At 58.5% G+C, this 115,343-nt stretch carries 90 protein-coding genes and 31 pseudogenes; 70 read left to right on the plus strand and 51 right to left on the minus strand.

The features are described 5' to 3' along the window. Window positions 1–450 precede the first annotated feature (450 nt). A pseudogene (locus AMK00_RS32120) lies at window positions 451–662 on the minus strand (IS3 family transposase); the annotation flags it as partial. Then, a complete protein-coding gene (locus AMK00_RS22695) occupies window positions 616–1,575 on the minus strand; it encodes an IS4 family transposase (protein ID WP_041684010.1) in 960 nt (319 codons plus the stop codon). The gene AMK00_RS22695 and the pseudogene AMK00_RS32120, both read right to left, overlap by 47 nt. A 105-nt stretch (window positions 1,576–1,680) precedes the next feature. On the opposite strand from AMK00_RS22695, the pseudogene AMK00_RS22700 reads away from it, so the two are divergent. After that, window positions 1,681–2,315, plus strand: a pseudogene (locus AMK00_RS22700) (integrase core domain-containing protein); the annotation flags it as partial. 84 nt (window positions 2,316–2,399) lie between these two features. Continuing rightward, window positions 2,400–3,368, plus strand: a complete 969-nt coding sequence (locus AMK00_RS22705; RefSeq protein ID WP_011053284.1) for an IS481-like element ISRel2 family transposase — start codon at window positions 2,400–2,402, stop codon at window positions 3,366–3,368. 1,046 nt (window positions 3,369–4,414) lie between these two features. On the opposite strand, the gene AMK00_RS22710 is transcribed toward AMK00_RS22705, so the two are convergent. Then, a complete protein-coding gene (locus tag AMK00_RS22710) occupies window positions 4,415–5,332 on the minus strand; it encodes a recombinase family protein (protein ID WP_008534020.1) in 918 nt (305 codons plus the stop codon). 564 nt (window positions 5,333–5,896) lie between these two features. On the opposite strand from AMK00_RS22710, the gene AMK00_RS22715 reads away from it, so the two are divergent. Further along, complete coding sequence (locus AMK00_RS22715) at window positions 5,897–6,256, plus strand: DUF6283 family protein (RefSeq protein ID WP_123876244.1); 360 nt, start codon at window positions 5,897–5,899, stop codon at window positions 6,254–6,256. Between the two features lie 73 nt (window positions 6,257–6,329). Here AMK00_RS22715 and AMK00_RS31035 read toward each other — a convergent pair. The 3 genes and pseudogenes from AMK00_RS31035 to AMK00_RS22730 all read right to left on the minus strand — a co-directional run. Beyond that, a pseudogene (locus tag AMK00_RS31035) lies at window positions 6,330–6,717 on the minus strand (hypothetical protein); the annotation flags it as partial. A 23-nt stretch (window positions 6,718–6,740) separates the two neighbouring features. Beyond that, a complete protein-coding gene (locus AMK00_RS22725) occupies window positions 6,741–7,895 on the minus strand; it encodes a site-specific integrase (protein WP_064812013.1) in 1,155 nt (384 codons plus the stop codon). Window positions 7,896–8,277: 382 nt separating this feature from the next. Beyond that, window positions 8,278–10,635, minus strand: a pseudogene (locus AMK00_RS22730) (hypothetical protein). 423 nt (window positions 10,636–11,058) lie between these two features. Here AMK00_RS22730 and AMK00_RS22735 point away from each other — a divergent pair. Next, window positions 11,059–14,856 carry a hypothetical protein gene (locus tag AMK00_RS22735; protein ID WP_012489394.1) on the plus strand — a complete coding sequence of 1,266 codons (3,798 nt, stop codon included), beginning with the start codon at window positions 11,059–11,061 and terminating at the stop codon, window positions 14,854–14,856. Window positions 14,857–14,962: 106 nt separating this feature from the next. Here the strand turns inward: AMK00_RS22735 and AMK00_RS22740 are convergent, their stop codons facing one another. The 3 genes from AMK00_RS22740 to AMK00_RS22750 form a co-directional block, all read right to left on the minus strand. After that, entirely contained in the window at window positions 14,963–15,394 is a 432-nt protein-coding gene (locus tag AMK00_RS22740) for a TIR domain-containing protein (protein WP_012489395.1), read from the minus strand. A 349-nt stretch (window positions 15,395–15,743) separates the two neighbouring features. After that, complete coding sequence (locus tag AMK00_RS22745; RefSeq protein WP_041684037.1) at window positions 15,744–16,625, minus strand: DUF4231 domain-containing protein; 882 nt, start codon at window positions 16,623–16,625, stop codon at window positions 15,744–15,746. Window positions 16,626–16,748: 123 nt separating this feature from the next. Next, window positions 16,749–18,092: a TRAFs-binding domain-containing protein gene (locus AMK00_RS22750; protein ID WP_012489397.1), complete on the minus strand. Its 1,344-nt coding sequence runs from the start codon at window positions 18,090–18,092 to the stop codon at window positions 16,749–16,751. A gap of 170 nt (window positions 18,093–18,262) precedes the next feature. On the opposite strand from AMK00_RS22750, the gene AMK00_RS22755 reads away from it, so the two are divergent. The 6 genes from AMK00_RS22755 (at window position 18,263) to AMK00_RS22780 (ending at window position 23,813) form a co-directional block, all read left to right on the plus strand. Continuing rightward, window positions 18,263–19,396 carry a carbohydrate kinase family protein gene (locus AMK00_RS22755; protein ID WP_012489398.1) on the plus strand — a complete coding sequence of 378 codons (1,134 nt, stop codon included), beginning with the start codon at window positions 18,263–18,265 and terminating at the stop codon, window positions 19,394–19,396. 66 nt (window positions 19,397–19,462) lie between these two features. Further along, on the plus strand, window positions 19,463–20,866 hold the full coding sequence (locus AMK00_RS22760) for a TIR domain-containing protein (RefSeq protein ID WP_064811953.1): 1,404 nt from the start codon (window positions 19,463–19,465) through the stop codon (window positions 20,864–20,866). After that, complete coding sequence (locus AMK00_RS22765; RefSeq protein WP_012489399.1) at window positions 20,863–21,567, plus strand: 8-oxoguanine DNA glycosylase; 705 nt, start codon at window positions 20,863–20,865, stop codon at window positions 21,565–21,567. The genes AMK00_RS22760 and AMK00_RS22765 overlap by 4 nt, the downstream gene beginning before the upstream one ends. Continuing rightward, a complete protein-coding gene (locus tag AMK00_RS22770; RefSeq protein WP_041684015.1) occupies window positions 21,564–22,157 on the plus strand; it encodes a 7-cyano-7-deazaguanine synthase in 594 nt (197 codons plus the stop codon). The genes AMK00_RS22765 and AMK00_RS22770 overlap by 4 nt, the downstream gene beginning before the upstream one ends. Next, on the plus strand, window positions 22,158–22,625 hold the full coding sequence (locus AMK00_RS22775) for a TIR domain-containing protein (protein ID WP_012489401.1): 468 nt from the start codon (window positions 22,158–22,160) through the stop codon (window positions 22,623–22,625). 156 nt (window positions 22,626–22,781) lie between these two features. Continuing rightward, window positions 22,782–23,813: a hypothetical protein gene (locus AMK00_RS22780; RefSeq protein ID WP_012489402.1), complete on the plus strand. Its 1,032-nt coding sequence runs from the start codon at window positions 22,782–22,784 to the stop codon at window positions 23,811–23,813. A gap of 244 nt (window positions 23,814–24,057) precedes the next feature. Here the strand turns inward: AMK00_RS22780 and AMK00_RS22785 are convergent, their stop codons facing one another. From AMK00_RS22785 to AMK00_RS22810, 6 genes are all read right to left on the minus strand, one after another. Further along, window positions 24,058–25,566, minus strand: a complete 1,509-nt coding sequence (locus AMK00_RS22785; RefSeq protein ID WP_082240375.1) for an argonaute/piwi family protein — start codon at window positions 25,564–25,566, stop codon at window positions 24,058–24,060. A 4-nt stretch (window positions 25,567–25,570) separates the two neighbouring features. After that, complete coding sequence (locus AMK00_RS22790; RefSeq protein WP_406549926.1) at window positions 25,571–27,025, minus strand: toll/interleukin-1 receptor domain-containing protein; 1,455 nt, start codon at window positions 27,023–27,025, stop codon at window positions 25,571–25,573. A gap of 400 nt (window positions 27,026–27,425) precedes the next feature. Continuing rightward, a complete protein-coding gene (locus tag AMK00_RS22795) occupies window positions 27,426–29,210 on the minus strand; it encodes an ATP-dependent helicase (RefSeq protein ID WP_012489405.1) in 1,785 nt (594 codons plus the stop codon). Continuing rightward, a complete protein-coding gene (locus tag AMK00_RS22800) occupies window positions 29,207–31,018 on the minus strand; it encodes an ATP-dependent nuclease (RefSeq protein ID WP_012489406.1) in 1,812 nt (603 codons plus the stop codon). Before AMK00_RS22800 ends, AMK00_RS22795 begins: the two co-directional genes overlap by 4 nt. A gap of 161 nt (window positions 31,019–31,179) precedes the next feature. Further along, window positions 31,180–32,040 carry a nucleotidyl transferase AbiEii/AbiGii toxin family protein gene (locus tag AMK00_RS22805; RefSeq protein ID WP_012489407.1) on the minus strand — a complete coding sequence of 287 codons (861 nt, stop codon included), beginning with the start codon at window positions 32,038–32,040 and terminating at the stop codon, window positions 31,180–31,182. Continuing rightward, on the minus strand, window positions 32,037–32,864 hold the full coding sequence (locus AMK00_RS22810) for a type IV toxin-antitoxin system AbiEi family antitoxin (RefSeq protein WP_012489408.1): 828 nt from the start codon (window positions 32,862–32,864) through the stop codon (window positions 32,037–32,039). Before AMK00_RS22810 ends, AMK00_RS22805 begins: the two co-directional genes overlap by 4 nt. A 660-nt stretch (window positions 32,865–33,524) precedes the next feature. Between AMK00_RS22810 and AMK00_RS22815 the strand changes: the two genes are divergently transcribed. From AMK00_RS22815 to AMK00_RS22825, 3 genes are all read left to right on the plus strand, one after another. Next, window positions 33,525–33,785 carry a DUF982 domain-containing protein gene (locus AMK00_RS22815; protein ID WP_041684018.1) on the plus strand — a complete coding sequence of 87 codons (261 nt, stop codon included), beginning with the start codon at window positions 33,525–33,527 and terminating at the stop codon, window positions 33,783–33,785. A gap of 86 nt (window positions 33,786–33,871) precedes the next feature. Further along, window positions 33,872–34,264, plus strand: a complete 393-nt coding sequence (locus AMK00_RS22820) for a DUF2243 domain-containing protein (RefSeq protein ID WP_237350510.1) — start codon at window positions 33,872–33,874, stop codon at window positions 34,262–34,264. A 204-nt stretch (window positions 34,265–34,468) separates the two neighbouring features. Further along, window positions 34,469–35,881, plus strand: coding sequence for an NAD(P)/FAD-dependent oxidoreductase (locus tag AMK00_RS22825; RefSeq protein WP_012489411.1), 1,413 nt, complete (start codon window positions 34,469–34,471; stop codon window positions 35,879–35,881). Between the two features lie 288 nt (window positions 35,882–36,169). Here the strand turns inward: AMK00_RS22825 and AMK00_RS22830 are convergent, their stop codons facing one another. The 3 genes and pseudogenes from AMK00_RS22830 to AMK00_RS33105 form a co-directional block, all read right to left on the minus strand. Next, complete coding sequence (locus tag AMK00_RS22830; RefSeq protein ID WP_041684019.1) at window positions 36,170–36,643, minus strand: helix-turn-helix domain-containing protein; 474 nt, start codon at window positions 36,641–36,643, stop codon at window positions 36,170–36,172. A 505-nt stretch (window positions 36,644–37,148) separates the two neighbouring features. After that, window positions 37,149–37,339, minus strand: a pseudogene (locus AMK00_RS32125) (non-homologous end-joining DNA ligase); the annotation flags it as partial. Window positions 37,340–37,507: 168 nt separating this feature from the next. Beyond that, window positions 37,508–37,639 (minus strand): annotated as a pseudogene (locus AMK00_RS33105) (hypothetical protein); the annotation flags it as partial. Window positions 37,640–38,263: 624 nt separating this feature from the next. Here AMK00_RS33105 and AMK00_RS22840 point away from each other — a divergent pair. The 4 genes and pseudogenes from AMK00_RS22840 to AMK00_RS33595 form a co-directional block, all read left to right on the plus strand. After that, a complete protein-coding gene (locus AMK00_RS22840) occupies window positions 38,264–38,938 on the plus strand; it encodes a transcriptional regulator (protein WP_012489415.1) in 675 nt (224 codons plus the stop codon). 129 nt (window positions 38,939–39,067) lie between these two features. Then, a pseudogene (locus AMK00_RS22845) lies at window positions 39,068–39,621 on the plus strand (hypothetical protein). 135 nt (window positions 39,622–39,756) lie between these two features. Continuing rightward, the gene (locus AMK00_RS22850; RefSeq protein WP_012489416.1) at window positions 39,757–40,851 is read left to right on the plus strand and encodes a nucleotidyltransferase family protein; all 1,095 of its coding nucleotides are present in this window, start codon (window positions 39,757–39,759) and stop codon (window positions 40,849–40,851) included. Between the two features lie 167 nt (window positions 40,852–41,018). After that, window positions 41,019–41,857 (plus strand): annotated as a pseudogene (locus AMK00_RS33595) (HAD-IC family P-type ATPase); the annotation flags it as partial. 77 nt (window positions 41,858–41,934) lie between these two features. Here AMK00_RS33595 and AMK00_RS22860 read toward each other — a convergent pair. Then, window positions 41,935–42,753, minus strand: coding sequence for a universal stress protein (locus AMK00_RS22860; RefSeq protein WP_064811955.1), 819 nt, complete (start codon window positions 42,751–42,753; stop codon window positions 41,935–41,937). Between the two features lie 129 nt (window positions 42,754–42,882). Here AMK00_RS22860 and AMK00_RS22865 point away from each other — a divergent pair. Next, window positions 42,883–43,338 (plus strand): annotated as a pseudogene (locus AMK00_RS22865) (pyridoxamine 5'-phosphate oxidase family protein). Window positions 43,339–43,764: 426 nt separating this feature from the next. On the opposite strand, the gene AMK00_RS33600 reads toward AMK00_RS22865, so the two are convergent. Beyond that, window positions 43,765–44,004 (minus strand): universal stress protein, encoded by a 240-nt coding sequence (locus AMK00_RS33600; protein ID WP_335720576.1) that lies wholly within the window; start codon window positions 44,002–44,004, stop codon window positions 43,765–43,767. A gap of 163 nt (window positions 44,005–44,167) precedes the next feature. Beyond that, entirely contained in the window at window positions 44,168–44,467 is a 300-nt protein-coding gene (locus AMK00_RS22880; protein ID WP_029875516.1) for a hypothetical protein, read from the minus strand. Between the two features lie 136 nt (window positions 44,468–44,603). Between AMK00_RS22880 and AMK00_RS22885 the strand changes: the two are divergent. The 4 genes and pseudogenes from AMK00_RS22885 to AMK00_RS22895 all read left to right on the plus strand — a co-directional run. Then, a pseudogene (locus AMK00_RS22885) lies at window positions 44,604–45,487 on the plus strand (zinc-binding alcohol dehydrogenase family protein); the annotation flags it as partial. 108 nt (window positions 45,488–45,595) lie between these two features. Continuing rightward, window positions 45,596–45,787, plus strand: a complete 192-nt coding sequence (locus AMK00_RS33130; protein WP_237350500.1) for a hypothetical protein — start codon at window positions 45,596–45,598, stop codon at window positions 45,785–45,787. Beyond that, window positions 45,768–46,931 carry a trypsin-like peptidase domain-containing protein gene (locus tag AMK00_RS22890; RefSeq protein ID WP_237350501.1) on the plus strand — a complete coding sequence of 388 codons (1,164 nt, stop codon included), beginning with the start codon at window positions 45,768–45,770 and terminating at the stop codon, window positions 46,929–46,931. Before AMK00_RS33130 ends, AMK00_RS22890 begins: the two co-directional genes overlap by 20 nt. A gap of 123 nt (window positions 46,932–47,054) precedes the next feature. Beyond that, complete coding sequence (locus tag AMK00_RS22895) at window positions 47,055–47,702, plus strand: BON domain-containing protein (RefSeq protein ID WP_012489422.1); 648 nt, start codon at window positions 47,055–47,057, stop codon at window positions 47,700–47,702. Here AMK00_RS22895 and AMK00_RS22900 read toward each other — a convergent pair. Continuing rightward, window positions 47,668–48,375 (minus strand): response regulator, encoded by a 708-nt coding sequence (locus AMK00_RS22900; RefSeq protein ID WP_237350502.1) that lies wholly within the window; start codon window positions 48,373–48,375, stop codon window positions 47,668–47,670. The two genes, AMK00_RS22895 and AMK00_RS22900, sit on opposite strands and share 35 nt — an antisense overlap. A gap of 937 nt (window positions 48,376–49,312) precedes the next feature. On the opposite strand from AMK00_RS22900, the pseudogene AMK00_RS32685 reads away from it, so the two are divergent. Continuing rightward, a pseudogene (locus AMK00_RS32685) lies at window positions 49,313–49,459 on the plus strand (hypothetical protein); the annotation flags it as partial. A gap of 220 nt (window positions 49,460–49,679) precedes the next feature. On the opposite strand, the gene AMK00_RS22905 reads toward AMK00_RS32685, so the two are convergent. Beyond that, window positions 49,680–50,732 (minus strand): type III polyketide synthase, encoded by a 1,053-nt coding sequence (locus AMK00_RS22905; RefSeq protein WP_008534153.1) that lies wholly within the window; start codon window positions 50,730–50,732, stop codon window positions 49,680–49,682. Window positions 50,733–51,002: 270 nt separating this feature from the next. Between AMK00_RS22905 and AMK00_RS31070 the strand changes: the two genes are divergently transcribed. The 3 genes from AMK00_RS31070 to AMK00_RS32690 all read left to right on the plus strand — a co-directional run bounded on the left by AMK00_RS31070 (window position 51,003) and on the right by AMK00_RS32690 (window position 51,807). Next, complete coding sequence (locus tag AMK00_RS31070; protein ID WP_008534154.1) at window positions 51,003–51,212, plus strand: CBS domain-containing protein; 210 nt, start codon at window positions 51,003–51,005, stop codon at window positions 51,210–51,212. 154 nt (window positions 51,213–51,366) lie between these two features. Continuing rightward, the gene (locus tag AMK00_RS22915) at window positions 51,367–51,624 is read left to right on the plus strand and encodes a BON domain-containing protein (protein WP_029875514.1); all 258 of its coding nucleotides are present in this window, start codon (window positions 51,367–51,369) and stop codon (window positions 51,622–51,624) included. A gap of 39 nt (window positions 51,625–51,663) precedes the next feature. Further along, window positions 51,664–51,807 (plus strand): hypothetical protein, encoded by a 144-nt coding sequence (locus AMK00_RS32690; protein WP_016737394.1) that lies wholly within the window; start codon window positions 51,664–51,666, stop codon window positions 51,805–51,807. 592 nt (window positions 51,808–52,399) lie between these two features. Here AMK00_RS32690 and AMK00_RS22925 read toward each other — a convergent pair. From AMK00_RS22925 to AMK00_RS33725, 7 genes and pseudogenes are all read right to left on the minus strand, one after another. After that, window positions 52,400–52,804 (minus strand): annotated as a pseudogene (locus tag AMK00_RS22925) (transposase); the annotation flags it as partial. A 178-nt stretch (window positions 52,805–52,982) separates the two neighbouring features. Next, window positions 52,983–53,307 (minus strand): annotated as a pseudogene (locus AMK00_RS31085) (xanthine dehydrogenase family protein molybdopterin-binding subunit); the annotation flags it as partial. After that, window positions 53,304–54,065 (minus strand): N-acyl homoserine lactonase family protein, encoded by a 762-nt coding sequence (locus AMK00_RS22935; protein ID WP_064811957.1) that lies wholly within the window; start codon window positions 54,063–54,065, stop codon window positions 53,304–53,306. The gene AMK00_RS22935 and the pseudogene AMK00_RS31085, both read right to left, overlap by 4 nt. After that, complete coding sequence (locus AMK00_RS22940; protein ID WP_012489426.1) at window positions 54,062–54,346, minus strand: 2Fe-2S iron-sulfur cluster-binding protein; 285 nt, start codon at window positions 54,344–54,346, stop codon at window positions 54,062–54,064. The genes AMK00_RS22935 and AMK00_RS22940 overlap by 4 nt, the downstream gene beginning before the upstream one ends. A 186-nt stretch (window positions 54,347–54,532) precedes the next feature. Then, window positions 54,533–54,772, minus strand: a complete 240-nt coding sequence (locus AMK00_RS33135; RefSeq protein WP_237350503.1) for a hypothetical protein — start codon at window positions 54,770–54,772, stop codon at window positions 54,533–54,535. Then, window positions 54,769–55,179 carry an FAD binding domain-containing protein gene (locus tag AMK00_RS33140; protein WP_237350504.1) on the minus strand — a complete coding sequence of 137 codons (411 nt, stop codon included), beginning with the start codon at window positions 55,177–55,179 and terminating at the stop codon, window positions 54,769–54,771. The genes AMK00_RS33135 and AMK00_RS33140 overlap by 4 nt, the downstream gene beginning before the upstream one ends. A gap of 200 nt (window positions 55,180–55,379) precedes the next feature. Beyond that, a pseudogene (locus tag AMK00_RS33725) lies at window positions 55,380–55,553 on the minus strand (transposase domain-containing protein); the annotation flags it as partial. Window positions 55,554–55,748: 195 nt separating this feature from the next. Between AMK00_RS33725 and AMK00_RS22950 the strand changes: the two are divergent. The 4 genes and pseudogenes from AMK00_RS22950 to AMK00_RS31100 form a co-directional block, all read left to right on the plus strand. Continuing rightward, window positions 55,749–56,216 (plus strand): avidin/streptavidin family protein, encoded by a 468-nt coding sequence (locus AMK00_RS22950; RefSeq protein ID WP_012489429.1) that lies wholly within the window; start codon window positions 55,749–55,751, stop codon window positions 56,214–56,216. A gap of 307 nt (window positions 56,217–56,523) precedes the next feature. After that, a pseudogene (tnpB, locus tag AMK00_RS31095) lies at window positions 56,524–56,667 on the plus strand (IS66 family insertion sequence element accessory protein TnpB); the annotation flags it as partial. Between the two features lie 325 nt (window positions 56,668–56,992). After that, a complete protein-coding gene (locus AMK00_RS22955) occupies window positions 56,993–57,280 on the plus strand; it encodes a hypothetical protein (RefSeq protein WP_008534161.1) in 288 nt (95 codons plus the stop codon). A 47-nt stretch (window positions 57,281–57,327) separates the two neighbouring features. Beyond that, a pseudogene (locus AMK00_RS31100) lies at window positions 57,328–58,030 on the plus strand (IS66 family transposase zinc-finger binding domain-containing protein); the annotation flags it as partial. Between the two features lie 42 nt (window positions 58,031–58,072). Here AMK00_RS31100 and AMK00_RS22965 read toward each other — a convergent pair. From AMK00_RS22965 to AMK00_RS22980, 5 genes and pseudogenes are all read right to left on the minus strand, one after another. Beyond that, on the minus strand, window positions 58,073–58,465 hold the full coding sequence (locus AMK00_RS22965) for a hypothetical protein (RefSeq protein WP_004674379.1): 393 nt from the start codon (window positions 58,463–58,465) through the stop codon (window positions 58,073–58,075). Window positions 58,466–58,491: 26 nt separating this feature from the next. After that, a pseudogene (locus AMK00_RS22970) lies at window positions 58,492–60,442 on the minus strand (multicopper oxidase family protein). 480 nt (window positions 60,443–60,922) lie between these two features. Then, window positions 60,923–61,045, minus strand: a complete 123-nt coding sequence (locus tag AMK00_RS33460; RefSeq protein WP_257784633.1) for a hypothetical protein — start codon at window positions 61,043–61,045, stop codon at window positions 60,923–60,925. Between the two features lie 22 nt (window positions 61,046–61,067). Then, window positions 61,068–61,793: a RibD family protein gene (locus AMK00_RS22975; protein WP_225882930.1), complete on the minus strand. Its 726-nt coding sequence runs from the start codon at window positions 61,791–61,793 to the stop codon at window positions 61,068–61,070. A 7-nt stretch (window positions 61,794–61,800) separates the two neighbouring features. Further along, a complete protein-coding gene (locus AMK00_RS22980; RefSeq protein WP_064811958.1) occupies window positions 61,801–62,652 on the minus strand; it encodes an SDR family oxidoreductase in 852 nt (283 codons plus the stop codon). A gap of 467 nt (window positions 62,653–63,119) precedes the next feature. On the opposite strand from AMK00_RS22980, the gene AMK00_RS22985 reads away from it, so the two are divergent. From AMK00_RS22985 to AMK00_RS33150, 6 genes and pseudogenes are all read left to right on the plus strand, one after another. After that, complete coding sequence (locus AMK00_RS22985; protein ID WP_012489432.1) at window positions 63,120–63,902, plus strand: SDR family NAD(P)-dependent oxidoreductase; 783 nt, start codon at window positions 63,120–63,122, stop codon at window positions 63,900–63,902. 6 nt (window positions 63,903–63,908) lie between these two features. Further along, window positions 63,909–64,647, plus strand: a pseudogene (locus AMK00_RS22990) (SDR family oxidoreductase). Window positions 64,648–64,983: 336 nt separating this feature from the next. Further along, window positions 64,984–65,112, plus strand: a pseudogene (locus AMK00_RS33730) (LysR family transcriptional regulator); the annotation flags it as partial. Then, the gene (locus tag AMK00_RS22995) at window positions 65,113–65,547 is read left to right on the plus strand and encodes an ISAs1 family transposase (protein WP_049731166.1); all 435 of its coding nucleotides are present in this window, start codon (window positions 65,113–65,115) and stop codon (window positions 65,545–65,547) included. 1,088 nt (window positions 65,548–66,635) lie between these two features. Further along, window positions 66,636–68,557: pseudogene (locus tag AMK00_RS23005) on the plus strand (glycoside hydrolase family 3 protein); the annotation flags it as partial. Between the two features lie 132 nt (window positions 68,558–68,689). After that, window positions 68,690–69,049 carry a fibronectin type III-like domain-contianing protein gene (locus AMK00_RS33150; protein ID WP_237352974.1) on the plus strand — a complete coding sequence of 120 codons (360 nt, stop codon included), beginning with the start codon at window positions 68,690–68,692 and terminating at the stop codon, window positions 69,047–69,049. A gap of 283 nt (window positions 69,050–69,332) precedes the next feature. Here the strand turns inward: AMK00_RS33150 and AMK00_RS32145 are convergent. Beyond that, window positions 69,333–69,511 (minus strand): annotated as a pseudogene (locus tag AMK00_RS32145) (IS3 family transposase); the annotation flags it as partial. A 1,016-nt stretch (window positions 69,512–70,527) separates the two neighbouring features. On the opposite strand from AMK00_RS32145, the pseudogene AMK00_RS31120 reads away from it, so the two are divergent. The 3 genes and pseudogenes from AMK00_RS31120 to AMK00_RS23015 form a co-directional block, all read left to right on the plus strand. Further along, a pseudogene (locus AMK00_RS31120) lies at window positions 70,528–70,975 on the plus strand (Tn3 family transposase); the annotation flags it as partial. Window positions 70,976–71,500: 525 nt separating this feature from the next. Continuing rightward, window positions 71,501–71,887 (plus strand): ectoine synthase, encoded by a 387-nt coding sequence (locus AMK00_RS23010; RefSeq protein ID WP_012489436.1) that lies wholly within the window; start codon window positions 71,501–71,503, stop codon window positions 71,885–71,887. A 453-nt stretch (window positions 71,888–72,340) separates the two neighbouring features. Beyond that, entirely contained in the window at window positions 72,341–73,462 is a 1,122-nt protein-coding gene (locus tag AMK00_RS23015) for a saccharopine dehydrogenase family protein (protein WP_049731164.1), read from the plus strand. Window positions 73,463–73,722: 260 nt separating this feature from the next. Here the strand turns inward: AMK00_RS23015 and AMK00_RS32155 are convergent. Then, window positions 73,723–73,822: pseudogene (locus AMK00_RS32155) on the minus strand (transposase domain-containing protein); the annotation flags it as partial. A 132-nt stretch (window positions 73,823–73,954) separates the two neighbouring features. Between AMK00_RS32155 and AMK00_RS33155 the strand changes: the two are divergent. The 14 genes and pseudogenes from AMK00_RS33155 to AMK00_RS33170 all read left to right on the plus strand — a co-directional run bounded on the left by AMK00_RS33155 (window position 73,955) and on the right by AMK00_RS33170 (window position 86,190). Further along, window positions 73,955–74,185 carry a tyrosine-type recombinase/integrase gene (locus tag AMK00_RS33155; RefSeq protein WP_029532356.1) on the plus strand — a complete coding sequence of 77 codons (231 nt, stop codon included), beginning with the start codon at window positions 73,955–73,957 and terminating at the stop codon, window positions 74,183–74,185. Window positions 74,186–74,346: 161 nt separating this feature from the next. Further along, window positions 74,347–74,664: pseudogene (locus AMK00_RS33160) on the plus strand (tyrosine-type recombinase/integrase); the annotation flags it as partial. 43 nt (window positions 74,665–74,707) lie between these two features. Beyond that, on the plus strand, window positions 74,708–74,911 hold the full coding sequence (locus tag AMK00_RS31135; protein WP_225882931.1) for a hypothetical protein: 204 nt from the start codon (window positions 74,708–74,710) through the stop codon (window positions 74,909–74,911). A 114-nt stretch (window positions 74,912–75,025) separates the two neighbouring features. Then, a pseudogene (locus AMK00_RS31140) lies at window positions 75,026–75,127 on the plus strand (transposase domain-containing protein); the annotation flags it as partial. Window positions 75,128–75,639: 512 nt separating this feature from the next. Beyond that, complete coding sequence (locus tag AMK00_RS23025) at window positions 75,640–76,695, plus strand: D-alanine--D-alanine ligase family protein (RefSeq protein WP_225882928.1); 1,056 nt, start codon at window positions 75,640–75,642, stop codon at window positions 76,693–76,695. A gap of 511 nt (window positions 76,696–77,206) precedes the next feature. Then, a complete protein-coding gene (dapF, locus tag AMK00_RS23030) occupies window positions 77,207–78,100 on the plus strand; it encodes a diaminopimelate epimerase (RefSeq protein WP_049731162.1) in 894 nt (297 codons plus the stop codon). Between the two features lie 720 nt (window positions 78,101–78,820). Further along, window positions 78,821–79,228 carry an IS66-like element accessory protein TnpA gene (tnpA, locus tag AMK00_RS31145; protein WP_080956205.1) on the plus strand — a complete coding sequence of 136 codons (408 nt, stop codon included), beginning with the start codon at window positions 78,821–78,823 and terminating at the stop codon, window positions 79,226–79,228. Then, the gene (tnpB, locus tag AMK00_RS23035; protein ID WP_008536653.1) at window positions 79,225–79,572 is read left to right on the plus strand and encodes an IS66 family insertion sequence element accessory protein TnpB; all 348 of its coding nucleotides are present in this window, start codon (window positions 79,225–79,227) and stop codon (window positions 79,570–79,572) included. The genes tnpA and tnpB (AMK00_RS23035) overlap by 4 nt, the downstream gene beginning before the upstream one ends. Window positions 79,573–79,617: 45 nt before the next feature. Then, complete coding sequence (gene tnpC / locus AMK00_RS23040) at window positions 79,618–81,273, plus strand: IS66 family transposase (RefSeq protein WP_004675068.1); 1,656 nt, start codon at window positions 79,618–79,620, stop codon at window positions 81,271–81,273. A gap of 25 nt (window positions 81,274–81,298) precedes the next feature. Further along, window positions 81,299–82,360, plus strand: a pseudogene (locus tag AMK00_RS23045) (ATP-grasp domain-containing protein); the annotation flags it as partial. A gap of 647 nt (window positions 82,361–83,007) precedes the next feature. Further along, on the plus strand, window positions 83,008–83,157 hold the full coding sequence (locus tag AMK00_RS33165; RefSeq protein ID WP_237350511.1) for a CPCC family cysteine-rich protein: 150 nt from the start codon (window positions 83,008–83,010) through the stop codon (window positions 83,155–83,157). Window positions 83,158–83,890: 733 nt separating this feature from the next. After that, complete coding sequence (locus AMK00_RS23055) at window positions 83,891–84,124, plus strand: hypothetical protein (protein ID WP_016737406.1); 234 nt, start codon at window positions 83,891–83,893, stop codon at window positions 84,122–84,124. A 67-nt stretch (window positions 84,125–84,191) separates the two neighbouring features. Beyond that, a pseudogene (locus tag AMK00_RS31160) lies at window positions 84,192–84,757 on the plus strand (ATP-dependent DNA ligase); the annotation flags it as partial. A 1,196-nt stretch (window positions 84,758–85,953) separates the two neighbouring features. Further along, window positions 85,954–86,190 (plus strand): hypothetical protein, encoded by a 237-nt coding sequence (locus tag AMK00_RS33170; protein WP_049731160.1) that lies wholly within the window; start codon window positions 85,954–85,956, stop codon window positions 86,188–86,190. Window positions 86,191–86,259: 69 nt separating this feature from the next. Here the strand turns inward: AMK00_RS33170 and AMK00_RS23065 are convergent, their stop codons facing one another. Next, window positions 86,260–87,276 carry a sensor histidine kinase gene (locus AMK00_RS23065; protein WP_012489446.1) on the minus strand — a complete coding sequence of 339 codons (1,017 nt, stop codon included), beginning with the start codon at window positions 87,274–87,276 and terminating at the stop codon, window positions 86,260–86,262. Window positions 87,277–87,498: 222 nt separating this feature from the next. Between AMK00_RS23065 and AMK00_RS32170 the strand changes: the two are divergent. Further along, window positions 87,499–88,027: pseudogene (locus tag AMK00_RS32170) on the plus strand (PAS domain-containing protein); the annotation flags it as partial. Here AMK00_RS32170 and AMK00_RS23070 read toward each other — a convergent pair. The 7 genes and pseudogenes from AMK00_RS23070 to AMK00_RS23100 form a co-directional block, all read right to left on the minus strand. Then, window positions 88,005–88,965 (minus strand): annotated as a pseudogene (locus AMK00_RS23070) (ISNCY family transposase); the annotation flags it as partial. The pseudogenes AMK00_RS32170 and AMK00_RS23070 overlap by 23 nt on opposite strands. Before the next feature lie 240 nt (window positions 88,966–89,205). Next, window positions 89,206–90,195, minus strand: a complete 990-nt coding sequence (locus tag AMK00_RS23075) for a hypothetical protein (protein ID WP_012489447.1) — start codon at window positions 90,193–90,195, stop codon at window positions 89,206–89,208. A gap of 101 nt (window positions 90,196–90,296) precedes the next feature. After that, a complete protein-coding gene (locus AMK00_RS23080; RefSeq protein WP_012489448.1) occupies window positions 90,297–90,956 on the minus strand; it encodes a DUF1007 family protein in 660 nt (219 codons plus the stop codon). A 505-nt stretch (window positions 90,957–91,461) separates the two neighbouring features. After that, a complete protein-coding gene (locus AMK00_RS33465) occupies window positions 91,462–91,587 on the minus strand; it encodes a hypothetical protein (protein ID WP_257784634.1) in 126 nt (41 codons plus the stop codon). Between the two features lie 93 nt (window positions 91,588–91,680). Then, window positions 91,681–92,575, minus strand: a pseudogene (locus AMK00_RS23090) (nucleotidyl transferase AbiEii/AbiGii toxin family protein). Further along, the gene (locus AMK00_RS23095) at window positions 92,568–93,161 is read right to left on the minus strand and encodes a DUF6088 family protein (protein ID WP_012489450.1); all 594 of its coding nucleotides are present in this window, start codon (window positions 93,159–93,161) and stop codon (window positions 92,568–92,570) included. Before AMK00_RS23095 ends, AMK00_RS23090 begins: the two are co-directional and overlap by 8 nt. A gap of 121 nt (window positions 93,162–93,282) precedes the next feature. Continuing rightward, window positions 93,283–93,492: a hypothetical protein gene (locus AMK00_RS23100; protein ID WP_064811959.1), complete on the minus strand. Its 210-nt coding sequence runs from the start codon at window positions 93,490–93,492 to the stop codon at window positions 93,283–93,285. A 323-nt stretch (window positions 93,493–93,815) separates the two neighbouring features. On the opposite strand from AMK00_RS23100, the gene AMK00_RS23105 reads away from it, so the two are divergent. Beyond that, window positions 93,816–96,425 (plus strand): hypothetical protein, encoded by a 2,610-nt coding sequence (locus AMK00_RS23105; protein ID WP_064811960.1) that lies wholly within the window; start codon window positions 93,816–93,818, stop codon window positions 96,423–96,425. A gap of 208 nt (window positions 96,426–96,633) precedes the next feature. Here AMK00_RS23105 and AMK00_RS33175 read toward each other — a convergent pair whose 3' ends face one another. Then, entirely contained in the window at window positions 96,634–96,924 is a 291-nt protein-coding gene (locus tag AMK00_RS33175; RefSeq protein WP_237350505.1) for a hypothetical protein, read from the minus strand. 25 nt (window positions 96,925–96,949) lie between these two features. Between AMK00_RS33175 and AMK00_RS23110 the strand changes: the two genes are divergently transcribed. The 12 genes from AMK00_RS23110 (at window position 96,950) to AMK00_RS23165 (ending at window position 107,518) form a co-directional block, all read left to right on the plus strand. Beyond that, window positions 96,950–99,490 carry a hypothetical protein gene (locus tag AMK00_RS23110; RefSeq protein ID WP_225882926.1) on the plus strand — a complete coding sequence of 847 codons (2,541 nt, stop codon included), beginning with the start codon at window positions 96,950–96,952 and terminating at the stop codon, window positions 99,488–99,490. Window positions 99,491–99,794: 304 nt separating this feature from the next. Next, entirely contained in the window at window positions 99,795–100,052 is a 258-nt protein-coding gene (locus tag AMK00_RS23115; RefSeq protein ID WP_049731157.1) for a hypothetical protein, read from the plus strand. A gap of 50 nt (window positions 100,053–100,102) precedes the next feature. Further along, a complete protein-coding gene (locus tag AMK00_RS23120; RefSeq protein ID WP_004672583.1) occupies window positions 100,103–100,579 on the plus strand; it encodes a hypothetical protein in 477 nt (158 codons plus the stop codon). After that, on the plus strand, window positions 100,576–101,406 hold the full coding sequence (gene sctJ / locus AMK00_RS23125) for a type III secretion system inner membrane ring lipoprotein SctJ (protein WP_049731156.1): 831 nt from the start codon (window positions 100,576–100,578) through the stop codon (window positions 101,404–101,406). Before AMK00_RS23120 ends, sctJ begins: the two co-directional genes overlap by 4 nt. A 2-nt stretch (window positions 101,407–101,408) precedes the next feature. Continuing rightward, complete coding sequence (locus tag AMK00_RS23130; RefSeq protein ID WP_049731155.1) at window positions 101,409–102,038, plus strand: hypothetical protein; 630 nt, start codon at window positions 101,409–101,411, stop codon at window positions 102,036–102,038. Continuing rightward, the gene (sctL, locus tag AMK00_RS23135; protein WP_004672586.1) at window positions 102,035–102,598 is read left to right on the plus strand and encodes a type III secretion system stator protein SctL; all 564 of its coding nucleotides are present in this window, start codon (window positions 102,035–102,037) and stop codon (window positions 102,596–102,598) included. The genes AMK00_RS23130 and sctL overlap by 4 nt, the downstream gene beginning before the upstream one ends. Continuing rightward, window positions 102,591–103,910: a FliI/YscN family ATPase gene (locus AMK00_RS23140; RefSeq protein WP_029875511.1), complete on the plus strand. Its 1,320-nt coding sequence runs from the start codon at window positions 102,591–102,593 to the stop codon at window positions 103,908–103,910. Before sctL ends, AMK00_RS23140 begins: the two co-directional genes overlap by 8 nt. After that, window positions 103,907–104,926, plus strand: a complete 1,020-nt coding sequence (sctQ, locus tag AMK00_RS23145) for a type III secretion system cytoplasmic ring protein SctQ (protein ID WP_064811961.1) — start codon at window positions 103,907–103,909, stop codon at window positions 104,924–104,926. The genes AMK00_RS23140 and sctQ overlap by 4 nt, the downstream gene beginning before the upstream one ends. After that, complete coding sequence (gene sctR, locus AMK00_RS23150; RefSeq protein WP_064811962.1) at window positions 104,926–105,579, plus strand: type III secretion system export apparatus subunit SctR; 654 nt, start codon at window positions 104,926–104,928, stop codon at window positions 105,577–105,579. Before sctQ ends, sctR begins: the two co-directional genes overlap by 1 nt. Before the next feature lie 65 nt (window positions 105,580–105,644). Then, entirely contained in the window at window positions 105,645–105,914 is a 270-nt protein-coding gene (locus tag AMK00_RS23155) for a flagellar biosynthetic protein FliQ (RefSeq protein ID WP_004672590.1), read from the plus strand. A 10-nt stretch (window positions 105,915–105,924) separates the two neighbouring features. Continuing rightward, complete coding sequence (locus AMK00_RS23160; RefSeq protein WP_004672591.1) at window positions 105,925–106,734, plus strand: EscT/YscT/HrcT family type III secretion system export apparatus protein; 810 nt, start codon at window positions 105,925–105,927, stop codon at window positions 106,732–106,734. Continuing rightward, on the plus strand, window positions 106,721–107,518 hold the full coding sequence (locus AMK00_RS23165; RefSeq protein WP_064811963.1) for an EscU/YscU/HrcU family type III secretion system export apparatus switch protein: 798 nt from the start codon (window positions 106,721–106,723) through the stop codon (window positions 107,516–107,518). Before AMK00_RS23160 ends, AMK00_RS23165 begins: the two co-directional genes overlap by 14 nt. A gap of 60 nt (window positions 107,519–107,578) precedes the next feature. Here the strand turns inward: AMK00_RS23165 and AMK00_RS23170 are convergent, their stop codons facing one another. From AMK00_RS23170 to AMK00_RS32695, 4 genes are all read right to left on the minus strand, one after another. After that, complete coding sequence (locus AMK00_RS23170) at window positions 107,579–108,493, minus strand: pectate lyase (protein ID WP_064811964.1); 915 nt, start codon at window positions 108,491–108,493, stop codon at window positions 107,579–107,581. Window positions 108,494–108,535: 42 nt separating this feature from the next. Continuing rightward, a complete protein-coding gene (locus tag AMK00_RS23175) occupies window positions 108,536–110,467 on the minus strand; it encodes a flagellar biosynthesis protein FlhA (protein ID WP_064811965.1) in 1,932 nt (643 codons plus the stop codon). Between the two features lie 23 nt (window positions 110,468–110,490). Beyond that, window positions 110,491–111,378, minus strand: coding sequence for a SctD/MshK family protein (locus AMK00_RS23180; protein ID WP_237350506.1), 888 nt, complete (start codon window positions 111,376–111,378; stop codon window positions 110,491–110,493). A 169-nt stretch (window positions 111,379–111,547) separates the two neighbouring features. Next, window positions 111,548–111,706: a hypothetical protein gene (locus tag AMK00_RS32695; RefSeq protein ID WP_004672595.1), complete on the minus strand. Its 159-nt coding sequence runs from the start codon at window positions 111,704–111,706 to the stop codon at window positions 111,548–111,550. A gap of 254 nt (window positions 111,707–111,960) precedes the next feature. On the opposite strand from AMK00_RS32695, the gene AMK00_RS23185 reads away from it, so the two are divergent. Continuing rightward, window positions 111,961–112,509: a hypothetical protein gene (locus AMK00_RS23185; RefSeq protein WP_064811967.1), complete on the plus strand. Its 549-nt coding sequence runs from the start codon at window positions 111,961–111,963 to the stop codon at window positions 112,507–112,509. A 9-nt stretch (window positions 112,510–112,518) separates the two neighbouring features. Then, window positions 112,519–112,932, plus strand: a complete 414-nt coding sequence (locus AMK00_RS23190; RefSeq protein ID WP_064811968.1) for a hypothetical protein — start codon at window positions 112,519–112,521, stop codon at window positions 112,930–112,932. Window positions 112,933–112,936: 4 nt separating this feature from the next. Here the strand turns inward: AMK00_RS23190 and AMK00_RS23195 are convergent, their stop codons facing one another. Further along, window positions 112,937–113,434: a helix-turn-helix domain-containing protein gene (locus tag AMK00_RS23195; RefSeq protein ID WP_064811969.1), complete on the minus strand. Its 498-nt coding sequence runs from the start codon at window positions 113,432–113,434 to the stop codon at window positions 112,937–112,939. 1,425 nt (window positions 113,435–114,859) lie between these two features. On the opposite strand from AMK00_RS23195, the pseudogene AMK00_RS33605 reads away from it, so the two are divergent. Beyond that, window positions 114,860–115,207 (plus strand): annotated as a pseudogene (locus AMK00_RS33605) (DUF4334 domain-containing protein); the annotation flags it as partial. Window positions 115,208–115,343: the final 136 nt, after the last annotated feature.

Below are 115,343 nucleotides of genomic sequence, written 5' to 3' on the forward strand. Positions count from 1 at the left end.
GTGCGGCTGATCGTTATTCCTGCCGTTGAGGATTTCGGTTGTGGTCAGCTGACCACCAAGCTAACCTCTTGGAAAACACCAACTTTCAAAGGCGGCTTGTCGCAGGCATTGTGCCGGTTACCGTCTGGCTCCCGAGCCAAATGACGCCTCTTAGGGGAACAGTAGACCGTGATCTCAATACGAACGCGCCCAAGGTCGCGCACGAACAAGACCAGGAGCGAAGTCTTCGCACGAAATGGCAGCCGCCTTTCATCAATTCATTGGCACCGGCGCGGCAAATCGCAAGGCGGCCGGCTGTGCCGGCTAATCGCGAGTGGGCGATGGCGCCGCATGGATAGGACGCAATAGGAACAACTACCTGCTGCCATCCGCAGCGCCGGAATCTACGGGGCTGATTCGCGGCGGCACTTCCACAACACTGGGAGAATTCATCAACCGCTATCTTGGGCGAGGTGACGCAATGAGCCACTCGACCCTATGGTCTTTTGACCAGGCAAGAATGGCATTCGAGGTGAGTTTGGTGCCGTTGTCGGAGAGATCATTGCGAGTTTCGAGCGAGGCGACGACCGGAGATCGAGGTGTCCGGGGATCGCCGCGAGGCATTCTCGCGTCGCGTCATCGACGATGTTGAGCACGCGAAACCCCCTTCCGTAAGCGAACTTGCAGGCACGCGCGCACCGATCCTGGCCAACGCGAAGGCTCTGCCCGCTGGTCGCTGGATTTTGTTCGTGACCAAAAGCAAATGATCCAGTGGAACATTTCTCCACCGAACGACTGAGGCATATACCTATCTCGCAAGGCCCAGCCATCGGCACAGTATTTGAGTCCGTTGAAGAAGGTGATGGGTCCAGGCGGCTTGGAGGAGGCATAGCCGTTCCAGCCGCCGAGTTTGGCGATGATCCAAGCGGCCCAGGCGAGCGAAGCTTTGGGATGGGGATTGGATTGCAGCTTGGTCTTGCCCTTGAAGCGGCTTTCGAGGGCGGCGAGCGTGTTGATCTCGTGGGGACTGACTGCCAGGCTTGCCGGGTGAGGATCGCCGCCACTGCGGTCCTGCACGAGTTGGAGGACGATTGCCGCGGCCTTGGCGGCGATGGCGACGAGCTTTTCCAGCCGCGGCGCTAACTGCAATTGGCTGTCTTCGATCTTGAAGCCCTGCGTCTTCATCACCCGGAAGAACTGCTCGATCATCCAGCGCTGCTTGTACCAAGCGACGATCTGCCAGGCGTCAGTCGCACTGGAGAGCGCATGGGTGGTCAAGAGCAGCCAATGCAAGGGCTCGACACCGTCGGGTGCGTCCGGTTCGACGACCTCGACCCAACTGAGCCTAACCCCGTCGGGCAGCCCTTCTTCGCGCAGGTTTTGCGGTCGCCTGATCGTCGCCTGGCCGAAGCGCAGGCACAACGTTGCCTGCCGCGCCGGACGGTCGGCGCGCTCGCGCAGCTCGATCGTTTGGGTGTCGCAGAACCGAACTGTCTCTACGACATCACGCAGTTTAGAGCCGCCGATGAGTGCATGGTCATGCATGACGCGCGACAAAAGATCGAAGCGTTGGTCGGGCAGGCGCGCCCACATCATAAAGAAGTCGCCCTATTGCGCGACCTCGCGACCGGCGACCGGCGACCGGCGACCGGCGGCTTCGGCGGGGGGGGGAGCGCCGTTGGGGTCGACCGCATCTACGGGCTCTATCGCGAAGAAGGACTTTCCGTTCGCAAGCAGAAAAGCCGGGGCGGCACTGTCGGCACGCGTGGCCCGATCCTGGTCGAAGCGAAGGCCAATGCCCGAAGCTCGCTGAATCTCGTTCACGACCAGTTCGCTTGCGGAAGGCGGTTTCGCGTGCTCAACTTCGTCGAAGACGTGACCCGCGAATGCCTGGCGGCGATCCCGTGCACCTCGATCTTGCGTCGTCGCGTCGCTCGCGAACTGTCGGTCCTCATCGAACGGCGCGGCAAACCGGGGATGATCGTCTCCGACAACGGCACGGAATTCACCTCGAATGCCATCCTTGCCAGGTCGAAGGATCATAGTGTCGAGTCGCACGGCATCACGCCGGGAAGCCGATGCAAAACGCTAATGTCGAGAGCTTCAACGGCCGGATGCGGGACGAGATGGTCAACCAAAGCCTGTTCCTCGGCTGCGATTATGCCCGAAGCGCCATTGCTGGGCCGACGATTACAACCACTTCCGGCCGCACTCATCGCTCGGACCAGACCCGGGCACGTGATGCAGATACCATTGCCGCAACCGGCTCCAACGCTGCGCGAGATGAAAGCTTCGCGTTTCCGCCACTTGGCGTACTCGGAGCGCGCAGGCTCTAGTTGTGAGCTTTCGGGAGGTTGTCCATTCAAAGCGGATTTAGGAGACTGGAGCTATCACACCTCGAGTCGGAAGGATCGCCGCGAATGAACATTCATAAGAATGCCCGACTGACGCCGTTGCGCCGGGAACAAATGGCGCTTGCTGTTATCGAAGGGCATCTGACCCAGGCTCAGGCAGCACAGGCCTATGGCGTCGCGGCCAAGATCGTCGCCCGTTGGGTCGAGCGTTTCAAGGCCGGTGGTCGAGAGGCGATGCTCGATCGTTCCTCCCGACCTCATGCCATGCCCCGGCAGACCAGTCAGGCGCTGGCGGAGCGCATCATCACGCTTCGCCGCCAGCGCCTGACTGGCAAGCACATCGCGATCGAAACCGGTGTATCTGCAGCGACGGTGAGCCGGGTTCTCAAGCGCGCAGGCCTCTCCCGCCTCAAGGATATCGAGCCGGCCGAGCCTGTGCGTCGTCATGAACGCCAGGCTCCCGGCGAGATGATTCATATCGACATCAAGAAGCTCGGCCGGTTTCATGAGGTCGGCCACCGCATCACCGGCGATCGCACTCGCCAGAGTTCGCGCAGAGGCAAGAGTTGGGGCGCCGGTTGGGAATGCGTTCATGTGGCCATCGACGATGCCTCTCGCATCGCTTTCTCACAGATATCGCCGGACGAGACGAAAGAAAGCGCCGTGGCCTTCTTGAAGGCGGCATTGGCCTATTATGCCAGCCTCGGGATCGCGGTCGAGCGCGTCATGACCGACAATGGTCCCTGCTACACATCAAAGCCATTCGGCCAAGCTTGTCGCGACAACGGCCTCAAGCACGTTCGCACCAGACCATATACGCCTAAAACCAACGGAAAGGCCGAACGCTTCATCCAGACCGCCCTCAGAGAGTGGGCCTACGCCGTCGCCTATCCCAACTCGGACATGCGCGCCGCCGAACTGCCACGATGGCTTCATCGCTACAATTGGCACAGGCCTCACGGAAGTCTAAACTCAAAACCACCAATCACTAGGCTCGCTCTTACCCAGGACAACCTGTTGAGGCTCCACATCTAGTCGCTGCCGGAGAGGATTGAGTGCTAGGTCAGCGGGTCCACTGATCGAGGTTTTTCGCCAGACTCTGCTGTCGTGGGCCAGCAAGTCTTTTGGGGTGGGACGCACTGCCAACAGCTGCTTTTCCGGTGGTCAGCTGACCACAGCTACAACACTCTGAAAAGAAACGACATTTTCGGGCGCTACTATGGACGGCGCATGACCCGCTCCTCGCGCCACCTCTCACAAGATCGGTTGTGTAGAGATAGGTACCGTCCTGTCGCCGCCATGGGTCGCGGGGTCTTGGCGGTCATTTTTGATCGTACATGACGTTCTAAGGGCATTGGTCATGGTTGCCCGGGTAGAATGGCCGACAGCCCTTCTATGCGGCTGGTGTAGTAAGGTCAGTTGATGCACGGAGCCGATTGAGCGGCTTCGTGTTCGAACGAACAATCGCGGTGTTTGTCACGACTGAAAGGAGACATTGCTTTGTAATCTTAACGGCGGTCTCCGCAGGATGCTTCAGGACGAAGACCTCCCAGGCTTCGAGGACAGTCGAAATTTGCTGGTCGTAAAACGAATGTTTGCAGATCTTCGGCCGTAATCATTCTTGTAGGAAATATAGCTGGCGGCGCGGACAAATGGCTCAATCAAATTGTCGAGCATCCTTGAAAGAACGCCGAAACGCGGACGGATTGTAAAAGAAACAAATACTGTCTGACTGAGTTCCGGCTCGCGCCCGAATTCGTCGTGCAGCCGAGACGGCTTTTTGGTAGCGAGGGGAGCGGCTGTCCTCTGCTTTTACCCGCGCCGCCGAGGGTCATGGCCCGCGCGCCTCTGCGGATCATAATCACCGCGGCTGAAGCCTTCAGCACGTTCCGGGGGAGGGGGCGAGCAGGCGGAGGAAGCCGGCTCCGCGGCGAGGATGTAGGCGCTGAGCTGAAACCGCGGAGCGATAGCGACTAGCGGTCCTGGCGCTACAGATCCCCAAAGGCCGGACCTGACGGCTATGCAGTCGAATAGCGACAAGAAAAGACTCTCTGCCATCGGGCGTCGGATGAACCATGCCCTCAACGGCGAATGAGGCCAAATCGGTGGGCTTCGTCCAGCAGGACCCGCACCGAGGACGGTTGCCAGTTCTTGCCGCTGCGCACAGGCCGTTCTCCCATCTGGTCCAGTTGCGCGGCAATGTCGCGCAGCGACAGGTTGGGATCGGCAATGGCAATTGCCGCCACCAGCTTCATCAGATAGTCTTCGGGAGCCCGGCGAGGGGATCGAGCAAGGAGTTCCTTCTCCGCGAGCTTTTCGCGTACCATGCGATGAACAGCGCGACGAAGGCGTTCGACGGTCCAGTCGTGGCCACGGCGATTGAGAACCCGCACGACATTGTCCCAACTGTGCTGCGGCCGGAGTTGACGCACCATCGGCAGCCACGTCTGCGCCGATGCAATGAGTTCATCGAGATAGAGCTTCTCCCGTGCCTGCGAGATTGCCTTGATCGCCTCCGGCCGTCGTTCTCGCAGACCGGGATTTCCAGGAAGCTTGCCGCGTGCCTTCGCCGCCTTAATGCCGGCTTTGGTACGCTCAGCGATTAGCGCCCGCTCGAGCTGCGCGACGGCGCCGAGGACCTGAAGGGAAAACATGCCCTGCGGGGTCGACGTATCGATTGGATCGCGGATCGACCGGAAATGCACGCCGCGGGCCTCGAGGTCCTCGATCACCGACAAGAGATGACTGACGGATCGGGCCAGTCGATCGAGGCGCACGACAATGAGGACGTCGCCGGCGCTAAGTTCAGCGAGTAATCGCGTCAGCACCGGTCGAGCCCGCGATGCTCCGGAACCATGCTCCTGATGGATCCGATCGCAGCCGGCTGCACGCAGCTCGTCCAACTGGGCATCGTGGACCTGTTCATCCGTCGACACCCGGGCATAACCGATCAGCCGCTTGGGAGATTGTTGGTTGTCAAATGTTTGTGGCTTTGCCATCGCGCTTGTAACGGCCCTGTCTCGAAGTAGTTTGTACAGATAAGGCATGCGTTAGAAATCGAACAGTTGCAAGCGTGTTTTAAGTGTCAAATAGCGGCCCACCAGACTCAAATCGCCACCCGAGATAAGCAACGGAGCGTCCGCACTGACAAACCCGCGCCAGCGGGCTCCTGTGGCGGAAAGGCCGGAAAACAACGGTTTTGGAGATGTCGCGAGAGCAGGGGGCCGCAGGAGGACGCCGGCGCATATGCGGGAAGAAGGGGCCGGGATCATGCGGGCCAACTGGGGCGGCCGAATTCTGTCTCGGGGAGTCCGGTCATCCAGGACGGCCGATCACTGATTTGCGCGCTGAAATCAATCGCTGCCGAGGTGGCTTTTACTTCCCGTTTTCAGTTGAAGCGCTAAGCTGAAAAACTGGCGCCGAACTTTGACCTAATGGCTTCACGCGGAGCAGGGGAGGTGAGGGGAGAGCGATGTTCGAAATCATTCGAGTTGGTGGAAAGGTGTTGGAAGAACGCGCTCACGGTTGTAAAAACCGGCTAACGATAACGATAGGATTTTCGGATGAGCTGGAAACTGAGGCGAGTTAAGCAGTGTGCCAAGTGCCCTTGGAAGGTGTCCACGAACCCTCATGATATTCCGAATGGCTATAGTCAAGAACTGCATCAGGCTCTTGTCCGCACCATCGCCGAGCCGGAATCGCTGAAAGGCACCGGCCATGTGATGGCTTGCCATGAGCATGCGCCAGGGGAGGAAGCCCACTGTGTCGGCTGGCTCATGAACCAGATCGGGCCCGGCAACAACATCCCTTTGCGTCTTCAAGTCATGTCTTGCGAGAATATCGAGGCGGTCATCTTGGAAGGCCCGCAGCACGAACGGTTTGAAGATACGCTGCCGAAAGGCAACGACGTCGCAGTTGGGTAGGAGTCAACTTACTGCGATCGCCAAAAGGCAGATCAGCGGCCGCTGCCCCTTAGCACAGCTCTGATTGTTGCCATTAAAGTCCTGATGCCTTGGTGAGGTTGATCCGGAAGCGGTCACGGCGGCGGTGATACTTGCGGGTCATTTCAGCGCTGGTATGACCGTGCTGTTTTTGGACATACCGCAAGTCGACCTCAGCCGAGCAGGGTGACGAGGAGGCCCTTGGCAAGCGTCTCGACCCAGCCGCAGCCGCCTTCGGTCTGGTCGCGGCCGCAATCCAGCCCGACGATCTTGGAGCGGCGCAGGCCGCCGGCAAAGCCGATCAGCAGTATCGCCCGATCCCGAATGCCGCGCGGAGTTCCCCTATCGAGCGTTTCGAGTATGGCGATCATGTGCTCGGGGAGCACGGCTTCTTTTTGGCGAGGAGGGGCTACATGGGTGTTGCGGATGCCGGCCAGAACGGTGGTGGACGTTTAGCGGCATCTAATTATAGCATCCGAGAGGCCCGGCCGCTTCGACGGGTTGCACTATTGTAATAGCTTGATGCCTGCTGAACCGAACGATGACGTGACTGCTCCATGGCTTCGGGCAGGGGAATGCCGCGATTGGCGGCCTCAGTCAGATAGCCGGACCTCAACCCGTGCGCCGAAAACTCCCTAACCTCCAGCCCGGCCATCGCGACCCGCCGCTTGACGATATCATTGACCGCCTTCGGATCGAGCGCCCGCTTGGAAACATTGCCCCAGCGATCGATCGCCCGGAACACACTGCCGCTCCCAATCTTGGCGGCCGCCAGCCAGGCGTTCAGCGCCTCCACCGGCCGCCCGGTCAGGTAGACGACCTCGTCCTGACCGGCGCCGGAATTCTTGGTGCGGCCGAGGTGGATGGACAGCGAGGGCAGGGGGCTACCGTCCTCGCCGGCAACGGGCGGCTCGATCGTCAGCTGCTCCTTGCGCAGGCCAGCGACTTCGCTGCGCCGGCGGCCGCCGGACGCGAAGGCGACCATCAGGATCGCTCGGTCGCGGAGATCGCGCAGGCTGTCGCCGCCGCAGGTCGCCAGCAGTTTTGCCATCACGTCACCGGTGACCGCCTTGGCGCTTTTGCGAAGACGTTGTCTTGGTGCGGCTCGGATCGCCAGCCGAATGGCTGATTTGAGGGCAGGGGAGGCGAAGGCGCCGCCGAGACTGCGCCATTTGGTCAGCGTCGACCAATTGGCCAGTCGCCGGCGCACCGTATCGGGCGCGTGCGGCCCGGCCGAGCGGAGAAAGCCGCCGTCTCGCAGGGACTGCTCGACTGCGGCCGGCATGCCGTGCTCGGGATCGGTTTCGCGCCGCGCCGGGTCCCAGAGATGATGGGCGACGAATTTCAGCAGCAGCGCCTCCGGCGCCGGCCAGGGCAGCGAGCGGCCGGTCGCCGCCAGGCACCAGGCCTCGAGGTAGCCGAGGTCGGAGGCGAGCGCCCGCAGCGTGTTGTCGCCCATGCCTTCGTTGACCAGGTGCCGCAGCGTCTCGACATCCTGGTCGGACAGAATTTCCGCCAGCTTGTCGCGGCGGTCGATCGGCAGCACCGCGGCGATGGTGTCGAGTGTTTCGGCACGTCGAGCGACGGCGTCGGGCGCTGATTTCGGGGCGATGATGTCCACGGAGCCTCCTGAAGCGGCGAAAATCCGGCGGCCGCAACGGCGCCGGCGACCGCGCTTTGCCCCGTTTTCGCTGATTTGCGGGTCCAAATCAATTACTTCCGATAAGCAGTACTTATCGGAAGTGATGCCTCGCGCAAACCACCGTCAGGGGCAACGGAAGCTAAAGGCATTTTCGCTTCTAAAACAGAAAAGAACAGCGCTAATTCATATGGTTAACGGGATGGAAACATCACGTGCTCCATCAAGTTGGCAGTAACGGACGCGGAAAATGAGACCGTAGACAATTGAGGGCAGGCCGAACCTGCCTGCGCCTCGGCGGCAAGCTCGGTCGTACCGCGCGAGCCCGTCTGTAAGCAGAGCCCGGCCGATCGCCCGTTCCGGCCTAAGCCGCTTCCCAGACCTGGTTCAGGATTTTTGCGGCGAGCGCCGCCTTGTCCTGCGGCAGGAACCGCCCATAGTGCTGCTGCACCACATCGGGGGTATCCTGGATCGCATAACTCGCCTGCTCGTAGGAGCCTGTCTGCTTGAGGATATGCGTCGCCAGAATATCCCGGACATTGTGCGGACCGTGCGGCAGCAGGCCCTTGATGGCGCCGCGACCGGTATAGGGATTGTAGATTCCATATCGTTGGATGACGGTTCGCCAAGCTTAGTAGAATGTCGCGGAGTCGTATGCGGCTTCGGTACTGGTCGTCTTCACCGTCTTCACGAACAGGGTGCCGGGGTCCTTTGCACCGGCGAGCAACACACCGCGGTGCCGTTCGATGTACGCGTCCAGGTATTTGTAAAGGTCGAGCAGGTCGGGCAGGATCAAGCGGAAAGGTTTCTGGCCGAAGAAGGACGAGCCGGAATTCTTGAAGGCGACGGACGGGATGAGCACTTCCCAGCCACGCTCGCGATCGCTCCAGCGCAGCTCCCCGCATTTCATGTCTTCCAACCGGCGTTCCGCCGTTGGAAAATGACCGCGCGGGCAGACGCGAAGCTGGCGGAGGTTCTTCTGCCGCAGCCCTAGATGCAACCCAAGCCGAAGCATCAGGAAGGAGCGGACGGCTTCCGCCGCCGGCCGCGGATAGTGGTCCTCGTCCGGCATGCGCTTCAGGATCTCGTCGGTGATCTTGCGATATTCCGCCAGCGGACTGTCTGCCTCCAGGATCACCATGATCGGCTCGAAAGGATCGCGATGAACGCGCATGACCCGCTGAACTTCCTTGGAGCGATTGGCAGCATGCCGATGAAACGCATCGCAGGCGCCATGCCAGTCACGCGAAGCGAATTCGATCTCCTCTGGGGCGATCAGGCCTTCGATGGATCTGACATTCCTCAGAAGCTCCGGATGCTGCCGGATCCAGCCGACCTCGGCACGGGTGAGGGCTTGTGCGACCATCAGCATGTCTTCTTCCCACTTGGTCTAGAAGCCGCGCCGCTGCTCGCGCCATTGCAGATACCAGTCCCAGACACCCGGGAAAATCAGCAAGCCGAAGGTCAATTGGCTGAGCGGGACGCCGCGGCCTTTGACGATGCCGGCGGGTGAGGCGGCGAGCGCCCCGAACATCAGCCCGAGATGCTCGATCTTTTGCGATGCCGTTTCCTCGCCCCACACGCCATTGCGCGGGAAGCCGATCGCCGTCAGCGTCGAGGTCTTGAAGCGGATCAGGTCCGCCATCTCCATCGCTAGGCGCGGTGGAGCATCGACCACGCCGGAAAGAAGGTCCGGGTCCTCGAAGGATTCTTCCGCGCTGCGATTGTCGCCGATGGTCAGAGCTGCCGATCGCGGAGACAGCGATCCACCGCCATAGGTGATGCCGGGAAAGCGGATGGCATAGCGTTGCTTGCTGGCCGCCGCCTGGTATCGGCGATAATCGGTGGAGCCGGAGATGATGACCCGTCGCACCCAGTCGAGGATCTCCTCGCGCTCGGAAAACGGCAGGCTGCCAAAATCGTCCGGCAGATGCCAGGCCAGTCGCCGCCGCTCGGCAGGACTGATATCGCCAAGGTCATGACCGTTGAGCGAACGCGCCTGATGCGGAAGCTTGGCCTTGAAATATCCCGGCGTCAGTCGATAGCGCCGCTCGATGCGGGCGAGGATATCGAAGCTGGCAATGGACCTCGGCGCGCGTTCACCCTGGATCCAAGACAACAAGGTCTTGTGGTCGAAGCTCTCGCCGAGACGAATGATCGCGCGATAGAGTTGCCAGTAACTGTCGCCGAAGCGGCGCATCTGGTAGATGAGCGCGTCCTGAAAGCTCTGGGGATCGTCCGCCGCTTCGAACAGCGGTTCGGGAAACTCCTGGACCGGTTTCGGCTGCGGACCTCGCGGCGCAGAGGCGGATTGGGCCGGAGTGTTGTCGCTGCCCATCCGTTGGGGCTTGCGGGTCGCGGATGCCACTGGTGCTGGCGCGCGACGAACGGGTTTGGGCGATTTGGTTTTCGACTTTGACGGTCGAACGTCTTCCGCCGCCGGCGGCATGCGGAGCCATCGAAGGATGGCGTCGAGGCCTGGACGTAGGTGGTGTTTCAGCTCCGCTGTCATCTCGTCTTCGACCCCGCAGGTTTCACCGATTTTCGTCCAGTCGATGCGGCCGTTCAGCAAAGGCGGTGATTTGCGGTAGATAATCAGGCTGATGAGGTATGGTCGGATATTTTCCAGGACCCGTTTCGATGCGATCGGCGCAATGCGCAGCTCGCAGAAATCTGAGATCTTTCGTTGAAAATGACGTGAGGAAACATCTTGTTTTGGCATGCTCGCATTCCATAGCTATCGGCCCAATGCCGAGGGCGAGCGGAAATAAAAGCTGTCCTTTAAAAAACAATGTATCCACCGGCGGCCCATTCTCAATGAGCGCGGCCGGATAGCGCTGGCACGCACCATGGCGGCGCGGAAGATGCAGGGGCGCCGGAACGTCCTAGATGCTGCGGAGTTGGTTGAGCTCGTCATGGCACAGACGCTTGAGGTGACGTCGCATGCGCGCGGCGGATTGTGGGAACCTGGGATTGAGGGAGGTGACGGAGAGGGGAGGTTTCGGGCGTGGGGCGTGATGTAGCCTCCGAAAAATATCGCGATTGATTTCGCCTTCCGTCGGTTCATTTTCTGCGTTGTTGATTGTTGCATTGAATCCTAGATCCGCAGCACTGTGCGGCCGCGTGGTATAAGAAAGTGCGTCTGATGTCAGAGAATCTAGAAAAAATTGACTTGTCTGAAAATCAACTCTTGGCTTCGATTTTCGGAAATTTAGAGTGGGGCAACGCTGACGTCTTCGCGCTTAGCTCGCTTGGCGAACCTGATGGTCTCGGCGAGATTGCTGGCTACTTGAGCATGCTGGACGGCAAGCGCAGAGTCCGAGATATCTATCTGATTCTTCCGCCGCTTGGCGAGCGGGATCGTGACACTGTCGGGTCCCAAGTGCGTGCGGGTATCCGCCGTGCCCATTACACCATGGCCCGCGATGAAAGAGCGACCAGTATTGCCGATTCCAGGTTCGAAAATCTCAAGTCTATTGAAACCTCCAGCTTCAGCGGCGAAAACCTGATCTCTGTCATTTCGGTTGCACGCGAGTATGACGTCGTCATCATCGCTGATGCGAACGAATATCGATTTGCCGGTGTCTCAGTTCCGCTCGAGACCGTACTCGACGAGGACCGGTGGGCGCCTCATCTGGCCCATTTGATGCTGGCAGCTGAGAGAGTGGCTCGCGCCCACGGCAGCTATATCCTCTTGGTCACGAGAACAGGTCTGCCAGCCAGGCAGCCTAATATCGATCGGCTCCGCGATGCAGGAGATGTTGGGCTACTTGAGCTCCGTGTGTCCGTCGCAATGGGCGCAGAAGAGGTCGTGGCTTTCGTTGAACACCTGATCGATCTCGTTGACCGCGATCGCGCCGGCGCTGCGCTGTCCCTCATAGAAAACGAGGTCCGGCTGTCTAAAGACCAGAGATGGGCACTTGAGATCGACATTTTCTCGCGAGCAGGTCTAAGACCGCGCGTTCAACAACTCCTTCAGGAAGACCTACCAGATACGGCATCACTTCCGGCAACCGTCCTGCTTCGTCTCGCTGAAATTGCTGCCGAAGCCGATCGTGACGATTTATCTGTCTGGCTGCTGGATCAAAGTCTGCCTGATCTGCAATCCCAATCTCATCTCGAAACTGCTTTGAGCGTTGCGCGGAGGATCGAGCGGCGACCTTTGGTCGAACGGGTGATGATTGTTCTCACCAATCTGCATCCGGAGTCCGTTGTTCTTCGCCGACAGCGCGGATTTGACGCCGTAACAGAGGGAAAGTATGAGCAGGCCTCCGAAATATTTGAAGGGCTGCCGACCCCAAAAGACCGTGATCGAGCCCAATTCTATCGGGCACTCAATGGCCGAATCGAGTGCGGTGCGCTGAAGCAGCCGGAGGCGCTGATCGAAAATCTGATCAACCAGTTCCCCGACTACAGCAATGCTATCCGTCTGCAGGTCATCAGGTCACTGGAGCGCACCGATAGGCGTCTGGACGCGATCGCGTTGCTGCTCGACACGGACTTCTCGACAGAGGCCACCTGGCTGACGCTTGCATCAAATCTAATTGAGCAGACGATCCTGGCCGGCGAACTTGATACCGTTAAAGGAACTATTCCCCAACTGGTGGATGTTTCGCTTCGATATCTCGCGTCTCATCCGACTGACGGACGCGTCCGCACATCCATTGTCGACCTTCTTGATGCATCACACCTCGCAACGTTGGGGCCTGCGATCCTTTTGCGCTCAGTTCTTGAGCGAGCCGGCCGGCCGGTCACGGTCCGCGAGCGAACCACGGTCCAACCGCGGTCCGGATTGAAAGATATTGAATCTTTGCCAGCGGTCTCGCGCAGAGTCTTAGATGCGCTGGCAGCAAAAGGGGAGGGAGTGATCGTCATCGCGAAGCACACCGTGTCCAGAAAGGAACTTGGAGCTGATCCGGATCAAGTCCTCGCGGCAATCCTTGAATTCATCAATTTTTTCGAACCTGGACGGCGGGAGAGCGTCGATACGCAGGTGCTGCACAATCTGGTAATCGTTGCGGCTGCTGTTGCACCGCTAGCCACCGCAAGCGATGAGGATTTGACGGTTTTGCGGGGAGTGGCGATCAAGCTGGCAGTCTGCGGCCAATCGCAGGCGGCTCGCGATCTGGCTGAACAGGCGCTTGCACTTGCTGGCGATAGCCCACCGCGTCGTCGGCAGGCCCTCTTCTCCTTCGCCGATATTTATGCGCGTCTGGGCATGACGAGAGAATCCCTACTGGCGCTTGCCGCCGGCATGGAAGCAAGTGACAGCGTCACTTGGGACGAAATTTGGTACGAGCTCAATCTTCTGTTCAGATTACTCCGTGATCTGGGTCTGGCCGATCGAGCTATCGACCTCATACCTCGCTGCCGCGAAGCGTTGGCGGCGATGGGATTGGAAGATGTCTTCGGTCACCGCCTCGACACGTTCGAGCTTCAGGCGAAGGATCAGATGCGCCGGAAAAATGCAGCTCCGGCCGAGGGCTTAGAGACTTTATTGGCCGATGCAACCAAAAATGCTCGAGAGGCCCTCAATGCCAATGACGAGCTGCTCCCTGTTACCGTCTTCTTGCGACAGCTTATGAACGAGGCGCGAGCAATTGGGTTACCCGGGCATTCAGAAACGCAGTTGGTTTTCGACAAACTTGTCGAAAAACTCCCCATACCCCACAAACCCATAGCCCTGGCGATTAGTGATAATCCGACACTGGAAGATGTCGTTGCCGTGGCGGGCGGCGTTACTGCTTCCCAATATGCCGACGATACCAGTTATGACCTGCGCTTGGTCAGAGCAATCGCGAAGAAGCTTGCCCGGTCTTCCATAGATAGCCAGGACCTGGAAGGCTTCGTTTTCGCTGCGGAAGCCTTGAGCGATCAAGGTCTGCAGGTGTGGGGAAGGAATGGTGAGCTGGTACAGCCCACTCGATTGCTTCATTCCAGTGGCGATCCTCTTACGGTCGCATCCGATCTCGCCCAATGTTTGCCGATCGTGTGCCTGGCAAGGGACGAGGCAGGTCTGATGTATGGGAGGCTTGGTGGGGAGGGCGAATGCAGACTGGATGCTGTACCGACCAGAGTGTTCGAGACAATGGCCTTTAAACAGTGGCGGGAGATCTTCCCCTATGGCTATCGAGAGCTTGGTGATGATGCGTTTCGCGAATCAACGGCGTCTCTCGGCTTGGTCGAGCTGCCGAAACGAGCGCTTTTCATCGCTGGCGAACTCACTCTTTTGCCGCCGAACGTCATGAGCCTAGAAGGTGATCTCGTCGGTTTGAACAGCGCAGTCGCGACCGCACCGTCGCTTGGATGGTTGCGTGCTTCGATCGACGCGGATCGTCAAGGAGATGGTAGTGCCGCTGCCTGGATACCTGTCGCCTCGGACCTCTCCGACACCGAAACCCTTTCGCTGTTGCGAGATGACATCGTGGATGTTCTTACCGACGCCAGCGTGCCTCTGTTCACGGAACCCAAACCCCCGAGTAGTTTTTCCAGAGCAGATCTTGCGATCCTTGGAGCGCATGGAGGGCTCTCGCATGAAAACCAGTATTTCCGATCGGTGAGCGATGATCGTCATCAACCAGCCGACATTAAACAGCTGGTGGACCTTCTTCATAATAGCCGCGTGGCGATTCTATTTGTTTGTTCCGGCGGGCGCCACGATTTTCATCCGGAAAGCGGCGGCGCCGTGGGTCTGGCGCGGCGCCTGCTAGGACATGGACTAAGCGCGGTCGTTGCACCATCTTGGCCATTGGAATTTCTTGCTGTTCGCCCTTGGCTGAAAGCCTTTCTTCCAGCTTGGAACAGCGGATCACCGTTGATCGATTCATGTCATGTGGCGAACCAAGAGGTTGCCCGCGTGTCCAGCTACAGTCTCAAGCGCTCACTGGCAATGACGCTTTATGGCAATCCCCTTGTCACGATCGACGGCTGCGCCTGGAGTTGACTGCGGGAAGTCGATCGTCTCAGGACATCCAGTAAGACGATCTGTTAAGGAAGACCTGAATGTGGATTGGTCCTAAAGGGTTTAAAGTCACTGTAGGGGAAAGAACTCAACGGCAAACCTCATTGATCGCGCTTGCCAAGCTGTTGCTGTTCCAATTGACCATGATATTGGCCTGTTGCTCGAGCTCAACAGGCGTGCGCTGTTGATTGCGACGGCGTATGCCAATGATTGGCTTGGGGTACATGAACGCGTTCAAAGCGAGGTCGATTTCCGTCTGGATCCAGAACCGTTCGTTGACGTACATTCCCGCAGGAACGATCACGCAACTAGCTTGGCGAATCTGCTCCTTCAGCTTCCCCTTGAGGACTGAAATGCGAACGGCTTCATTGGGTGCTACTATCGGCTCGTTTCTGGGAACGCTGTAATCGCGGTAGGAAAACCAAGGAATATTCTGCGATGCCGTATCAAGTAACCGAATGACACCTTCGTAGCGTTCGCTGTAACTCCAAGCGTGGCTAATAAAAACATCGTATGTCATGTAATTTCAAATCCATTGTGGAAGCACCTGCGTTCTTCGTACACAGGCGGTGCAGTCGCCTACCAGTGGGATTCGATGAAATCCCCGGCTATTGTTTGTGATAACTGTTTAGCCCTGCAAAAAAGTCGGGTCGGCATGTATAATACGTTGCTGCATTATCCAATGCGGACCGAGGCTCAATCGTCACCGGGCTACGGGCACCGAATAGCGGTTTGCGATCTTCACATTTTGACAATTTTTAGCTTAGTTGCTGGCCGGTGACGGTTGAACCAAGTTGATCAACGACTTGTAGTCCTTCATCCTTCTCTGCCGCTAATCTGACAAGCCTTTTCCAGCCTGTCTCCAAAGACTATGCGTGTTGTTGCCTAGCCACCCATTGCGTATGTTCCCTAGAGAAGGCCTGCTCGGCCTCTACGACGAATTGTGAGAAATCGCCCTCAGTTTTCATCTCGGGGATCTTACCTCGAATGATGCCAATTTCATGTGCGGTCAACGTATACGAGGAAGCAAGTTCATTGAATTTCTTGACTTGCATCCAGCCTAGGATTGAGGAGGCGACCACGATTACTGGCTCTATTGGCCAAAATACGAAGGTTGGTTGGGTGATCCTCATTAGACTCAACACAATCGCAACCGCATATGCGATTACGCTCGCCACGACCCAGAGCCTGCTGGCTTTCTTGTTTGCGCCGGCCTTTTTCGCATACCATTTCCGTTGCTCAAGAATCCGATGTGTATCGTAGAACCGAATTCGATCTTCTAAGGGTAGGGCCCTCACATCTTCCATTGATGTCGTAATCTGGTCGGCGGCCGCCTGATCAGGAGGCATCCGATCGCCAATAAGCCTGTTTGCCGACAATATTTCGGCGAGGTACGTCCGGAATTCCGACCGGCGCATAGCAAGGTTATCGGCATCGCCAAATGGTTCGCCTCGCATGCAATATTTCCAAGACGACGTCTTGATAGATTCCGCGAGCGCACGCCCGCGGTACCAGCCTTGCTCCGGTTTCAGCAGGCTCCGCGTGATCATAAGCACCAACGAAGCAATCAAAATGAGCGCTGGGATAATGAAGTACAGCGAAGTCGTATAGAAATTCATAGAAGAAATGGTCGCTAGGAGCAGGAGGCCGTACTCAGCTTTAACCAGCCATAGAAAGAAGCTTTGCGAGCTCGCCGACATCACGTTAGCGGTCCTATAGAGAGCCGGATATTCGAACTGCGTAGTCGTCATGATGTTATCGGTCCAATCGCTCTGTCGGCTAGCGGCGTTCACAACGCAGCCTTTGCACATCTTCCAGTATCCACCACCAGTCTGTTGCCCACAGCAAGCAGGACAACAGAAGGATGAGATGTCTCAGACAGTCTTGTCCTTCGCCACTGAACGGAGTTCAGTGATGACGGCCAAAATCCAGGCTCGTTCTTCTGAATCGTTAGGTAAGGCATCCGCCAGCAGCTGAATGTTGTCGGCGGTGGTTTCCGGCTCCCATGGTTCGCGTACCCTTGGTATCAGATCGGCGAGGTGTTCTTCACTCAGCACTCTATCGTGGCTTAGCACGCCAAGTTCGAGGAGTGTCGCATAGTCCCAGTAGTCAGGCGTGCCGGTGGCTATCTTCCTCCTCACCGCGTATTCGACGACCGATCGCAGCTCGGAAATTCGTTTGTCGTTCGGATCGAACACATGGATCAACGTCAACGCGTTGATACCCGGATAAGCATCTCGCCAGTCAGCTTCAAATCCCCTGCTGTACGCTTCGATCGCCTGTTTCAGGAACCCTTTAGCTTTGGTCGGCTTTTTTTCGTTGCTGGCCGTCCGCCACCGGTCCTTGTAGACGCGACCTAAAATGCCATAGGTCTCACTACTTGCGCCACGTTGTTCTATAAGATCGAGCAGGACTTCTTCGGCTTTCTCACTGTTTCCTGCACGGTTTAGTGCGAACGCAAATTGCTCCCTTATCAGGATCGTATTTTGCAGCGGCGCATCAATTTTATCGAAGATTCGTACCATGTCAGGCCATGCTTTGGCGCCACGGTAGGAAAGGAACAAATCCACGATGACGCCGGCCTCTTCGTCATCGAGCGCGCCCAAGGTGAGTTCTACCTCATAAATTGCATCTCTGCCGAGCTTCCTAGCTTCGCTCAATTTGTTCTTCAGTTCAGCGGTGTAGGCAACTTGACTGCGAAAAACGTCGGTCTTTTCATGGGCGAGGTCAGGATATCCATCCAATAACTGATAGAGAGGGCTGTCTTTCTCCAGGTTTTTCCTAGCGGCTTTTATCTTGTCGACCAGGGTCTTGACGGATGCCCCTGTGTTCGCGGGTCCGCCTCTGCTACCGATCGGGTATGGCATTGCTCGCAGCGGCGCCACGTCGAATGGCAACCGACCCTGCCCCTCCGCGTAAAGGAGTACAGTGGTTCGCGGTTTCGCAGCATGCCGAACGCCGAGTTCGTAGAACACATTGGCGTTCGCCGTCGTCAGATCCGCCACCGCGAAGTCGCAGAGAACAAGCCGCTCAAACATTGGCTTATGGATAATGCCCCCTGCCTGCTCCTCATCAGCTCTGATCGGCTCCAGCCCAGCTTGTTCCACTGCTGGTTTGATAAGATCGCGATAGACCGCATCGAAATCGATCGGCTTCTCGCCGCCGGCAGATTTTTTTCCGAAAGGCATCAGCACAAAACACAATGGCTTATGGACCACTCCTAGAACTCCCCCTCGCGATCAGGCTACCTCACTCCGGTGGCCAGGAAACTTCCCCTGATTGAAATCGGAACTGCGGTTCTGAAATGCTGCTGTTCATCTATTGGCTATATGGCAAACTTCAACTACGAAATGCAATCTGACATTGAGAATAAGGAAGGTCGACTGCCATGTTCGTCGCCGGCGGACTTTATCGCGAAGTCTGTGAGACGCCATCCTGGAACCGAGAGTTCGGATCTGGGGTCAGAGCGGCGGCCGCCATCAGCAAGCTGTCACCAGGCACGAAATTTCACACCTATCGTTCGTGCCCAGGTGGCGAGGCTATGGGGTATCTAAAAGGACTTGGCGTCGATGTCGTCTGCGAGCAGCGCCCGACCGACATCGTGTTTGCATATTTCCATCCGTTATCAAACCCACTGATCCGGCCAGCTGTCGACCACGCTAGCACGCCGTTGGCCGTGACTGGCGATTGCGTTTTGAGGTTTGGTTTCCTGGAAGGTTCTGCAATCGTGAACGCCGAAAGGGCAGTCTACGACCCACAAGGATCGGGTACTGTCGAGCCATTCGAGGCCAACGGGTCGAAGGCGGGTGAGCTAGCGATCGTGCTCAATGAAGAAGAGCTTTTGCGATACAGCGGCAGCTCAGATATGAAAGCTGCCTGTGACACCCTACTCAATCAACGCCGAGCTGGCGTGATCGTCGTCAAGTGCGGCGTTCGAGGGGCACTTGTTGTAGAACGGGAGCGCACCAGCAACATTCCACCCTACCATTCGGAACGTGTTTTTAAAATTGGTACAGGCGACGTCTTTAGTGCAGTTTTTGCACATACCTGGGCGGAGCAACACATGCCGGCAGTCAAGTCCGCTGAAATCGCCTCGAAGGCCGTATCGTTCTATTGCGACGCCGATGAGGTGCCCTTGCCACCTTTGACCACAATATCGAGGTTTCCTCTCACTGGTACTTCACCAGCTTGTGTGGCTTTGCGAGGCTCCGTGGAGACACTTGGAAGGCGTTATTCTCTCGAAGAAGCAAGATATTGCCTTCAATCGCTTGGAATGGCAGTAGAGGCGGTCGACTTAGGTGATATGCCAATCGCACGACATGATGGCCCAAGAACCTTGCTGATCTTAGCGGATGGGCTCAATCCCCAAGCAGTTCAAGAAATGATCTCCACCCCCCCTAGGGCGCATCGAATTGTTGTGTTGGACGAGGAAAAGCGCCTTACACCCTGGGAGGGTATCGTATTTAAAGATGATTTCATCACAGCCTTGTATGTAGCCGCATGGCCTGTCGAAGCGCAATGATATGCTTTCACATTGCGCCCATGTATTGCAATGGTACCTTTCAGCGAGTCGGGGGGAACGCTCGTAATGGCGGATGTTTATGTCATCCACTCCAGCAAAGATAACGATAAGACACATAGAATGGTCAAGTTATTGGAAGCGCAGTGGGACGTCTGGTGGGATTACAATCTAGTCGGCGACTATTCGGAAGTTATCGAGCGCGAAATCGCTAAGGCAAAATGTGCGGTCGTTATCTGGTCGAAAGACGCCAGCGATAGCAAACCGGTACGCGAGGAAGTTCGTCTCGCCGAAAGACATCAAGTTCCTATAATTCCGATCCATCTGGATACGGTTGAAATGATGTACCCATTTGCCGGCCGGAGCGGTGTTAATTTTATCTCGTGGGACGATTCAGCCGCTCATTCGTGCTTTGAACAGTTAGTTGCAAAAATTTCAAACGTAGTCCCGCAAAAAAAGTCGGTCAGGCAACTGGTTCCTTCTCCGCAAATATCACTCACGTGGCCGAGTCTTCTTTTGTCCGTCTCGTCCCATGAGACGCAACTGGTGCCCTTCGATGCCGTCAAAGCACTCAGGTTGTTCGGCGCGTCAGCAATTCTGGTGTCAGCATACGATCTGCTTCCCTCTCGGCGCCCCAAGGGAATAATCCAGGAATTAAGACAAATTCAGGAGGATGGCGGATTTATCCTGATTGACTCGGGCAACTACGAGGCAACTCGGCGGGGGGACGACAGTTGGACAGCCTCGAAATTCGCAGAAGCAATGAAAGACGTTCCCCATGACTGGGCGTATTGCTTTGATGTCATGACGCCAAGGGTTGAGCCCGATAGGGCGATAGAAAGCGTAGTCAGGGCTGTGAAACGGGATCGTACTGCGGCCACGGCAAAAATATTGCCAATCGTCCACGCGCCAAAAGAGACCTTGAGTGGGTACAACGTCAAAGACCTACCGTACATTGTCAAAGAAGTTGCTGCCACACTCTCTGCTCCTCTTATTGCGGTAGCGGAAAGGGAGCTAGGGTCAGGCCTGATCGACCGAGCGAAGACGGTGAAGCGTATAAGGCGAGAGCTTGATAAGCTACCTTATTATCAACCCTTGCATGTGCTTGGAACCGGGAACCCTTGGAGTATTGCGCTTTTGGCCGCCGCAGGCGCGAACAGCTTCGACGGCCTCGAGTGGTGTCGAATGGTTGTTGATCAACAGACTCATCGATTGCATCACTTCCAGCATTTTGATTTCTTCAAATATCAGATGAGTTTTTCGGACTCGCAGGTGACTTTGGACGCGATCGATGATCCGAAGATCGAATACGCGGGTAAAGTAGCCCTGCACAATCTCGATTATTACCGCCAGTTTGAGGTGAGACTGGCAAATGCGATGAAGTATAAGCAAATGGAAAATATGCTGACGGACATGATTGGTCCGGCTAGCGTCCAGCAGATCAGGAACGCTATTCCGGATATCTTTCAATGAATTCGCTTCGCGACCGCCTCGAGCGTGCAGTCGTCTCGATATATTCCGACGTCGAGGAGAGGGCCCTATCGGTTCCCGCAACGTTCGAGGAACGTGTTCTTTGGAAGGAGTTTGCATGTTGCGTTCTTAGTAGCCAGGTGCCCTATCCCCTGTCGGTTGCAGCGGCCGAGGCTATCGACCGCGAAAGCGTTCTCCACATCGAGGCGCTGGAGGACACCGAGGATCGGCTTGTCTCTATTTTAAGGGCACCCCTCATCGTAGATGGAGCATTCAGACGCTACCGGTTTCCTGCTTCGCGGGGACGCCAACTTGCAGCCGCGCGGGTCACCGTAACGCGGCAAGCCGGCACCCTAGGAAACTTGCTCGAGATACATCAGGACCCTGCCAAGTTGAGATCGTGGCTCGTCGAAAACACCCTTGGTATGGGACCGAAGCAAGCCAGCATGTTTCTACGCAATTGCGGGGTCAGCTATGACCTCGCCGTACTTGACCGGCATGTGCTCGAATATATGGCAGAGATGGGTCTCTGCTCAGCCGCTCAAAGCTCGATTTCGAAGATGTCTGAGTACCGCAGGCGGGAAGATACCTTGCGTTCCTATGCCAGCAGCCTCGGCGCAGCCGTAGGTCTGATGGATTGGGCCATATGGATCGTGATGCGAATGTTCAAACAAAAGTCGGTTACTGAGGAACTTCTAATATGAGCGTAGTTACATTGGTGTCCGGCGGTCTCGATTCCACTTTGGTAGCCTATTTGGCGATCGAAGAAGGACTGAAGGTTCATCCCCTGTTCGTCAATTATGGCCAACGAGCGATTGATCGCGAGCTCGCCGCTTGTAAAAACAGTATGATGAAGTTGGGAATCCTGGACGAGCTCGAAATAGCCGACCTCTCGGGATACGGAAGGTTGATCCGCTCCGGACTGACTGACCCCAACAAGCACATCGTTGAAGACGCGTTCACGCCCGGTCGCAATATGCTGTTTTTGCTGACGGCAGCGGCGCACGCTCACCAAGTCAATGCCGACGCGGTGTCGATTGGTCTACTTCACGAAGAAACAAGTCTATTTCCCGATCAAACGTCTGGTTTCTTGCAAGACGCCGAAGCTCTAATCACTCGCATCATGGGCCGCTCAATCAAGGTGCTTGCGCCGTTAGCGGCCTTCCACAAAGATGAAGTGATACAACTCGCAAAAGCTAAAGGTGTAGGCGGCACATACTCGTGCCATCTCGGCTTAGAGGAACCTTGTGGCGAATGTATTGCATGCAATGAATTTAAGGTCGGGGAGGCTTGAATGGGAGGCGGAAGCAGCGGAAGTTGGAGTCGGTTAGGCGACATCCGTTCCCTTGAAGAAAAGGCAAAAGCGGCCCTCCAAGGTGGAAAGCGTAACGTCTTTATCAGCTTCGCGACCGAGGATATCAACGAGGTGAATCTGCTTCGAGCTCATGCGAAGAACGAAAACAGCGATATCGAATTCAATGATCACTCGGTCCGCGAACCTTACGACAGTGAGAGAGCAGCTTATATCAAGCAGAAGATCACCGAACGGATCAATCGCTCCTCGGTAACGGTGGTCTACTTGTCGGAGAGCACTGCGCAGAGCCAATGGGTGCAATGGGAGGTCGAGAAGAGCATCAGTCTCGGCAAGAGGGTCATCGCTGTGCACCCGCAAGGCAAGGCTCCCACAGTTAATCCACAGTGGATAAAGGAAAACCAGATCAAAGTTGTCCCTTGGAACAAGCTGTCCGACGAGCTCAGATAGCTGCTTTTTAGTTTCGGGGAAGCACTACGTCCTGACCGGTGCCTGGCAAGCTGATCCATTAGGAAAATCTTGCAAGGCGGTGCCGCGAGCGCACAGTTAGATCGACACTATGCTCGCGAATACGAGAGGCAACGAATTCTGTGGTTCGGGGGTGACATGGGCAGAATGAAAGAACTCATGATCGAGTATCGCAATCAAGAAGCGGACTTCATGGAACTTGCCGAACAAATTCTCAAATCTAATGGCTATCAATGGCTCGGCGGCAGAGACCCTGAAAATTACGATCCTGCCGACCAGGTCCCCTACGACTGGAAGATGCGTGGCCCCGACGGCAATGTTACATTGGTTGATGTCAAAATTTATCGGTCGAACCAACTTGATCAAACTCTCGTTTGGAATGGCTTGCAGCAACTTTCGATTGCTGCCTCCTACGAGAATATCCAGCATGTTGCGATCGTGACAAATATCGAACTGTCGCCCGACGTAGTCAGGAGCGGCATGTATGGGCAATACCATTTTGACTTGCTCGATTTCCGTATGCTCAGGGATATGGCGCACTCGGAAGAAGAACTCGATCAACTATATCAAGCCGCTGCCGAATTTCGCGACGAAACCTGGGCCACGCAGCCATTTCGCCCGACACCACCGAAGGACAGCTTCGATGCCGATGAGGCAAAACGGAAATTAAGGGAGTGCCCCGTTGGCGATGGCCCAAAATACGAGCAAGCTTGCGAATATGCCATACGCGGCGTTTTCGCAAATGATTTCAATCCGTGGTCCAGCAAGCAGCACAAGATTGCGGACGGTTTTCATCGGCTAGACTTGCTAGGGCACATCAATTCGCAACAGGACTTCTGGAAAGGTCTTCGATACGATTTTCGAACCCGTTATGTTGTATTCGAGTTTAAGAACTACGCCGAAAGGATCACTCAAAAGGAAATATACACGACAGAAAAATATCTATTTGCCGGCGCATTGCGAATGATTGCAATAATAATTGCGCGGAATGGTGAAGATGCCGGTGCAAAAGCAGCCCGTGAAGGCGCTTTGCGTGAACACGGTAAACTTATTATACTTCTTACAGGCGATGAACTGATCAATATCATTGGCGCGTTCAGGGCAGGTGACGACGTTCATGGTTTGTTACTAAACAACCTACATAACATGCTTAGTGTAATAGGTCGTTAAACAAATAATTCAACTCAAGTGCTTCTCCTGGCCCTGGATTTCGAAGGCGCGAAAAACGCGCAGGGATTGTCCTATGGCCAACTGAGAGAAACGCGTGGCCAAAGCTACACGAGTTGTTCCAGCCTTTCTCGAGGGTTCGGAAAGTTTCGATTTGGAAAGGAGGCTGGAGCGATCACTTCGCCGGTGCGCAACATTTCGAGGGGAGCAACTGAACGCCTGTGCGTGAGGCGTGAGGCCAGTTGCCTTATATATAATACTTGAACGGCAGCTTCGGTTCGCCGGTCCGTGGTGCCGCGAGGATCACGTCGCCCACCGCGTCGGCGAAACGTATCGTCACCGGCAATCGATCGTTATGCAGGCAAGAATTGAAATTGATCTTGGTCAGGCCCATCACGTCCCCGAGAACCGTTTCAAGTTCGCAATCTCCGCGGTGAATGCGGACTTCTATCGGATTCGGCGTCTCTGGCCCTTGGTAGGTATCAAGGCGCGGGGCGAATCCCGACGTCCAGAGGAACGCGCGGCGTTCGTGCAATATCAAGGCCGTTCCGCGGATGACCGGATATCGACCGGGCCGGTATAGCTTCATGCGGTCTTTCGCATCGGAAATCTGCACTCCTACGACATTGGTCCCCGGAGCAGCGGCCTTGAAGCCTTTCCATTCCGGGTCCGCGAACGAGGACTTGGCATGAATGAACAGCTCAGCGGGCGGCTGTCCATCATGCATTTGTTGATATTCGCCGATAACCATCTCAACTAAACTGCTTGCCGCGTCCTCGCTCAGATGAAATTGCTTGGATTCGGAATGAAACCATGGGCCGAGCGCACCGCGAAATACGACGCCTTCACCGCTCGAAAGAAACATCTGGGCGGCGCAACAGGCGAAGCGATCATCGGAACTATTGTCCTGTCGCTTATAGGCGAGGCCGACATAGCAAACGCCGGGTCTGACGTCGGCCAACTGCCATGGTCGTCCACCATCCTTGTAATAGGCGCCGGTCAATATTTTCCAGGCGATCGTTGCAGGGTCCTCCAATCGTCGCAGTGGCTTGCCGATTTTGTTCAGGAAATCGTTAGGCGCCAATGTGGTTTCCCTAACGATCTGAGTGACGATACGGTCTCTGAGCAGACGTGCCTTCAACTGGCGCCTGAAATGGGTGGCATATTGATAGATCTCCGCCGCTTCCAGATCTTCGGGGAAGAACGTCGGCTCCAACATCAAGTCCCTGGCAGCAGACTTGGACAGTTTCACCGAACCGCGGATGCGGTCCGCCTTGGGGACGCTTGATTGGGGTCGCCCGAGCTTGTAGATTTCCTCAGGAATAACCACGAACCAGAAATTCGGAGGTGCCTCCAAGCGATCGGCGGCCGCCACCAGTGGGTCGACATACAGATCCACGGTGCTTTTGATCGCCTCGTTCCTGTTCTCCAGGCGAAGAGCCCGCGAGACAGCCGCGGGGTCGATGCTATCGATGATGTGCCGTGGCTTGTCTGGCCAAGCACTGGCGAAGGCGGCACCATAACCCGGAAACGGCACATGCTGCGGGTCGTCATTGGCGGCGTCTATGACATTGCCGACCGAGCCCATCCACTGCCGGAAGCGAGCGACTCCCGCGGGAGTGCCGATCACGCCGAAATTGATGGGTGCTCGCCCTCCGTCGCCTGGACCGAACAGAAATAGTCCGTCCCGTGGATAGACCATGCGCTGGCCGTAGCGAAACTCGAGCATCGGCTCGAGAACATGAATTGCTCTCAACCTGTCACTCCTCATCTCCGGGTATATCGAAGTCATTCTCGTCATCGAACCCGGCTTCGTCGTCCGAGCTTGCGAGAATGTCGCCCGTTTCCTCGTCCTCGTGCTCCTCGGCAGCGGTGGCCTCCGCCTCCAGCCCGAAAGATACGTCGAACTGGACCGGAGGTACTTCGAGCGCCATGAAAGCATCGCCGCCCATGTCGATGGACAACTCGGTCGCGTCACCGACGAGCCATCCCAGGTAAGCGAGCATCAGATCCCGCCACCGATCATTGCGCCAAGATTTGCACATGGTTCGCCGCATCGTGTGCATGCGCTTGGCGTCACCGACCGTAGACCGACCATCCACCGTAAAGATCACGTGGCCGGAGAGGCGAAAGTGACGGAATGGGGCGGTAGCTGGCCATGCGCTGACTCCATAATGCCAGAACACGTTGCGCGCCTTGGACTGCCCGACGAGTTGCCGGCGCCCGGATAGGCCGTCTTTCCAGGAAAAGGCTTTCTGCTCCACGCCGGCCGCATTCTTGTCAGGCCACCACATGTACCGGCCACTCGCCATTTCCGTGGCCTGTAATCCGGCCTGTCCCAGCCGGCGATCGAAACCTTGTCTCATGAGATCGACGACATGGCGTCGCGCATCATTGGCGTCGATACGATAGCCAGGAGCGCCCCTCGTAAGAAACTCTTCCGTTTCGACTATCCCGGCGATGCTCATCGGGAGACTGTCGCCGAAGTGTTCATGCAGTGCCGGTGGGGAGGCGAAGGTAAGAAAACCGCGCCCCAAGGGCACCACCGGCAATGGGCAGCTCTTTATGGCGCGGTCCTTCGCACCGATCGAGATCCCGCCGGCAAAGTCATAAATCCGCAGGTCCCGCGGCAAGGCTTTCACACGTAGCCAGTTCGATATAAGCTTTTCGCCCGTTTCTACCACGCTCTGTCCGTCCCGCAGGGAGATCTCGCGCCAGATTCGAGAGCGCTCTGAAGCGCCTCGACGGGGTATACCCGCGCCTTCCAAGGTTTCGATCAAGTCACGCAAGCCTTGGGCCCAGCCACCCATGAAGTCGACGCGCTGGGCATGGACCATCTGGAATGAGGACTCGTATTCGGCCGTTCGCAAAGGAATGACGAAGCTGTCATCCTTGATACCCTTACCGGTCGTCAGGGCGATACTGATTTCGTTTCGTACGCCTTGCTTGGCTATACTGACCGGGTTCGAAACGACTAGAACTTTGCCGGCTCGGTGGCGGATCGCGTCTTCAAGGACCACTTCCCAGTTATCTCCGCCTTTTAGGCGGAAGATATCAGCCCAAACGTCATAGCCCATGGCGTCAAGCCGATTGCCCAGCCAGAGCGTAAACGCGTTGTCCTCCGGTGTTGCATGACTAATGAAGATGCTCTCTCGGACAGCATCCGAAGCCACACTAGAATTTGCGATTACAGAATCAGCATTTGTCACTGACACGTCCCCGATTCTGTCAGAACTGAGTGAGAACATATAGAGAAACAATGATGCTGGCAGTCAAGGCCGGGACCGGTGCTGCACAGGGGCAAAGTATTGGCCAGCAACAAAACAATTGGTCATCCGCATTTAGTTAGCAAAAAACCATAGGAATTTGATGGCTGCATTCTGGTCGCCGACATCAAAAATCCGACAGGCCGCCACCTCGGCCTCATCGAGCCGATGTCGGCGATTGGGGAATCTGAACCGGAAGGCCCTTCTAACAACGGGGTCGCTGGTTCTGATCCCTTCAAGACCTTCATTTGACGATGAAACGGTTTATCCGCTGATGTTGCGTGCAACTAATCTCCTGAATAGCGTAAACCGCGCATCCTTCGACTTCGGCCGTAGAAGTTGGCTAAGGTTACCAATCTTCCGAGCCCCCCAACATCAGCCCTGCTTCGGTGATGAACGGGCAGGGCCGATTACGCCTGTCGGAGAAATCGGATGCGACAAGCAAAACTTTTTTTGCACGAGTGATGCCCACATAGAACAGTCGCCGCGCTTCATCGTACTGCTCTTGGGTGGTGCTCGAAAAATGAGGAAGGTGGCCGTAGTTCATGCTGATCAATGCGACCGCATCGAATTCGCGACCCTTAGAGTTGTGCATCGTAATCAACTTGAGAGCTTTTTCCGGGTTGGCAAACAGCCCCATGTCAGAAATAGCGAGGTTTTCAAGGTCCACGCGATTTGCCCGCATGTCCCGAACCATCTCATCCGCTGACGCTTCAAGGAGCGCTGTCGGCGGGGCCGGGACCCAGCCGTCAGTATACAGCTGCTCCGCGATTTCAGCCGCGATTTGATAAAGCCAAGCCTTTCCACCAGGATGAGCCGTCGCGCAAGCTCGTGCGCGATAGATCAATGCCAGTGCGGTCCGACGTCCCGCATAGCTGAAGACGTCAAACCGCGTCGCGCCCGTGATGTCGCCTATAAGCCTGAAGAGCGCTTTCTCAACGCCTGGAAGGCCGAGAAAATGCTCCGACTCGGCACAGGCCCCAAGTTGTTCGGCCAAGCCGGCGAGCAGGCGTCGTCGTCTATATGGCCTCGCACCCGGCCCGAAAACAGGGATATCAAACTCCCTTAACGCACGCGCTACGGGTATGAGGTGCGTCCACCACGGCGCGAGAACGGCCGCGTTTCCGAGCTCGATACCTTCGTCCTGCAGCATAGGCAGAAAATGCTCGGTGATTGCGTTGAGGGGTTGGGAGACATGAACGTAGGTAACCTTGGCATCAAAATCCTTCGCTTTTCCTTCCGAATGCATGCGAGGATTGGTCGCGATCAAGGTGTGCGCTGTATTGACGACGCCGGGCGCGGACCGAAAATTTGCAGTCAGCGAATAGTCTAGCTCGGCGCCAATCTCGGTCGCAAATTCTTGCGCCAAATCGGGGCGGGCACCGGCAAAGCTCATGATTGACTGGTTGTGGTCGCCGACCATAAAGAATTTCGTGGTCAGGTGGCGGTGCAGCTCGCGAAAAATCGCCAGCTGAACGTCGGTAGTGTCTTGAAACTCGTCGACCAAGAGCCATTCAAAGCGTGCCGCGATTCCTCTGGCAACAAATGGATGTTCGCGCAGAATACGGAGCGAGTAAAAAAGGATCATCGCGAAATCAAGAAAGCCGCGCGCGCGGACGAATTCCCAGTACAAAATGGCGGAATCGCGCGTCACGATACCATGCTCAAAACCGTCACCTGCCGGCTCGCCATGGACGTCGACTCGCAGAGATTCGTAATCGTCGAAGGTTCTTGCCATGGTGGCGCGACCGAAGTGGTCCTCTACCGCCTCTACGATTTGCTCGAAATCCGCGATTTCCCGTGTCAAAACCTTGAAAGTTGGCGGCAACTCAGCAACGAGCCAGCTGTAAGGCCTCAGAATGTGTTGAAGGCAGAACGAGTGGATCGTTGAAACATCGCACTTTTCAGTGCTCGTGTTCGTTCCGTAGACCCGCAGGCGCGATTCAATCTCATCCACGGCCGCATTTGTGTAGGTTATGCAACCGATAAATCGGGGGGATTTCTCGACGGTATCGGCAAGCCCAAGAAGCTTTGCGAGGATCACGCGGGTCTTGCCGCTGCCGGGGCAGGCGGCAAGCAGCAGGTGTTTTTCCACCTCGACGGCCGACTGCTGCTCCTCGGTCAGCGAGATCATTCTGAGAGCCATTCAAACGCTTGTTGGATGTATTCAGGGAGCTCGTTCGCATGATCGGCAAAACGTGCGGCGACCTGAGCGTAGCGCGCCTTGCCAAATCTCTTGGCGGTGTTCAGCACGGCTCCCCCGAGTTCCACCCGGAGCTTGACTTCATCATCGAGCTGCAGAGATCCCGAACATAGTTTGGCATAGCCGGAGGACAAGGCCTCATGAATTTTCGGTGCACCCAATGCCTCTGCGGCCGCGATGTGCATTGGCAAAAGGCCCTTGGTTGTAAGCTCGCGTTCGAAGGTCGTTGCTCCAAGAAAGACTTGAACAAAATCGTTCTCGAGCGCCATCAGGTCGGGGGCAGAGTCGTCCGGGTTGAAATCAAGCGCGGTAGCATCTGATGGAATGAGATCTGCGTCCGCCACGATCGCGCATTTCTTTTCCAAGGAGCCGTGCGCGAAAAGTTTGGCATAGACGTCGAAGTGAACACCGTGGATCGGAGTCAATGAAATGCCGACACGCTCCAGCTTTACCTTGTGCACACTTTCGATGAGAGCGGGTATCAAGAATAGCTCGGCGGCCCCTTCGACCAGCATGACCTTCCTCGCGTAGAGAAGGCTGCTTTTCGTCGAGTCTAGATAGCGCTCTAGGTCGGAAATTTCGCCGGACGTCAATTTCGCATTCAAGGCGAGATTGCCAGCCGCGATGCTGGCATCGCCTCGTTTTGTGAGCGATACGATTGTCTTGAGGGGAACCTGCGACGTCACATGGGTGCTGTGGCTCGTGAGAACCGTCTGAACGCCGATCGAGTTTAGTGCAGAGATGAGAGAATATTGAAGCTGGGGATGCAGGTGAGCCTCGGGTTCCTCGATAAGGATGAGCTGTCCTGAAGAGTTTCCGCCGGCAATGCGCCGTTTGAGATATTCGATGAGGATCGAGATATAAAGGATGTTGTTCATCCCCAAGCCGTTACGGCCTGGTTCGAACTCCTGGAGAGACGTATCCGACAGGATAAGTTTGAGATTGCGCAGGATGGCCCGAAACGTGGCCGCCGAGAGCCCTAGCTTTGCACCCATCTCGAAAGCTGGACCCGAGACGTCTTTGAAGCGCGAATCGATCGCCTGAGCTACATCGGAAATGGTTTTCGATTTCGCGATCAGATTGTTTGCTTCATCCAGGATCTGGATCAGCTCCTCCTGCTCTTCCTTTGGAATCTCGAAGGACTCGATCAGCTTGATCAATGGCGATTGACGTGGATTGCGCAAATCGCCCTCGACGTCTCGAAGGGCCGGCAGATGGATAACAAGGAACGACTGAAGATCGGCAAATCGCACTGCTTCCCCAACGCCATCTTCGTTCCACTCGAGGTCGAGGAGATCGATCGCCGGGTTTCCTCCTCCGCGGATCTCCCAGGCGTAATCGTCCAGCGTCAAGCTACCGGATTGGATAGCACCGCTCGCGAGTTGCTCGCGAACCCCAGGCTTGGGTCGGAATCGGTAAAAGATCCTCGCGCGGTCGGTGCCCGTCTTCCACGTGCTGACTAGAGCCTCTTCATTCACAATTCCCTCGAAACCTGTCAATTCGACCCCAATTAGGACCTGTGTGGGTATCGAGATATCCACATTGGCGTTGATGTCTTCTCGGAGAAGCGAGCGCAAAGTCGACGGAAGCGAAATATCAAGGCAGATCTGAATGGCCCGCAGAATTGCGGTTTTTCCGGTATTGTTCTCACCTATGATACAGCAGAGATCGTTTTCGACATTGACGTCAAGGCGTTGAAACGTCCGAAAATTCTTAATAACGATCCTTGCTACGCGCACGAGAAGTCCTGTTCCGCCGACTCAGTCCAGCAATTGATTTACCCGCGAAAAGTGTACACCGAGAAGAGCTGGTGCGCGATGCCGCTTTGCTGTAAAACGAAGCTCACATAGTGGCGCTGTTCCAGCGAGCGCGTCACACAATCCCGACGCTTTAAGCTGGTTTACAGCCCGAACCGTTTTCGCATTTCCCCCGCCTTCGCCCACTCGTCGCCGGGCATCCGGTCGATCAGTTCCTTCATTACCCTAGAAAACGCGGCCTTAAGCGTTTCTTCGGTCAGAACCTTGGCGAGATCTGTCGGAAGCAGCGGGCCCATGTCAGTGAAGAAGCCCGGATTGACGAGTTTCTGGAACATGCGCTGCTGCGCCTCGGCTCTGGAAATCGCTACCTCTCCTTTCTCAAGGTAGAGCAGAAAACACTCGACGATCCTGGCCGAGTTCAGCCCCTCGAACACTCTGAGCGCGTAGTCAAGGTCGAACAGATCGCGGCCCTTGTTGCGTTGAAGCAAGGCACGCAGCTTGGTCGCCAGCATTTCTTCCCGAGAGAAGGTCGGGATTGCAGCCGTTCCGGTGAACCACGGATTTTTGACGCCAAACGGAATCTCGATGGGTGGATCGTAAGCTTCACGCTCGCGTGTGTTGATTTCGATCTTGAGTTTTATCGGACCGGGAGAAGCCTTGTCTTCTGCTTCGACAGCGTATTTAAGTTTGGGCGCAACCGGGCTTTGATCGAAACGCGGCTTGCCTAGCCACGAATCGAGAACGTCCTGCAGATGCTCCAGTAACGGTCGGATAGGGCCGGCAGTCGTCCTCACAAGGTCGATGTCTTCCGAATAGCGCAGCGGCTTGGGGAAGTGCAGCTTGTTGAGCGCAGTGCCGCCGCGGAAGCGCAGTTCGTCACGCAGGAACGGATCGGAGAAGATGGCGACAATCGCGCGGCTGATTATGAGATCCTGCTCGACTTGCCGTTGACTTGCCCACGGCACCACACCATTCCAGGCGGTGATGTAGTCCTGCGGTATCATTCGTCGATCTCCGGCGGTCGGCGAACGATCACACGCCAGTGCTCATCGCGTTCGGATGGCGGCGGCGACAGATCTGGATCTCCGGCCTGCTTGGGGTCGAGTTCGACCCATGGCAACGGCCCACGCGGAGATAGCGCTGCAAACATCGCTTCCGCTATCTGCGAGTGCCCCAGCCTCCCAAGTAGATGCCCGAGGCGTTGTGCGACCGCTTTCTCGAGAGCACGCGACAGGGAGGCAAGCTTTTTGGGTTGCAACTGTCCGGCAAGTTCGGAAAGCACCGTAGCAATATTGTCCAGACCAGCCCCGGAATGCGGATAGCGTACCAGGTCGAACGCCGTCAGTTCCGGCGAGGATAACTTCATATATCCCGAAGGCGTCTTGCGGTCTTCGATTCCTGCCGATACCGCTCCCATATCCTTGCGGTATGAAAACACGATCCGCGTTCGCCCAGCCTCAATATCGGGCAGGAGTTTGTTCGTGACGACCTGAAATTCCATGGAGGCCTGGTGGGAGGCGCCATAGGCGGCCGCGGCCGTCAGCAACCCCACATAGTAGGGCCGTTTTTCGTGGCGCATCAGGGCGTCGATATACCACTCCGGCGGCGGCGCTCCCATGACTGCGTGCTGAGGCGGCACAACCACATAAAAGCCGCGCCGGGGTCGGATAAGCTGGCCGCGCCGCTGCAAACGCTCGGCGGCGTCAAGGAATGCGCCCCGGCTGATGCCGATCTCCTGCTGGGCTTCATCCGCAGAAAAAACTCCCCGGCCCGCAGCAAGTAGCCCAGAAGCGTAGGAAGACAGTGTGGGTCGTTCGATTTGTATCATATCTCATTATCCGCTTTTAGCGCGGAAAACTCAATATGATGCCGCAACTGAATCATTCTCGGAAATCCGCCCTTATTGCGGAAAATGCAATATGACTCACTAGCGTAGTTGCCACCAATGCCAGCCGCGGGGTAGATGACCGCCGCCATTTTCTCGAATTTTCTCACCATTCAGATGCTCAGTTAGGCCAGAAGTAGCCATTCTAATAGGCCTGCCAACCGTGGCGATTAATCAGTCTTGAACAAGCAAACCAATCAGTCCGTGCTTGGCTCTCGATCGGCAATCCTGAAACGCGAGTTATTGTCCCGCTTATAAAAATTAGCACAAATAAATGCTGCTGGAACGACAGGGTCGGCGGTCCGAATCCGTTCAAGGCGGCCGTCTTGGAACTGCTGAGCCGTCGATTAGACTCCCGTCCAGGCGTGAGAGCTCACCGCTGCGATAGATCTGCCATCGTCGCGTCCATTAAATTCCGGAGCAAGGTGCTTCGGACCTACAACGTAGAGCACTGCGGTCTAGCCTCCCAACCAATAAGCTTCTTAGGCAAGGAGGTGGCGTCGCGCAATTGTGCGGCGCGTTCGGTTGCGCACTCAAATCGGAGGCCAGGGAACTCGCGTCCCCTGCGCTGGTTTGTCGGGACGAAACGAATGGAGGTCCTTAATGGACAAGGTCATCGACGTCGATTTCCACGTCACCTGGCAATCGCCCGTCTTCGTCCGGATCGGCGACGGCATGCGGGAACGTATTGACGGGCCGGACGCGGCATTGGCGGCGCTTCTCCATCGCTGGCCCTCGACCAGTCAAGCGGGATACGCCGTCGCCAAGCGCCGCTGCGTCGACGCGATCGCGAAGCGCGGCAGCCCGGAGCTTGCCCGCGAGGCTTTCGTGGAAGCGGCAGTCTCGGCTAGGGTGCTGGGATGATAGGATTGGAGCGGCGGCCCGCACGAAGCTTACCACTGTCCGCCGGCCTGCTCTTGGGCCTCGGACTCGGAGGCTTCTTCGACGGCATTGTTCTTCACCAGCTTTTGCAGTGGCATCATATGCTCAGTTCCTGGTACCCGATCACATCGATCGAGAACCTTGAACTGAACACCTTCTGGGACGGCGTCTTCCATTCTGGTACCTACGTCTTCGTGCTCGCCGGTCTCTTCATCCTTTGGCGGTCCGGTCGCCTCGGCCATTTCCGCTGGTCGACGGCCGACCTCGTCGCGACAATGCTCATCGGCTTCGGAGCATTCAACCTGATCGAAGGCATTGTCGATCATCAGGTTCTCGGCCTCCACCACGTCAACGAAACCGCTCCTCGCGGAGAGTTGCTCTTCTGGGACATCGGCTTCCTTGCCTGGGGTGGGGCGATGGTCGCCATCGGCGTAATGATCATGAGGCGACGACATGTCTGAGGTGCTTCGTGAACTCCGCACGGCAATAATCTGGGCCGCGTTCGGTCTTGGTCTTGTCTTCGCGACCCGACCGGTGTGGTCGTTTCTTCTCTTCGGCCCAAACCTCACGCTTGAGCACCTACTCTCATTGCGGTGCTTTGGCCTGCCGACATGAGGCGCCGGTCGAGCGCGCGACCTATCCCTAGCGATCTACGGAGCTCATCCATGACTGCGTATCCTGACCGAAATGGCCTTGATGCCGTACACCGTGCCTCCCGCCATGTCGTCATCGTCATCGTCGGCGGCGGTTTCGGCGGCCTGGCCTGTGCCATGGAACTGGGCAACGCCCCAGATAATGATGTCACGGTCGTTGACCGCCGCAATCACAACCTCTTCCAGCCGCTGCTGTATCAGGTGGCGACCGCCGCCCTGTCGCCGGCGGACATTGCCGAACCGATTCGCAAAACGCTTGCCAGGTTCAAGAACATCAACATGATCATGGCAGAGGTCGTCGGAATTGACCCGCGGTTGCACAAGGTGTCACTTTCTGATGGCGACCCGCTTTCCTACGACAAGCTCGTCATCGCCACCGGCTCCGATTACAACTATTTCGGCCATGATGAATGGCGGCAGTTCGCGCCCGGGCTAAAAAGCATTCATGAGGCGCGGCATATCCGTCATCGGCTGCTTCTGGCCTTCGAAAAAGCAGAGCGAGCGAAGAGCGAGCCAGAGAAACAGGCATTGCTCACCAGCATTGTCATCGGCGGTGGACCAACGGGCGTCGAAATGGCCGGCGCCATCTCCGAACTCGGTCGCTTCATGATCAGCCGCGACTTTCGGAACCTCCAGCCCTACAATCTGAAAGTGATACTCGTGGAGGCGGGACCACGGATACTCGCCGCCTTTCCCGAACATCTTTCTGCATACGCCAAGTCCTATCTCGAGAATATCGGCGTCGAGGTCCGCACGGGCAGGCGGGTGATGGATATTCGCGAGGATGGGGCCGAGATCGAAGGTGAGTTCGTCCCCGCCGGATCGATCATATGGGGCGCGGGCGTCAAGGCGTCCCCCGCCCATTCATGGCTCGGGATACCCGGACTGGCGGGTGGCCGGATCCCTGTCGATGATCATCTTCGTGTCCTGGGGTTCGACGACATCTACGCCATTGGAGACACATCTGCGCTCACCGGGGCGGACGGGAAGCTCCTGCCAGGTCTAGCGCAGGTCGCCAAGCAGCAAGGCACATATCTCGGAAAAAGCCTGCGAATGGGCAAAGCCGTTTCAGGTTTCAAATTCAAGAATCGCGGTAATACGGCGGTGATCGGTCGGAATGCCGCCGTCTTCGACTTTGGAAAATGGACGTTGAAAGGCAGGGCGGCCTGGCTGCTTTGGGCGCTTGTCCATGTCTACCTCCTGATCAACTTCGAGAAGCGCCTTCTTGTCGCCATCCAGTGGGTAGGGCGGTACCTCACGCGGCAACGCGGCGCGCGGATCATCGATGAGACGGCTGAGGGAGCCGATGACGGTCCCGGCGCGGAGCCTCATCACATCGACGATAACCACGACGATTGTCACATCGCTGATGTTGATCGGAGTTTACGGCCATCGAACAGAACGCACAGTCGTCGAGGCTATTAGCCTCAGAGGTGCCTTGTAGACTTTACGCTCAATCGTTTCTCACGCCGACAACCTAAGTCCAATTGTCTGCATCACACAGCCTAGAACGTTCACCCATAGCAAGAGTCGAACCAGCCCTATCGTCATAACAACCCATCAATAAATGACTATACAGATATCGTGCCGGTTGTATCCACAGACGGACTGCTGCCAATCGAACCTACCCAGCCACGGCTGAGCCACTGAAGTTCCACAAATACCTCTTACGCCACCGACAGATCAAGCCGCCTGAGTGGCCCTCTCGGATGCTTACTTCTGTTCTTCCATCTCTTCATCGACAATCGAGCTGACGAGGGCAACGACCCGGCTGCGCACACGCGGGGAAAGGAGCAAAACGTCGTCTATCAGACGCCGTCCCTCCGCCGTGGAAATGTAGGCAATCTTCTCATCGATCTCTGTTATGATTTGCTGGCCCTGAGTGGTTTCGGGATCTGGAAGGCCTTCGAAAAACCTCGAAACAGGGATCTTGAGGCAATTGGCAAGCTCGTAGAGCATCGAAGCGCTGACGCGGTTCTTGCCGCTTTCATATTTTTGTACCTGCTGCAAACTGACCCCGATGCCGGCGCCGAGATCCCCTAGGGATACATTCGACTGCATTCGGCGGATACGGATTTGCTGTCCGACATGCCGATCAACTGGATGCACCAACTCGCGCGCTAAATTCGACTGTTCGGCTTGCGCAGGCCTCGAAGTCCGGACCTGTGCTGCTGCATAGCGCTTCATGGTGGACACCCCGATGGAGAGTTTCACGCGGTGCGCCCCCGCTGAAAACTCGCTAAACCCACTGATCGGGGAGTTGGAAACCGTACAAGACGGTCCTGTGGCCTTTAGTTCCGAGGAACCTGGACATACGCCACAGGCTCCTCGACCGAAGGTCAAGGAGTGTGGTGTCGAATCGGCCGACACCAACCGCTTGTAGGGGTTTCCACACCCCAAGGCAGCGCGTACTGCCTCGCTGCGAAACCTAGTTGAAATCCGCCCGCCGCGCAACCGAATGCTTCACAAGATTCAATGGCTTCGCTCTTCCAACGCTGCACGAAGAGCCTCGGCGCTTTTGAATACGCCAAGTGGCGCTGTGTGAGCCGCGGCCGAACGAATGGCGTCAGCCGCAGGCTAACGATCTGTTCTGGGTCCGTACGCAATGGCCGGAAGGGTCGTCGGAACCTTTTTGCTGCGGGGTGATCTGGTTGAAGTCGGCGTATTTCACCTTAGGCGCCACCTCCGCTTGTTAGGATGGATGGCGAAGTTTCCCATCAGCTGTCCAGGAAACTCGCTCTCGGCGACCAGGGTCGGCTCGACCCAGACAATAGCCGCACTTCAGGAATAGGGCAGGGGCGGCTGCTTTCGCTTCCAGCGCAGCTTGTCCAGCATCTTCCGCAATCGGATGGCCTCGGCTTCCTTGAAGCCCGTTGATGCAGACCGACCGAACCTCGACGCTGTGTGCTCTCGCATCACACAATCTGTGCCGGCGCATAAAAACCCATCGGCTGTGGAATTGATGAGCGCGGCGCAGAAGGCGTCAGGGTAATGGCCTCGCCGCTCTGGGCGGCTGCTCGGCGGGACGATATCCGACAAGCGAACGCCGCCGACGCCATCGCCGGTCATATCGCCGGGCTTCTTGTCTCCGGCGAAGGTGTAAAGCGGCTTACTTTCCCATTTCTCAATGGCTTCGTCGGAAATCCGCGGGTTATGGGCATCGATGATTGGAGCTGGCGGCATTCCTCGCGGTACGGGACGATCATGGTCGATCTCCGCCCCACTTCTGCCCAAGGGGTCGCAACGATCTTGGCTTCCATATTTGAAGATACAACACTGTGCCGGCCCAGCGACATTTCCTTATCAGCTTCGTCACCACGCCGATTGTGGTGCCGAGGAAGATCGCATAATGGATCGAAGGGAACTGGCCCGGCAGGCGAGCAAAGAAAGACAAGGTTGACAGGCGCATTGCTTCTTCGATTGAGGGTTCGGCAGTTCATGCGTGACGACGGTGGTGCCGATCGATCGGGCCTTCGCCCGTGCGCGCTGGCAACGCCGGCGCTCTGGATGCGCTACATAGACCGCGTCGGGGTTGGCGGAAAATCTTTTAAGACTCCGGCGATGCACAACAAGGAAGCTCGCCGATAAGTTGCCCACGTGCAACTTTTGAATCAGTACGGTTTGACTTCGTTCAGGGCCAATGTAGCCTCACCCGTCTCATCCCCCATTCGACTGGCCACGAATTCTGCTCCTGGAAAGGTGAGGTGGACATTTGAGCGTGGCTATAGACGGGCAGTCCGGTAATCGTTATTTCGGATATACCACCCCATCACCAAATCATCCCGTGAATCTTCAAGGCCTTTTATATTGAAAAAAGTGCAACGCAGTTTTGCCGTCGAGTACAAAAGCGGCAGACGAAAACTCGATACTAGGTCGAACTCGATCTGGGGCAACGTGGACCTAAAGTCCGTCGCTCGCGACCTAGACGAAGAGGCAATGCCGTTTCTGTCGGATAGCTCTCAGAGTGGCAAATCCGACAGCGAAATTTCTCTACCAAAACCAGATCAGGCTGAGTCGTTGTTGACACCGCCTCTTGAGCCGTCGACAACTGCATCAGATGCACAGGAGATAAGCATGGCCGACGAGACTGATACTGCAACCAGTGCCGATGTGCCGGCCGTTGTCGAAACGCCAATTACGCCGAAGAAACAGCGCAAACCCAGGGCCAAGAAAGCCGCGGCACTCGAAACCGCGTCAGCTGACACTACGGCAGAGCCAGCAGCTGCTCTGGCCGGCGCCGGTGGTGTGAAGAGGAGAGGGCGCAAGACAAAGGTGATCGAAGCTGCGGCGAGCGCCAAACGCGCACCTGTGCGCCGTGCTCCGAAGGCGGTGCAGACAGCCTCGGCCGCGCCGACGACAGCGATCGATGAAATGGCGGACCTCCTGCAGTTAGAAGAGGAAAATCAGCGGCTGCGCAAGCTTCTGGCTGAAAAACTTCGCGCTGAAAATGCCGATCTGCGCAAACGGCTCAAGCTCGATTGATATAAGCAGCCGGTCAATCGCCGGCCGCATTTCTGTGCTTGTCGAGACATACATTTTGGCGGCGGCGGATGCTGTTGCCGGAATGAAGACTTACTGCCTGCTTGCGGGATAAAACGCGAGGTCGGATAGATGGCGTCTCCCTGGAAATTTCTTGCCCGACTGGTCTCACCGGGACGCGAACAAAAGCGAAAAAACGGCTCGACCGAGAAGGTTTCGCCGGAGGCGTTGCCTAGTTCTGGTCCGACTGAAACGCCTGCCGAGGACAGCCTGAATAGCGATGGTCGGCCGGCAGGCGCGGAGCTACCTCGTCACGGTCAACCCGGTGCAATTTCCCTCAAGCCTGTGCATTCCGAAGAAGCCGAAAGCGATGTCCACGACAAGGTCGACGGCGAAGTTGCCGAAATCGTGGAGGTCGCTGATCCCGCTATATCAGGTGGTACTGGTTTCGACGTCACCGCTGCGAATGATGCCGCTAGGCTCAAGCGAATTGCCGAGTCGCACCGCGCGAGCAAAGGAGCCGCAGCAAGGAAGCGGTGGCGATTGCAAACGATCCCCAATTTATCCAAACTGCAAACGGGATGAGCCTCGATGACGAGATCAGGATGCTCAGGGATCAGCTGGCCAGAAAGCTAACGTTGCAAAACGCGCAGTTGAGAAAAATGCTGGAGCGGTTTGAACGATGAGCGTGACGCGCTGCCTGCCTTTTAAGCTTGTTGCAGGTGTCCTTTCAAGGCGATAGAGGCGGCATCCTATCTTGCGACCTATCCTCACGACCGTTATACTGTTTTTGAAAAACAGTATAACCCTGGAGTCGAGCTATGAAGTCCATCGACCTCATGTATCAGACGATGCTCGCTGAGCTCGGTCAGCGCTCGCTCGACGCCGCTTGGACGGCCGATTTCCCTCCGGAGGGTCGGTTCACCCCGGCAAACATCAAGGGGCGCAAGTACTGGTATTTCGACATCCCGGATGGACATGGTGGTACGAAACGTCGTTACGTCGGTTCCGCTGATGATCCGGTTATCGCACAGCGCGTAGCTGATCATAAGCGGGACAAGGACGATCTACGCGCTCGCAGGCGCTTGGTAAATACCCTGACCCGCGAAGGCGGGATGATCGCCCCTGACGCCATGTCGGGCGATATCGTCGAGGCTCTTGCCGATGGCGGTCTCTTTCGGCTCCGGGGTATTCTCATAGGCACGGTGGCCTTTCAGTGCTATTCAGGACTGCTCGGTGTCCGTCTTCCCATGGCTGCGATCCTGACCGGCGATGCTGACATCGCCCAGGACTATGCCATCAGTCGGGAGGTCGAAGATAGTCTGCCTCCGATCCTTGAGTTGCTGCAGGGCGTCGACGCCAGCTTTCGTCCAGTTCCACATCGATCGGGAGCCGCGGTCTCGTCAGCGTTTCAGAATGCCGACGGCTACAGGGTTGAGTTCCTGACGTCGAACCGTGGTTCGGATGACTACATCGATCAGCCGGCGAAGATGCCCGCTCTTGGTGGCGCCAGCGCGGATCCACTGCGCTTTCTCGACTTCCTCATAAGGGAACCCGTCAGGACAATGCTGCTCCACCGAAGCGGTGTTCCGGTCGTCGTCCCTGATCCGTCCCGGTATGCCGTCCACAAGCTAATAGTCGCCAGCCGCCGAAACACGGACGGGCAGGGGCCGGCGAAGCGTGAGAAGGACATCCGACAAGCTGCGCTGCTCTTCGAAGCGCTGCAGCAGACAAGGCGATCTACCGACTTGGCGCTCGTCTACAACGAAGCATGGAGGCGCGGGCCTACATGGCGAGAAGGTATTCGAACCGGGGCGGGAATGCTGCCAGCACAAGATGCCGAGCGGCTCAACACGGTCCTGACCGAGGGCGGAAAAAGAAACGGCGAAGAAATTGAACTTCCGTTTGGAGAATAGGCCGTCTTTCAAGGCTAAGCAGTTGATTTGATTCGAAGTCGTGAAGACAATGAAGATGAATATGGTCCTGCGGGGTCCTGTGCCGAATATCTGCATCGCACGGTCTCAGATCTGGCCCCGGCCAGCGCCGGGCAGGCGAAGCGCTGATCTACATAGCAAGGGGGTCAATCGAGAAGATCGCGGTCGGCGACGTGCTCCTGATACGCAAGGGCGACGTCGTACCGGCCGACGGGGCTCTCGTCAGCGAAGTCGCGACGATCGACCAGGCGGTCCTGACCGGAGAGCCCTTAAGGGTGCGCATCGCGAGGGATGGCAACATTTCAAGTGGCCCTACGAACGAGGGGGACGTGATCGAAATCCGCGTTCTAAGTCGCGCCGAGACAGCACCTATGCCGGAATACCGGAATAGTGAGGCTCGTGGAAGCATCGAGGCGCTCCAAGGCGAAGCTGATGCGACTGGCCGACCGGTTCTCGGTGTGGTTCTTGTTCGCCACGGTAGCGATTGCAGGCGTCTCGGCGTTCATGTCCGGAGACCTGTCAAGGATCGTGGCCGTGCTGGTCATCGCCACGCCCTGTCCGTTGATCCTGGCCGTACCCGTCGCACTTGCGTAGGAGGGCGTTCTGGTGAAGGGTGCGGGACCTCTCGAGGCACTCGTCCAGGCCACCGTGGCGGTGTTCGACAAGACGGGGACGCTCACCGCGGGACAGCCCGAAGTCGGCCACATCGAGGGATCGGAGCATCCTAACAGGATCCTGCGGCTGGCCGCCTCGCTGGACCAGGCGTCGGGCCATGTGGTCGGACGCGCGCTGGTGGACGAGGCGCATAGACGTGGGTTGGTAGTGAGCCGCCCATCGGAGGTGACCGAGACCGCGGGATCCGGAATCGTCGATGGCGTGCGCGTCGGCGGCGGAGGAGACGCCTAACGGGTCAGGCAGCGCAATGCGTGTCAAGGTAGTGTTTGACGGCACGCCGGCTGGCACGATCACGCTCGAAGACCGGCTTCAATACCTTCCGCCAGTCGGCGGGGCATTGCTTCAGGAGGCCATCGACGTCGCGGTCATTCTAAACGCCCTTCGCGCCCTCTAATGGGCGAGAAGCACTAGTAGCTCGGCCTTGACGAGAAGTTCTCGAGTGACGCCGCCGAGGATGAACTCACGAAGCCGCGAATGGCCAAATCCGCCCGCGACCAGAAGGTCCGCCTTTCGTTCCAGCGCGGCCGATTGGATGGCGCCTGTCGCGGTCTCGCCGCCTGCCTGGATCGATACGTCATCCACGTCGAGTCCCGAATGCTTCAACGAAGAGATCAGGAGGGCGCGGTTCGCCTCGTCGATCTCCTTGTCGTCGGTGATCGAGATGACCTGCACCTTGATCGCGCGTTCGATGAAGACCCGTGCGCTGGAAAGGGCGCGCGCTGCGGTGGCGCTGCCGTCCCAGGCGACGGCGATCGTGTCCACACGAGAGTAGACGCTGGTGGCTGGAAATAGCACGAGCGGACGGCCGCTTCCGAATAGCAGCGTTTCGGAGAGTTGCCGGGAGAGCTCCGAGGCTTCGACGATGGAAAGGTCGTAGCACTTGGCAATTTCAGAAAAGCGTTCATAGACGAACGGTTCCCTGACCTCGAATCCGTGGATTCGCACCTCGAAGCCAGTTTCCGAAATAGCGTCGGCGATGTGTCCCCGCATCGAAGTCCCGCTGTCCCGGCTATACCGTTCTGCTTGTCCCCGCCATGTCTCGACATCGATAACGGTGGGAAAGGGCGGATGGACCTGGGGGATCCGGACTTGTGGGATACTGGCGACGAGATGGGCGTCATTCTGCCTAGCGAGGCCGATAGCATCGATTATGGCGAAGGAACTCGCGTCGGGATAGGTCGACAACGGGAGATGGAACTGCGGCTTCATGCTTGCCTCCTGAGGTTAAACTTCCGTCATGATGCATGCCGCTGAGAGAGTTCGCATTGCGCTTGGTCAAGGCCGCGGCGCAATGAAGCTCCTATAATCGCGCCTTCATCGAAGCTGGAGGACACGGCCATGACGATCAATCTGACGGAGATCAACCCCGGTGAGTGCTACCGCATCCTGGAGAACGAGCGTTTCGGTCATCTGGCATGCTGCAAGGATGGGCAGCTCTACGTGGCGGCGATTTATTTCGCCTTTTCCAACGGCGTCGCCTATAGCTTCACCATGCCCGGCAAGAAGCTCGACTGGATGCGGGGAACGACAAGATCTGCCTACACATCGAGCAGCGTTCGAGCGCCGGCGGGTGGACGAGCATCGTCGTCGAAGGCAGGTTCGAGGAATTTCCTGACAGCGAGGCGCGACAAAGCGAACGGCTCCACGCGTGGTCTTCTCCAAAAGTATTCGGACTGGTGGGAAATCGGCTCTATGAAGCCCCAGGAGTTCCCCATGCCCGATGGCTCTCCTCATGTCTTCTACGGCATTGCCGTCACGGCCGTGTCGGGACGCAGTGCAGTCAGAACGGAATGACCGTCGGTGCTCGAGCCGAACCCGCATCCCACAATCGGAGCACCACATGCCATATCTACGCGGCCTATATCCAAGCGCCACATCTAATTTCACCTCGCACCCGCGTTTCGCGCGGGCGCTCTGATTCAAGACGAGATCTTTGCCGGTCGGCCGCGGTCACTGCGGATTTGACGGCGTCCGCCGCCCGGCGAGGGCTTCGATGCTTTGAATTTCTGACTCGACTTGCCCGCAGTATCGACCACGGTGATGCGGTCGAGGTTCTTTCGGACTATGTCGAGGGCGAGCTGGAGGAGTATCCTAGAGAGGTGGCGCGACTGTGTGAGGCCGGGTCACGAACGTTGTCGCACGCCGCCGAAATGTGTCGCGACGTCGCCGCCGGTCAGGCCAACGAGGCTGAAGCGAAGACGGTCGTGTGAAGCCCGCGGCTCATCGGATGGTTCGCAAGACGAGCACGGAGCATGGTGCGCGCTGCACGACGTGGTCCACGACCGAGGCGAAGACGCGGTCGAGCACGTCGTCGCGGCGAGAGGCGATCACGGCGAGATCGGCGGCATCTCCTTTGCGATGGCGACGATGAGCTGCGACGGGTTGCCCGCTCGGACGTGTATAGAAGCAGGAGTCTCGGTCGACCGCGGGCCTTCCGAAAGTCTGGTCTCGGAGGCTCACATCACCTCAACCGCCCAATCGTTCGGCGAGGCCGACGAGGGCAGGCCCTCCACCGCGTGAACGAGGTGGAGGCTTCCGTTGGGCGCGATCTGCGCGTGGGCCGTTTCGACGAGGTGGAGCATGCGTTGCCGGGATCCTCGGCCGATGGCGCCGTGGCGAACAGTCAGTATATGTCCTTGCCAGACAGGCTAACGAACTCGGTCGTCAGTCCGTCGTCATGCGCTTCCTTGAGAAGCCGATCGGCGCTCATGATGTCGAGACACATGGTGCCCGTGAAGGATTGCCGCAGGGCGCAGCAGAAGTGATCTCTCGCCCATGCCTGGCCTCGCGGCGTCGCCGCCGTCACTTCCCAGCGATCCTCGTCCCGACGTCCGAGAACAAGGTCTGCGGACGTTCGCTCGACGGGAGGAATGGTCGTGGCAGCGTTCGTTTCTGTCTTGCCGGTCTTTTCTTGTTCGCGCATGTCCGTCTCCTTTGGATGAGGTCGTGGCGCTGTGTCCAGGAGCCTATCTGTCCCCGGGCGTTTGTTTTTGACGAGCATCAATCCGGATGTTTGACCGGGATCAAGCCAAGGTGGGGAAGGTGGCGATACGACTGTGGCCTGCGGCGTCTGCCGGACGGACCTTCACGTCTGCGAAGGAGACCTCTCCCAGCCAAAGCTTCCTCTCGTTCCAGGGCATGAGATTGTCGGAACCGTGACCGCAACGGGCGAGGGCCTTCCTCGTCGCCTTGTCGGTCAAAAAGTCGGGGTACCTTGGCTGGGCCACACCTGCGGGCACTGCGCATATTGCCGAGAGGGTCGCGAGAACCTGTGCAACGATCCTGGCTTCACGGGTACACCATCGACGGCGGCTTTGCGGCCCATGCGGCGGCCGAGGCGGGCTACGCGTTCGAACTGCCTGAAGATGCGGACCCGGTGGCGACCGCGCCTCTTCTCTGCGCGGGCCTCATCGGGTGGCGATCCCTGAAGATGGCGGGCGAGGGGAGGACGATCGGCATCTATGGGTTCGGCGCGGCCGCCCACATCCTCGTGCAGGTGTGCAAGCATCGAGGCCAGAGCGTCTATGCGTTTGTGCGTCCCGGTGACGAGGCCGGACGGAAGTTCGCGCTTGATCTTGGCGCCGTCTGGGCCGGGTTTTCCGGTGAAAGGCCGCCGGTGCCGCTCGACGCCGCCATCATCTTCGCGCCGGCCGGCGAGCTCGTGCCAATGGCGCTCGACGTGGTGCGGGAGGGCGGAACGGTGGTCTGCGGCGGCATCGACATGTCAGACATTCCGAGCATGCCCTATCGTCTGCTCTGGGGCGAGCGGCGGGTCGTCTCGGTGGCGAACCTGACGCGGAGCGACGGGGCGGAATTCTTCTCGATCGGGAAGGCGGCAGGGGTCAGATGCTTCACCAGCGTCTACCCCCTCGAGCATGCGAACGAGGCTCTCGACGATCTGCGCGCAGGCCGTGTCTCTGGAGCCGCCGTGATCGTTCCGTAGCCGATGTTCCCCTTGACAAGGATCAATGCGCTTTGCTTGCGCTACACGGAAGCTTCTTCGTCAAGACGTCCGCCGACAACCGGCGGCGCTTCCGCAAGGAGATCAGAGATGTCGCGTTCGTTGCTCGCCTTGGCGGCGCTCTTCATCGCAGGTGAGAGCCTATTGTCGGCTCCAGCCGTTGCAGACAGCCTGTCGCTCGCGCCGATGCTCCAGCGTGTCGTGCCGAGCGTCGTCAGCATCTCGGTGCAGGGCAGGGAACTCGACGACGCGGATGCAACGCTTGCTCTTCGGACTACCTGACGACGCTGCGCCGGCAGAGCACAGCTTCCAATCGGCCGGATCGGGTGTCGTCATCGACGAGGTCCACGGCTACATCGTCACCAACCAGCATGTCATAGCAAGCGCCTCAAAAATCGAGGTGGCGCTCTCCGACGGCCGACGCTTCCAAGCGAAACTTGTCGGCGCCGATCCCGAGACGGATGTCGCTGTCGTTCAAATTCCACCTGATCATCTTGTTCAAGCCGAGTTTGGAAGCGCGTCCTCGCTTCACGTCGGCGACGTCGTCGTGGCGATCGGGAATCCCTTCGGCCTGGGCCAGACCGCGACGATGGGCATCGTAAGCGCGCTTGGGCGCCGTGCCGTGGGATCGGAGGGGTACGAAGGATTCATTCAGACGGACGCGTCGACCAATCCCGGCAATTCGGGCGGCGCGCTTGTAAGCGAGGACGGCGTCGTGGTCGGGATCAATAGCGCGATCATCGGCCCCGCCGGAGGAAGCATCGGCATCGGTTTTGCGGTCCCAGCCGAGACTGTCGGCATCGTGATGCGGCAGCTCATCCTGACCGGCAAGTTGGTACGCGGCGAGGTGGGAATTTTAACGCAGGACCTGACGCCCGGTCTCGCAAAGGCGTTCGGCGTCGATGAAGGGGCGGGCGCGCTGGTCAGCGAAGTCCTTCCGGGTTCGCCGGCGGCAAATGCAGGAATTCAGCCGGGCGACGTCATTCGGATGGTCGACGGAAGGACGGTGCGCGGCGCGTCCGACGTTCGAAGGCTTGTGGGATCGCTACCGTTGCAGTCCAAGCCGTCCTTCCAGATCGACCGCGCGAGCCGAAGGATAGAAGCATTTCCCGTGGTGTCCGACGCACCGGTTGCCGAACCGGCTGCTCCGCGTACCATTCATATCGCCCGCGGCCCTCTCGCCGACGCCGAGATGGCGAACTCTCCCGATGGTCCCGGCGCCCGCGTCGTCGTCGTCGCCGAGGGTTCGGTCGCGGCACAGGCCGGCCTGCAGCCGGACGACGTTATCGTCGCTCTCGACCAGCAGCCGGTGACGGACGTCGGGCAACTCCTCTCAATACTCGTGAAGGAGCATGCCCGTGCTCTCATCACCGTCGTGAGGAACGGCCACCGCCTCTTCGTGGCCGCTGACGTGCAGACCCAGTAGCAGCCCGCAGACCGTGTTCTGTCCGCTGAAATTCCAAGGTCGCTCTCGTGCTTGATGAAGATCAACGACGAAAATCTGCGGCGCTGTCACGATCGGCACGTCGCAAACCTGAAGGAGGTTGTCATGAACGACATTCAACTCAGACAGAACATTCTCGACGAAATGGAATTCGAGCCCAGCATCGACGCGGCTGATATCGGCGTCGCGGTCGATAGCGGGATCGTCACACTGACTGGTCACGTGCGCACCTACGCGGAGAAAGAAGCCGCAGAGCGCGTGGTTAGTCGCGTCAAGGGCGTGCGCGGAATAGCTGCCGATATCGAGGTCCGGATTTTCGGGCCGAAGGAAACAGACGACGACGACATCGCCCGGCGAGCTGTCAAAATGCTCGACTGGAACGTTTCCGTGCCAAAGGATTCGGTGCAGGTGCGGGTCCTCAAAGGGTGGATCACCTTGCGGGGAGAGGTCGAGTGGCAATATCAAAAGAACGCGGCCTACGACGCCGTGCGGGATCTCGCCGGCGTAGTAGGGGTGTCCAACCTAGTGGAGCTGAAGCCGCATATTACGGCGGTGGATGTCAAGAAACGCATCGAGGATGCTTTCCAGCGCGACGCCGCTCTTGAGGCCGATGCAATCAGAATCGACGTCCAAGGCAGAAAGGTAATCCTCTCCGGCAAGGTGAAGACCTGGTCGGAACGGCAGGCGGCGGAGCGCGCTGCATGGTCCGCTCCAGGGATCAGCACTCTTGACGACCGACTGACGGTCGGGTGATCGAATATCGGGATTGGCTAGACATTACTGCTCTGCCCACACTCAGCAGCAAGGGCGCCGCTGAGCGCCCTTCGCATAGAGCCCAATTTCCTTGATCGACTTGCGCGCAGATCTCGTCTTCGGAACGAAATTCCGCACCACCCGTTGCAGAGCCTCCGTCGCGAGCACAAGGCGACCATTGATGTTCTTGGAGAGCGACCTTGGGTGGCGACGTAGGCTGGGATCTTCCGCGAAGAAAGATATGAGTCCCCGCAACGGCAGCGCGATTGAGGTTCGGGTTTGATTTTTCTAAATTGAAATCCTGCTGTCGAGCAGAATCGCTATTAGGCCTCGCGGCGAGCAGCAGCCTGAGACGGGTCGACATCTCCGATGCAGTGTACGGCTTCTTCAGCCAGCCGGCGCCCGCTTCGATCTCCTTGTCCGCGGCATGGGGTTCAGAAAAGCCCGACGTCAGGAGAATTTTCACACTCGGCCAGCGCTCCCGGACATTCCGGGCCAGTTCGTCGTCGTTCATTCCCGGCATGGCCACATCACTGAACAGGAGCGCTACGTCATGCCCCGCCTCCAGCTCCTTCAACGCGTCGATCCCGTTCGTAGCTTCGATCACGAAGTAGCCAAGCGTCTGCAGGCGGCTGACCGTCACTCGGCGAACTCTCGCGTCGTCCTCGACCACCAGGATAGTTCCGTGCCCCGAGGCGGGGCTTCCTCAGCCCGCTGCTCGTTCGGATGAGAATCCTTTCCGGCGTCGGCGCGTGGAAGAAAGAGGCGCACCGTCGTCCCTTTCGCCAAGTTCGCTGTAGAGCTGCAGGTGCCCTGCGGATTGCTTTGCGAAACCGTAGACCATGCTCAGCCCAAGCCCCGTTCCCGAGCCCGTCGGTTTCGCGGTGAAGAACGGTCGAAAGCCCTCTCCATCACATCGGACGTCATTCCGGTGCCGGTGTCGGTCACGGAAATGAGGACGTAGCTGCCGGGGCGGATCGCCGGGGTACATCCCGACATAGTCGGAGTCGATCTTGCAACAGAGCCCTTGCAGGCGGGCACCTCAAAGCAGACAGGAGCTGCGATGGAGGACAAGGCTTCGCAGGTTCTATCGAGCACGAAATACAGCACTCCTACCAAGCAGTTGGAAGGATCCGTGCTCTCACAATCCAACAAAAAGCGCTGATGAACGAACAAGAACTTTCGAACCAGTTTCTGTTGCTTTCCCCGGGCTTCTCGTCAACCAGTCTTATTCCGTTTCCTGCCACCTTAACTCATCATCTTCCGGAAAAGCAGCAGTTGGTTGCGAACATCCAGTGCCTCGGTCGGTGGACTCCGCTGAAGCGCCTATTTGAAGTCACTCTGCCCCAGATACGCTTTAATGCAGCTAGGAATGGGAAGCGATGAGCAAAGTGCGTAGGAGATCAAAGTTTCCCACTCCTTGTGGCCTGCCGAGGTCGGCGATCGATGACAGGTGTAATCGAGAGACACTGGCCCCCGAGACATCAATGCCGCTTGAGGGAGACGTATCTGACAACGTTGGTTGTAAATCCGCTTTTGTTTGCCGATGCACATTCAGTGCCATGGCTGGATCGCATGGTTCAGATACACGCAGATAGACATCGCGACCGATCGCGCGCGTGCCCGGCCTCGCCGAAAAGGTGCCAGATGTGACGGCAGCCTTGCATGCAAAGCTCGCCGAGCACCGGGCGTTCGTGCGGGAGCGTGGAGAAGACTTGCCGGAAATCCAGAATTGGCGCTGGGCACGCTCCTCCTAGTGCGACAGAGGACCGAACTGGGTAGCGACTACCACCAGCCATACTGCCGCAGCTACGCCGGCACGCAGGAGAAAGGATTCGAGTGCGAGGTGGCAACCTCGCCTTCGACTTGGGGTGTCCCACGGCAATCGCAGCCTTTGCAGCGTCAGCTACCTGTTTCGAGTCCTGTTCGTTCTGCAAACGATGCGATCTTAAAACGTCCTGGAGAATGATCGCCGGGTCATGCTGCAGCCGTCAACGAGAGGCAGCTAAGGGTGAAGCCCGGTCCCATCGCCGTCAGGACAGTTCTCCTGGGTAGTCCTTGCGCAAGAAGCTTCTCGAGTACGAACAGCGCGGTTGGCGAGGACATGTTCCCATAGTCCGAGAGAACCTCACGTTCCTGGTCGAGGGTTCCCTGGCTTAGTTTAAGCGCCGATTCCAAGGCGGTGATAACCTTTGATCCACCGGGGTGGCACGCAAACCGGTCAACGTCGGCAGGAGCAAGATCTGATCGGGCGAGTATGGACGTTACGCCCTTCAGCACATGAGTTTCGGCGAACGGTGGTATCGCACGATCGAAGATCACGCCCAGACCCTCCGGATCGACGCTCCATCCCATGATGTCTAGCGTGTCGGGCCACGTATGCTGGCCTGCAAGTTCGACCTCGGCCAGACCGGTCTCACTAGCACGCACCACGCAGGCGGCGGCCCCGTCGCCGAAGAGGGCGGTCGCCACGATGTTCGCCTTCGTAAGCTTGTCCATGCGAAATGCCAACGTGCAGGTCTCGACGGCGACCACCAGCACGACTGAGCCTGGCCGGGATGCCGCCAGCCGTGACCCGATTGAAAGCCCAGAGACTCCGCCGGCACAGCCGAGGCCAAACACGGGAACCCGTTCGACATCGTCCCGGAAGCCCAGTTCTCGGCTTACCCTCGCTTCCAGACTAGGTGTCGCAATACCAGTCGAGGAGACGGTTACGATCGTGTCGACATCGCCTGCTGCAATGCCCGCCGACACGAGAGCCTTGCTGGCGGCGGCGACGAACATTGCACCCGCGCCCTCGATATGAGCGAGGTTTCGTTCGGGCCATCCCGACGTCTCGAGATACCACTCGATCGGCCGGACGGCATAGCGGCGCCGAATTCCCGAGGTTTCGAACACCCTTGCCAGCTTTTCGAAATCGCCAAATCGCGATGAGAACGCGGTGTGCGAGGCTCGCGCCGCGTCACGCTGGTCGATGACATGTGGCGGAACGGCGGTGCCGACGGATACCAGCTTGACGGGTTGCTGCATAAGACTCCTTGCGACGGCGCGGGAAGAATTTGGTACGCCGCGCGAGGACGAGACCGAACCGTAACGCCTCGATCCTCAATAAGTTGCAATGCGGGCGAGCCTGACGCCGCACTTCGTCGGAAGGCTTCAGAGACGACGACGCGTGAAGAATGCCTCCCGCGGCTTCGTGTCTGCCTTGATCCACGTCAATGCGCTCAACAAGTTGGCTCCGTAATTGTCCGATCGAAAAGGAGACAGCGCGATGCTTGCTAGAGACATCATGACGACCCCGTGACGACGCTCGACGAGGGACACAACGTCAGGGAAGCCGTCGAGATCGTCAACGCCAGCAAGATCGGCGCGGTGCCCGTCATCGATGGCGAAGGGCGGCTCACCGGCATCGTCACCGGGGAGACCTGCTGCGCCGGGTGGCGTCATCCTGGGCGAGACGGGCGGTACCGCATACGCGCGACCGCGAAGATGCACTGGCGGACTATGTGAAGGCCCGAAGCTGGCGCGTCAAGGACGTGATGTCGACGCCCGTCGTCAGCGCCGCCCCGAGCGCAACCGCGAGCCAGCTCGCAGAACTCCTGCAGGCCCACGACATCAAACACCGAACGGCAGACTCGCCGGCATAATCAGCCGTCACGACTTGATGCGAGCGCTTCTCGATGTTCGACGGCAGTGTACTGCTTCCGGCGACGAGGCCCTAGGGACGGCCGTTCGTGGCCGCCTGGAAACCGAGTTCGAAATAAGGTTCCCCATCGTCAATGCGACCGTCTCCGACGGGGCAGTGACCCTGAGGGGAGAGGTCGAGACGGAGCTGGAATGCTCGGCGGCCAGGGTGGCGGCGGAAAGCATCCGCGGCGTCGGCGGCGTGGTAAACAACATCACCCTGGCTACCGCATGGTGAGCTCTCTCAAACTATGAAATCGTCCCTGGAGTTTCCGTCATGTTTGTCAGGGTCATCGCAGACGCCGTCGTGTCGAGGCTTCTCCTCGTCATCCTGATCCTCATGGTGGGGACGGTCGTGAGCGTCCTACTGGTGAGGCCATCCGACGACTCCCGAACCGGGCGCGTCGAGCGCTCTCTCTGACCCCTGAGTGCGCGATGAACATCTGGCCCTCCAGGATTTAATTGTCCGGCCGCGTCCCGCAAATGGCGCGACGGATTCGATGCTCTCCGAACTATTCGGCTTCATCTGGCTGATGGGAAGGCGTCATCAGGCGTTGGTCGCAGGGCTGTCCGTGGCTCTTTTCGTTATCGGCGCGGCGCCTCTCGAACTCCAGCGCCGGATCGTCAATGAGGCGACCGAGCAAGCGTCATACCGGTCTCTTCTCTTTCTCGTCTCCCTCTATCTCGCGGTCGCAGTGTTGAAGGGCGCGATAAATTCACCTCCAACCTCTAAAGAAGCTGGGTGGGCGAAAAAAGCACGCTTTGGCTCGGGGCGCGCGTTCTGCATCGGGCCGAGACGCCGCCATCGGAATCCACGCTCGAGGGGGTTGAGCTGTCGATCGTCTTTGCGGAAGCGGAACCGGTGGGCAGTTTCGTTGGGACCAGCATCTCCGAGCCGCTACTCCAGATCGGCATCCTTGTCACCGTGGGCGGTTATCTGATCTATCTCCAGCCGCTGATGAGGATGGCCGTCGCAGCCACCTTCGCCCCGCAGATTGCGTTCGTCCCGATGTTAGGCTGCTCACCTGGCTTTTGGAGATGCCGCTCATACCCATGGCCTTGACCAAGTCGTCGACAGAACGAGTCGAGATTCCCTGGATATACGCTTCCTGGATAACGGCCGTCAGAGCTTTCTCTGCCATGCGGCGCGGTTCAAGGAAGCTCGGAAAGTAGCTGCCTTTGCGCAGCTTCGGAATGCGAAGCTCGACGGTGCCAGCCCGCGTCTCCCAATCGCGGTCACGGTAGCCATTGCGTTGAGTGAGCCGCATGGGGTTCTTCACACCGAAGTCAGCACCCGTGGCCGAGCCGACCTCCAACTCCATCAGCCGCTCGGCGGCAAAGCCAATCATCTCACGCAACAAATCTGCATCGGCACTCTTCTCAACAAGGGAGCGCCCGTTCATCATGTCATTGGTCATCGGTGATCTTTCCGTCAGGTTGGTCTTGAACAACCCGACCCTAGCGGAAAAACACTGATGGCCGCCCGCAAAGCCGATCACCCGCTACAGCGCAACGAGAAGCGCGCGGGCGCTCGGCTTTACTCCCTACCGTCACCTACGCCACGTACTGGGACACGATCCGATAGAACGGCCACCTTTTCCCGCGTGCAAGTGGCCATATGGGGGTGGCGTAATAACCACGCATACGCGAGGTCGGTATGGCAGGTTTGATCTCTCCTTCCAGGTCGCTCGCGTTATAGATCGCGACGACGCCGGGCACCGAGAACGCATCGCCGACATCGATGTTCAGGATTCGGGCATGTGGCTGGTCGGAGCGTCGCAATGCGATATGCAACATACCGCGGCGCCATGTCATCGACATACTGACCAACACCCGTCAGCAGACGTGGATCTTCGGTGCGCTTGTCCCGCTTGCCGACAAGTTTGGGCCGCAGCTCGACGGAATGGTCCTGCTGGCTCATTCGTAGAACTCCACACCCTTTCGCAACTCTTGCCATTGCGCGTCGTCGTGGCCGAAAATGATAGAAGCTCCCCGCTCCCGAAGAGCTTTCAGGCGAGCGAGTGCCTCTGCGGCGAGTTCGATGTTCCAAGTATTTCTCGGAGCGATACCGGTGTCGACGCTCGCCTGGAGCGGGGCAGCATCTGAAGCGAGTATAAATGAACCATCTTTTTCCAGCTCGACACGGGCGACGGTCATTCCGGGGGTATGACCCGGCATGGGCAGCAAGACGATGCGCCCGTCGCCAAAGACGTCATGCTCGGCATTGAAGGTCTGGAAACCCTGGGGCTGGTCCCATTCTCCTCGAAGATAGCCTTGATTTTCTGCACCGCTTGCCGTGGCGGCCTGCGCCTCCGCTTCGTGGCAGAGGATCGTTGCGCGCCGAAAGGACGCGTTGCAGCCGCAATGATCGGGATGCAGATGTGAACAGATCACAACATCTATGTCCTCGGGATCGAGAGCAAGAGTCTTCAACTGATGAACGACCGTCCGCTCTGGCGAAAAGATCGGGGTCATAACCTTGCTTAACCCACCCCATCGCGCGCCTGGATCGATGGCGGCCTCTGGATTGCATCCGCTATCGAACAGCGCGTTGCCTTGGGGATGGCGCATCAGGGTGGCGTGAACCGGCAATTCAATCGCTTCTTCCTTCAGCGCCCCAGGGACGTAGATGGACCGGCGCATACGAAGGCGGCCGGCCTCGAGAAAATGCATCTTCATCTTAAAGGTCCTCTCTTGCTAGCCAGTTCGCGGACGGCGGTGACGATGTTTTCATAGCCCGTACAACAACAGATGTTTCCTGAGAGCGCTTCCCTGATCTTATCATCGGTTTCCAGCGGATGGTGGCGAAGAAGGTCGATGATCGCCAACGATGAAACTGGGCCTACAAATTCGCATTGCAGGCCATGATGCTGGCGGAACGCTTCTTGGATTCGTCCGAGTATCGACGCTTCCCTGGCCATGGTTTCGATTTCGCTCCCGTCTGCCTGCACTGCAAGCATCAGACAGGAGCGTGCGCTCCTTCCATCGAGAATGACGGTGCAGGCACCGCAAACGCCATGTTCGCACCCGACATGGGTTCCGGTCAGGCAAAGGATCCTGGCGCAGGAAGTGGCTCAGCAGCGTTCGTGCTTCGATCGTGCGCGTCATATACGCTTCGTTGACGCTGACGGTGATCGTCTTCTCACTCATCTTGCTTGAAGCCTTTCGTGGTTCGCGCGGCTCCAGGCGGCGCGAAGGGCCCGTTTGGCAAGGACGCCTGAGAGATGCCTGCGGTAATCTGCAGAGGCATGGATATCCGTGTTGGGCGTGAGGATTCCAGCCAGGCGATCCGCCACCGTATCGAGAACCGGCTCGGAAACATCCGTCCCCTCGATGATGCCCTCGATCTCTTCAAGCCGCAGCTGGGTTTCACCAACGCCCATCATGCCAACGCGAAGTCAGACGCCCTGCCATCTACACAATGCAGCGTCGTCGCAAAGCAAGCGAGTGCGAAGTCCCCGTGGCGTTTTGCAAACTCCTCAAATCCCCATCCGGCATCCGGTCTCATCGCGTCGAGCTCGACGCGAATTACAAACTCGTCCGGTTCCAACGAGTTGACCAGCGATCCGACAAAAAAATCGGCTGCAGGTATTTCGCGTCTGCCGCGCTGAGAGGAGGCGATGACCGTCCCACCGAGGAACCGTGTCATCATCGGCATCTCGGTCGCTGGATCCGCATGCGCGACGCTGCCGCCGAAGGTGCCGCGGTTGCGCACGGTCATATGGGTGACGTGATGCATCGCCTCATGCACGATCGGCAAGTGTTGGCGGATGATCGGGTCTGTCGCGGTCATGTGATGGCGTACCGTCGGCGCCGATTCTCACCCGATCTCCGTGCAGTTCGATCCGATCTCCATGAACCGACGTTACTACGCGCGGCGCCCAAAATCCCGCGGCCCTGCTCGGATGGATACGATCTCTCTGAGCAGTTCGAGGTTCTCGCCGGTCATGGTGGCCACGTCTTCGATCGTGCAGATATGCATCGAACGAGCCATCAGGCGGCCTTTTGCGCAGTGGAGACCGTCGGAAGCATATTCCACGGCAACAGGTCTTCAAGCCTATCTACCGGTTAATCTTTGATCTGGGTTAGGACGTCCGTGAGGTAGCTCTCGGGGTTGCGGCCATGCAGTTTGTCCGTTCCAATGATGGTCAAGATATTAGCGTTGCGCTATCCCGTTCGTAATTTGCATCGTGTAAGTCTTCACTCCTGATGCTCGTTCTCGGGCCGCGCCACGCAACGCGCGGCCCGTCTTTCGGTTTTCTCAACCCGGGAAATTGCTACTCGGATTGATTGATTATTACGAGTTTATATGCAACCTTCGGTACGATCGCCGACGGTCGGCGCACATCAGGAGGAAAAACCATGATCCGTACTACTGCAGTTGCAGCACTTGTGTTTGCTGTAGCAACCTCAGCTTTTGCTTTCGATGCAAGCAACTTCAAGGATTTTTCAAGCATCGCATCGGCTTCCAGCAGTTGGCAGAACCAGTCCGGCTCGACGATGATCATTCAAGTCGACTCGTTCGGAAATGTCTCCGGCCAATATGTAAACAGAGCCCAGGGCACCGGATGCCAGAACTCGCCCTATCCGCTAACAGGAAGGGTAAACGGGACGTTCATCGCATTTTCGGTCGGCTGGAACAATTCGACGGAGAACTGCAATTCCGCAACCGGATGGACCGGCTACGCACAGGTCAACGGCAACAACACTGAGATAGTCACGAGCTGGAACCTCGCTTACGAAGGCGGCTCCGGTCCGGCCATTGAGCAAGGACAAGACACTTTCCAGTACGTGCCGATGACTGAGAACAAAAGCCTCTTGAAGGATTAATCTCCTCTGCCCTGCCGGCGCTGGCCCGTCAGAGATTGTGGAGCAAGAATTCATCGAATATGGCCAAAGGCTTAGACGAAGCTGCTTTCCCTGCCGAATAAAAGCGCCGCGTGCTCGTCCGCGCGGCGCAAATCCTTATTTGATGAGTTCAATGCGGCCAAAACGGCAAGCTTTCCGGACAAAAGTAAGCATCCGAGGATGCGCCGCCTTGGGGCAAACGCGGCGATCTGATCAAGGTCGTTTGGCACGATGCCAGGGGGCCTGCCTGTTCACGAAAAAATTGGAGCGAGGAAGGTTTATCTAGCGTGACGGCCAGGGCGCTTGTCTGTTCACGAAGAAGCTGGAGCGCGGCCGCTTCATCTGGCCGTCAGCCGCTGACGGCACGGTGGTGATCACACCGGCGCAGCTCTGTTATCTGCTCGAAGGTCTACAGAAATATCCCTGCTTGTGAGTCTGACGAATCATCACCGGACAAGATCGAGGTGCTGGATCCGAGCCATCCGTTATTTGGACGCTCCTTTAATGTGATCCGTGAGGTGGGACGTAGAGGCGGCAACTTCGCGCCGTCGTATGAGGTTGAACATCGTGGTGGATCGACCTTGCTGATACCCGTGTCTGCGACACAGGGATATGTCGAAGCCTGAAATACTGACGCGCGAAGGACACCATTCGCCCAATTGTGAGGAGAAGGTTTTGCCAATCACTGTGCAACGCCTTCGCCTGCAGCGGGCATCTAGGTAAAGGCACAGCGCAACAGATGGACACACGAACCTAGTTTGCTCAGCGCCGTACAACTTGCCGCCAGGCTCGATATTCCCGTCAATTGGATTTACGTTCAAATCAGGCGGAAGCGCCTGCTCATCGACCAGCAATCAACCGGAGCATATTTGTTCCAAAATTCCCCGGCGGTCGTCAACGCGGTTCGCGACCTTCGCAACCGTACCATTCATCAACTCGATCTGAGAATCATTCAGCCTCACCAGGAGGGGCATCAACATGCGTTGTCGCTGGAGGGAATTGACTGGCGCGCACGGCAGGAAACCTGGCGCCCCAGCCGGGTTTGACTCAATTTTTGCATTGAGATTGTTGAGAAATCTGATTCAATGTCGTTATGACATTGCCGCCGCTTACCCTGCCATCGGACCTTGCCAGCGCTCATCCGGCGCTGCTGGCCGAACGTGCTGCGCGGCTGCAAGCTGAGGCGGAAGCGGCCAACGCGAAGGCGCGGCTGTCGAGCATTGAGGCGCTCAACGTGCATTTGCAGTTGCTGATCGGCAAGCTGGAGCGCGAGAAGCACGGGCCGCGCCGCGAGCGCACGCAGCGGCTGATCGATCAGTTGGAATTTGCAGCTCGAAGAGCTCGTGGCGTAGGCCGCCGAGGACGAACTGAGCGTCCAAGAGGCCGCAGTCAGAACACAGTCCGTGCGCGCCTTCGCCCGCAAGCGTCCAGTGCGCAAGGCGTGGCCCAAAGACGTCGAGCGCGCACGCATCGTCATCGAAGCGCCGACGGCATGTGCCTGCTGTGGCGGCTCGCGGCTGTCGAAGCTGGGCGAGGATGTGACGGAAACGCTGGAGGATATCCCGCGCCGATTCAAGGTGATCGAGACGGTGCGCGAGAAATTTACCTGCCGCGATTGCGAGGCGATCAGTCAGGCTCCCGCACCGTTCCATGCGACGCCCGCGCGGCTTCATCGGCCCTCAGTTGCTGGCGACGATCGTGTTCGACAAGTTCGGGCAGCACATCCCGCTGAACCGCCAGAGCACGCGGTTCAAATGTGAGGCATCGGTCCGTCGACCCAGACCCTGGCCGGTGAATGTTGATCCGAATGTCTTCGAGCTGCGGCAAATGCTGGAGCATCACTGTCGCACGGCATACCAGGAGGCAACGTAGCCGGCTGCGGCGACCCCATGCGAATGCGGGACGTCGCGGACGATGCTACCGACAATGGCGTCCCTTTGATCGACGCCATTCGGCCAGTTCGGCACGATGTAGCCGCGATAGCTGTAGATCCAGGTCTCGCCGGCCACATCGCCCTTTCCAGTGAATTGCAGCTCGACAGGGTCTCCCGGACGCACCGTACCGGTCAATTCCAGCGACCACCCGGGCCCACCAATGGTTCCGCCGACCTTGCGCCGAGCCAACTCGGTCAGCACCAGCGTTCCCTGGCCAAATTCCAGTGCATTGAAATCAACCGATAAATCGGGATTGTTGATCAGGCTGCGATAACTCCAAGTGCCAGTGAAGCTCATAGTTCCTCCCAATGGCGATCGACGCCCTAATGATGGCCGGAAACGGTGCCACCCTGGCCGTCCGGCAGGGTGATCCTGATGTTCTGCATCATGCCCTGGTCCTCATGATCGAGGATGTGGCAATGCAGAACGAACTCGCCGATATAGCGCTGGTAGTGCGTCCGCACGGTGATCGTGTAGCGCGCCGACGGATCGGTGCCGGGATTCTTGATCCACAGCGTGTCCTTCCAGACATTTTTCAAGCCTGGATATTGCGGATCGCCGTCGTCATCGGCGCCAAGCGCGCTGACATCGTTGCCGGCCGCATCGACAATTTTGATGATCTGAAACGAGATTGACATGGATATGGAATGGGTGGCTGACGAAATCCGAGCGGAGCGTCCATTCGTCGACTCCGCTCAGCGGCAACGTCCGGTCGATGCGGTTGGGATCATAAGGTTTGCCGTCAACCTCGAAGAAGGCGGCACCCGGCTGTTTCACATCGATGTTAAACACCAGTTGCTGCTCGCCGGTGACCTCGCCCGCGTCGATGTCCGGATGGGGAATAAAGCTTGAGAGCGACATCTCGTTCTTGAGGTCATCGATAACCTTGCCGGCGACATTCTGTGACATCGTGCGCTCAGCCGCCGAAATCAGCCAATCCTGCAGATAGGTGCCGATCTCGCCATTGACGGCATGGCCGCCTACTGCAGTGACTATGCCGAGAAGCCGTCGGCTTGGAGCCTCCTGGTTGACGCTGGCCGCTGCCGGTGCGGCGCCATCGATGATGCAGTAGTCACCCGCTCCTGGCAACACCACCAGCGCGTCAACGCGGTAGCCCGGTTGCAGGATCGCTTGCTGCCGCATCTGCACCTGCGCCATTGTCAGCCCGTCCTGGGCCACCACCCCATACGGAATAGTATCCTTGCCGCAATTCTGGTCGATCCATCTGTCGGTGTCCGCTGCCGCAAGCGTGCGGAACGCGGTCGTCCCGGTCTTGCGCCGGATTTCGAAATTGATGGTGTCGCGAACCCCGGCGTGTATCATCCGCCACCGCTCGACCGAGCCAGCCTCCGCTGATGCCAACTGACCAAGCACCTGGCCGTTGACGCTGGTGAAGCGGCCCGAAGCCGGCCAACTGCCAGGTCCGAACTGATCGTAGCTTTCGATGCCGCCCACCTGTCCTGGCTGGCAATCATAAGTGATGTCGCCATTGTTATCGGTGCAAGCATATTGAATCTGCTGTAGCACCAAAACCCGTTCGGCGATATCGGAGCCGCCCGGCCGCTTCAATAGGCGGTCGATATCGCCAGTCTCGGTCGGTGTCGGCATGCGATCGCCACGGATGATCAACGCCCCGGACATGCCACTCGACACCTGCAATGCGGTTGATCCGTGTAGGTGTGGGTGATACCAGAAGGTGCCGGCGGGATGCTCAACGGCGATGTTGTATTCATATTGGAACGAAACGCCGGGACGGATTGAGATCAGCACATTATCGCCATTGCCAGACGGATTTACCCAGAGACCGTGCGAATGCAGGTTGGTACCGTTGAAGCAATGGGGGGTATTGGCACTGCCACCGCCGATGCCGCAGGTGGAATCCTGAGGGAACAGGTTGTGAAGCGTTACCCGCACCGTCTGACCGGGCCGTAGATCGATGGTCGGTCCAACCAATGGCGTGTCGGCACCGGATAAGCCGGTCTGGCGGGCGTCTTGATAGCCGCGCAGTTTAACGTGGTCGTAGCGCGCCGTGGCCGGATTGTAGATCTGTCGGTCGAGATAGGTAGCGTTCATATCGAGCAGAACCTCGCCCGGAAATGTCTCCCGGCTTTGTTCGAAGGTTTTCAGCATCCCCTGGGATTTTGTGATAGGTTGCAGCATATAGGCCAGGGGGTTAGTCACGGCCCTGGCCTCTTGAGCGACTGCGAATAGCGCATGGGTGACCGAAAAAACGCTCGCCATACCGAAGATCGCAATTTTGTCAGACACAGACAAACAACCCTCCCAAACCTCTGCCCGGAGTTTTGTTCTCCCCGGGTCGAACCGCATCCACAAAGTTCTACTGCGTCACCATGCGTTCACCTGCAATTCGACTTTGACTCGCGCGCTTTCTCGGGAGAAGACAGCTGCCGCCGCGCGACGAGAAAGTTTCAAGACTCATGCCACTCTGGCCGGATCGAGCCTCAGAAGGAATCTTGTGCCTATGCTTCAAGGACTTCCACGAGAGCGCGGTAGGAAGTCGGGCGGAACAGCACCATGGCGCGCACCTGACAAACCTGACAGCAGGTGTAGTAGGCCCGACATTTTTGTGGGGAGCATCGTTACGTGCGGCAATACGCGTCTCACCTTGTTTGTTTGTCGAGCTGCACTCGAGCAACGCCTTGACGCTCATATCGCGGTCACCGCCGCGGGCATTAATGTCGGCGTCACATACCGTTCATCACACCGCCTAATCGGAGAGACACCACGGGCAGACTACGCCAGTTCTTCCGGCTCTCTGCGCTGCGCGATGATCTCGAAACTAGGTTGCTTGCTCAGGAGTATCGCGCCCTGCTCCTCGACGATCATTTCGACGACGGCAGGAGGGAGCCCTTCCACAATCTTCTCCTATGGACGTCTCTTATGGACGTCCAACGCGATATCTCAGATGCACGGAGCCGAGGCCAGCGGCTTCGGCGCTGATAAACGTGAGCCTCGCCCTGCCGTCAAGCCCATCCTCGCCGCCCTCGAATATGGCCGGTGTACTCGACTTGCCTCCGATCGCAGGGAAGATGACCAGGCTGACCTCGTCAACAAGACCCGCCTTCAAGAAATGGCCATTGGTTTGCGCCCCGCCTTCCAGCATCAAGCGCTTCACACCGAACTCGGTTCCAAGAAGGTCGAGCGCGTTTTTCAGATCGACGCCATCTTTCTCCGAGACGATATAGGAAACGCCAGCCTGGGTGAGGCCCGCCAGGTAAGCATCATCCACGTCAGATCCTGTCAGGACCACAAGGTGAGCTCCCTCAATGTCGCTCTTGTCCCAACGTAGCCGACCGTCCTTATCCACGATGACAGCGAACTCGCCGGCGTCCGGGTTGGCGATATGGATCGGTCGCGCGGCTGTGCCGGTTGCTTGATAGGGGCGGTCGACGGCGTCCGCGAACTCTTCTCCCGTCGCTCTTCCCGAAAGCCAGGCGTCGGCACCGATCTTCTCATGCAGGCCGTCATAGATCTTCACGAGCTCATCGACCGAATGGCCGGTTGCCTCGGCCCAATCATTGACGATCAATCGGCCATCCAGCGGCGACATCATGTGACAGATTACATAGGGTCTGGGCATTGGATTACTCTCCTCTACAAACATTCCACCGTCAGTGACCTGACTTCAACCAGGCTGCGAATTTATCCATCCAGTCGGGGTGCCAGCGTGAAAGCGCCGGCCGGTTCAGGATCATGTCGTCGGCCGCCCAGCGGATCCTTCTGGCATCGATCGCAGACGTAACCGCGTTATCCGGACAGATGATGTAAAAATTCTCGTCGAGCAGACGGACCAGGAAGTATTCCACCAGTTGCTCTGCGGTCCATGCCTCATCGGGTTTCGCAATGCCCTGCGGCTTGAGTGCGGTGTTCATGGGTGTCCACGTGTAGCCAGGGACGAGGAGATGAGCCGAAACACGACCTCCCGTCTCCTTCAGAAGCTCGTGCGACAGCTGTTCGGTCAGGACTTTGACAGCTGCCTTCGCCACCGAATATGCGGCGTTACCTGGAGGAGTCGTAATACCTTCCTTGGAGCCGAGGTTGACAACGGCCGACTGGCGACCGGCTTCGATCATGTAGGGCACGAAGACGTGTTGCGCGGCCAGAACACCTCCGAAGTTTACATCGATCTGGCGTCGCCACTTTGCAGGATTGTCCCAAGGGCCGGCTCCTTGCGTTATGCCCGCGTTGTTTACTAGGACGGCCACGTCGCCAAACCGCGAAATCGTTTCGTCCCGCAACCTGGTCAGTGCCGACAAATCTGATACGTCGCCGCTCACGATCAGGATGTCCGTGTCGAGTGTCGAAGTAACATCCTCAAGTGCGTCGGCGTCGAGATCCAGCAGCGCGAGCTTCATGCCGCGGGCCGCGAGAGCCCTCGCGATTGCCAAGCCGATGCCCTTCGCAGCTCCCGTGATGACCGCAACGCGGCCAGGAGCAACGACGCTGTTCATTCTCTCGCTCATTTTTTGTCTTTCCCGTCATTGGACCGTCACCGCTGGAAGGTGTGCCGGACAAGCCGTCGCCGTGGAATTTTTCTCCGAGAAGCGTGCCGGCCGATGGCACCAGCGCAGAGAAGTCCATCAACGCTACTCGGGCGCTTGGGTCGTCGGATCATATCCGCAGGCTGCGAACGACCGTTCGATCGCACTATAAGAATAGGGTAGCGCGACGGCTACTTGAAGTGAGCGGGATCGCACGCACCGATGAGCCGTGTTCACTCAAGGGCCTTCGTGACGTAGGGAATGCCTGGCCAGTTCGACCGCGGACGGGACCAAAAAGGTAACGCACTCCTGGTCCCTGCCAGATCGGTGGATGATTTTCACTCACCGCCCCGATCAATTTTGCTCATGTAACCAATCGGCTCCACGGGCATTTGGTCACCAGCGCCTCGAGACGATCGTAGTGCTGACCAAACCAAAGGAGTGAAATCATGACAGGGAATAAACCACTCGCAATGATCACGGGCGGCTCATCTGGAATAGGCTTCGAGCTTGGCAAACAATTCGCCAAGAATGGATTCGATGTCGCCATTTCAGGCTCAAGCGACAAGGTGAACGAGGCCGCCGATGCGCTACGAAGCCTTGATGCCGAAGCATATCCGTTCAAAGCGGATGCCTCGACGTACGATGGCGTCGAGAGGTTCTGGACCTTTACGCAGGGGCTGGGGCGCCCCTTGGAAGCCGCGGCTCTGAACGTCGGTATCGGTATTGGCGGCGCCTTCGTCGATAACGATCTCGAGGATGAGCTTCGCCTGCTTGCGATCAATGTAACCGGGACCGTCCATATGGCCAAACGCGTCGTCCAACATATGGTCAAGAACGGCCGCGGCAGGATTCTCATCACCTCCTCGGTTTCGGCGACCCTGCCCACGCCATACGAAACCGTTTACGGCCCGTCGAAGGCATTTGGTTATATGTCCGCGGAATCTCTGCGCGAGGAGTTGCGCTCGACCGGGGTCACGGTGACGGCACTCCTTCCGGGCGCCACCAACAGCGACTTCCACGCGAACGCTGGAATGGGCGGTACGAAGCTCGGTGGCCAACAAAAAAACGACAAGACGCTCGTCGCCCAGCAGGGGTTCGAGGCTCTCATGAACGGCATCGACCATATCGTCGGCGGAGATCAGGAAACCAAGCGCCAGGTGTTGGAAAACCGGACGACCCCCGAGCCCGTCAAAGCCGCGCGGCAAGCCGAATTGACCCAACCGCAGTGAAGGAGCATGTCACATCTGAAAAACAAGGTCGCCATCGTCACAGGGGCTTCCTCGGGCATTGGAGCGGCGACCGCCAGAGGATTGGCGGAAAAAGGTGCGCGCGTCGTCCTTGCCGGCCGCAATGAGGAACGCCTCAGTCAGATCGTCGAAGACATCACCGGTTCGGGAGGTATTGCCAGCTACAAGGTTGCTGATGCCACGGATTTTGAGAGTACCAAGGCCCTCGTCGCGTTCGCCACAACGACGTACGGCCCGGTCGATATATTGGTCAACAATGCCGGCCTCATGCTCTTTTCCTATTGGAAGGATGCCGCCGTCGGCGATTGGAACAAGATGATACCAATCTGCGTGGCTATCTGCATGCGATCGCCGCGGTGCTGCCGTCGATGTTGGAGCGCCGGTCCGGCCGCATCCTGAATATGAGCTCTATCGCCGGCGTTCATGTCGGCGAGGCGGCAGGGGTTTACGGAGCCACGAAGTTCTTCATACGCGGTATTACCGAAAGCCTCAGGAAGGAGGTGGGCGTGGGTAGCGGGATCCAAGTGTCTATGATCAGCCCTGGCGTGATCGATACCGGCTGGGCCGACAAGGTTCATGACGAGACGGGCAGAAAGATCGCCGGAGAGCTCAACAAGCAGGGTATTCCGCCGTCGTCGGTGGCTGAAGCCGTGGTCTATGCACTAGACCAGCCCCCGGAGATCACGATCAACGACATTTCGTCCATGCAACCCGGCAGGACTGGTAGCCCGCGTTTTCGAGAGCTCAGAACTAGAACCTCCGGGACTGTTAGACCGCCTCGCGGAACCAACCGGTGCCGTCTCTCGTGGCTGTGGACACGAAGATCTTCATTGCATGACGATCTAATCCCGGACGTTTTCGTTTTTCAGCGACCGGGCCATCTCCGCCGTCCTTCGCAGGATCCAACATGGATCACTAGGTCAAATTTTTGACTGCTTCCTCGGCCATCACATACCAAATACAGGGCCAGTTAAATAAGGATTGAAGGTGCCGGCCGGCCTGAAGCAAGGTCGGCGCCGGCAAGGGCGATCTTTTTCAGTACAAGTGCGAGTATCCATAACTCATGGTATCAACGCGGGCCGATCTGGCCGACCTTGAAACTTTCGTCGCGATCGCGCGTGCGGGGGGGGGCCGAAAGGCCGCCGCGCTTCGCGGCGTTTCCGGGTCTGCCCTCAGCCACTCGATCAGGGGTTTGGAGGCCCGTCAGAATGACCATGACCGCTGCGAAAGACGCCGTGCCTGCATCGTCGCCGTCAATGACATCGACTTCCCCGGCCTGCAGGCCATCGGATCCGTCGAGGCCACAAGCCGTCATGCCGATGGCCGTCTGACCAGCCATGTCCGCTACTTCCTGCTCTCCACCGTCATGTCGGCTGCCGCCCTGATCGAGGTAACCAGAACTCATTGGCAGATCGAAAACAAACTGCACTGGGTGCTCGACGTCCAGTTCCGCGAGGATGCCGCCAGAAACCGTAAGGATCACGGACCGGCAAACATTGCTCTGTTACGAAAGATTGCCCTCAACCTCATCCGAGCCCATCCAGATAAGGCCTCCATTCGTCGAAAGATCAAGAAGGCAGGGTGGGACGATCAGTTCCTCATCTCTATCATCGCTCATATGCGATAGCCCTGCTTCACCAGGGGAATTTGAGTGCCGGCAGAAAGCGGTCGCTCGCAGCCAGAAAAATAATTGGCAGCAAGATCGCCTGGCATCCTTTAACATGCCGAAAGCGGAAAAAAATACGTGACAGCCTCCGATCCCTCTCTGAGCCGAGGCCATCCATGATGATAGAGAATCCGCAAGTCTTCGGCTGTCTGACACAACCAGCCGGTACGAATGCGGTACTGCCACGGCTCTCCTCCAGGCGCCCGTTTTTGATCTCTCGATATCTAAATTTGTGCAGACGAGCAGGCAAAGCTATAACGGCAGGATCAACGAATACTGGTAGCTCTCAGACAATCTGGATCGATATCAACCGGAAATGCCTGCATATGTAGGGAGGATTCAAGCACGGCGTGAGGGCGATGCAGACGGACGAGGCGGAGACGTCACGGAAACACGAGAGCACCTGCATCACCTCGCTCGAGGTTTCCAGGCGGCCTTGTAGGAGACCCGCGGCGTAGTGCCCCGAAAACCCCACCGCGCAAATGCTGATTATGAAAGACAGTACGAAAATGATTACTCTGTAGCCGGACACGGGACAACAGCCTGTCCATTGTGGTCGATCCTTGTCCATAGGCGGTGAAGAAACTTCATCAATCGGGATCCGCCTCCGAGGGAAGCATCGAATCATCAATGACGACACGAAAGCTGCGCGACCGAGGTTGTCTGTCAACAGATTGTCTGATAAAGCTTGCTAAGGTTCAAACTGTCTCACAAACTTGCGGAGGAATAACTCCGTAACAGAACCGGCGCTGCCGCAGCCGGCACAACTTTCACTGCTGAAATCGATTGCCGCGATGTCCCTTGTTTTCAATGGAAAGCGGTGACCGCATCTCGGCTATGTGAAGGCTTCGAACATGTCGTCGTCCTCGCGACGGCGGGACGCGACGCCTTGATGAACAAACGGGCGTCCTTTTTATGGATGGACGGCTCCATGGCGCCGAGATCACTAGCTTCCCCAATATGCATCTCGAGATGCCGATCTGGGACAGCTAAGTATTGAGATTCAAGAAGCAGAGAAGATGATTGATAAGAAAGCATTGCTCGATAATATGACCTTGGCGGAGCAGGTCTCGCTACTTTCCGGCGATACGTTCTGGTCTTTACCGCCCATCGACCGCCTAGGGATAGGGAGATTGCGCTTGACCGACGGCCCCAACGGCGCCCGCGGGGCGGGGTCTTTTGTCGGAGGTGTGACTGCAGCGGCTTTCCCGGTGGGCATCGCCATCGGAGCGAGTTGGAACCCGGATCTAGCCAAGGAAATCGGCAGTGCCCTAGGTGACGAGGTTCTTTCAAAAGGTGCCCACGTCTCGTTAGCCCCCACCGTTAACATCCAGCGTAGCGTCACAAACGGCCGCAACTTTGAGTGCTTCTCTGAGGATCCGATCCTGACGGCGGAACTTGCAGTCGGCTATATCGAAGGTCTGCAGTCCACGAAAGTCGGTGCCACGATAAAACATTTCGTCGGCAACGAGTCCGAGATTGAACGTACAACCATCTCTTCAGATATCGATGAACGCACGCTGCGCGAAGTCTACCTGATACCCTTTGAGACGGCGGTGAAGCGGGCAAAGGTCTGGGCCGTGATGTCTTCGTATAACAAGCTAAACGGTACTTACACGGCGGAAAGCCATTGGCTGTTGAACGAGGTTCTGCGCGGTGACTGGGGTTTTAACGGCGTGGTGATGTCGGACTGGTTCGGCTCGCGTTCGACCGCACCCACCGTGAATGCCGGGCTGGATCTGGAGATGCCGGGCCCGACTCGCGATCGCGGCTCCAAGCTACTGGCTGCGGTCGAAGGCGGCGAGGTTAGTGTCGAGACGATCCGCGCCTGTGTGCGCAATATCCTGACTTTGATGGAACGCACCGGCGCTATCAACGATCATCGCGAGTTTAAGGAGTACGCCATTGATCGACCGAAACATAGGGCATTGATCAGGCGCGCGGGAGCGGAAAGCGCAGTTCTGCTACAGAATGACGGGATCCTGCCATTGGCTCAGCAAGGTATGGTCGCCATCATTGGACCCAATGCTAAGGTCGCGCAGGTGATGGGAGGCGGCTCGGCGCAGTTGAACCCTCACTATGTCATCATCCGTGGCAGGGGCTGGTGGACGCGCTGGGTGAGGAGAATTTGTGCTACGCTCAGGGTTGCAACAATTATCGGTTTCAGCCGCTAATCGAAAACCCCACAACCTTCGAGTTTTTCCAAGGAAGGGAGCTAGCTGGCGAACCGGTGAAGGTCGTCGAGGAACCGTCGAGCCTTGGTGTATGGTTGCCCCCCGTGGCCGAGGGCTTTGTCGATCCCCTTCGCTTTTCGGCTAGAATGCGCACCATCTTCACAGCCTCGGAAGCCGGCATCTATCGCGTCGGACTAACCTCGGCCGGGCTTGGCCGGGTCTATGTGGACGGCAGACTTGTGGTGGACGCTTGGGCTTCCTGGATACGTGGTACCACATTCTTTGAAGAAGGCTGCGAAGAGGTCGTGGGTGAAATCACGCTCGAAGCCGGCCGTACATACGAGGTCGTCGCCGAGTACGCCCGGCACGACCACGTCAACCTCTATATCGCTGCAATTCGGGTAGGAATAGGCAGATTTTCGGCCGAAGCGGAGATTGCCGAGGCAGCAGCCGTCGCGGCAAAGGCTGATCATGCGGTAGTCTTCGTGGGCAGAACGGGCGACTGGGATACCGAGGGCTCCGATCTTCGCGGTATTGCACTTCCCGGTCTGCAGAACCAGCTTGTTGAGGCGGTAATTGCGGCCAATCCGAACACGATCGTCGTACTACAAACCGGTGGACCGGTGGAAATGCCCTGGCTTTCCGGTGCTCGTGCAGTACTGCAATGCTGGTATCCCGGACAGGAGGCTGGCAACGCGATCGCCGATGTGCTCCTCGGCAAGGCCGAGCCCTCGGGCCGACTGGCACAGACCTTCCCCGTGCGCTGGGCTGACAACCCCACACATACCGAGGATGACGCGGTCTATCCAGGTAAGGACGGCCATGTGCGATATGACGAAGGTGTGTTCGTCGGTTATCGGCACTACGACCGCCACGGCATTAAGCCGCTGTTCCCGTTCGGTCATGGTCTCGGTTATTCAAGCTTTGCGATGTCGGACCTGACGGTAGGGCTACCGGACGCTGCCGGCGCGGTGACAGTGACACTGGAATTGACCAACATCAGCGAGCGGCCAGGTTCGGCAGTGGTGCAAATCTATGTCGGCGATGTTGAAGCATCTATACCCAGACCGGTTAAAGAGCTGAAAGCCTTCTCGAAAATTGCCCTGGAACCCGGTGAGAAACGAAGGTTGCGTTTCGTACTTGACGCCCGAACATTTGCCTTCTTCGACACGACCGAGCGGCGTTGGCGGATAGAGGCGGGGGAATTTGCAGTGATGGCTGGGTTCTCGGCCACCGACATCCGTTTGAGTTTAACTGTCACGCAAAAGGGCGCTGTCTTGGCGCTCTGAATGTGCCGCAAATCAATGACCATATTGGGCAGTGGTTGAGTTCCAACGTATGCAGTTTTGGCGGTGAAGCTGGGTGAGTTGAGTGAGAGAATGCCTCAAAACCGGTACTTGGTTAATGGCCTGGCCAAACACCGCCTGCGCCTCCAAAAACAGGCAATGTTTTCTGAACGATCGTAAGCGCGATTTTCCCCGCACCTTCTGCAATTGAGTGAGCTTTGGCATGAGGTGTCCACCCAAATAGGTGGACACCAAGGGATGGAAGAAGTGACCTGCCACTGGATTTTCATCCGGCGGCGATTAGAGCCTCGGCGGTTTTGAATACGCCAAGTGGCGCGGTGTGAGCAACCGGCGGAAACGCGAAGCCTTCATCTTGCGTAGCGTTGGAGCCGGTTGCGGCATTGTATCGGCATAGCTTGCCGGGGTCTGGTATCCGAGCGATCAGTGCGGCCGGAAATGGTTGTACAACACGACGACAGAACACCCACGGGACCGAGGTTCGCGAGCTTTTGTATCCGTGGCATCCCTGGTCCGGGCAACCCGTTCACGTGCATGAGGCGGTGTCCAAAGGGACGCATATTTCCGCTGCAGCCTTTCTGGTTCTTCTTCTGGTCGACTTCTTGAGGTCCCATCGTGGATTTCGACCGATCAGTGAGTGGTCGTTGGCGCAGCCTGGCGGTCCCGCACGTCGATCTCGCAAGCCTGCATTCTTTGGCAAGATTGCTGAAGGACGCTGATGCCTCATCGCAATCTTCGGTAATGGGCGCAGCACTTTGGTCGACTCAGCCTATTCAACGCCATGGTGAGGCAGCTACAATTCTGACTTCCAAGAGAACCTTGAGCCTGCCATCGATGCAAAATAGCTAAAAGAGCCAGCCTGCCCGTCTAACCAACGCGAGCAGAACTCTCGGGACATTGTCACCCAACTTGTAGAGGGCCATCTTCGGCGTCAAGGCGCAGACCCTAACCGCTTCCGAGCAGAGAACTACGTAGGGTGCTGGACATATTTGTGAAGAACCCAACACGGCACAATACTTTTATCATCACGGAACGGGCGCGGCAGTCGGCCAGCAGCCAGGCGCCTGTAAAATCCAAGTGTCGAGCCGACAGGGCCTTGAAGGCATGCCTGAAACCAGGATGAGGGAACATATCGCCGGACTGGGCCGAGTTGAAGAACGTTGTGGGCAAGAATCTGTGCCCTCGCCTCATCAGTCCAATTCCGCCGCTGCCGCCGACAGGTGATCACCTTGATGAAAGTCTGGTGCCGGAAGCCGGGCCAACTTGCTCAACGATCGGCAAAGGCCGGCTTGCCCAAGACAGTGTTTGTTGCGGAGAGCGCAGAACCCGACGTGAACGTTTCGGCGGCTGCTAGCGTTGGGGCGTCAACCGCGGCTTTGGATGAGGAACTATAGGACGCAACCCCGTAGCTTACGCCAACTGCGTCCGCCACCTCTGCCAGACGGGAGACCACGACACCGGCATGTCCGACCGGACAATCGATTGGCGCCATGCTCGAGCAGGTTTTCCTGTGGTGCCGGGACCGTTGCATATACGGCCCGTCACACAAGGAACTGGAACGCCTGGTGCGTTCGCAACGGCAGCATTATTTCGATAGCTGGTTGACCGGGGTGAGCGCTCGCCTTTCAGCAACTACTGTCGCATTGCTGGAAGGGTCTATTGCCGAGGCAGACGGGCAGACCGGCTTCAATACGATGAGCGGTGATGCTGGCCAGGCATCTCTCGACAACAACCTCAGCATGACGGCGAAACTTGCCTTCATTCAGAAACTTGATCTACCACGGAATATCTTGTCGACGACCGGCAAGGGCATGGGTGGAACCGATCGTCCGCCGCGTCGCCGGCGAAAAGGCCTGGGAGATGCGGCGGCACGCGCCGGCCAGACAAATCGGCCTCTATGCGATTTATCTTTTTCCCTTTCTCCGACGGTAACATAGTCGTGGAGCATCTGCTTGACCGACATCCGACATCTTGTGTTGGTACTGTCGGGTCCGCAACATAGGCTTGTATGGCCAAATCTCATGGTCAACCCTAGTTTAAATAGCTGAAGAGCCGTCAGAATCACTCTTCTAGGCCTCGACCACTAAATTGGCACAAGTTTTGTAACAGCCAATTGCGAGTCCGGAGCCGTCCACCGTTGATTCCGCAATCACTAAGGAAAGCAATGCGTCAGACGCTTAAGCAGCTCGCTGAGGGCCGTTACAAGACTGGAGGCCATTGAGGCATGCCCGGACGCGGCGCGGGCCTGTTCGAAGCAGTTTAGTAGAAAGGAGATCATCAGAAGCGGCAGTCGCTGCCCGTAACTGCATACGCTTTGGGCGATCTCGCCGTATCGGGCTGCCATCGTGAGGCGATTGCGAAATGCTGCCAGATAGGAAGGAATATTTGAACTGGGATTACGGCAACTTTGAAATCTTCTGACATGAGGAGGACGCGATGTTTGTGCGCAGCCTACTGGACGTCGAAGCTACGGATCACTTCGTGGAGTGGGGCAGCGGTACTAGCCACCGTCTGCTGACGGAAAAGGACGGCATGGGCTTCACCGTCTGCCATACGGTGGTGAGGGCGAACACCGTGTCGCTGCTTCAATACCGCAACCATCTCGAGGCTTGCTACTGCATCGCCGGGGAGGGCGAGGTTGAGGACATGGAGGGCAATATCTATCCGGTCCGCCCAGGCGACATCTATGTGCTCGACAAGCACGACAAGCACTATTTGCGCGGGGGCGGCGACCGAGACCTGATCCTCGTCAGCATCTTCAACCCGCCGCTCACGGGGATAGAGCGCCACGACCTCAATGACCAGTCGGGTTCAGCATACTGAGTAAGGCGGCCGTAACTCGGACCTCTTTGATGCCATGCCTCATGGCGAACGTGTCCTAGACAGAACGCAATCTGGGACATTATCGAAGTTGCTAGCCGACTATCCCGAACGTCGCGATCAGTGATATTGCGCGGCGTCCGCAAACAAGTACTTGCAAGATGCCGCGCTTTGACTTCGTTGTTTGAGGAGATATATCTCCTCGAGTGCAACTTTGGGGATTGGCAAAAAATAGCATATTCCGGGCTATGATCAGTGGGCACGGCATGAATGTCATCGACTTGCTATCTTTGCTTTGCAACTCCAAAATATCAGGGAGCCTCATGTCGTGAACTTGGAAGAGACACCCGCTTCAGGTGCCGCCACTTTTGATAAATCTTTAAACGGCGCTGGTGACAATCTTGATATGAACTACGTCCGCGATCGCAGAAGGTGGATAGTTGCAAGGGAACTGATATGAAGGATGTAGTGGTCATTGGCGCAGGCAAGATTGGCGGCGCTATCGCTTTGATGTTGGCTGCGACGAACGACTACACCGTCGTGGTAACAGATCGCGATCAGGCGCAGCTAGATAAGCTCGACAAGCATACTGCGATTTCGAGTAAGGTAGTCGACATCACCGACAAGACTGAGCTCGTAAAGTTGCTGAAGGGAAAATTCGCCGTTTTGTCCGCGGCGCCATTCAACCTGACCGGCAAAGTGGCCGAGGCCGCATTGGAAGCTTCCGTTCACTACCTCGATCTCACGGAAGATGTCGCAACGACAAAGAAGGTCGAAGAGCTTTCCAAGTGCGCCAACGTTTCTTTCATTCCTCAGTGCGGTCTTGCTCCCGGTTTCATCTCGATTGTTGCCAATGACCTCGCAAAGCGTTTCGACACGCTGGATAGCGTTCGGATGCGCGCCGGCGCACTGCCGCAATACCCGTCCAACGCTCTCAACTACAATCTCACCTGGAGCACGGATGGTCTGATCAACGAATACATTGAACCGTGCGAAGCTATTGTAGAGGGCAAATTCGTCACGGTCCCTGCACTGGAGGAACGGGAAGAATTCTCCTTGGATGGCATCACCTATGAGGCCTTTAACACATCCGGCGGTCTGGGCACCCTGGCCAAGACGCTCGAAGGCCGCGTCCGCAATATGAACTATCGGACAATCCGATATCCCGGTCACCAGGCGATCATCAAGGCTCTGCTGAATGACCTCAATCTGAAGAATCGCCGAGACCTGCTGAAAGACGTCTTCGAGAACGCTCTGCCTGCTACGATGCAAGACGTTGTGGTCATCTTCGTCACCGTCTGCGGATGGAAAGACGGTCGCTATTTGCAGGAGACCTATGCCAACAAGGTTTACTCTGGCGTGGTGGCGGGTAAAGCGATGAGCTCCATTCAGATCACGACCGCCGCCGGCATCACAACGGTTCTTGACCTTCTGGCCGACGGAAAGCTGCCTCAGAATGGCGTCGTTCGGCAAGAAGAGGTCGCACTGCCCGACTTCCTGAACAACCGGTTTGGCCGGGCATATGACCCGGAGGCCCTGCGCTTGAAGCTGGACCTAGAGGTCCTGCCGATGGACTAGGTGAACTTTAACGGCCCTTGTCACCGGTGACGGTCGACTGCCGGCTGTAGTTGTGATGGCTTAAGACACGTGTTTACGACTCGTTTGCGAGGTGTCTTAGGCGAGGCTCGCGATGCGCGTGGAATTCTTGGTCACGAACGGCGGCGTCGATGGGGTGATGCACAGAAGCTCGACATTTCATGTCGGTTGGGATTTCTGAAACTCCGTAACCATCCGGCTAGGGTGTTGTAGGGTTGTAGGGACTTCGGTGGCTGCCAATTTCAGGGGAGCAATTGTTCGAGCCTGCTGATCGAGGTGTCGGGTGCGAGCGAGCACATCGGCGAGCCACGCTTGTGGATCGAGGTCATTGAGCTTGGCGCTGCTGCGTCACGACGTCGGAACAGCGATCGTCGCTTATAATCCGGCATGGGCGGCCCGCTTCGGCGTGTCGACGCCGTTTTCTTGCGAACACTTGCGCCGCACGTGGGATTTGCCTCCGGCTGCGCCATCACAATGATCGCGAAGCAGGCGCTCGAACTGGCAGGCATTGACGGCTATGCGCACCAAGGTGCTCACCTCTTTCGCCACAGCCTCGCGACCGACCTTTTGCGGTCGGGCGCCAGCTTTGCCGAGATCGGCCAACTGCTCGGCCATCGAAGCATCGACAGTACAAGAATCTATGCCAAGCTCGATATTGAGAAGCTGCGTGAACTGAGCCTACCCTGGCCGGGAGGTGTCCAATGAGCCGGCTTCGCACCGCGTTTGAGCGCTACATCGGCATGCGCCAAGGGCTGGGATACAAATATGACGGTCCGGCAAAACGATTGTCGGAGTTCGTCGCTTTCATGGAAGCCTGCGGCGCCGAGACCATCAAGAATGATCTGGCAATGGAGTGGGTCACCTCGATGGACCGGCAGCCGAGTTGGTCAATCCGACTGGCTGATGTGCGCTGCTTTGCCCAGCACCTGACTCATTTCGATCCTTTGACGGAAGTGTCACCGAGCGACGCTGTGGCGCCGACACGGCGGACAAAACCCTACATCTATAGTGAGGTCGAGATTCAGGCACTTCTGGCGGCAGCACTGTCGTTGCCGCCGGCCAACGCCCTCCGGCGCTGGACATATCACTGCCTGTTCGGGCTGATAGCAGTGGCCGGACTGCGCCATTCCGAAGCGCTCAGCCTGCTCCGGGCCGATGTCGATCTCGACCAGGGCGTCCTCACCATCCGAGAGACAAAGTTTGGCAAGTCACGGCTGGTGCCGCTGCATGCCAGTTGCTGCAGGCGGGCGTCGACTGCTCGGTCATTGCCCTGTGGTTGGGCACGAAGCGATGGAAACGACGCTGACCTATCTTCATGCGCATCTCGTACTGAAGGGATCTGCACTCGCAGAGCTGAAGCCGTACGAACGCGCCAAGGCCGAGCGATTTCGACCAAGCGACCGGCTTCTCGAATTCCTGAACGCCCTCTGAGCATGAGGACTATGCCAAGCGCCAAACAACGGCGACCCGCCGAACCGGCCGGGAACGCACGGTTTGATGCAAACAAGAGAAGAGGCGCTCGGCATAGTTCGACGGTCGGCATAAACCGCAAAGCTGAACGGCGGCGATCCAGAGGCTTACCTAGGAGACGGCCTCACTCGCATCGCCGATCACTCCATCAACCGGATCGATGAACTTCTGCCGTGGAGGCTCCAACTTCCCCGCGGAGGGCTTGACCGGACGCTTACTGTCATCGGAGTTGGTTGCGCCACCGACGGAAACCGGGAAGGAAGACGGAGGTCAACTTCGCCCTCTTGGAGGCGAGGACAAACTGGGCCGAAACGCTGAGACTACAGCACCCCGACACACCTTCCGTCGACTTTGTGCAATTGATGACACGGCGGTGTTCAGCCCCGCGTCCTGCCGTACTCTCATCGAAGCCATTCAATAAAAAGCAGACATTTCGTGGTGGCTCTTTTTGGCCCAGTTGGCACGCCTGTTGCTGCAATCGATGCAAGTTGCGTGCAGCTGCCAACCGGACTTTAGGTCTGGGCGACAGTGTGAGCGACGAGCCGAGGAGAAAAGCACGAAGTCAGGGTAGCATCGTCATTCAAACCGAGAAACGCGCTGTTTCACTTGTAGGCCCTCACGCCCAGCCCAGAGCCATTGAAGGGACGGCGTCCGGGTCTGGAGCGATGTGTACGAAAAGGTACGTCGAGTTGTTCGACGATGCCGCCCAGGCGGGTAATCAGAACGAGTTCGCCAGCAAGGAGGACGACAAAATGCATGACGCGAAACTGCTATCGGCCGCACGAGAAGTTCTATCCCCGTTGCGGCTAGTTCTTCTTGCTGGAGGATCATCAACTGAGCGCGCAGCATCTCTTGAAACTAAAGATGTACTATTGCCGCACCTCCAGAACCTTTGCCGTTCAGTTGAATTTGTTGAGCCGAACGATGTAGAGCAATTGCTCCGCGCCGTCCTCCAATGCGACTTCGTGCTCAGTGTGGTCTATGGCGCAGGAGGCGAAGATGGTACGATGCAGGGGTTCCTTGACATCCTGCGCGTTCCCTACTCCGGGCCATCAACGCTGCCCTCCGCAATTGGAATGAACAAAGACATCTTTGTCTCATTGCTTCGAGATTGGGGCTATCCAGTCCCGCGAGGCCGTTTAGTAGCAGCCCTGGGAGACCCTCGCTCCTGGCCGCTCGAACTACAGCAGTCGCAGGTACTGGTCCTTAAACCGATTGGCGAGGGGTCCAGTATTGGAATCAAGATGCTGGATGGCCATGCTGCAGCCGCGGAGGCGATTGCCCGAATCGAACCTACTGATTGCTCCAGGTGGCGCCTTGAAGAATTCATCGAAGGGCCATCTGGCACCGTCGGTATCTTTCAAGTGGGATCAGAGCTTATCATCGGAGATGTCGTGTTATTCGACCTTCCAATCGGCTGGCGCTTCTACGATGACCGGCTGAAGCAGAGGTCGGTCGATGAGCATGCTATACCCAAGATACTCCAAGGACCGGCGGCAGAACGTATCCGCGATGATGTCCTCAGGCTTTATAAACAGCTGGACTGTAAGGGGCTTGTACGCTTCGACTTTATCTATAATGACGGCGCCCCCGTCTACCTCGAGGTTAACACCATCCCAGGACTGCTCCCTGAAAGCAATGCGCCGCTCTCGTTCCAATCACGGTTCTCATTCGAAGATCTCATCACACTAAGCACTGCTGCGCAGATACCCGGGCAGCTGATGATCTCTACTAAGGTTGTGTGACGTAGGCTAGTGTCGTGAGGAGGTGCGTAATGAATGGAAACGTCTCCGGCCCGCGCATTTGACGCCGGAGCAGATGGAGGAGTGCTGTCTGACAGCCGCGGCTGCGTTACGCTAGGGGCGGCTTCCCCAGACTGACATCGCCCGATAGATCGGCGTCAACTGCGCGAGTGTCTGTCATTAGGGGCGCTACGCTGGCGCGCCGGCGCCGATTGGCTGCCAAGACACGGGACGGCCGCGGCTTGAGTACCAAGCCTGAGGCCGGCTAGGCAGCCTCCTGGCTAAGGGGTGACGGCTGGCTCTGCCACCGAGTGTTAGACGCGTAAGTGCCATTGCGGGGCTGGTAGAGGGGACCTTGGAGTGCACTAACATCGGCGCAATCTGGAGCGCTGCTTGAAACGCTCAAGGGCTCAGCATGGTCCTGCCACACGAGCCAAGGAGCGGGTGAATCGCAGCCTAGCGTAACACGATTGGATTGCTTTGAGTTGAACACTTTATCTAGCTGGACAGAACAATGAGACACATCAACTTTCTCTCATGCCCTCCACCAGTTGACTTGCCCGGGCAGTGGCCATTTATCAAGATGCACGGCTTACACAACTATTTTGTGATCGTAGATCGGCGCGACGGGTCGAAGTCTTTCGATCGTGAGGACATCGTCCGCATCTGCGATTGCCACACCGGTCCGGGAGGCGAGCAACTGCTCACCATCGAACCGGCCTCGGACAAGGGGCGCAACGTCGGTGCCTACGCGGCGATGAGAATCTTTAACATAGACGGCAAGGAAGTCGGTGCATGCGGCAATGCCACGCGCTGCATTGCGTATCTTCTTCTCGAGGAGACCGGCGAGGACGAGGTGCAAATTGAAACGAAAGCAGGTGTCCTTCACTGTCGAAGAGCAGGGCCAATGCAAATCAGCGTCACGTTTGGGCCAATCAGCATGGACTGGCGCAGGATTCCCCTGTCCAGAGAGGTAGATACGCTTCACTTGCCAGTACAAAGCGGACCACTGAAGGACGGCCTCGCGCTCGATATAGGCAACCCGCACGCTGTCTTCTTCGTCGATTGCCTCGAACTCTTTGACATGGCTCACCATGCGCCGGTGGTGCAGAACGACCCCCTCTTTCCCGAGGGCATTAATGTGGACGCCGCCGAGGTTCTGGACGGGCGGACACTGCGGCTCGCCGTCTGGGAGCGTCCGGGCATATTGACCAAGGCATGCGGAACCGGCGCATGCGTCGCCGCCTATGCGGCACTGAAACGAGGCCTCGTCACTTCCACCAGAATTGCGGTCCACCTTCCGGCCGGATTGCTGAAAATCGAGATCGCAAACGGAGACATGGCTGTCATGACCGGGCCTGTCGCGTTCTGCTGTCATGGCTTTATAGAAGGAGGCAAGAAGTCGTAGGCTAACGTCAGTTAGCTCTTGCGAGGTTGCGCGGGTTGAGGGGCTGAGTGAGCCAGGCAAGTGGATCGACGTTGTTCATCTTCCCCATTTATGCCGACCGTCGACCTATCCCGAGCACCTCTTCCCACATTGACCTTGCCACCAAGTTTTATCCAGCTTTGAGTTCGCTCCAGCGGTTTGAGTTGCTGCGACGTACATCACAGCGCAAGACTCGTTCCACCCTCGTTCTTCCTTTGGCTGACCAATCTCTGACGGATATATCGCGGACGAGCGTAACCCCGCAGACTCAGCAATTTTCTCACGTCCAAAGAAATGCCGTTGTCGGATATATGACATTGACGATAGTCAGCCATCGTCCCTTTCTCCCTCATCTGAGCACTGAACATTAATGATAGAAAGTGCCCCGATGTTTGTGCGGCTGGCACAACTCTTGCTGGTGTGAATTGAAGAGCGGGAGCCGACGAGAGTGCCGAGAGTGACGAGAAGAGCGCTAGTTTTTATCGAAGGTAATACCGCCGGTACCGGACAACTTTATGTCCGGGCCGCGCAGGATCTTGGGCTCCATCCAATAGTCCTGGCAGCTCCGCCCGTCCAATACGACTATCTTAAGGAAAAATGTATCGAGGCAATCGTAGTTGATACGTAAGCCCACGGTGAAGGCCGTCTTGCGATAGAGGGCTTCTGACTGCCAGTCCTAGTGGTAACACTAGGAGTAGTCATATGACGAAGCATCCAATTGAGGTGATCACGTCTGTAGAGCGCCGTCGGCGCTGGTCACGCGAAGATAAAGAGCGCCTTGTCGCTGCGTGCTTTGAGCCAGACGCGGTCATCTCCGAGATTGCCCGCGCGGCCGGCATCCATGTCAGCCAGTTGTTCCGTTGGCGCAAAGAGCTTTGCCGGATCGACGAGCCAAGGTCTGATACGGCGACTTTGGTGCCGGTGATCGTATCCGAGGCCGCTTCGACAGTCTCTCCCGTTCAACCGGAATCGCCCACCACATCCCACCCTCGTCGGAAGCGTAGCGATGTGACAATCGAGCTTGGACGGGGTCGGCGCGTGCGCGTGGATAGCGACATCGATACGGATGCCCTTGGCCGGATTCTCGATTGCGTGCTGGGGCTGCGATGATTCCGGTTCCGAGTGGCGTGAAGGTCTGGCTGGCGACAGGCCACACCGATATGCGAAAAGGCTTCCCCGGTTTGTCGTTGATGGTGCAGGAGGCGCTGAAGCGCGACCCGATGTGTGGACACCTGTTCGTATTCCGCGGCCGCGGTGGCGGTCTGATCAAGGTGATCTGGCATGACGGCCAGGGCGCTTGCCTGTTCACGAAGAAGCTGGAGCGCGGCCGCTTCATCTGGCCATCAGCGGCCGATGGCACGGTGGTGATCACGCCTGCGCAGCTCGGTTATCTGCTGGAAGGTATCGACTGGCGGATGCCGCAAAAGACCTGGCGGCCGACGTCGGCCGGATAAGCAAAAACACTGGAATGACAGGGTCGAATATGATTCCATCCTGTCATGAGCAATGCGACCGAAGAGCTTCCGGACGACCTTGCCAGTGCGCTTGCACTGCTGGCCCAGGAACGCGCTCGACGTGTCGCAGCCGAAGCAGAAGCAGCGACCGCCAAGGCAGAAGCCGCCAGCGCAAAGGCACTCGTATCGCATTCCGAGGCGCTGATCGCGCGGCTGAAGCTGGAGATCGACAAGGTTCGCCGTGCACTCTACGGCAGCCGGTCCGAGCGCAAGGCGCGGCTCCTGGAGCAGATGGAACTGCAGCTCGAGGAGTTGGAAGCGGACGCCGGTGAAGATGAACTGGCGGCGGAGATCGCAGCCAAAGCTTCAGCCGTCAAAGCCTTCGAGCGCAAGCGTCCGTCACGCAAGCCCTTTCCCGAACACCTGCCGCGTGAGCGCGTCGTAATCGCCGCTCCCACGAATTGCGCCTGTTGTGGATCGGTTAAACTGTCGAAGCTTGGTGAAGACATTACCGAGACCTTGGAAGTCATCCCGCGTCAGTGGAAGGTCATCCAGACGGTGCGGGAGAAGTTCACCTGCCGCGAGTGTGAGAAGATCACGCAGTCACCCGCACCCTTCCATGTGACACCCCGCGGTTTTGCCGGGCCGAACCTGCTGGCGATGATCCTGTTTGAGAAGTTCGCCCAGCACCAGCCGCTCAATCGCCAGAGCGAGCGCTACGCCCGCGAGGGCGTCGACCTCAGCTTGTCGACGCTGGCCGATCAGGTTGGAGCATGTGCCGCGGCGTTGAAGCCCATTCACTCCCTGATCGAGGCGCATGTCCTTGCTGCCGAACGTCTGCACGGCGACGACACGACCGTGCCGATCCTGGCCAAGGGAAAGACCGATACGGGCCGCATCTGGACCTATGTCCGGGACGATCGGCCGTTCGGAGGGCTCTCTCCGCCGGCGGCCCTTTACTATGCCTCGCGGGACCGACGGCAGGAGCATCCGGAGCGCCACCTGAAGACCTTCAACGGCATTCTGCAGGCGGACGCCTATGGCGGCTACAATCCGCTGTTCAAGGTTGATCGCGATCCAAATCCTCTAAGGCAGGCGTTTTGTTGGGCACACTCGCGGCGTAAGTTCTTCGTGCTCGCCGACATTGCCGCAAATGCCAAGCGTGGAAAGAACGCCGCGCCGATCTCGCCTATGGCGCTCGAAGCCGTCAAACGGATCGACGGCCTGTTCGATATTGAGCGCGAGATCAACGGGCTTACGGCCGATCAACGCCTGGAGCGTCGCCGGAGAGACTGTCTGCCACTCGTCGATGATCTGCAGGTCTGGCTTCAAACCGAGCGGGCAAAGCTCTCACGCAGTTCTCCGGTGGCGGAGGCGATCGACTACATGCTCAAGCGCTGGGATGGCTTCACATCATTTCTGCAGGACGGCCGGATTTGCCTGACGAATAATGCGGCAGAGCGAGCGCTCAGAGGCTTTGCGCTCGGCAGAAAATCCTGGCTCTTCGCCGGATCAGACCGCGGTGCAGATCGTGCGGCCTTCATGGCCACATTGATTATGACGGCAAAACTCAACGACATCGATCCGCAGGTGTGGCTGGCCGACGTTCTTGCCCGCATCGCTGATACGTCGATTACCAGGCTGGAGCAGTTGCTTCCGTGGAATTGGACGCCGCCGACCGTCAACGCTCAAGCGGCCTGACCTGCGGCCTTCACCGGAGCCTTACGTTGATACGAAAGATCTTGATGCGCTTATCCGCGAATGTTCCCGCCTCCGTTCAACGTATGACGTAGCTGGGATCACCTGCGCCAGAGAGGCATTCTATGCGACTAGTGGCAAACTCTGTCGGCATTTTGGGCTACCAGGCCCCAATCCGGAGGCGGTAGAAAGATGCTGCAACAAATTCACGCAACGTCAGCTCCTTAAGGAAGGAGGCGTTTCCGTACCGTCATATTTTCTAGCAGTGAATACTACCGAAGTTATATCCGCCGCTGCAGAGATTGGCTTCCCTGTAGTTGTTAAGCCAGTCGTAGGTGTTGGTAGTGCCGGTGTACGACTCTGCTGCAATGTCGATGAGCTGTGTGAGCAGACGAGCCATTTGCTGAACAGCACTGACGTGCGAAATTTCTCGTCAGGCATACTGATTGAAGAATTGGCGCGAGGCCCACATTTTTCGGTTGAAACAATGGGGACTGACGTTATAGGGGTCTGTGCCGCTGATTTCGGCCCACCGCCGCACTTCGTGTATCGTCATTTCGCATTTCCGGCCCCGCTGAATGAATACGAGTACCAGCGTATCGTCGACGTTGCACAGAGTTCTTTGCGAGCTCTCGGTCTTGAATGGGGACCGGCCAATATCGAACTCCGGTGGACGAGTCGTGGACCCGTCGTTATAGAAGTCAATCCGCGCCTTGCTGGAACGCCGGACCCACAATTGATTCTCTTAGCATACGGTATCGACCTCATCACCGAGCACATCAAGCTTGCTATCGGCGAGGAGTCGACGTTGCACAGGAGACGTTCGCACACTGCGGCCGCCCGAATACTAGTTCCTGACCGCGACGGCACACTAACGTGGTCTGATAGCGAGAGCCGGTTGGCCGTTTTACCAGGTGTCGCCGAGGTCAAATTGTATCTAGCTACGAACACGCCGATCATTAGGAAAGGAGATGCCCGAGACTGGATCGGGCACGTCATAGCGGTTTCACCGAGCCTAGCCCAGTGCGAGGCGATCCTTCAGAATGCCGTCGATCAAATCGATTGGACAATAACTCCATTTCCGACGTAAACGCCTATTTCTGCCCACATCGCCAGGCCTTTGATCTTCGGTTCCAGCTAGAGGCATTTGTGAGCCGCGTTCCCGCCGTATCGTGTTTCGTCAATTCGCATTTCCGGCCCCGCTGAACGAATACGAGTACCGGCGTATGGCCGACGTTGCACAGATTTCTTTGCGAGCGATCTCACCATCAGTGAAGCAAAAGTAGAGAAAACCCGGACAACCGGCTGATAATTTACGATCGTTTGACGAAACAGCGCGCGCGCATCTTGCAAATACTGCTCATATGCCTGCAGTTGTTGTTCTGCTTCGATTGTGATCGACCTCAATCTCTTCGGCAACGCCAGTTGATCAGGGTCTGGACGGCGAAACGGGTGACGGAGATCATCAATCCGTGGAGCGTCGCGATTGCCCTCCTGCCGTAATCCGATTGCCGGGATAGTCACCAGAACACGCGGTGCGGCAGCAATTTGCCGACCGATTCGGCGACGAAGTAATAGGCACTGCGCGGCGTACTAGGCCCTGTTGACAAAGTCTGTGACTGAGGTGAACCTCTCGCAATGTAGTTTCGCAACATCATTGAGCCTTACGTTGAGGGGCAGGCATACCGGTGCCCGTGCTGCCATTTCGCGACCCTTTCAGAGCGAGGCGGCTACGAGATTCGCCCTGTGTGTTTTTGGGAAGATGATGGGCAAGACGATCATGATGCTGAGTTGGTCCGAGGCGGTCCGAACGGCCCGCTGTCGCTGGTCCAAGCGCGACTGAATTTCGCAGAATCCGGCGCTTGCAACCTTCCACCATCGCAATAATATACGTCCGCCTACCGAAGCTGAACGCTAACGATCCCCAAATGAGCTGAACTCTGATTCAAAGCTGCTCTTTGCTACCAGGAGGACGCGTCTACCCACCAGATCAGAAAAGCTCATGCGCGCGTGCAAGTCCGGTCGCAATTGCAAGCTCCTCGAGGCTGTAGCCTCTGGAGATACGAGCAGCCCTGCGGCTTGCTGCCGGGGTCGTATCTGACATGACAATCTGATCCATGTTCTTTATCTCCAATTTTGCGTGCAAGAAATGTCCTAAGAGGCATTGAGTTCCTAGTGCCGCGAGCTAGTCCGCAGGCGCCCTCTTGCTCTTCTCCTCGCGTAGTCGCGACATCCTCAGACCTTCCGTCAGCGGCGCGCTTGAGTATGCCATCTTCACTACTGAGGAGAAGGGCAGGGTCGTCGACTGGCCGCCCGGTTGTGAGCAGGCGATATTCGGCCGGGTGCTGGACGAGATGCCGGGAAGGCCGCTGCCATTAAGCTGGGCACCCGAAGATTGGGCCGCAGGGGTTATGGAAGCGAGCTTTCATGTTCGCCGCAACCGCAGCAGACCTCACCGGATCTCTCGTCTTGTTCATGTTCCGAAGCCGCATGAGGTGACCGTTCTCGACTGTGGCGTCCTTTGAGTGGGGAACGACCGCCGTCAGGATCCCGAAGAGTTGGAGACTGAGGTCTTGTTGTAGATCGCTCCTCCGCTATGTCGATAGCTGGAGGATGTCACATGCCAACGCACGACAAACACTTCCGCATGCTTTCGGAAGCGGTACAGGCTTGGTACCGCTATTACGAAGTCGAACCCGACGACCAGGCGTCGCAAACCTTGTGCTCGGCCGCCATCGAGTTCTTCAACGAAGGCGCGAGATCGTTAGAGGATGTCACGACGCTGCTCATCGGCACCTATGTCGGCAGGTGGGCAACACGTGTAAACGCGCCGACGTCGGCTGCCGTTCACTGACCTGCCCGATTGACTGCATAACCAGGCTTCGCCCTGAGCATTCTTAATCGATCGACAGCTTCCAGCCGACGGCCACGACCTCACTGGAACCGAACTCGCCTCGCGACGCCATCTTCTGGAAGGGCTGGTGCCGGCAGGCGGCGAAGACGCCCTTCGACTGTCCGAGGATCGAGACGGACGGAGAGGTTCTCCTGCGCATCGCCTGCGACCACGGGCTTGAGGGGATCATCGCCAAGCGAAGGGACGCCACCTATCGACCCGGTCGGCTGGGTGAAGATCAAATGTGTCCAGAGCGATGGCTTTTTAATCATTGGGCATGAGAAGTCGACGGCGTCATTGCGGGCATTGGGCGGCTGCTGCTCGCCGCGCAGAGGAAAAGAGCTGGTATGTCGGGGGAGTGGGAACCGGCTTCAGCGAATGTTCTGCGGGTGAGTTCCGGAAACAGATAGACAAACTGACCATCGGCAAGCCCCCTGTCGATACGGACGGAAGTGAAATGCGGTCTTCGTCGATCCGAAGCTTGTTGCCGAGATCAAATATCGAGCGTGGACGCACGACGGGAAGCTGCGGCACGCGTCATTTAAGGGGCTGCGCGACGCTGCTGATAACGCAGGCGTTTATGAGGTGCAATAATTCGCCGGCGCCGCTACGACCCGTAGCGGCCAATTCACGCCCGCGATGGGCTGAAATCCGTCCCTGGTCGCTGAATGAGGTTGCAGTTTACAATTTCTTCCGGTCCTCCTGCTTAGGTGTGATTATCCGCACGAAGCGATAGAGCCATGGAACCGGCTGGAAACCTGCGACACGACATCGAGGCGGCACTGCAACGTCAAAACTTGACGGGTTGGCAGCGAACGTTTCTTGCCGACATTCACGCTCGCCTTGAGCGTTCTGGCGGAAATGCTCGCCTCTCAACAGTGGCGAAAGACTTTCGAGATTCTAAGGCAGCGCTCGGCCCGCCCCATCGCAATCCGCGGTCGTTCCCTTTCCCCGATCTCGCCACCAGCCCAAGAAAATGTTCGTCCCCAGTTTTGGTAGAGCAGGCAGACGGCTGGCCATTGGGCTCCTGATCGTTGCTGCTGTGGCCGTCGCACAGCAGGTATCCGATTTGGGAGGGCAATTTCAGTCAACTCCGGCACAGCGAGGACATCTGTGGCCCAGGAATTCACGGTGACCGACGGAGACACCGTACACGTCGTTGGCGATGCCGCCGGAACACGTTTGGTGGGCTTCAACACGCCGGAGAAGTTCTCGCCCCAATGCTAATATGAGCGCCAACAGGGCGAGCGGGCGTCGGCGCGGCTTCGAGAGCTGGTTGCCGGCGGCAGCACCGAACTGAGAAAAGTCGCGTGCTTTTGTCCGCCGGGCACCGAAGGTACGAAGAAATGCGACCATGGCGCTCTTTCGGGATGCTGTTGGTTGACGGGAAGGATGTCGGCAGCATTCTGATCAGCGAAGGCCTTGCAGTACCATTCGTCTGCGGCCGCAAGAGCTGTCCTCCGAGGCCGAGACCATGGTGCAAGGCATAGCCGACGAAATCCGGTGGACCCGTTGGATAGTGAGCGCCTTATGACGACCATCGAAAAAAGCGCCCCTGACTCCTTTTTTGAAAGGAACAAAATGGGAACATTCCTGAGGCGCTCTATTCCATCTCGAATACGGAGGATCCGGCATGCCTACGGTGTTGTTCAGACACGACCAAGACATCTCGCTTAACGATGTACTGAAGATTGCAGTCTACGCGAAGCACGTTGCAGGCAGTGCTATGAAGTGTTCGCGGAAGATGGTTCGAGGTCTCGTCGGACGCTCTGTCGCGGCGAGCGCGGGACGTGTCTGATGCCCTCGATTTCAGTGAAGAACCATATTTCTCGCCGGAGACGACGAGGAAGGTTCTTAAGCTTCGCAATGCGGTGTGGGGTATGTGCTTCGACTATCTCGGTGAATGCGGCCACCTGGGCAAATCAACCGACCTTCTCAGGATGGACCAGGACCTGGAATACGTCGTCGAAAAACTCGTCATCTACCACCTGTCTCCTCAGGAGATCGAAGGCCGAGTAGGCGCATGAAGGCCAGTTGTTTCGCTGATCTTGGCATCGGCGACGACACGGAGCCTCGGGGCAGCATTTGACATCTCTTCATACTTCAAGATCCGGACAATTTTGATATTGCAGTTTCTGAAGCGATGCCTCGAGGTCGAGCTTGAAGCCGGTTGCGGCGTAGTCAAACGAGACGTCTCCGAAAGCGGACAGGCTCGTATTGACCAAGCGGGAGCCGAAGCCCTTCTTCTTTGGGGCTTCCACGGCTGGGCCACCGCTCTCTTGCCAATGGAGATTGAAGCGATCGTCGCCGACATTTTTGCGCACGGACCACTCGATCTCGACAGTTCCTGTATCCCCTGATAGAGCCCCGTACTTTGTCGCATTGGTGACAAGCTCATGCAGCACGAGGGCGAAGCCAAGAGCCGCTTGCGGGTTCAGGCTGACTGCCGGACCGCTTGCTTTGATGCGGCTCGGTTCAACGCCGAGATTCACCGTGGTCGCTTCGATGATCGTATCGACGGCTGCGGATAACCAGTTCTTCTGCAGCAAAATATCGTGCGCGTTTGCATATGCCTTGATGCGCGACGAGATCGACTGCTCCGCGGCTTCGATGCTGGCGGCGTTCCGGAATGACTGGTTGGTGATCGCCTGAACGACTGCCAGCGTGTTCTTGATGCGGTGAGAAAGTTCGTGCATCAGGACGCGCTGTCGCTCCTCATTTTCCCGCTGCTCGGTTCGATCCCTGAGGATCTTCACGAAGCCTTCGAGTTCGCCATCATCCGATCTCAACGCCATCATCTGGCCCGACGCCCAGAATAACGAGCCGTCCTTTCGAAGGTGCCAGCGCTCATCATCTCCATGGCCCTGGGTCAGTGTGGCGGTCATTTCCCGTTGAGGAATGCCCGCCGCGCGGTCTTCCTCAGTGAAAATAACGGCCACGGGATGGCCGACGATTTCGGTCTCATCCCATCCGAGAATTCGGCGGGCACCCTCATTCCAGGTGATCACTCGGGAGTCGAGATCCAGGGCGATGATCGCATATTCGATGGCACTCTGAAGGATTGCTTCGAGAAAGCGCTCCCGAGCGCGACTGGAGGTGGAAATGGGGTTCATGATTTTATTCTGCGCCTGATCCTTCCGGTCGCGCAAGCGGAATTGCCTTACCTCATCCCATACAGGCGCAATGACAACGCCATCGAATCGTGACTCCCGGACGGGCTGGTCGGGAAGCCTGCCGCATAGGCCAGTCGGTCGATCGTCTTTTAGGAAAAAGACGGCGTGCGACGTTATCGGACCTCTTATTGAGCGTGGAAGCATGACGACCCAATTTGACAACTGCACGGCGACTTACCTTCGGTATCGTCAGAAGCAGCCTTGGCCGACCGGAAAGAACTTGCGGCGGTCGCGTTCGAACGAATAGGATGCCGATGGTCGTCAATGGCGCGCGCAAGCCGGATCTGCCGATCGTGCTGGCCTACAGATCATTCCTCGAGCTGACCGGTTGCGCCGCCGGAGAGGTGCTGGGCCGGAATTGTCGTTTCCTTTAGGGCCCGGCGACGTCTCCGATCGCCGTCGCCGAACTTCGCGCTGCATCGCCGACGAGCGGGAGGTGAGCGTCGAGATCTTGAATTATAAGAAGAACGGGGAGCAGTTCTGGAACCGCTTGCATTTAAGTCCCATCCATGGGGACGACGGAAGGATGCTTTATTTTTTTGGATCGTAAATCGACATGACGGAGTACCGGCGGATAGAGGCGCTGGAAGCGTCCGAGCATCGGCTGCTGACGGAGGTCGGCCACCGGTCGAAGAACGTCCTCGCCATCGCGGACAGCATTGTTCGCCTCACCAACGCCGACGATCCGGCCGGAGGCGGGCAAAGAGGGCGAGATTGTAAGCGACCACCGATGACCAGACATAAGCCTTGAAGTGGTCGAGCCCACGCCAGGTGCAGCGCCCCAAGCCACAAGCGCGTTTCAAACATGAGATGCCGGCCTCGATGCCGGCGCGGAAGTTTCTGAGCTTGCGATCGACCCCGGCTACCGACCATATCTTCGATCTTGAGGCCGCACTTCTTGTGGAAGGCCATGTCGCGGATGCCGCAGGCTTTGGCTCGGCTCAAATTATCGCGGCTGGCATAGCCGGCCCTGATGCGGCGCCTGGCCATAAAAGGCGATGTGGCGTTCCAGCATCGGCAGCAAACGCTTGCTGTCTGCCGGTTGCCGGTTTCGACGACGAGGTCGAGGACCAGTCCGCTTCTGCCGGTGGTCAGATTGAGTTTGTGGCCGTAGTCGACGTCGCGGCTGCCTTCGACGATGATGTCGGCATGCGGCTCGAAGAGGCTCACCAGCTTCTCGCCAGCCGGCACCGGCTCGCCGGCCAGGACCCGCCGTTCGGTCTGGCCGATGATCCGGTCGATCAGCAGCTTATAGTGGCGGAGCTGGGTCTGCCACAGTTCGCCGGCCGGGCCAGCCGTCAGGGGCAACTGTTCACTCGCCTGCTGCAGATAACTCAAGGTCGTGCGCGTGATCTTGAGCAGTTCGCGGTAGTGCTTGATCCGTTTGGGGCGGCCGCGGGTATTCGATCGCTCGAGCCCGCTTCTTTGCCGCGCGGCGGTGGTCGTGCCATGGGATGGCGCTACCCAGTGCCACGGCCTGCTGCAACAGCCGCACCGTCACCCGGACAGCGTCCCATAATAGGCTACTGTCGCTCGGCTCATGGATCAGTGCGGCGGTGACGTGCTGTCGACGCGCACGACCTTGCCACTTTCCAGCTTCTCCTGCCGGGCGCTCGCCAGCAGCACCCTGCCAGAATAATTTTGCCCTGCGAGGAAAAGCAAAATTCGTGCGTGTTTGTGCCTGTGGTTCCCAAGGTTGCGAGTGTCGCGGCATTCAGGATAGAACGAGCGAGTTCCATCTCAGTGTGCTCCAAGCATTGGCGGCGACGAGGAGGCTGCTGCAGCAATGTTATACGCAGAGGACTTTGGTCGTCAAAGCTAAAGGTGACATTCAAAACGACGATCGTTTTCTCAGATGCCACCCGCTTTTCAATTGGATGCTTGGCAGAGGGGAATTGGACGCGGCGGTGGTGCTGGATGATCCTGCTTATATCTTGCGATGATCGGCTCCAGCCGCTCTTTCGGCCAGAACTGCGGAGAGCCGATCTCGCCAAGGCAGGTAGCGTTCCAGTATGATCCAGCGCTTACTGGCGACTTGCCCGATGTCGTTGCCCGGCCGACCGCGGCGATGTCGCGCGCCTCCGGGTAGATATAGAGCGTCGTCGGATTATCCTTGACCATCGACAAGACTTCCGGGGTCTCTTCCGGCGACCAGCTGGTGCATCCGTCGCTTCGCCCGCCCGCATAGGTGACCAACTTCCCGACAGGGACATAGCCTTTCCGATCGGCATATGGGCTCTCCGGCTTTTTCTGCATGCAGATCCCAGAGACGAGCGCCGCAGCATGCCCGCCGATTGCGCGTTGTCTGGCGTTGGCGGTATCGCCGATCCCATCGAATTGAACAAACGAGCGGGTCAAAACCGCCTCTCTGTTAGAAGGCGCCAGATAATAGCCTTTGAACGAGGTCTTGATCTCGCTTGTCAGATACGCGCCACCGGCGGTCAAGTTTGAGTCCAGCGCGTTGCCAAAATTCTTAGCGCATTCCCGGCCGTTGGAGAAGTTGACCACGCCAGGGAGGTTGAGGCCGCCACCATGCCCTGCCGAGATCACCCGAAACGACTGCTTCGCCTCGCAGATCACGTAGAACCGGCCAACTGTCAGATCGTTGGGTCGTGTCGCATCCATTGCGAAGTAACAGGCGTTCTTGACCGTTCCCTCCGCGACCTTCTCCAGATATAACCTCCGCGCCCGCTCCAGAACCACGCGCGTGATCTGGCCTTTCCCGTCGCCGACGTAGTCTGCTATCCAAGCCGGGAAAGGCGAACTCTTGCCCGCGGCACGTGCGGGAGTTGATCCGGACAGCATTGGTGCCAGGATGACCAACCCCGTTGCTAGCAAAAGGTTGAGCCTGGAACGCATCTGGTGCTCTCCGTGATGTAAACAAAGACCTGAATGACATCGATCATCATGACAGAGGCGACAACGAGGTTCGATAGTTCGCAATTATGCCTCGACACTCCTTAACAGCGCACTTCCAATCGGGTCGCAACAATCTGCGAGTAGTCTGTGCCCACTGGATCGTTGAAGAACATCGTCGTCAGCATCGCCTGATTTTCGGAAAGGATTTCTTTCGAGCCAGGCCTGACGACTTTGTGAGTGCAACCGCTAAAGCCTTCGCCCGAGATTTTCAGATCGGCATCGCTGGCAAAATCGAGAGCAGTATAGAGTGTCGGATCATAAACGCCGAAAACAATCAATCCTTTGAGCGGCGTCTTGGCCATTGGCTTCTGTGCGAAAGACAGGGTGAGGGAGCCGTTCTCATAGGTCCCATGCAGGATGTCCGGCTTCGCAAGCGCGAGTGTTTTCCCATTGATCGTGATGTTCATATAATAGTTGTACTGCGCAAGCGACTCCCGGACTGTTTTGGCGACGGCAGCAACTTCCGCAGGGTCGAGGGCATTGTTGCGGTTCTTGTCGTAGTCGAGCAGCACTGACGACGAAAACACCTCATCGAACTGCCATGTGTCGCGCAGCTCCTGGAGGCTTCCATCGGGCGCCGCGACCGCCTCGAATTTTGCATCAACGAAGATATGGGGATGGGCGAACGTGTTAGTCGGCATCCCGAGGAGGAGAAGTGAAGTTGCGATAGTGGCGTGGCGGCGTTTGTTCGCGAGGCTCATGCTACGTGAGTGTCGAGAAGATTGCGACGGATTTAAGTTTCGATCGCCGTGGTTTACCGGAATGCACCTTCCGCTATTTCGCCGCCGAGACGTTGGTCGAGTTCCTCGTGCTGGCCGTTGCGGCAACTTGGCGATTCACGCCGCCACCGCGCGCCTATCGCTGCGGCAGCACAGCCGGCTTCGACGCATCTTCATTCAGACAAGGCGATGGCAAAAATCATCGTCACGCCCGGGCGCGCTGGCCCTGTCGAGATTGCGGCCTTCCTGATGAAAGGCGACATCGATCCGCTGGACGCCAAGAAGTGACCTTCGTCTTGTCGACCCCCCCCTGCGGGAATAGAGCCAATCAAGCGTGCGGCGCGCCAGTGGGAGGACGCGTGCCGTTGCGGCAAGTGGAACATCCGTGTCGATTCTCGCGTCAGCGATTTTGGGCTTGCTCGGGCTTCCGGCGAGATTGAAATTGGGAATTAGAATGCCTTCACTGCAAACACACCGGATCTTCATTTTACGTGGCGCAACTTTCCTCAAACGAACCCGCACCCGTGCGGTATTTGGCCACATCCTCGCCGAGGCCGGAGCCGGAATAACCGGGTCCGAGCTTCACTCTCATCACATCAAGGGTGCCTGCCACGAGCAAACGCCTAATAATTGGCGCGAAGCCAAACCGCGTCGGTGACAGGGCACTCACAGTAATGGGCAGGTGCGGCTGTGGGCCGGCAATTGCTTATTTTGACGCGTCGCTTTTGTTGGCATGCGCCTGAATTTGCGTGCATCGCTCGAACAGGTGCTCGAACGGCTCGGAATCGCCGAGCAGCAGACCGTCGTCGACCATGCGCGCGTAATCCTCACCGAGTGCGCGCAGACCTTCTCCGGAGGGTGTCAGAACCAGATTGCCATTGACGGCTGCGGCGTAGTCGATGGGCGAGCGGTCGGCCGCCTTTTCCGCAAAGAACATGGATTTGTGTTTCGCCACGGCATTGGCAAGCTGCCGATCCGCGAATGCCTTGTCGGCGAAACCAGCATCGTTCAACCGGACGACGTCATGCCAATGACGAGCAAAACGATCACCGCGGAGGCGCTCCTGCAGGCAGAAGACATGGATGGCGGTCGCTTTCTCCCAGAACGTCCGCTCCGCGTGCATGACGCGGGGAGTCGCTTTCGGAAATTCGACACCATCAACCTGACCCGACGCGTCACAGTCGACATCGCGAATACTGGCCGGCTCGCCGGTGGATCGGTCCCCGAATTCGAGCATGACGCTCCGGGCGACATAACCGGATCCGCTGCTCACCGCGTCATAGTCCACGCTTCTCCTCGCTGCGGGTTTTCGGCAGCGCCTCATCATTGTCGCCGACCAAGTCCGGCGCCAGGGCGCGGATATCATAGGTCAGGTCGACATCCTCGGAGAACCTTTTGATGACACCGTAGGCTTTCGATAGCGAAGTGCCGCCCTTGAAGACGAGATGCTCACCGAGCTTGGACGAAAAGAGCGTCTGCAGCGTCCAGACGACCCAGACATCCTTTTCGAGGAGATGAATGGGCCGTCCGGTGCGGTCGGCCGCCACCGCCAAGGCTTCGCGTCGGTTATCCTTTGACAAGGTCAGAAACAGATCAGCGATGCGCAGCCTTTCCTACGCTTCTTGCAAGCCAGGTCGGAAACTGCGGAGCCGCCGCCACCAGCTCGCCGAACGCGTCTGGCGGCAGCTTTCGCTTGATCCGCGACAGTGCTTCATCGGCCCTCTCCGGCCCAAGCCATGCAAGTGCGCGGACCGCCACGCCAGCAGGTCGATCTGCCAAGGCCAATTGCCAGCGCGGCACGTGCTTGAGCTCGACCGTCTGCTGTCCAAGGGTCATCGTCCGGCTACGGCCGGATGTCAGGTAGACGGAGCGGACCGGGACCTGGGAGGTCAGGCCCAGGGCATTTGCCGCGGCGGCGCCATTCGAGACGATGACCTCACCGCGCTGCTGCGCCACCGCCTCTACGGCCTGTTCGACCGTCGGCGGCCGACTGCCAAAGCGACTTTTGACGGGCCGCATATAGATACCACGGCCCGCCCGGACGAGCTCGCCACGCTCGGCCAGGCGCGACAGAGCCCGATCCAGGGCGGCTCGATTTCCGAGATGCAAAAAGCTCTTTGCCGAAAGCGCGGATCCTTCCGGCAGTCGTTCAGCATGTCCCATGATTTGCGATGTCAGCTTTTGCATGGCATTTCTCTTGTCAGAAATATATGCAAATTTCTGACAGTTTGCAATGAGAGGGGAAGACGGCGAGCCCGGACGGTGCTGACCAATTTTTATCGGTCAGTGACCCGCTGTCTCTTCACAATCACGATTCATCTATCAGGCCGTCAAACACTTCCACCATCGCATCGCTGATGGCCTTGCCTAGCGCGCCTGCAGCGTTTGCAAGCGCCTCGTCGTCCATATCGCGAGCGGCCATCGCAAAAGCAGTTCCCTCGGACGTTACGATTTCCCGCGCCCGCTCAATTGCCCAAAGGCCGAAGTCGCTGCGGCTGCTGATTTCCACGGTTTCCATGTTGTCTCCTGATTTGTTCGAGAGGACGGCTTATACCGATTTGCCGGACAATGCAGTCTGAAAACCGAGCCCGAGGACCGACTTCGATCTGTCTCGTGAGCGCATTCCCTACGGGACCGTGCTCTATTGCGCCGCACCTTGGCGACTGCGGTGTCACCAGCATTTGTACTGCGGTATAATTTGGAAGCGCTATGTGGGGGTCAATGGTTCAATTTTGCCGCTCCGATAGCACCCATTTGTCATATCACTGAAAAACTTCTGACCTAACGAGGCTTTCCGGGCCTCCGTTCAGGGTGCGGCCGTCGATCAGGAGTGACGAAATCATGTTGCAACGTGTTGGCAGCGGATCGAAAGAGGTCGAAACCCTGGTCGTGGACCTCGGCCAGAAAGACGTGACTGGCCGTTTTGCATCGACAAAAACCATCGACGCCGGCGAAATACGAAAGATCGCGCCGAGCGGTAACGGGCAGGCACTCGACATCTCCGCTGCGCGGGGCTTCGTCGGGTTTACCCAGAGCAAAAGCGGCGCCACCGCGATCCTGGTCGATGCAAAGGTGAGCACGCCCGAAACCGACCCGGGCAACGATCTCAAGATCGACCTGGACGGTTTGAAGAAGGTTGCCGCTTCCGAATTCGGCAGCACCGTGCCCAACAATATCACCCACCTGTTCAACCCGACCATCCAGGCGATGGCCAACCAGCTTTACGGGGGAGACAGCCCCGAGGTGCGCGATCAGTTCAAGGCCGACGTCAAGGCGCTTCTCGGTCCGCTGCTCGACAAGGTCGGTGCCGGAGAGGTCAGTCAGGCTGATCTTGGCGGCCTTCTGGAGCGCCTGACGTCGCAGTTGGCGGCTCCCGGCGGCAAGGAAGTCTGGGGTTACCGCCACGCGGTGCAGACCGCGCTCGAAGGGCTCGTCATGGGCGCCAGCCTGGTCTCGAAGTTGCCGGCCGATGCCGAGTGGGACAAGAGCGTCTCGCCGCTGCCCTCCAGCAATCTCGCCAGCTATTCGTTCAACGACGTCATGGCGGCGATCATGATCGGCACCGGGCTGGCCGGCAAGGGCATTGCCGCCAACGGCTCAGACGGCGGGCGCTTCTTCGCCGGCAGCGGCGGCGACGCCTGGATCGCCGAGCGCATGTTCGCCACCAAGGACAATGGCTGGAGCAAGACCATCCAAAGTCTCGATCTGCCCTATATCGACAGCGACTATCTGACATCCAGCCTCAAGAAGATGGACCTTGTCATGTCGGGCTCGGATGCCATCGAGCCGGTCGTGGAGCGCCCGATCGACGAGAACGACATCCTGGAAAGCAAGGTGCTGCGCGGCTACGCTCCGTCGACCGCCTATGAGCCGACGCTGAAGAAGCTCGACGAACTCAAATACGGCATTCTCGGCGACGCCGTGAAGGACGTGAACCGGGATTTCGTCGCGCCCGACAACATGGACCACCTCGACCAGCTGACGCCGGAACAGAAGGCGACGCTGCTCTACGATCTCATCGAGATCAAACAGCAGTTCAATGGCTATATGAACCAGTATGGCGACAGCGTGCCCGATGGCGAGCGCGTCGGCAAGGACCTCGATGCGCGGATCGAAAAGCTGACGGCCGATCCGGCGACGCAGCAGCATCTCTCGGATATCTTCGCGAGCGGCATGAAGGAATATCTGCAGCGACCGGAGAATTCCGATCTGCTCACCAACATCGAGGACGCCTATCTGATCGACATCGGAGGAGGCAAGGCGATCGACCGGGCGCTGAGCGCCGGCAAGAGCTTCGAAGATGCCCTGAAGGATTATTATTCCGAACTCAACACCCTCGTCGATCTCCTGCCCCAGGATTATATCGATGCGCATCTCGACGCCGCGAACGTCACCTTCGCCAATATCGTCAAGGAACATTATATCGGCGACGGCCAGGGTGTCGATCTCGAGCCGCTGCTGTCGGGGCCGGATGACACCTTCGAGCCCGGGGCGACGAATGACGCCATCAGCCAGTTGGCAACTACGTTCGCCGAGGATTTCATCAGCAAAAACGGCCCGGCCGATGGCGGCGAAACGCTGAAACAGAACCTGGCGCAGGATATAGCGCGCGACGTCGACGGCGTTCTGCGGATGGTGCGCGGCGGTATGAAGCTCGACGATGCGCTCGCCTCCTTCAAGGATTCGCTCGATCTGCCGCGCCAGACCCGGACACCTGCCGGCATCGATGCCGAGGTGTACAAGGCCGGTCTGGTGCACGCCGTGCAGATGCTGACGATGTCGAGCGTGCTGGTGGCGCGCGGCCTCGGCGCCGGCGGCAAGTGGACGCCGGCCGATATCGCCGCCGCGGTCGGCTCGGCGACGCAGATCGTCGGCATGACGATGGAAGGTCTCGGCAAGAACCTCGACGTTGCCGGCAAACCGTTCAGCGCCTTCGGCAATCAGCCTGGCAGCTGGGGCAAGGGGATCTCGATGAACTTCTCGCCGAAGACGATTGAAGCGGCAGGCAAGATCCTCGGCGCGGCCGGCGGCCTCGCCATGGCCGGCCTCGGCTTCTATTCGGCGTCGCGGTCGATGAAGGCCGGCGACCGCGCCAAGGGCGCGCTCGAAATAATCGGCGGCATTGCCGGTACCGGCAACGCGCTGATCGGTTTCTCCGAGGCGATGCTTTATCTGACCAATGCCATGTCCCGTGCCTTTTCCGGACTCGCAACGGTGGCGCCGGAAGTCGTGACCATCTTCAGCAGCGCCGCCAAAACCGGCCTTGCCGCGGCCGGACTGGTCACCGGCCTCGTTGCCTCGGCCGTCGGGCTGGCGCTTGGTCTGTGGGATATGGCCAATGGCGTGAAGAAGCTCGACAAAATGGAAAAGCAGCTGAACGAGAAGCTTGAACGCTACACCGGCGAGTCCGTGCATCTCGAATTTGGGCCAGACCCGTCATTCATCTGGTAGAGGCAGAGGGGCGGCAACGATGACCGCCACAGCCTGGGAAATACCCTGCGACCCCTCGGTAAAAATGTGATTTTTGATCTCCAGGCGCGAGGCCGCTGCATTTTATGCAACCGCGATGTCGCGATCGGGCTTGAATTATCACGCAAAGGTCGATCTTATGCCTAACGTAAGGTAAACGACGTCATCCGCGAAAAGCGGAAAAAGAAAATCAAAGGGAACGCATGTCATCGATCGCACCAGCATCTTCGGATATCGATACGGTTTCATTTCTCCGGCTAAACGCCAATTCCGATCCAAAGTCCGAAAATTCCACGAGCCAGGGCAAAACCACGAGCACCACGGTAAAGAAGGCATCGCCTTTTGCCTCTGACGGGACCACGACGGCAGCCCTGACGATTTTCTCCTCTATATCGGCGCAGACGAGCAGTCCGAAGTTCGTTTCGCTGGCCGCCACGTCGAATGGCACGTCCCGCCCTACCGCGCCGATCCAGCCGGTCATCGATCTCCTGTTCAATTCCGATTTCATGAGCGAGATCAATCAGGGCTTCATGGAAGGGCTGAAGGACAAGGACAAATCCTTCGAGAGCATCGACGTCGTCAAAAACCCTCACAATTACACTGCCGAGCAGAAACTGATCATGTATCTCGATCTGCTTCAGACCAAGGCGACCTTCGGCCAATACAAGGACAGCCTCGGCGACAACCAGCGCGGCATCTACAACGACCAGGAGATCCTGAAGGATCTCGACAAGTCGATCGCCATCCTGGGCTCGGACCCCGACGTCAACTCGCTGATGACGGAGAAGGCGCTGAAGGCCTTCAAGCTGATCTTCTCCGGTTATCGCGTGGCGCCGCCCGATACGAACAAGGACGCTTCCGAGATCATCAACGACACGATAACGCGTGACGAGAAGATGAAGGACCTGCGTACGAAGGTCGAGGATGCCTTTGAGCGCGACATCGTCAATGGCGGCCTGCTGAATGACGGTCTCAAATCCGGCAAGGACGTCACCACCATTCTCAAGGAATATAATGCCGCCCTCGGCTTCTATTCCATGGTGCTTCCCGACGATTTCGTAAAGCAGCGCTCGGCGATTGCCGACAAGACCTATGCCGAATTCTTCGACAAGAACGTGCTGCCGACGATCTCCGATCCGACGACGGCGCTCGATGGCCTGATCCGCATGGGACTGGCCGGCAACAAGACCGAGCGGGAACTGAAGGGGCTCGGCTCCATCCTGCCGGTTGTGGATTTCGACCAGTCGCTCGGGCTCGGCGGGAGCCTGTTCCCCGATCTCAAGATCGACCTCGACGGTTTGAAAAAGGTTGCCGCTTCCGAATTCGGCAGCACCGTTCCCAACAATATCACCCACCTGTTCAACCCGACCATCCAGGCGATGGCCAACCAGTTTTACGGGTCAGACAGCCCCGAGGTGCGCGATCAGTTCAAGGCCGACGTCAAGGCGCTTCTCGGTCCGCTGCTCGACAAGGTAGGCGCCGGAGAAATCGGCATCGGCGATCTCGCCGGCAATCTGGAGCGCCTGACGTCGCGCCTGAGCGCACCCGGCGGCAAGGAGGTCTTGGGCTACCGCCATGCGGTGCAGACCGCGCTGGAAGGGCTCGTCATGGGCGCCAGCCTGGTCTCGAAGTTGCCGGCCAATGCCGAGTGGGACAAGAGCGTCTCGCCGCTGCCCTCCAGCAATCTCGCCAGCTATTCGTTCAACGACGTCATGGCGGCGATCATGATCGGCACCGGGCTGGCCGGCAAGGGCATTGCCGCCAACGGCTCAGACGGCGGGCGCTTCTTCGCCGGCAGCGGCGGCGACGCCTGGATCGCCGAGCGCATGTTCGCCACCACGGACAATGGCTGGAGCAAGACCATCCAAAGTCTCGATCTGCCCTATATCGACAGCGAATATCTGACATCGAGCCTCAAGGACATGGGACTTTCCATGTCAGGCCTGATGAAGACGCTGATGCCCGGCACGGATGTGATCGATCCAATCATCGTCGACGGCAAGACCGCCGAAGAGGCGATCAAGAAGATCATCGCCCCGAGCCTCGACGCGCTGGCGGAAACCCTGTTCAAGGGCAATGCCGATGCCATGGCGCAATACAAGACCAATTTCACGACGATCTTCACCGCGCTTTGGGCGACGATGCGACCGGGCGGCAGCGTCGAAACGATCAAGGCCGACCTTGCCAAGCTGATCGACAAGACCGCGACGGCGGCGCCGGCAGGGGTCGATCCTGTCAAATACAAGGCGGCGCTCTCTTCCGGCGTGATGTCGGTGCTTACCGCATCCCGCTCCATCTATGCCGGCCTCAACATGACGAGCCCGACCTGGGACAGCATCGGCATCGTGGTTCTGCACGCCCTTGGCGCTCTCGCGCACATGGGCAGTGCGCTCGGCTCGGCGATCAAAGCCTCGAATTTTTCGCTGCTGGATGGGATCAGTTCACTCGTCGGCGTTTCCGACGAGCTGGCGCGGGCGCAGCGCAGCGTGCTCTCCGCCTTTTTCAAGAATACCGGGACGACGGTTGGCGCCGTTGCCGGCATCGCTTGGCTGCCGGTGGAATATTACCAGTTCCTGCAGGGGCTCACCAGTGGCAAGGGCGATCCGGTCGATCTCATCTTCATGGGTATCGGAACCGCGGCGGACACGGTCGGCGCGATCGAGGGCATCGCAGGCGTTGCCAATATGCTGGTGAATTCCACCTTCCTCGGGCGCACGGGCGCAACGGTAGCGCTCGTCTCCGGCGGCTTCTCGCTCGCCTTCGCGATCGCCGGCGCGGTGTCCTGGGCGGCCTGGGCGGGCTTTGCCATCTACCAGAGCATCAAGCAGGAAAAAGCCTTCCACAAGCAGACCGACATGATGAACGACATGCTTAAGCGCACTGTCAACGACACGGTCGGCATCTACGCCAAAACAGGTCAGCGCGTCGGCGCCAAGGGCGGCGTCGCCCCCGCGCCCCGCGACCCGGAACAGCGCGAGCTGACCCCTGAGAACTGGGACGCGATCATCGCCGATATCGAGAAGCGCCGCGGTACGGCGGTGGGCTGATCCGGGACGCTTTCGCAACACCAAATATCTGGGTACTCACAGGCCCGGTTGGCGTAGAGGCGGTCGGGCCTGTGAACATTTGATGGCAATAAATTTAAGTATGAATTTCATGCGCAATCTGGATATCTGCTGCGCTTTATGGATAAAAACGTTCAATTTTAATATAAAGGTCGAGAAAGTTGTCAAAGCCGATTGTAATTTCCGAAAATTAACCATCGGTTAAGTTTAAACAATTGACCGGCCGTTTTTTTATCCATATCAAATCATGCATTCATTTTGATAACTCCTTGATGGAAGTGCTCATATGGCCGTAGATGCAGTGAATTCCGACCTGAACCTGGCGCCTGCAAACCCTGTCTCGGTGGGGCTGACGACTGATAAGACAGGTTCCAAGGACACCACCGGCAGCACGACGAAAAAGGTCGATCCGAACAGCGAGAGCGAGATACTCTCCGCTGCCGTGGACGCGTTTCTGCCAGGCATGATTTCCAACACCCTGATGCTGAACAATTCGCTTTTCAATTTCGCCAAGGAGGCGATCGACGAAGGCAGCGACGAGTAGCGTTCCCGTTCATCGTTTGCAGTTGACGTGTACCGAGTTGAGGAATTGCAATGAGCGGAGAAGAACTTACCGGCCGCGCCTTTACGCCGCCCGTTGATGGCGTATCGACAGGCAATGTGCTGAAGACCTCGGAGATCGTGGCGGAACGGATCGGGCTGCAGCCGGCGGATTTCGCCGGCCTTCGGCCAACCGAACTCACCTCCATTCCCAACATCCAGGGCCGCAAGATCGCGCCTGAGTCCGACGCCGTCCCGCCCTCCTATTCACCGGAAGGCAATACCAGGCCCTCCAGCATTCTCGACCGGCTGTCGGCATTCTTCATGCCGGTGGCCGGGAACGGCCAGCCGGAGACGCCGCTGGTGCGATTTGCCGCGGACAAGGATCACAGCGGCCCGAAGATCGAAGACATCACGACATCGATCGACCGGCTGGAGAAATCACAGCAATTCGCGACCGGCACGACGCTGCTGTCGTCACTCACCCAGTCGGTGATGTCGTCGTCCAAACGGCTGACGCAGGGCCAGTGAATATCATGATCACATCGGCCCTTGCGAGATCACCGATCACTTCGCCCGCGCGCAAAGTCCTTCCGAAGGCCGCCATGCTCGCCCTCTGCCTGTTCCTCGCCGCCTGCAGCCAGGACGTGCTGACGGGACTCGATCAGCGCGATGCGTTGGATGCTCAGGTCCTGCTCGAACGCGCCGGCATCTCCGTCACCATGAAGAGCGAAAAGGGCGGGACCTATGCGATCGCCGCTGAATCAGCCGATCATGCCCGGGCGATCGAGTTGCTGGCGGACGCCGGTCTGCCGCGTCAGTCGTTCGGAAATGTCGCCGAACTCTTTCCCGGCAACGGCTTCCTTGTGACGCCTTACGAACAAAAAGCCCGGATGAGCTACGCCATCGAGCAGCAGCTTGCCGAAACGCTTTCGGGGCTTGACGGCGTGGCGACGGCGCGCGTCCATGTGGTGCTGCCGGAGGAAAACGGCCGCGGGCTCATCAAGGAAAAGGCGAGGGCGGCGGCCGTGTTGCAATATCGCCCCGGCGCCAATCTCAACGAGATCGACATGAAAAGCCGGTCCGTTCTGGTCAACAGCATCCGTGATCTCTCTTACGAAGATGTCTCGGTGGTGGTCAGCCCCTGGTCGGAGGTCGGCGCGCCGGCGGCCCCGCCGGCAACGGCAGCATCGGCCCCGGCGGCAACCGTGACGCCGGCACCCGCCGCAGCGCCATTCTCGATGGTGCAAAGCGCTCTCTCGGCTTTCAAGGCCCCCAATCTGGCCGTGATCGGCGCAATTATCCTCGCCATCGGGGCATGCCTGCTGCTGCTGTTGCCGCAGCGGAAGGAGCGCTGAGCATGCGCACGCCGCGTTCGGACGGCGAGGCGATCTCGGATGCGGCGAGGATCCGCAGGGCAGCGCTGCTTTCCGCGGATATGCTGACGGCCGCCCGATGGGATGGGACCGCGCCGCTCCTTGCCGATGGGTCTACCCTGTCGCGGCGGCTGCACCGGCGGCTTTTCACGGAGATCGCAGAAGCCCATGGCGACCCCGCCACATTTGCCGACGGCGCCCGCCGCCTGATTTCCATGGACGCGGACGGACTCGCAAAGGCCGCGTTCCGGGCGGGCTTCGCCTATCATCTCGCAGCCTTCTGCCCCGCGGTCGATCGCCCGACCCTTGCGAGGCTCAGGGCCGCCTACGGCGAGGAAGCGGTCGCATTCGCCCTCGGCCACATCAATCTTTCCACGGCAACGCCGCCGCTTGATCTGTTGAGCGAGCAGGCAAGGCATGTCGTCGAGGCCGATGGCTGGTCGATGCTGGCGCTTCTGGCAGACGAATATCGGATCTCTGCGGCATGGCGGTGGGCGGGCTGGCGCGACATGGCCGAAAACGGCTCGGCTTCCCTGTTGAAGAGCCCGGCGCTCGTTCTGGCGACGGCCGCCGTCGACGAGGTCGCCTCCACACAGGAAGGCGCCGGACGATGAGCTCGGGATTTGCACGCCACGACCGCATCATTCCGGCGGAAAACTTCGGCCAGATCAGGGAGGCGGCGCAAATTCTGGCGGCTGCCCGCCAGGACGCCGCCCAATCCCAGGCCACACTTGCAGCCGCCAGCGAGCAGGCCGCCCAAAACGGCTATCGCGACGGGTTCGAACAGGGCGTTCGTGATGCCGCCGCACGGCTTGCCGCCTCGCTCGGAAAAGCCGAACAGGAGATTGCCAATCTCGACAGCTGGGTCGAGGCGGTGGTTCTGAAATCGGTCGGATTGATCCTCGGATCGATGGAGGCCGACGAACGCACCAGGCGATTGGTCCGCCACGCCATATCCCAGACCGCAGAGGCCCAGGAGATCGCCCTCCATGTCGCCCCCGAGGATGCCGCCATGATCGCCCAGGCAATTGCGGATATCGATCATCGCATCACTATCGAAACGGATCCGCTGATGTCTGCCGGCGAGATCGTCCTGGAGACATCGGCGGGACGAAGCCAGATCGGCTTGAAAGACCAGCTCGCCACCGTAATCGAGGCCCTCGTCCATGGCTGACGCATTGCTTCGCATGGAGCGGACGCTCGAACAGACGGACGTGCGACGGCAGAGCGGCCGCGTGACGAGTGTTTCGGGCCTGCTGGTGCGGGCGCTCATCCCCTCGGTTCGGATCGGCGAGCTCTGCGAACTGCATGAGCCGGGCAGGGGCCGCATCGGCCTCGCCGATGTCGTCGGTATCGACGGCGAGACGGCACTTCTCTCGCTTCACGGCGAAACCCGCGGCATCTCCCAGCGCACGGAAATCGTCCCGACCGGCCGGGAGCCGGCGATCTCTGTCGGCAACTTCCTGCTCGGCGCGATCGTCGATGCGCACGGCAACGTCCTGCGTCCCTCCGCCAATCCGGCCGGCGAGGACGCGCGTTTCCTGCAGCCGCTCTACGGCCAGCCGGTCAACCCCTTGTCGCGCCGTCCCATCCGCCAGCCGTTCACCTCGGGAATTGCCGCCCTGGACGGATTGCTGACCTGCGGGCAGGGCCAGCGCATCGGTATTTTCGGCGCGCCTGGCGCCGGCAAGTCGACGCTGGTGTCCCAGATCGTCGCCAACAACAAGGCCGATGTGATCGTCTGCGCCCTGGTGGGCGAACGCGGACGCGAGGTCGGCGAATTCGTTGCCGGCAACATGCCGGAAGGCGTCCCCTCGAATGTGACGCTGGTTGTCGCCACATCCGACCGCCCGGCGCTGGAGCGGTTCAAGGCGGTGATGACGGCAACGGCGATCGCCGAATATTTTCGCGAGCAGGGAAAACACGTGCTGCTCGTCATCGACAGCGTCACCCGCATGGCCCGCGCCTTGCGCGAAGTGGGGCTTGCCGCCGGCGAACCGCCGGTGCGGCGCGGCTTTCCGCCTTCCGTATTCGCCGTCCTGCCGCAAATCTTCGAGCGTGCCGGCAACAGCGCAAACGGCATGATGACGGCTTTCTATACGGTGCTCGTCGAAGGCGAAGAGCAAGACGATCCGATTGCCGAAGAAACCAGATCGCTGCTGGACGGCCATATCGTGCTCTCCGACAAGATTGCCAAGGCAGGCAATTTTCCGGCGATCGATGTGCTGGCCAGCCGAAGCCGGACGATGAGCGCAGTGGTGAGCGAGAGCCATCGCCAGGCAGCCGACAGGCTGCGCGCCCTGCTTGCCCTCTATGACGAGGTGGAACTGCTGATCCGCGTCGGCGAATATCGCCAGGGGCGCGACGCCGCCGTCGACGAGGCCGTCGCCAAACACGGGCTCATCCAGCGCTTCCTGTTTGACGGCCAGGGCAAGCCGCAGCCGTTCGGCGCGATCGTCGAAGCGCTCGAGGAGCTTGTCCGATGAATATCGCCGCGCCCGCATGGCCCCGCTCATCGATGGCCGGGAGCTTCTTTTCCCGTTCCGGCACGACGATGCGCGCCGCCTGGCAAATTCCGGTCCGGGAGCAGACGCTTTCCGTTCGCCCGCTGTCCCCCGATATCGCAGCCGCGCGGATTGCCGATCCAGTCGGCATTCTCTGCCGCATCGGCGAACGGGAGCAGATGCTGATTGCGTCGGCCGGCGCATTGCGGTTGCTGGCCGAAAGGCTTGAACCGCTGCTCCTCTGGGAAAAACTGTCGCCGCATGAACAGGCGGCGGTGGTCGAACATCAGTTCGTCGAGGCCTTCGAGGCAATCGAGAACAAGATCGGCATCAGCCTGTCGCTGCTGCAGATCGGTGCAGAGCCGCAGCCGGATTCCAGCGGCAATTTCGGCTTCGAAATCGGCTGGAGCGGCATGAGCCTGCCCTTGAGCGGCCGTTTCGATGAAACCTTCCTTGCCGGCCTCGTCGGCTGGGCAAGCCGCCTGCCGCGCCGCACGCTCAATGCCCTGACGACGGCGGTCAACATCCGGCGCGGTTATGCCGTGCTGTCGCTCGGTGAGATCAAATCCCTGCGATTGGGGGACGGCATCGTCATCGATGGGGGGGCAGCGGAGACCGTGGTCGCGATCACCGGTGAACGTTACCTTGCAACCTGCATGCGCTCGGACAAAGGCGCGGTCCTCACCGAGCCGCTCCTGTCGACGCCAACCGGACCAATGAGGCATTTCATGACGAATGAAACCGTCGATCAGGAATTGCAGGGCGAGCCGCGTCCGTCGCCTGTCGACAGCATCCCGATCAAGCTGGTCTTCGATGCAGGACGGCTGGAACTGCCGCTGCGCACACTCGAGACGATCGGCGAAGGCTATGTGTTCAACCTCGACAGGCCATTATCGGACGCCGTCGATATCATCGCCCAGGGCCGCATTATCGGACGAGGCGAAATCATTTCCGTGGATGGGTTGAGCGCCGTTCGCGTCACGGCGCTGCACGACTGATGGAACAGAGCTTTCCTCTTGCCCAGAGCCTTGTGGCGATGGCGGCGATCTCGATGCTGCCGGTCATTGCCGTGATCGCAACCTCCTTCACCAAGATTTCAGTCGTCCTGCTGATCGTGCGCAATGCGATCGGCATCCAGCAGACGCCGCCGAATCTCCTGGTCTTTGCGATTGCCATCGTGCTCTCGGCCTTCGTGATGAACCCGGTGCTGCAAAACAGCTGGCAATTGCTGCTCGCCCATAGCGGCGATTTCGGCACGGTCAGCGGCATGGCGGACGGCATGAGCAAGGTGGCGGCGCCGCTGAAGGATTTCATGCTGAAATTTTCCGACGCCGAGGTGCGCGACTTTTTCGTCCAAGCATCGCAGAAGATCTGGGCAAACGCGCCGGCAACCCCCATTGCCTCCGACGACATAACTGTGCTGACGCCGAGCTTCCTCGTTTCGGAACTGACGCGGGCCTTTGAAATCGGATTTCTGATTTATCTGCCCTTTCTGATGATCGACTTCGCCGTCTCCGCCATTCTGGTGGCGCTCGGCATGCAGATGATGTCCCCGACCGTGGTGTCGACACCGCTGAAGCTGCTGCTGTTCGTCTCGATCGACGGCTGGCGGCGATTGCTGGAAGGTCTGGTGCTGTCCTATGCGCAGTGAGCATCCCCCCTTCACGAAAGCCCTGGATCGGGTGTCTGCCGCGCCCACGCGAAAGGCCTGCCGTCATGGGTGAAGACCAGGTCGCAGCCGAAATCGGCATGTCCGTCATGGCGACCTTCGCCTTGGCCGGCCCCATTCTGGGCTTGGCCGCGCTTCTCGGGCTGATCATCGCCATTTTCCAGGCTGCAACGCAAATCCAGGAACAGACCATCGCGCAGATCGTCAAGATTTTCGTGATCTCCATCACCCTGCTGCTGTTCGGCCGGGTGCTGGCAACGCCGCTGATCGAACATTCCGTTCATATCCTGAACGACTTCCCGACCATGGTTCAGTGAGGCGGGGCGGATGGGGCCGGATCATCTTCCGCTCGTCGGCATCGAGGTCGCGGCACCGGCCGCAGCCATGCTCGGCGCCGCCCGCGCGCTCGGGATCCTGCTGATCTTCCCGATCTTCTCGCTGTTCAGCATCGTCGGCATTCTGCGTTTCGGCCTGGCAATCGGCCTTTCGGCGCCCTCCGTCGCCTTCGCCTATTCGGTGCTGGCTATCGGAGATACGTCCTGGTTCGATCTGGCCGCCCTTTCGATGAAGGAACTTTGCTTCGGGGCGCTCATCGGCATGGGGCTCGGCATTCCCTTCTGGGCGGCCCAGGCGGCGGGCGATATGACCGATGTCTATCGCGGGGCCAATGCCGCCAATCTCTTCGACCAGATCAACGCGCTGGAAACCGCGCCGCTCGGCTCGCTGATGATGTCGATCGCCCTGGTGATTTTCGTCAGCGCCGGCGGCATCATCGATCTGGTCGCGATTTTCTACAAGTCGTTCGAGTTCTGGCCGCTCTTCAAGCTCATGCCCGCCATGCCCGACGATCCGCTCGACATGATCCTCGGTGTATTCGGCCGGCTGTTCAAAGCGGCCGGATTGCTTGCCGCCCCGTTCATGATCGTCACCTGCGCGCTCGAATTGTCGCTGGCCTTCGTTGGCCGCTCGTCGAAACAATTCCCGCTGAACGATAGCCTGCCGGCCATCAAGAACTTCGCGGTCGTGGTCATTCTCGTCATCTACACGGCCTTTATCTCCAGCTATTTCCACGATCTCTGGATCGACGGATTCAACGAGGTGAAAGCCATGCTGGAGGTGACCCATGGCCAAAAATGACGATACCGAGGAAAAAACCCTGCCGCCGAGCCGGGTGAAGCTCGATCGGCTCCGCCGCGAGGGCCAAGTTCCCCGCTCGAAGGAAATCCCGGTTGCGATCTCCGTCCTTGCCATCGCCGTCTACGTCACCTGGGGCTTGCCTGATATCCTCGAGGATTTCACCCGCAGTTTCGATAGCGGCCTGCAGTCCGCCGCGGGGGCCGACCTCTCCGACGCCGTCACTGTCGGCTTGAGCGAAACCGGCGTGGCCCTGCTCGATCTCATCTGGCTGCCGCTTGCCATGGGTCTTGCCGCGACCATCCTGGTGTCGATCCTCGACGGGCAGGGGTTTCCCGTATCGTTCAAACATATGAGCTTCGATTTCACCCGGCTCAATCCGTTCGAGGGCATCAAGAGGCTTTTTTCGCTCGCGAGCATCGCCGAGTTCGTCAAGGGGCTCGTCAAGTTTGTCCTGCTCGCCGCCGCCGGCGGCGGTGCGATCCTCTATTTCCTCAACAGCATCTTCTGGTCGCCTCTTTGCGGAGAAGCATGCACGCTCTCCACGACAGCCCATCTCCTCGGCTCGATCCTCGTCATTGCCGCCGGCATCATGGTGGCGGCGGCGTTTTTCGATATCCGCATTTCGCGCGCGTTGTTCAGGCACGAACACCGCATGACCAAGACCGAAGCGCGGCGCGAATACAAGGATACCCAGGGGGACCCGAAGCTGAAATCGGCGCGCCGGCAGATCGGCGCAGAAATGCGCAGCAGCCCGCCGCGCAGGCAAGGGCCAGGCCGGCAATGAAAAGCGGGAGCTTGAGGCGCCCGCTTTTTCTTCATTTTGTCATCCCGGTGCTCAAGCGTCTCAGACGCCCGACTGGTTGTCACCCACACGCGTCCAGTTCTTCACTTTGTCCAGCGTGATATCGGACAGGAACGTCACGCTGGCAAGCGAGCTATCGGTGCGGAAGACGTTGCTGCCGTTGGAGAACGCCCCGCCATCGATGGTGACGTCGGCGTCGATCTGCTTGCCGCCGTTGGTGCGCACCAGCGTGGTAAAGCCGTCAGCGACGAAATCCTTCAGATAGAACCTCGTGTCGGCATTGATCTGGAAGATCTTGTCGGTCGCGCCCTTGGCGGAGCCACCGATAATAGTGACGTCGCCGGCGCTTTTTACCGTCAGCGCATCCTCGCCGACATTCTGCCAATTGACGTTTTCGAGCGTCGCGCCGCCATAGACGTGAATGCCGTCGGCGCCATTCTCGCCGAGATCGACATTCTTGAGCGTGGCGCCGTTCTTGAGAATGAACAGCGGCGATTGGGTTTCGGACTGGCCGCCATCGCCGAGCTTGGACGAGGCCGTATAGGTCGCGCCCTTGCCGTTGAACACGCCTCCATCCACGACGATCGGCTCCTTGACGACGATGACGCTGCCCTCTTTCGAGAGGTCGGGTTTTTCCGCCGTGGTCTGCAAAGTCGTGGCGTGTTTCTCGTCGGATGGATCCACCTTCTTGGAGTCTGACTGCCAGTTGATGTGTTTGCGCAACACATCCTTGGGGTCGGAATCCATGCCGTTTTCCGACGTTTCCCGCGAGTTCGGCACATAGGATGCCAGCATCGGCGGGTTGCCGGAGAAATCTTCGAAGGGCGAGACCTTGCGGGTTCGGATGGCGGTGAAATCCGTGTCGGTCCTATTGCTGCCGCCAAGGCAACCGGACTCAAGGTCGAAACGGGAGGTTCTGTCGAAGTCTATGGGCCTTTGTCCATCTACGCCACACATTGCATTCATCCCCAGTTGGTCTCGTCTACTTCACTTGCTCTATCAGCCCGGCCTCTGTTTGGAGCCCGCAGCGTTCCGGATTTGCCCGATCTCTCCGATGGTTTCGATCGTTATATCCCTGTCGATCTCCTCCGCCGCCAGCACTGGAATGCGGCAGTTGTGGTGGATCATCAGCGTCTGGGTGAGCAGGCGCCATTCGCCCGGCACGATGATGACGGGATCGTATCCCCGCTCGTTGGCGTCCTCGAGAGCCTGTCTGGCTTTCTCGGCCAGCAGGCGCAGTCTTTCGGCTATCTCGATCTTCTCGGTCGCTCCAGCGGCGTCATAGGACCGGATGAAGTGGTTCCATTCGGCGGGAAGCACCAGCGCCGGCAGCAATCCGCGCCGGTCGAGAAGCCCGAAGGCGATCTGCTTGACCAGCGCGGCGCGCGCCATTTCGGCCAGGGCATCCGGCGCGTGATCGGTGCCGGCGTGCAGCATCACTTCCAGCAGTCCGCGCGGCTGGGAAAGCGTCACGCCGGAATCCAGCATGCGTCTGACGACCGCGACCGTCAGCATCAGCGGCACCTGGGTGGCGACGTCGATCGCCAGTTTGCCGAGACGCGGTTCGAGGCTGCCCAGCCATTGTGCCGCGTCGTCGATGCTGAACAGGGCGCCGATATGGCGGCGGACGATGCGCACGATGTCGTCGGCAATCTGTTCGGCCGTCCGTTCGGGACCGCAGCTGACCAGACCGGCGGGCACGTTTTCGACCTGAAGATGGATCAGATCCTCGGCCATGCGGGGATCGGCGTTGAACGTGGGCACCGTCACGGAGACGCCGACGGCGCGCGCCGCCATGCGGATCCGCCCGTCCAGCATTTCGCCGAGTCGCATCGCCTCAAGCCGCGCCAGCGTTTCCACCGTGACGGTGGCGATGACGGGATCGCCGTATTTCGTCCTGTCGAGCGGATAGGAATTGGCGCTTTCCACGGCATTCGCCGATCCGGCCGCGGCTGGGCCGGCGCGCCGGCGATGCACCATGAAGGCAAGGCCCGCCAGACACAGGCCGATCGCGCCGAGCACGCCTGTGGGAAATCCCGGGACGAAGCCCGCGCAGATCGTCAGCGCCGCCGCAATCGCCAATGCACGGGGCTCCCGAAAGAGTTCACGGCCGATATCGCTGCCGAGACTGCCGTTGCCGTCGTCGGACACGCGGGTCACGACGATACCGGCCGAGACTGCCATCAGAATGGACGGAATCTGCGACACCAGACCGTCGCCGATCGACAACAGCGTATAGAGATGGGCCGCCTCGGCAAAGCTCAGGCCCTTCTGGAAGATACCGATCGCCAGGCCGCCGATGAGATTGACGGCGACGATCACCAATCCTGCGACCGCATCGCCCTTGACGAAGCGCATGGCGCCGTCCATCGCGCCGAAGAACTGGCTCTCCTGTTCGAGACGCGACCGGCGCTTCTGCGCGGCTTCCGTGCTGATATGGCCGTTGCGCAGGTCGCTGTCGATGGCGAGCTGCTTGCCCGGCATGGCGTCGAGCGTGAAACGCGCGCCGACCTCGGCGATGCGCTCGGCGCCCTTCGTCACCACGATGAACTGCACCAGCGCCACGATCAGGAAAATGATCAGCCCGACGACGACATTTCCCGCAACGACGAAATCGCCGAAGGCCATGATGATCTCGCCGGCATCGGCGTCCGCCAGCACGAGCCGGGTCGAGGAAATCGTCAAGGCCAGGCGGAACAGCGTGCCGATCAGAATGACCGCGGGAAAGGTCGAAATTTCGAGGACGCTCTTCAGATAGGTCGTGGTGATCAGCACCACGAAAGCGAAGGAGAGATTGAAAGCGATCAGCACGTCCAGAACGATTTTCGGAAGCGGCAGCACCAGCATCGTCACGACGGAGGCGAAAAAAACCGCAAGCAGCATATCGGTGCGCTGCGCAAGCATGGCGATGGCGGATGACCTTACCTTCATGATCCGGCTTCCGACGCCATCGCCTATTCTTGTTCGCTGCTGGAAATTTCGGCGAGTTTCGGCTCGGCACTGCCGGCGAAGGCGAAATTGACCGTATCGTCCTCACTGTCGCGGGAAACGATCATCTGGTCGTTGCCGATCTCCTTGATCCGCCAGCCGCTCGCAACGACATCGCCTTCCTCGTAGCGGCGGCCGTCGGAGCCGATGATGAACCTGACGGGTGTATAGCCGGCGGCGGCGACGAAGCCGTCGAGACCGGAAGAGAGGGTCGTGAGATCGACGATGGAAACGGAACCGCGCCGGCTCATCGAGGCGATGATGCTGCGCAGCTTGGTCTTGTCGGGCAGGCCGAGAGGCCGCGATCCTTCGCCGATGCGAATTTCGTCGGCGGTGGCGACGATGCTCAGATCTTGGGGAAGCTGAGCCATACGAATGACCTGACGGATTTCGGCAGCAATTGCCGCCGATGACGGCGCCGGTTCCGGCGCGGCGGAAACCCTGACGAGCGGGGCTTCGTGAGCCGGCGCATCGCTGTTGTAAAGCCCGGCCAGCAAAAGCAACGCCGCCAGCCCGAGAAGGCCGGCAGCCGCAATCCGGCGTGGCGCGAACCGCACGCGCCCGGCGCCGAGAGCTTCGAGTTCGCAGGCCGTGCCGTCGAAGGAGATGGTCTGCCTCTTCGTAAGGGTCATCGTCCGATCGCGTGGGATGGAACGACCGTCGATCACGACGTCATCCCGCAGCGCGGTCAACGACACCGTGTCGGAGCCGCGGGAGCGCTGCAAACTGATGGCAAAGGCGGGTTCTGGTTTGGCGCCGAGGATGATCAGGTCGCAATCGGCGCTGCCGCCGACCACCTGCCGCTCCGCCGTCAACGGCAGAATGGAGCTGCGCCCGGCACGCGTGATGCGCAAGACCGGTCCGCCGCTGCCTGACGCAGCGTTGCCGGCGTTACCTCTGAATGTCGGCGAAGAGGAATCTAGATCCATAACCATCTTGTTCCCGAACCGTCCGTCGAGCGGCTTTTATTGTCTTCGAGAGCGGGGAAGCGAGACGGGCGAACCCGTCTCGCCATTGTTTCAATCAGCCTGGGCCGATCTTCTTGATGGCGTTTGCGACGCCGTTGATCTTGGTGATTTCGGTTGCAACCTTCAGGCTCTGCTCGGTCGCTTCGTTCTGGGCCGACTTGAAGGCGGAAATCGCCGAGCCGATGCCCGCATCAAGTGTCGAAGTACTAGCCATGTCTTGAACTCCTTGCATGGTTTTGGCGGCCAGAGCCTTGCAGAATTCAAGATCGAATTCAATAGCTTATGTTAAAAAGTTATTAATTCGCGATATGTACAACAAATGCGCGAAATGGATATCCGTCCTGTTCCCAGCGGACCGATCATCTGCAACAGTAGATCAGATAATTATTAATAGATTGGATTTCGCAGCCCCTGCCTTCCTTCGTTCATTAGTTGTCGGGCGATATCCGGATCGTGAGGTAAACTCAGATGTTTGCGCGTTTTGTTTACATGGCCGCTATCGGACTGCTGGCCTCCTTTCCTCCACCGGCCGGCGCCAGCGAGCGGGAGGTGCGCCTGGATGTCGTCTCCCTGCCGCTTGGCGATGTCGTCCAGACGCTGTCCTTCATGTCCGGCATCCCGGTCACAACAGTCGGGACGCTGAGCGGCAATGTCGAGCATTGGTCCGTTCGGGAAAGCGGAGCCAAGGCCTTCGTCAAGCTTGGCGATGCCAGCAATCTCTTCGTCGCCTATGACGGCAGCCGCATCATCATCGCGCCGAAGCAGGAGGTCTCCACCGTTGTCCTCGATCGTGGCGGCCGCAGCTGGAAGACCGAGCAAAACGCCATTCGCGCGCTGTTTCCGCTGCTGCCGGACGATGCGCTGCGTGAAGATCCCGCCAGCGGCTTGGTGCTGGTGCGCGGGCCCGCCGTCTTCACCAAGGCCGTCGAAGACGTGCTGAGCCGGCAGCAAGCCGACAGCATCAAGGTCATCAAGGGCGGCCAGCTGGAAGTCCTGACGACGAACAACGGTGCCTGAGCGGCTGATATGAAGGCGCTGAAGTCTCTCAGGCAGTTGCTGCAGATCCGCAGCCTGCGGGCGGACAATCTTTCCCGCAGCCTCTCTGAGGCGCGGGCGGACGCCGAAAACGCGCGGGAGCGGGAAACGAAAGCCTCCGAAGCGCTCGACATCGCGGCAAGCCTGGCCGCCGGCAATCCTGTCGTCGACGCATTGCGCAAGAGCGGCGTTAACTCCGCCGCCGAGCTTCAGGACGCGCTGATGCGACAATCCGTTTTGCGCAGCCATGAAGCCGATGCCGGCCTATCGCTTGCGCAGCGCAAAGCCGCCCGGCGCGCCGCGCAAGAGCGGGCAGACCACGTCGCCGCCGATTTTTCGCGAGCACAGAAGGCGGTATTGCGCACCGAATTTTCGCTTGAAGCAGCGGAGAAAATCGACCGGTAGGGAGCTAAGAACCAGCAGATGAACCAACCGGCTTCTGTTCTTCCATCTCTTCATCGACAATCGAGCTGACGAGGGCAACGACCCGGCTGCGCACACGCGGAGAAAGGAGCAAAACGTCGTCTATCAGACGCCGTCCCTCCGCCGTGGAAATGTAGGCAATCTTCTCATCGATCTCTGTTATGAATTGCTGGCCCTGAGTGGTTTCGGGATCTGGAAGGCCTTCGAAAAACCTCGAAACCGGGATCTTGAGGCAATTGGCAAGCTCGTAGAGCATCGAAGCGCTGACGCGGTTCTTACCGCTTTCATATTTTTGTACCTGCTGCAAACTCACCCCGATGCCGGCGCCGAGATCCCCTAGGGAGACATTCGACTGCATTCGGCGGATACGGATTTGCTGTCCGACATGCCGATCGACTGGATGTACCGACTCGCGTGCAACATCCGACTGTTTGGCTTGCGCAGGTCTCGAAGTCCGAACCTGGGCTGCTACATAGCGCTTCATGGTGGTCACCCCGATGGAGAGTTTCACGCGGTGCGCCCCCGCTGAAAACTCGCTCAACCCACTGATCGGGGAGTTAGAACACCGTGCTAGACGGTCCTGTGGCCTTTAGTTCCGAGGAACCTGGACATACGCCACAGGCTCCTCGACCGAAGGTCAAGGAGTGTGGTGCCGAATCGGCCGACACCAACCGCTAACAGGGGGTTCTAATCCCCAAGGCAGCGCGTACTGCCTCGCTGCGAAACCTAGTTGAAATCCGCCCGCCGCGCAACCGAATTCTTTACAAGATTCAATAGCTTCGCTTTACGCTCGGACACTTGCCTCAAAAGCGAGAGGTCACGCTTCGGGCGGTAAAGTGGTCAGAAAACCAAAGGAGGTGCGATCAGCGGAACGCCCATTGCGAGGATTGTCTGCCCACTCTCCCGGAAGAGATGACGATGACACCTGGGAGAGCGCGGACGTCGTGGCGATCGAGGAGACGGACGATACCGTCACCGTACTTCTCTGGCATCTGAAATACTCGCAGGCAGTAATGGGGCGCCGGGCGGACGATCTTTACCTCGTTTGCGGTCAAGCACAGAAGGGGGTGAAGGGGACATGGAGCTTGAAGAACCTCATCAACCACCTGACCGTGAGAGAAACATCACATCTTAAGGGCCGGGCCCGTTTCATTCGAGGCAGCCTGAATGACTTGGCCACGCTTCGAAAGGCTGCCCGACGCAAGTTCATCGAGTACCGGATCGGGATTGTACAGCCGGGTCTTAACGGTGAAAACATACCCGCAGAACATCTTGCGCTTCTGGGAGCGACTGCCACTTCATACTGTCTGTCACCGGGTGTCCCCTAATGACTGTCGCGAACCGCACCGATCCAGCTTAGCTGCCGGCCACCGTCTCCAGCGGCGCTACTTTCCATGACGGCAGGGCCGCCGCGAACTGTCACGGCCTTCTTGGGGCTTTCGATATCGAAATTGACGTTGTAGCGGTTCCACTCTGTAACAGCGGCAGAGCCGCCGACAAAATCAGGGGTAGGAATGCTCGATGTCCTGCCGATTGTTGCGGCGGGTGCATAGCTGCAGTGCAACATAGACGCTGGCTTCATGGCGCTGGCCCGAGTATTGCTATTTTCATCGAAGCGATGCTTCCTCCCGCAACGCTTCGAAGTTTAGACGGCCCACTCCTCCTCCCAAAGGGACGTCTGTGGGAACAGCGGCACTCCTCCTCCCAGGTCGCCGTTCGGTTCTTTTAGGAAAGCCTGCCGCACCTCCTCCCGCGGCAGGCTTTTCTATTTCGGGGCGATGGGCCGTCAGAGCCCGAGATCAAGTTGGGACTGGGGTCGTGCATTGCCGATCGGAGGTCGTCAGCGTTGAAAGCGTGACGCCGAGCAGCCGCACTGGCCGCTTGAATGGATAGACAGTCGCCAATCGACGGGGCATCGTTCGATGGTGTGCTCGAAGATCTTGGCTGGTTCGGCAAACGGTTCACGCCGGACATGCGCGCCGATGTGCTGCTGTTTCGAGCGGGAGACCGGCGGCTGGTTGCCGTGGATCCCAAATGGATCCCGCTTCGGCTAACGTTGCGTTTTTATAAGATCGACAGGACGCGTGTGGCAAGCAACCAAGTTTTCCTATCTCCAGCGCCGGCTGCGGGCGAGGGCCCGGTCGCGTCTTTGAAGGCCATGATGTTCGGCTGCGTCAAGAGCGCGGCCATGGTCTATGACGATCAACCCATCGTCGACCATTTCCGGCGGATCGACGCCGAGAGGATCATGGGCGCGAAATTTCGCTCTGCGCAAGTAAGGCACGAACCGTCGAGACGGCAGTTCCTAATGAGCTCATCGAAAGGTCATATCATGCTGAAATACAAGCTCTACGTACTCGTGGTAAAAGCCGACGGGAATCTCGCGATCCTCG

This window comes from Rhizobium sp. N621, from assembly GCF_001664325.1.
Lineage (GTDB): Bacteria > Pseudomonadota > Alphaproteobacteria > Rhizobiales > Rhizobiaceae > Rhizobium > Rhizobium esperanzae.

Coding starts and splice junctions, on each gene's coding strand:
- AMK00_RS23140 (WP_029875511.1), top strand. CDS start 102,591: ATGGCTGACGCATTGCTTCGCATGGAGCGGACGCTCGAACAGACGGAC.
- AMK00_RS22715 (WP_123876244.1), top strand. CDS start 5,897: ATGAGCTGGAAACTGAGGCGAGTTAAGCAGTGTGCCAAGTGCCCTTGG.
- AMK00_RS23155 (WP_004672590.1), top strand. CDS start 105,645: ATGGGTGAAGACCAGGTCGCAGCCGAAATCGGCATGTCCGTCATGGCG.
- AMK00_RS22705 (WP_011053284.1), top strand. CDS start 2,400: ATGAACATTCATAAGAATGCCCGACTGACGCCGTTGCGCCGGGAACAA.
- AMK00_RS23075 (WP_012489447.1), bottom strand. CDS start 90,195: ATGCGTTCCAGGCTCAACCTTTTGCTAGCAACGGGGTTGGTCATCCTG.
- AMK00_RS31135 (WP_225882931.1), top strand. CDS start 74,708: ATGCCAGTTGCTGCAGGCGGGCGTCGACTGCTCGGTCATTGCCCTGTG.
- AMK00_RS22765 (WP_012489399.1), top strand. CDS start 20,863: ATGAATTCGCTTCGCGACCGCCTCGAGCGTGCAGTCGTCTCGATATAT.
- sctL (WP_004672586.1), top strand. CDS start 102,035: ATGAGCTCGGGATTTGCACGCCACGACCGCATCATTCCGGCGGAAAAC.
- AMK00_RS22860 (WP_064811955.1), bottom strand. CDS start 42,753: ATGAAGCCGCAGTTCCATCTCCCGTTGTCGACCTATCCCGACGCGAGT.
- AMK00_RS23115 (WP_049731157.1), top strand. CDS start 99,795: ATGGCCGTAGATGCAGTGAATTCCGACCTGAACCTGGCGCCTGCAAAC.
- AMK00_RS22950 (WP_012489429.1), top strand. CDS start 55,749: ATGATCCGTACTACTGCAGTTGCAGCACTTGTGTTTGCTGTAGCAACC.
- AMK00_RS23185 (WP_064811967.1), top strand. CDS start 111,961: ATGTTTGCGCGTTTTGTTTACATGGCCGCTATCGGACTGCTGGCCTCC.
- AMK00_RS23055 (WP_016737406.1), top strand. CDS start 83,891: ATGCCAACGCACGACAAACACTTCCGCATGCTTTCGGAAGCGGTACAG.
- AMK00_RS22985 (WP_012489432.1), top strand. CDS start 63,120: ATGACAGGGAATAAACCACTCGCAATGATCACGGGCGGCTCATCTGGA.
- AMK00_RS22745 (WP_041684037.1), bottom strand. CDS start 16,625: ATGACGACTACGCAGTTCGAATATCCGGCTCTCTATAGGACCGCTAAC.
- AMK00_RS33135 (WP_237350503.1), bottom strand. CDS start 54,772: ATGATGGGCGTTGGTGAAACCCAGCTGCGGCTTGAAGAGATCGAGGGC.
- AMK00_RS23120 (WP_004672583.1), top strand. CDS start 100,103: ATGAGCGGAGAAGAACTTACCGGCCGCGCCTTTACGCCGCCCGTTGAT.
- AMK00_RS23105 (WP_064811960.1), top strand. CDS start 93,816: ATGTTGCAACGTGTTGGCAGCGGATCGAAAGAGGTCGAAACCCTGGTC.
- tnpB (WP_008536653.1), top strand. CDS start 79,225: ATGATTCCGGTTCCGAGTGGCGTGAAGGTCTGGCTGGCGACAGGCCAC.
- AMK00_RS22935 (WP_064811957.1), bottom strand. CDS start 54,065: ATGAAGATGCATTTTCTCGAGGCCGGCCGCCTTCGTATGCGCCGGTCC.
- tnpA (WP_080956205.1), top strand. CDS start 78,821: ATGACGAAGCATCCAATTGAGGTGATCACGTCTGTAGAGCGCCGTCGG.
- AMK00_RS23165 (WP_064811963.1), top strand. CDS start 106,721: ATGGCCAAAAATGACGATACCGAGGAAAAAACCCTGCCGCCGAGCCGG.
- AMK00_RS33150 (WP_237352974.1), top strand. CDS start 68,690: ATGTCGGACCTGACGGTAGGGCTACCGGACGCTGCCGGCGCGGTGACA.
- AMK00_RS22735 (WP_012489394.1), top strand. CDS start 11,059: ATGTCAGAGAATCTAGAAAAAATTGACTTGTCTGAAAATCAACTCTTG.
- AMK00_RS22975 (WP_225882930.1), bottom strand. CDS start 61,793: ATGTTTGTAGAGGAGAGTAATCCAATGCCCAGACCCTATGTAATCTGT.
- AMK00_RS33175 (WP_237350505.1), bottom strand. CDS start 96,924: ATGACCGGCTGGATCGGCGCGGTAGGGCGGGACGTGCCATTCGACGTG.
- sctQ (WP_064811961.1), top strand. CDS start 103,907: ATGAATATCGCCGCGCCCGCATGGCCCCGCTCATCGATGGCCGGGAGC.
- AMK00_RS22850 (WP_012489416.1), top strand. CDS start 39,757: ATGAAGTCCATCGACCTCATGTATCAGACGATGCTCGCTGAGCTCGGT.
- AMK00_RS22940 (WP_012489426.1), bottom strand. CDS start 54,346: ATGCTTGCAGTGCAGGCAGACGGGAGCGAAATCGAAACCATGGCCAGG.
- AMK00_RS22895 (WP_012489422.1), top strand. CDS start 47,055: ATGAACGACATTCAACTCAGACAGAACATTCTCGACGAAATGGAATTC.
- AMK00_RS23130 (WP_049731155.1), top strand. CDS start 101,409: ATGCGCACGCCGCGTTCGGACGGCGAGGCGATCTCGGATGCGGCGAGG.
- AMK00_RS22915 (WP_029875514.1), top strand. CDS start 51,367: ATGCGAGCGCTTCTCGATGTTCGACGGCAGTGTACTGCTTCCGGCGAC.
- AMK00_RS22825 (WP_012489411.1), top strand. CDS start 34,469: ATGACTGCGTATCCTGACCGAAATGGCCTTGATGCCGTACACCGTGCC.
- AMK00_RS32690 (WP_016737394.1), top strand. CDS start 51,664: ATGTTTGTCAGGGTCATCGCAGACGCCGTCGTGTCGAGGCTTCTCCTC.
- AMK00_RS22795 (WP_012489405.1), bottom strand. CDS start 29,210: ATGATCTCGCTGACCGAGGAGCAGCAGTCGGCCGTCGAGGTGGAAAAA.
- AMK00_RS23195 (WP_064811969.1), bottom strand. CDS start 113,434: ATGAAGCGCTATGTAGCAGCCCAGGTTCGGACTTCGAGACCTGCGCAA.
- AMK00_RS32695 (WP_004672595.1), bottom strand. CDS start 111,706: ATGGCTAGTACTTCGACACTTGATGCGGGCATCGGCTCGGCGATTTCC.
- AMK00_RS23160 (WP_004672591.1), top strand. CDS start 105,925: ATGGGGCCGGATCATCTTCCGCTCGTCGGCATCGAGGTCGCGGCACCG.
- AMK00_RS23190 (WP_064811968.1), top strand. CDS start 112,519: ATGAAGGCGCTGAAGTCTCTCAGGCAGTTGCTGCAGATCCGCAGCCTG.
- AMK00_RS23175 (WP_064811965.1), bottom strand. CDS start 110,467: ATGAAGGTAAGGTCATCCGCCATCGCCATGCTTGCGCAGCGCACCGAT.
- AMK00_RS33140 (WP_237350504.1), bottom strand. CDS start 55,179: ATGACCGCGACAGACCCGATCATCCGCCAACACTTGCCGATCGTGCAT.
- AMK00_RS23170 (WP_064811964.1), bottom strand. CDS start 108,493: ATGTGTGGCGTAGATGGACAAAGGCCCATAGACTTCGACAGAACCTCC.
- AMK00_RS23080 (WP_012489448.1), bottom strand. CDS start 90,956: ATGAGCCTCGCGAACAAACGCCGCCACGCCACTATCGCAACTTCACTT.
- AMK00_RS22905 (WP_008534153.1), bottom strand. CDS start 50,732: ATGCAGCAACCCGTCAAGCTGGTATCCGTCGGCACCGCCGTTCCGCCA.
- AMK00_RS22760 (WP_064811953.1), top strand. CDS start 19,463: ATGGCGGATGTTTATGTCATCCACTCCAGCAAAGATAACGATAAGACA.
- AMK00_RS22770 (WP_041684015.1), top strand. CDS start 21,564: ATGAGCGTAGTTACATTGGTGTCCGGCGGTCTCGATTCCACTTTGGTA.
- AMK00_RS22740 (WP_012489395.1), bottom strand. CDS start 15,394: ATGACATACGATGTTTTTATTAGCCACGCTTGGAGTTACAGCGAACGC.
- AMK00_RS23110 (WP_225882926.1), top strand. CDS start 96,950: ATGAGCGAGATCAATCAGGGCTTCATGGAAGGGCTGAAGGACAAGGAC.
- AMK00_RS22810 (WP_012489408.1), bottom strand. CDS start 32,864: ATGATACAAATCGAACGACCCACACTGTCTTCCTACGCTTCTGGGCTA.
- AMK00_RS22980 (WP_064811958.1), bottom strand. CDS start 62,652: ATGAGCGAGAGAATGAACAGCGTCGTTGCTCCTGGCCGCGTTGCGGTC.
- AMK00_RS22880 (WP_029875516.1), bottom strand. CDS start 44,467: ATGCGCGAACAAGAAAAGACCGGCAAGACAGAAACGAACGCTGCCACG.
- AMK00_RS33130 (WP_237350500.1), top strand. CDS start 45,596: ATGTCGCGTTCGTTGCTCGCCTTGGCGGCGCTCTTCATCGCAGGTGAG.
- AMK00_RS22830 (WP_041684019.1), bottom strand. CDS start 36,643: ATGAAGCGCTATGCAGCAGCACAGGTCCGGACTTCGAGGCCTGCGCAA.
- sctR (WP_064811962.1), top strand. CDS start 104,926: ATGGAACAGAGCTTTCCTCTTGCCCAGAGCCTTGTGGCGATGGCGGCG.
- AMK00_RS22805 (WP_012489407.1), bottom strand. CDS start 32,040: ATGATACCGCAGGACTACATCACCGCCTGGAATGGTGTGGTGCCGTGG.
- tnpC (WP_004675068.1), top strand. CDS start 79,618: ATGAGCAATGCGACCGAAGAGCTTCCGGACGACCTTGCCAGTGCGCTT.
- AMK00_RS22780 (WP_012489402.1), top strand. CDS start 22,782: ATGGGCAGAATGAAAGAACTCATGATCGAGTATCGCAATCAAGAAGCG.
- AMK00_RS22695 (WP_041684010.1), bottom strand. CDS start 1,575: ATGATGTGGGCGCGCCTGCCCGACCAACGCTTCGATCTTTTGTCGCGC.
- AMK00_RS23015 (WP_049731164.1), top strand. CDS start 72,341: ATGAAGGATGTAGTGGTCATTGGCGCAGGCAAGATTGGCGGCGCTATC.
- AMK00_RS33155 (WP_029532356.1), top strand. CDS start 73,955: ATGATCGCGAAGCAGGCGCTCGAACTGGCAGGCATTGACGGCTATGCG.
- AMK00_RS23100 (WP_064811959.1), bottom strand. CDS start 93,492: ATGGAAACCGTGGAAATCAGCAGCCGCAGCGACTTCGGCCTTTGGGCA.
- AMK00_RS22755 (WP_012489398.1), top strand. CDS start 18,263: ATGTTCGTCGCCGGCGGACTTTATCGCGAAGTCTGTGAGACGCCATCC.
- AMK00_RS23010 (WP_012489436.1), top strand. CDS start 71,501: ATGTTTGTGCGCAGCCTACTGGACGTCGAAGCTACGGATCACTTCGTG.
- AMK00_RS22965 (WP_004674379.1), bottom strand. CDS start 58,465: ATGAGCTTCACTGGCACTTGGAGTTATCGCAGCCTGATCAACAATCCC.
- AMK00_RS23095 (WP_012489450.1), bottom strand. CDS start 93,161: ATGCAAAAGCTGACATCGCAAATCATGGGACATGCTGAACGACTGCCG.
- AMK00_RS23065 (WP_012489446.1), bottom strand. CDS start 87,276: ATGAACCCCATTTCCACCTCCAGTCGCGCTCGGGAGCGCTTTCTCGAA.
- AMK00_RS22815 (WP_041684018.1), top strand. CDS start 33,525: ATGGACAAGGTCATCGACGTCGATTTCCACGTCACCTGGCAATCGCCC.
- AMK00_RS22710 (WP_008534020.1), bottom strand. CDS start 5,332: ATGGCAAAGCCACAAACATTTGACAACCAACAATCTCCCAAGCGGCTG.
- dapF (WP_049731162.1), top strand. CDS start 77,207: ATGAGACACATCAACTTTCTCTCATGCCCTCCACCAGTTGACTTGCCC.
- AMK00_RS22775 (WP_012489401.1), top strand. CDS start 22,158: ATGGGAGGCGGAAGCAGCGGAAGTTGGAGTCGGTTAGGCGACATCCGT.